General features: G+C 72.3%; 98 protein-coding genes and 1 pseudogene (2 of these 99 only partly in view). 42 read left to right on the plus strand and 57 right to left on the minus strand.

Translation table 11 applies throughout. The annotated features are described in order from the left end of the window. A protein-coding gene (locus ACWC5C_RS06470) for a Uma2 family endonuclease (RefSeq protein WP_450874699.1) crosses the window boundary here: on the minus strand, positions 1-398 show its 5' portion. Its footprint begins 181 nt before the window's first position; the window shows 398 of its 579 coding nt (coding positions 1-398); the start codon lies at positions 396-398; its stop codon lies beyond the left edge, outside the window. 64 nt (positions 399-462) lie between these two features. After that, the gene (locus ACWC5C_RS06475; RefSeq protein WP_450874301.1) at positions 463-1,353 is read right to left on the minus strand and encodes a hypothetical protein; all 891 of its coding nucleotides are present in this window, start codon (positions 1,351-1,353) and stop codon (positions 463-465) included. Positions 1,354-1,728: 375 nt separating this feature from the next. Here ACWC5C_RS06475 and ACWC5C_RS06480 point away from each other — a divergent pair, with 375 nt between their 5' ends. Further along, on the plus strand, positions 1,729-2,553 hold the full coding sequence (locus ACWC5C_RS06480) for an SAM-dependent methyltransferase (protein WP_450874303.1): 825 nt from the start codon (positions 1,729-1,731) through the stop codon (positions 2,551-2,553). On the opposite strand, the gene ACWC5C_RS06485 is transcribed toward ACWC5C_RS06480, so the two are convergent. Both ACWC5C_RS06485 and ACWC5C_RS06490 read right to left on the minus strand, forming a co-directional pair. Further along, positions 2,540-2,863 (minus strand): DUF397 domain-containing protein, encoded by a 324-nt coding sequence (locus ACWC5C_RS06485; RefSeq protein ID WP_450874305.1) that lies wholly within the window; start codon positions 2,861-2,863, stop codon positions 2,540-2,542. The two genes, ACWC5C_RS06480 and ACWC5C_RS06485, sit on opposite strands and share 14 nt — an antisense overlap. Then, a complete protein-coding gene (locus ACWC5C_RS06490) occupies positions 2,860-3,600 on the minus strand; it encodes a DUF5753 domain-containing protein (RefSeq protein ID WP_450874307.1) in 741 nt (246 codons plus the stop codon). Before ACWC5C_RS06490 ends, ACWC5C_RS06485 begins: the two co-directional genes overlap by 4 nt. A gap of 170 nt (positions 3,601-3,770) precedes the next feature. On the opposite strand from ACWC5C_RS06490, the gene ACWC5C_RS06495 reads away from it, so the two are divergent. After that, entirely contained in the window at positions 3,771-4,196 is a 426-nt protein-coding gene (locus tag ACWC5C_RS06495; protein WP_450874309.1) for an ATP-binding protein, read from the plus strand. On the opposite strand, the gene ACWC5C_RS06500 is transcribed toward ACWC5C_RS06495, so the two are convergent. Then, a complete protein-coding gene (locus tag ACWC5C_RS06500) occupies positions 4,189-4,827 on the minus strand; it encodes a TetR/AcrR family transcriptional regulator (protein ID WP_450874311.1) in 639 nt (212 codons plus the stop codon). The two genes, ACWC5C_RS06495 and ACWC5C_RS06500, sit on opposite strands and share 8 nt — an antisense overlap. A gap of 91 nt (positions 4,828-4,918) precedes the next feature. Between ACWC5C_RS06500 and ACWC5C_RS06505 the strand changes: the two genes are divergently transcribed. Further along, positions 4,919-6,451 (plus strand): FAD-dependent monooxygenase, encoded by a 1,533-nt coding sequence (locus ACWC5C_RS06505; protein ID WP_450874313.1) that lies wholly within the window; start codon positions 4,919-4,921, stop codon positions 6,449-6,451. On the opposite strand, the gene ACWC5C_RS06510 is transcribed toward ACWC5C_RS06505, so the two are convergent. From ACWC5C_RS06510 to ACWC5C_RS06525, 4 genes are all read right to left on the minus strand, one after another. Further along, positions 6,448-7,161, minus strand: a complete 714-nt coding sequence (locus tag ACWC5C_RS06510) for a DUF5701 family protein (protein ID WP_450874315.1) — start codon at positions 7,159-7,161, stop codon at positions 6,448-6,450. The two genes, ACWC5C_RS06505 and ACWC5C_RS06510, sit on opposite strands and share 4 nt — an antisense overlap. Positions 7,162-7,262: 101 nt before the next feature. After that, positions 7,263-7,988, minus strand: a complete 726-nt coding sequence (locus ACWC5C_RS06515; protein WP_450874317.1) for a LuxR C-terminal-related transcriptional regulator — start codon at positions 7,986-7,988, stop codon at positions 7,263-7,265. After that, positions 7,985-9,262: a PspC domain-containing protein gene (locus ACWC5C_RS06520; protein ID WP_450874319.1), complete on the minus strand. Its 1,278-nt coding sequence runs from the start codon at positions 9,260-9,262 to the stop codon at positions 7,985-7,987. Before ACWC5C_RS06520 ends, ACWC5C_RS06515 begins: the two co-directional genes overlap by 4 nt. A gap of 683 nt (positions 9,263-9,945) precedes the next feature. Then, positions 9,946-11,628 carry a serine/threonine-protein kinase gene (locus tag ACWC5C_RS06525; protein ID WP_450874321.1) on the minus strand — a complete coding sequence of 561 codons (1,683 nt, stop codon included), beginning with the start codon at positions 11,626-11,628 and terminating at the stop codon, positions 9,946-9,948. Between the two features lie 157 nt (positions 11,629-11,785). On the opposite strand from ACWC5C_RS06525, the gene ACWC5C_RS06530 reads away from it, so the two are divergent. Together ACWC5C_RS06530 and ACWC5C_RS06535 are read left to right on the plus strand one after the other, a co-directional pair. Continuing rightward, positions 11,786-13,087, plus strand: coding sequence for a PspC domain-containing protein (locus tag ACWC5C_RS06530; RefSeq protein ID WP_450874323.1), 1,302 nt, complete (start codon positions 11,786-11,788; stop codon positions 13,085-13,087). Further along, complete coding sequence (locus ACWC5C_RS06535; RefSeq protein ID WP_450874325.1) at positions 13,084-13,305, plus strand: hypothetical protein; 222 nt, start codon at positions 13,084-13,086, stop codon at positions 13,303-13,305. Before ACWC5C_RS06530 ends, ACWC5C_RS06535 begins: the two co-directional genes overlap by 4 nt. 283 nt (positions 13,306-13,588) lie before the next feature. Here the strand turns inward: ACWC5C_RS06535 and ACWC5C_RS06540 are convergent, their stop codons facing one another. From ACWC5C_RS06540 to guaA, 5 genes are all read right to left on the minus strand, one after another. Further along, positions 13,589-14,164 carry a DoxX family protein gene (locus ACWC5C_RS06540; protein ID WP_450874327.1) on the minus strand — a complete coding sequence of 192 codons (576 nt, stop codon included), beginning with the start codon at positions 14,162-14,164 and terminating at the stop codon, positions 13,589-13,591. A gap of 101 nt (positions 14,165-14,265) precedes the next feature. After that, positions 14,266-15,537 carry a hypothetical protein gene (locus ACWC5C_RS06545; protein WP_450874700.1) on the minus strand — a complete coding sequence of 424 codons (1,272 nt, stop codon included), beginning with the start codon at positions 15,535-15,537 and terminating at the stop codon, positions 14,266-14,268. A gap of 124 nt (positions 15,538-15,661) precedes the next feature. Continuing rightward, positions 15,662-16,465 (minus strand): class II aldolase/adducin family protein, encoded by an 804-nt coding sequence (locus ACWC5C_RS06550; RefSeq protein WP_450874329.1) that lies wholly within the window; start codon positions 16,463-16,465, stop codon positions 15,662-15,664. 74 nt (positions 16,466-16,539) lie between these two features. Further along, positions 16,540-17,142 carry a Uma2 family endonuclease gene (locus tag ACWC5C_RS06555; protein ID WP_450874331.1) on the minus strand — a complete coding sequence of 201 codons (603 nt, stop codon included), beginning with the start codon at positions 17,140-17,142 and terminating at the stop codon, positions 16,540-16,542. Between the two features lie 128 nt (positions 17,143-17,270). Beyond that, on the minus strand, positions 17,271-18,857 hold the full coding sequence (guaA, locus tag ACWC5C_RS06560) for a glutamine-hydrolyzing GMP synthase (protein ID WP_450874333.1): 1,587 nt from the start codon (positions 18,855-18,857) through the stop codon (positions 17,271-17,273). A gap of 265 nt (positions 18,858-19,122) precedes the next feature. Between guaA and ACWC5C_RS06565 the strand changes: the two genes are divergently transcribed. Both ACWC5C_RS06565 and ACWC5C_RS06570 read left to right on the plus strand, forming a co-directional pair. Beyond that, positions 19,123-19,380: a chorismate mutase gene (locus ACWC5C_RS06565; RefSeq protein WP_450874335.1), complete on the plus strand. Its 258-nt coding sequence runs from the start codon at positions 19,123-19,125 to the stop codon at positions 19,378-19,380. A 627-nt stretch (positions 19,381-20,007) separates the two neighbouring features. Next, positions 20,008-21,024, plus strand: a complete 1,017-nt coding sequence (locus ACWC5C_RS06570) for a PT domain-containing protein (protein ID WP_450874337.1) — start codon at positions 20,008-20,010, stop codon at positions 21,022-21,024. A gap of 35 nt (positions 21,025-21,059) precedes the next feature. Here the strand turns inward: ACWC5C_RS06570 and ACWC5C_RS06575 are convergent, their stop codons facing one another. The 6 genes from ACWC5C_RS06575 to ACWC5C_RS06600 form a co-directional block, all read right to left on the minus strand. After that, positions 21,060-22,934: a GMC oxidoreductase gene (locus ACWC5C_RS06575; RefSeq protein ID WP_450874339.1), complete on the minus strand. Its 1,875-nt coding sequence runs from the start codon at positions 22,932-22,934 to the stop codon at positions 21,060-21,062. A gap of 28 nt (positions 22,935-22,962) precedes the next feature. After that, positions 22,963-24,612, minus strand: coding sequence for a succinic semialdehyde dehydrogenase (locus ACWC5C_RS06580; protein ID WP_450874341.1), 1,650 nt, complete (start codon positions 24,610-24,612; stop codon positions 22,963-22,965). A gap of 65 nt (positions 24,613-24,677) precedes the next feature. Continuing rightward, on the minus strand, positions 24,678-26,474 hold the full coding sequence (locus ACWC5C_RS06585; protein ID WP_450874343.1) for a serine/threonine-protein kinase: 1,797 nt from the start codon (positions 26,472-26,474) through the stop codon (positions 24,678-24,680). A 93-nt stretch (positions 26,475-26,567) separates the two neighbouring features. Beyond that, on the minus strand, positions 26,568-28,283 hold the full coding sequence (locus ACWC5C_RS06590) for a serine/threonine-protein kinase (RefSeq protein WP_450874345.1): 1,716 nt from the start codon (positions 28,281-28,283) through the stop codon (positions 26,568-26,570). Between the two features lie 280 nt (positions 28,284-28,563). Then, a complete protein-coding gene (locus tag ACWC5C_RS06595; protein ID WP_450874347.1) occupies positions 28,564-29,913 on the minus strand; it encodes a M64 family metallopeptidase in 1,350 nt (449 codons plus the stop codon). A 151-nt stretch (positions 29,914-30,064) separates the two neighbouring features. Further along, entirely contained in the window at positions 30,065-31,417 is a 1,353-nt protein-coding gene (locus tag ACWC5C_RS06600; RefSeq protein ID WP_450874349.1) for an alpha/beta fold hydrolase, read from the minus strand. 67 nt (positions 31,418-31,484) lie between these two features. Here ACWC5C_RS06600 and ACWC5C_RS06605 point away from each other — a divergent pair, with 67 nt between their 5' ends. The 3 genes from ACWC5C_RS06605 to ACWC5C_RS06615 all read left to right on the plus strand — a co-directional run bounded on the left by ACWC5C_RS06605 (position 31,485) and on the right by ACWC5C_RS06615 (position 35,320). Then, on the plus strand, positions 31,485-32,918 hold the full coding sequence (locus tag ACWC5C_RS06605; RefSeq protein ID WP_450874701.1) for a helix-turn-helix domain-containing protein: 1,434 nt from the start codon (positions 31,485-31,487) through the stop codon (positions 32,916-32,918). Positions 32,919-33,401: 483 nt separating this feature from the next. Then, positions 33,402-34,070 carry a response regulator gene (locus ACWC5C_RS06610; protein WP_450874702.1) on the plus strand — a complete coding sequence of 223 codons (669 nt, stop codon included), beginning with the start codon at positions 33,402-33,404 and terminating at the stop codon, positions 34,068-34,070. Further along, positions 34,067-35,320, plus strand: coding sequence for a sensor histidine kinase (locus tag ACWC5C_RS06615; RefSeq protein ID WP_450874351.1), 1,254 nt, complete (start codon positions 34,067-34,069; stop codon positions 35,318-35,320). The genes ACWC5C_RS06610 and ACWC5C_RS06615 overlap by 4 nt, the downstream gene beginning before the upstream one ends. Before the next feature lie 191 nt (positions 35,321-35,511). Here the strand turns inward: ACWC5C_RS06615 and ACWC5C_RS06620 are convergent, their stop codons facing one another. Further along, on the minus strand, positions 35,512-35,889 hold the full coding sequence (locus ACWC5C_RS06620) for an STAS domain-containing protein (protein ID WP_450874353.1): 378 nt from the start codon (positions 35,887-35,889) through the stop codon (positions 35,512-35,514). Positions 35,890-36,197: 308 nt separating this feature from the next. Between ACWC5C_RS06620 and ACWC5C_RS06625 the strand changes: the two genes are divergently transcribed. Further along, entirely contained in the window at positions 36,198-36,785 is a 588-nt protein-coding gene (locus ACWC5C_RS06625; RefSeq protein ID WP_450874355.1) for an RNA polymerase sigma factor, read from the plus strand. Next, on the plus strand, positions 36,782-38,254 hold the full coding sequence (locus tag ACWC5C_RS06630) for a zf-HC2 domain-containing protein (protein ID WP_450874357.1): 1,473 nt from the start codon (positions 36,782-36,784) through the stop codon (positions 38,252-38,254). Before ACWC5C_RS06625 ends, ACWC5C_RS06630 begins: the two co-directional genes overlap by 4 nt. Before the next feature lie 32 nt (positions 38,255-38,286). Here ACWC5C_RS06630 and purU read toward each other — a convergent pair whose 3' ends face one another. Together purU and ACWC5C_RS06640 are read right to left on the minus strand one after the other, a co-directional pair. Then, on the minus strand, positions 38,287-39,156 hold the full coding sequence (purU, locus tag ACWC5C_RS06635; protein WP_385438967.1) for a formyltetrahydrofolate deformylase: 870 nt from the start codon (positions 39,154-39,156) through the stop codon (positions 38,287-38,289). A gap of 45 nt (positions 39,157-39,201) precedes the next feature. Beyond that, entirely contained in the window at positions 39,202-39,648 is a 447-nt protein-coding gene (locus tag ACWC5C_RS06640; RefSeq protein ID WP_450874359.1) for an SCO4402 family protein, read from the minus strand. 172 nt (positions 39,649-39,820) lie between these two features. Here ACWC5C_RS06640 and ACWC5C_RS06645 point away from each other — a divergent pair, with 172 nt between their 5' ends. Beyond that, positions 39,821-41,140, plus strand: coding sequence for an ABC transporter substrate-binding protein (locus ACWC5C_RS06645; RefSeq protein ID WP_450874361.1), 1,320 nt, complete (start codon positions 39,821-39,823; stop codon positions 41,138-41,140). 25 nt (positions 41,141-41,165) lie between these two features. Here ACWC5C_RS06645 and ACWC5C_RS06650 read toward each other — a convergent pair whose 3' ends face one another. Together ACWC5C_RS06650 and ACWC5C_RS06655 are read right to left on the minus strand one after the other, a co-directional pair. After that, positions 41,166-43,397 carry a hypothetical protein gene (locus ACWC5C_RS06650; RefSeq protein ID WP_450874363.1) on the minus strand — a complete coding sequence of 744 codons (2,232 nt, stop codon included), beginning with the start codon at positions 43,395-43,397 and terminating at the stop codon, positions 41,166-41,168. Positions 43,398-43,526: 129 nt separating this feature from the next. Beyond that, positions 43,527-44,918: a transcriptional regulator gene (locus ACWC5C_RS06655; RefSeq protein WP_450874365.1), complete on the minus strand. Its 1,392-nt coding sequence runs from the start codon at positions 44,916-44,918 to the stop codon at positions 43,527-43,529. A gap of 495 nt (positions 44,919-45,413) precedes the next feature. Between ACWC5C_RS06655 and ACWC5C_RS06660 the strand changes: the two are divergent. The 3 genes and pseudogenes from ACWC5C_RS06660 to ACWC5C_RS06670 all read left to right on the plus strand — a co-directional run. After that, a pseudogene (locus ACWC5C_RS06660) lies at positions 45,414-46,055 on the plus strand (bifunctional DNA primase/polymerase); the annotation flags it as partial. Between the two features lie 220 nt (positions 46,056-46,275). After that, entirely contained in the window at positions 46,276-47,133 is an 858-nt protein-coding gene (locus ACWC5C_RS06665; RefSeq protein WP_450874367.1) for an ABC transporter ATP-binding protein, read from the plus strand. After that, positions 47,130-48,809, plus strand: coding sequence for a transporter (locus ACWC5C_RS06670; RefSeq protein WP_450874369.1), 1,680 nt, complete (start codon positions 47,130-47,132; stop codon positions 48,807-48,809). Before ACWC5C_RS06665 ends, ACWC5C_RS06670 begins: the two co-directional genes overlap by 4 nt. Positions 48,810-48,900: 91 nt before the next feature. Here ACWC5C_RS06670 and ACWC5C_RS06675 read toward each other — a convergent pair whose 3' ends face one another. Next, positions 48,901-49,254 carry an SH3 domain-containing protein gene (locus tag ACWC5C_RS06675; protein WP_450874371.1) on the minus strand — a complete coding sequence of 118 codons (354 nt, stop codon included), beginning with the start codon at positions 49,252-49,254 and terminating at the stop codon, positions 48,901-48,903. Positions 49,255-49,547: 293 nt separating this feature from the next. Here ACWC5C_RS06675 and ACWC5C_RS06680 point away from each other — a divergent pair, with 293 nt between their 5' ends. Continuing rightward, positions 49,548-50,186 carry a hypothetical protein gene (locus ACWC5C_RS06680; protein WP_450874373.1) on the plus strand — a complete coding sequence of 213 codons (639 nt, stop codon included), beginning with the start codon at positions 49,548-49,550 and terminating at the stop codon, positions 50,184-50,186. 54 nt (positions 50,187-50,240) lie between these two features. Here the strand turns inward: ACWC5C_RS06680 and ACWC5C_RS06685 are convergent, their stop codons facing one another. Beyond that, entirely contained in the window at positions 50,241-51,125 is an 885-nt protein-coding gene (locus tag ACWC5C_RS06685; protein ID WP_450874375.1) for an alpha/beta fold hydrolase, read from the minus strand. 545 nt (positions 51,126-51,670) lie between these two features. After that, entirely contained in the window at positions 51,671-52,363 is a 693-nt protein-coding gene (locus ACWC5C_RS06690; protein ID WP_385446071.1) for a metal-dependent transcriptional regulator, read from the minus strand. 195 nt (positions 52,364-52,558) lie between these two features. Here ACWC5C_RS06690 and ACWC5C_RS06695 point away from each other — a divergent pair, with 195 nt between their 5' ends. Next, positions 52,559-53,314, plus strand: coding sequence for an SIS domain-containing protein (locus ACWC5C_RS06695; protein ID WP_450874377.1), 756 nt, complete (start codon positions 52,559-52,561; stop codon positions 53,312-53,314). 43 nt (positions 53,315-53,357) lie between these two features. On the opposite strand, the gene ACWC5C_RS06700 is transcribed toward ACWC5C_RS06695, so the two are convergent. Together ACWC5C_RS06700 and pdxH are read right to left on the minus strand one after the other, a co-directional pair. After that, positions 53,358-54,812, minus strand: a complete 1,455-nt coding sequence (locus ACWC5C_RS06700) for a PAS domain-containing protein (RefSeq protein WP_450874379.1) — start codon at positions 54,810-54,812, stop codon at positions 53,358-53,360. 474 nt (positions 54,813-55,286) lie between these two features. Further along, positions 55,287-55,919, minus strand: a complete 633-nt coding sequence (gene pdxH / locus ACWC5C_RS06705) for a pyridoxamine 5'-phosphate oxidase (protein WP_450874703.1) — start codon at positions 55,917-55,919, stop codon at positions 55,287-55,289. Positions 55,920-56,318: 399 nt separating this feature from the next. Between pdxH and ACWC5C_RS06710 the strand changes: the two genes are divergently transcribed. Continuing rightward, a complete protein-coding gene (locus ACWC5C_RS06710; RefSeq protein WP_450874381.1) occupies positions 56,319-57,422 on the plus strand; it encodes a citrate synthase 2 in 1,104 nt (367 codons plus the stop codon). Positions 57,423-57,450: 28 nt separating this feature from the next. Here the strand turns inward: ACWC5C_RS06710 and ACWC5C_RS06715 are convergent, their stop codons facing one another. From ACWC5C_RS06715 to ACWC5C_RS06750, 8 genes are all read right to left on the minus strand, one after another. Beyond that, positions 57,451-58,083 carry a TetR/AcrR family transcriptional regulator gene (locus ACWC5C_RS06715; RefSeq protein WP_450874383.1) on the minus strand — a complete coding sequence of 211 codons (633 nt, stop codon included), beginning with the start codon at positions 58,081-58,083 and terminating at the stop codon, positions 57,451-57,453. Then, a complete protein-coding gene (locus tag ACWC5C_RS06720; protein WP_450874385.1) occupies positions 58,080-58,892 on the minus strand; it encodes an enoyl-CoA hydratase family protein in 813 nt (270 codons plus the stop codon). The genes ACWC5C_RS06715 and ACWC5C_RS06720 overlap by 4 nt, the downstream gene beginning before the upstream one ends. Next, entirely contained in the window at positions 58,889-60,493 is a 1,605-nt protein-coding gene (locus ACWC5C_RS06725) for an AMP-binding protein (protein WP_450874387.1), read from the minus strand. Before ACWC5C_RS06725 ends, ACWC5C_RS06720 begins: the two co-directional genes overlap by 4 nt. 81 nt (positions 60,494-60,574) lie before the next feature. Then, positions 60,575-61,720 (minus strand): acyl-CoA dehydrogenase family protein, encoded by a 1,146-nt coding sequence (locus ACWC5C_RS06730; protein ID WP_450874389.1) that lies wholly within the window; start codon positions 61,718-61,720, stop codon positions 60,575-60,577. Continuing rightward, positions 61,717-63,672, minus strand: a complete 1,956-nt coding sequence (locus ACWC5C_RS06735) for an acetyl/propionyl/methylcrotonyl-CoA carboxylase subunit alpha (protein ID WP_450874391.1) — start codon at positions 63,670-63,672, stop codon at positions 61,717-61,719. Before ACWC5C_RS06735 ends, ACWC5C_RS06730 begins: the two co-directional genes overlap by 4 nt. An 11-nt stretch (positions 63,673-63,683) precedes the next feature. Further along, positions 63,684-65,282, minus strand: coding sequence for an acyl-CoA carboxylase subunit beta (locus ACWC5C_RS06740; RefSeq protein ID WP_450874393.1), 1,599 nt, complete (start codon positions 65,280-65,282; stop codon positions 63,684-63,686). Further along, the gene (locus tag ACWC5C_RS06745; protein ID WP_450874704.1) at positions 65,279-66,898 is read right to left on the minus strand and encodes an acyclic terpene utilization AtuA family protein; all 1,620 of its coding nucleotides are present in this window, start codon (positions 66,896-66,898) and stop codon (positions 65,279-65,281) included. The genes ACWC5C_RS06740 and ACWC5C_RS06745 overlap by 4 nt, the downstream gene beginning before the upstream one ends. A 71-nt stretch (positions 66,899-66,969) precedes the next feature. Beyond that, positions 66,970-67,764, minus strand: a complete 795-nt coding sequence (locus tag ACWC5C_RS06750; RefSeq protein ID WP_450874395.1) for a TIGR03084 family metal-binding protein — start codon at positions 67,762-67,764, stop codon at positions 66,970-66,972. Positions 67,765-67,998: 234 nt separating this feature from the next. Between ACWC5C_RS06750 and ACWC5C_RS06755 the strand changes: the two genes are divergently transcribed. Further along, the gene (locus ACWC5C_RS06755) at positions 67,999-68,622 is read left to right on the plus strand and encodes a hypothetical protein (protein ID WP_450874397.1); all 624 of its coding nucleotides are present in this window, start codon (positions 67,999-68,001) and stop codon (positions 68,620-68,622) included. 7 nt (positions 68,623-68,629) lie between these two features. Here ACWC5C_RS06755 and ACWC5C_RS06760 read toward each other — a convergent pair whose 3' ends face one another. Next, positions 68,630-71,488, minus strand: a complete 2,859-nt coding sequence (locus ACWC5C_RS06760) for an FAD-binding and (Fe-S)-binding domain-containing protein (RefSeq protein WP_450874399.1) — start codon at positions 71,486-71,488, stop codon at positions 68,630-68,632. Positions 71,489-71,689: 201 nt separating this feature from the next. Between ACWC5C_RS06760 and serC the strand changes: the two genes are divergently transcribed. Continuing rightward, on the plus strand, positions 71,690-72,808 hold the full coding sequence (gene serC / locus ACWC5C_RS06765) for a phosphoserine transaminase (RefSeq protein WP_450874401.1): 1,119 nt from the start codon (positions 71,690-71,692) through the stop codon (positions 72,806-72,808). A 98-nt stretch (positions 72,809-72,906) separates the two neighbouring features. Here serC and ACWC5C_RS06770 read toward each other — a convergent pair whose 3' ends face one another. Continuing rightward, on the minus strand, positions 72,907-73,935 hold the full coding sequence (locus ACWC5C_RS06770; RefSeq protein ID WP_450874403.1) for a hypothetical protein: 1,029 nt from the start codon (positions 73,933-73,935) through the stop codon (positions 72,907-72,909). Between the two features lie 309 nt (positions 73,936-74,244). On the opposite strand from ACWC5C_RS06770, the gene ACWC5C_RS06775 reads away from it, so the two are divergent. After that, positions 74,245-74,748, plus strand: coding sequence for a hypothetical protein (locus ACWC5C_RS06775; protein WP_450874405.1), 504 nt, complete (start codon positions 74,245-74,247; stop codon positions 74,746-74,748). A gap of 175 nt (positions 74,749-74,923) precedes the next feature. Then, positions 74,924-75,922, plus strand: a complete 999-nt coding sequence (locus ACWC5C_RS06780; protein ID WP_450874407.1) for an aldo/keto reductase — start codon at positions 74,924-74,926, stop codon at positions 75,920-75,922. A 215-nt stretch (positions 75,923-76,137) separates the two neighbouring features. Here the strand turns inward: ACWC5C_RS06780 and thpR are convergent, their stop codons facing one another. From thpR to ACWC5C_RS06800, 4 genes are all read right to left on the minus strand, one after another. Further along, positions 76,138-76,719, minus strand: a complete 582-nt coding sequence (gene thpR, locus ACWC5C_RS06785; protein WP_450874409.1) for an RNA 2',3'-cyclic phosphodiesterase — start codon at positions 76,717-76,719, stop codon at positions 76,138-76,140. Positions 76,720-76,804: 85 nt separating this feature from the next. Then, positions 76,805-78,172 carry an MFS transporter gene (locus tag ACWC5C_RS06790; protein ID WP_450874411.1) on the minus strand — a complete coding sequence of 456 codons (1,368 nt, stop codon included), beginning with the start codon at positions 78,170-78,172 and terminating at the stop codon, positions 76,805-76,807. A gap of 33 nt (positions 78,173-78,205) precedes the next feature. Continuing rightward, a complete protein-coding gene (locus ACWC5C_RS06795) occupies positions 78,206-78,670 on the minus strand; it encodes a MarR family winged helix-turn-helix transcriptional regulator (protein WP_450874412.1) in 465 nt (154 codons plus the stop codon). A gap of 114 nt (positions 78,671-78,784) precedes the next feature. Further along, positions 78,785-80,260 carry an NCS2 family permease gene (locus tag ACWC5C_RS06800; protein ID WP_450874414.1) on the minus strand — a complete coding sequence of 492 codons (1,476 nt, stop codon included), beginning with the start codon at positions 80,258-80,260 and terminating at the stop codon, positions 78,785-78,787. A 207-nt stretch (positions 80,261-80,467) separates the two neighbouring features. On the opposite strand from ACWC5C_RS06800, the gene ACWC5C_RS06805 reads away from it, so the two are divergent. Further along, the gene (locus tag ACWC5C_RS06805; protein ID WP_450874416.1) at positions 80,468-80,728 is read left to right on the plus strand and encodes a DUF2530 domain-containing protein; all 261 of its coding nucleotides are present in this window, start codon (positions 80,468-80,470) and stop codon (positions 80,726-80,728) included. Positions 80,729-80,789: 61 nt separating this feature from the next. Here ACWC5C_RS06805 and ACWC5C_RS06810 read toward each other — a convergent pair whose 3' ends face one another. Further along, the gene (locus tag ACWC5C_RS06810) at positions 80,790-81,548 is read right to left on the minus strand and encodes a calcium-binding protein (RefSeq protein WP_450874418.1); all 759 of its coding nucleotides are present in this window, start codon (positions 81,546-81,548) and stop codon (positions 80,790-80,792) included. A gap of 195 nt (positions 81,549-81,743) precedes the next feature. Between ACWC5C_RS06810 and ACWC5C_RS06815 the strand changes: the two genes are divergently transcribed. Further along, entirely contained in the window at positions 81,744-82,562 is an 819-nt protein-coding gene (locus tag ACWC5C_RS06815) for an SAM-dependent methyltransferase (protein ID WP_450874420.1), read from the plus strand. A 45-nt stretch (positions 82,563-82,607) separates the two neighbouring features. On the opposite strand, the gene ACWC5C_RS06820 is transcribed toward ACWC5C_RS06815, so the two are convergent. Next, complete coding sequence (locus ACWC5C_RS06820) at positions 82,608-85,901, minus strand: sacsin N-terminal ATP-binding-like domain-containing protein (RefSeq protein WP_450874705.1); 3,294 nt, start codon at positions 85,899-85,901, stop codon at positions 82,608-82,610. Positions 85,902-86,445: 544 nt separating this feature from the next. Then, positions 86,446-87,363 (minus strand): DUF3027 domain-containing protein, encoded by a 918-nt coding sequence (locus tag ACWC5C_RS06825; protein ID WP_450874422.1) that lies wholly within the window; start codon positions 87,361-87,363, stop codon positions 86,446-86,448. A 392-nt stretch (positions 87,364-87,755) separates the two neighbouring features. Here ACWC5C_RS06825 and ACWC5C_RS06830 point away from each other — a divergent pair, with 392 nt between their 5' ends. The 4 genes from ACWC5C_RS06830 to ACWC5C_RS06845 all read left to right on the plus strand — a co-directional run bounded on the left by ACWC5C_RS06830 (position 87,756) and on the right by ACWC5C_RS06845 (position 91,622). Continuing rightward, positions 87,756-89,279: an MFS transporter gene (locus ACWC5C_RS06830; RefSeq protein WP_450874424.1), complete on the plus strand. Its 1,524-nt coding sequence runs from the start codon at positions 87,756-87,758 to the stop codon at positions 89,277-89,279. An 80-nt stretch (positions 89,280-89,359) separates the two neighbouring features. Beyond that, entirely contained in the window at positions 89,360-89,866 is a 507-nt protein-coding gene (locus ACWC5C_RS06835) for a hypothetical protein (RefSeq protein WP_450874426.1), read from the plus strand. Between the two features lie 65 nt (positions 89,867-89,931). After that, positions 89,932-90,759, plus strand: coding sequence for a futalosine hydrolase (locus tag ACWC5C_RS06840; RefSeq protein WP_450874427.1), 828 nt, complete (start codon positions 89,932-89,934; stop codon positions 90,757-90,759). Further along, complete coding sequence (locus tag ACWC5C_RS06845) at positions 90,756-91,622, plus strand: 1,4-dihydroxy-6-naphthoate synthase (RefSeq protein WP_450874428.1); 867 nt, start codon at positions 90,756-90,758, stop codon at positions 91,620-91,622. Before ACWC5C_RS06840 ends, ACWC5C_RS06845 begins: the two co-directional genes overlap by 4 nt. 104 nt (positions 91,623-91,726) lie before the next feature. Here ACWC5C_RS06845 and ACWC5C_RS06850 read toward each other — a convergent pair whose 3' ends face one another. Further along, complete coding sequence (locus tag ACWC5C_RS06850; protein ID WP_385446112.1) at positions 91,727-92,110, minus strand: cold-shock protein; 384 nt, start codon at positions 92,108-92,110, stop codon at positions 91,727-91,729. A 146-nt stretch (positions 92,111-92,256) separates the two neighbouring features. Here ACWC5C_RS06850 and ACWC5C_RS06855 point away from each other — a divergent pair, with 146 nt between their 5' ends. Beyond that, positions 92,257-92,559: a hypothetical protein gene (locus ACWC5C_RS06855; RefSeq protein ID WP_450874429.1), complete on the plus strand. Its 303-nt coding sequence runs from the start codon at positions 92,257-92,259 to the stop codon at positions 92,557-92,559. 9 nt (positions 92,560-92,568) lie between these two features. Here the strand turns inward: ACWC5C_RS06855 and ACWC5C_RS06860 are convergent, their stop codons facing one another. After that, positions 92,569-93,204: an HAD family hydrolase gene (locus ACWC5C_RS06860; protein WP_450874430.1), complete on the minus strand. Its 636-nt coding sequence runs from the start codon at positions 93,202-93,204 to the stop codon at positions 92,569-92,571. A gap of 103 nt (positions 93,205-93,307) precedes the next feature. Here ACWC5C_RS06860 and ACWC5C_RS06865 point away from each other — a divergent pair, with 103 nt between their 5' ends. From ACWC5C_RS06865 to ACWC5C_RS06875, 3 genes are read left to right on the plus strand one after another with little or no spacing between them, the layout of a single operon-like run. Next, entirely contained in the window at positions 93,308-94,342 is a 1,035-nt protein-coding gene (locus tag ACWC5C_RS06865) for a FecCD family ABC transporter permease (protein WP_450874431.1), read from the plus strand. Then, the gene (locus ACWC5C_RS06870) at positions 94,339-95,445 is read left to right on the plus strand and encodes a FecCD family ABC transporter permease (protein ID WP_450874432.1); all 1,107 of its coding nucleotides are present in this window, start codon (positions 94,339-94,341) and stop codon (positions 95,443-95,445) included. Before ACWC5C_RS06865 ends, ACWC5C_RS06870 begins: the two co-directional genes overlap by 4 nt. After that, positions 95,442-96,296, plus strand: coding sequence for an ABC transporter ATP-binding protein (locus ACWC5C_RS06875; RefSeq protein ID WP_450874433.1), 855 nt, complete (start codon positions 95,442-95,444; stop codon positions 96,294-96,296). The genes ACWC5C_RS06870 and ACWC5C_RS06875 overlap by 4 nt, the downstream gene beginning before the upstream one ends. A 656-nt stretch (positions 96,297-96,952) precedes the next feature. Here ACWC5C_RS06875 and ACWC5C_RS06880 read toward each other — a convergent pair. Then, positions 96,953-98,233, minus strand: coding sequence for a hypothetical protein (locus ACWC5C_RS06880; RefSeq protein WP_450874434.1), 1,281 nt, complete (start codon positions 98,231-98,233; stop codon positions 96,953-96,955). Between the two features lie 114 nt (positions 98,234-98,347). Between ACWC5C_RS06880 and ACWC5C_RS06885 the strand changes: the two genes are divergently transcribed. Next, on the plus strand, positions 98,348-101,290 hold the full coding sequence (locus ACWC5C_RS06885; RefSeq protein WP_450874435.1) for a helicase-associated domain-containing protein: 2,943 nt from the start codon (positions 98,348-98,350) through the stop codon (positions 101,288-101,290). Between the two features lie 56 nt (positions 101,291-101,346). On the opposite strand, the gene ACWC5C_RS06890 is transcribed toward ACWC5C_RS06885, so the two are convergent. After that, complete coding sequence (locus ACWC5C_RS06890) at positions 101,347-102,093, minus strand: VanZ family protein (protein ID WP_450874436.1); 747 nt, start codon at positions 102,091-102,093, stop codon at positions 101,347-101,349. Between the two features lie 209 nt (positions 102,094-102,302). On the opposite strand from ACWC5C_RS06890, the gene ACWC5C_RS06895 reads away from it, so the two are divergent. Beyond that, positions 102,303-103,952 (plus strand): DNA repair helicase XPB, encoded by a 1,650-nt coding sequence (locus tag ACWC5C_RS06895; RefSeq protein ID WP_450874437.1) that lies wholly within the window; start codon positions 102,303-102,305, stop codon positions 103,950-103,952. 37 nt (positions 103,953-103,989) lie between these two features. On the opposite strand, the gene ACWC5C_RS06900 is transcribed toward ACWC5C_RS06895, so the two are convergent. Next, positions 103,990-104,607, minus strand: a complete 618-nt coding sequence (locus ACWC5C_RS06900; RefSeq protein ID WP_450874438.1) for a TetR/AcrR family transcriptional regulator — start codon at positions 104,605-104,607, stop codon at positions 103,990-103,992. 116 nt (positions 104,608-104,723) lie between these two features. Between ACWC5C_RS06900 and ACWC5C_RS06905 the strand changes: the two genes are divergently transcribed. From ACWC5C_RS06905 to ACWC5C_RS06915, 3 genes are all read left to right on the plus strand, one after another. After that, complete coding sequence (locus ACWC5C_RS06905) at positions 104,724-105,755, plus strand: alcohol dehydrogenase family protein (protein ID WP_450874439.1); 1,032 nt, start codon at positions 104,724-104,726, stop codon at positions 105,753-105,755. A gap of 2 nt (positions 105,756-105,757) precedes the next feature. Then, entirely contained in the window at positions 105,758-106,438 is a 681-nt protein-coding gene (locus ACWC5C_RS06910; RefSeq protein WP_450874440.1) for an HAD-IA family hydrolase, read from the plus strand. Between the two features lie 171 nt (positions 106,439-106,609). Beyond that, complete coding sequence (locus tag ACWC5C_RS06915; RefSeq protein WP_450874441.1) at positions 106,610-108,706, plus strand: HelD family protein; 2,097 nt, start codon at positions 106,610-106,612, stop codon at positions 108,704-108,706. A 321-nt stretch (positions 108,707-109,027) separates the two neighbouring features. Here ACWC5C_RS06915 and ACWC5C_RS06920 read toward each other — a convergent pair whose 3' ends face one another. Then, positions 109,028-109,756 carry a copper homeostasis protein CutC gene (locus ACWC5C_RS06920; protein WP_450874442.1) on the minus strand — a complete coding sequence of 243 codons (729 nt, stop codon included), beginning with the start codon at positions 109,754-109,756 and terminating at the stop codon, positions 109,028-109,030. Positions 109,757-109,814: 58 nt separating this feature from the next. Between ACWC5C_RS06920 and ACWC5C_RS06925 the strand changes: the two genes are divergently transcribed. Both ACWC5C_RS06925 and ACWC5C_RS06930 read left to right on the plus strand, forming a co-directional pair. Beyond that, positions 109,815-110,471, plus strand: coding sequence for an HD domain-containing protein (locus tag ACWC5C_RS06925; RefSeq protein ID WP_450874443.1), 657 nt, complete (start codon positions 109,815-109,817; stop codon positions 110,469-110,471). After that, entirely contained in the window at positions 110,468-110,905 is a 438-nt protein-coding gene (locus tag ACWC5C_RS06930; protein WP_450874444.1) for a glutaredoxin domain-containing protein, read from the plus strand. The genes ACWC5C_RS06925 and ACWC5C_RS06930 overlap by 4 nt, the downstream gene beginning before the upstream one ends. On the opposite strand, the gene ACWC5C_RS06935 is transcribed toward ACWC5C_RS06930, so the two are convergent. Together ACWC5C_RS06935 and ACWC5C_RS06940 are read right to left on the minus strand one after the other, a co-directional pair. Next, positions 110,892-111,269, minus strand: a complete 378-nt coding sequence (locus ACWC5C_RS06935) for a DUF397 domain-containing protein (RefSeq protein ID WP_450874445.1) — start codon at positions 111,267-111,269, stop codon at positions 110,892-110,894. The two genes, ACWC5C_RS06930 and ACWC5C_RS06935, sit on opposite strands and share 14 nt — an antisense overlap. Then, on the minus strand, positions 111,266-112,096 hold the full coding sequence (locus ACWC5C_RS06940; RefSeq protein ID WP_450874446.1) for a helix-turn-helix domain-containing protein: 831 nt from the start codon (positions 112,094-112,096) through the stop codon (positions 111,266-111,268). Before ACWC5C_RS06940 ends, ACWC5C_RS06935 begins: the two co-directional genes overlap by 4 nt. Before the next feature lie 172 nt (positions 112,097-112,268). Here ACWC5C_RS06940 and ACWC5C_RS06945 point away from each other — a divergent pair, with 172 nt between their 5' ends. Continuing rightward, a complete protein-coding gene (locus ACWC5C_RS06945) occupies positions 112,269-112,601 on the plus strand; it encodes a hypothetical protein (RefSeq protein ID WP_450874447.1) in 333 nt (110 codons plus the stop codon). On the opposite strand, the gene ACWC5C_RS06950 is transcribed toward ACWC5C_RS06945, so the two are convergent. After that, positions 112,577-112,825 carry a hypothetical protein gene (locus ACWC5C_RS06950; RefSeq protein ID WP_450874706.1) on the minus strand — a complete coding sequence of 83 codons (249 nt, stop codon included), beginning with the start codon at positions 112,823-112,825 and terminating at the stop codon, positions 112,577-112,579. The genes ACWC5C_RS06945 and ACWC5C_RS06950 overlap by 25 nt on opposite strands. A 9-nt stretch (positions 112,826-112,834) precedes the next feature. Then, positions 112,835-114,166 (minus strand): DUF222 domain-containing protein, encoded by a 1,332-nt coding sequence (locus ACWC5C_RS06955; protein ID WP_450874448.1) that lies wholly within the window; start codon positions 114,164-114,166, stop codon positions 112,835-112,837. Between the two features lie 188 nt (positions 114,167-114,354). Here ACWC5C_RS06955 and ACWC5C_RS06960 point away from each other — a divergent pair, with 188 nt between their 5' ends. Beyond that, positions 114,355-114,377, plus strand: partial view of a Cmx/CmrA family chloramphenicol efflux MFS transporter gene (locus ACWC5C_RS06960; RefSeq protein WP_450874707.1) — the 5' portion only. The gene runs 1,192 nt beyond the window's last position; the window shows 23 of its 1,215 coding nt (coding positions 1-23); it begins with the start codon at positions 114,355-114,357; the stop codon falls past the right edge of the window.

Genomic DNA, 114,377 nt, shown 5'->3' on the forward strand with positions numbered 1-114,377 from the left:
GCCGCGTAGCCATCGGGCTTGTCCACGTGGTCACGCCGGTTCGCGTCCGTGTCGTGGGAGGTGACCTCGACGGCCATCAGAACGCCCGCCGGATCGGCCCATTCGCCCTGGCCGACGAAATGGTCCTCGGGCGCGAGGGCGCCATCCGCGCGGGCCCGACCGCTGCGGTACGCCTCGATCTTCAGCCCCTGCTCCGGGTGCAAGACGAGTTCGGGCCGGTGCTGCATGCACTGCTTGAGGAGCCATACGACGATCGCCCCATGAGTCCCGTCCGGCACGGGCTTGACCTCTAGCTTTCCGTTGATGAATTCGAGCGTGACGGTTTCCGGCGCCGTGCGGGCGAGCTGCTCGAACTCCTCGATGCTCATCTGCGGCCGATCGGTGATGCCAGGGGTCATGGGTTCGCCTCCTCGCACCCATGGTGCCCCGACATCGGGCGGCGCGTCCTGCAAGGTCATTCGGTCATCCCTTCGCGTTGCGGGCAGCGGCTCGCAGCCGGTCGGCCCAGTCGTGAACGTCGATGCCGCCCGGCGGCGGCGGTTCCGGCGTGCCCCGGCAGGGGCGGCAGAGGCCGCCGGGGAGGGCGGCGGGTGGGCCGGGGCGGCCGCAGTCGGTGCATTCCAGGAGGCGGCGGATGGTGATCTCCGACCGGGGCTCCGGTACGGGCTCCCGTACGGGCTCCGGCGGCAGCTTGGCCTCCAGCCGGGTGCGGGCCAGCGCGGCCGGGCTGTGCACTTGCACAGGGAGGCCGGACGTCAGCGCCTGGACGAGGCGGGCGGGGTCGGGGTCGCGCGCCAGCCAGATCGCGGCGAGGGGTTCGAGGCGGGTGCAGTCGGCGGCCGAGAGGGTCATCCGGGGGTCCGTACGGCCGAGGGACGCCAGCGTGTCGTACGCGAGGGTCCTGGTGGGCGCGGCTGACGTACGTACGACAGCGGGGCGGGGCCCGGGCTCGGGCGCGGGCGCGTCGTCGCCGCGTACGAACGCCTCCCACCACTCCTCCCCGCGCGCCGTCCGGGAGAAGAACGTACGGGTCACCCAGCGCGCCCCGTCCTCCGTGATGTGGTGCTCGCGGACGCGCCGCAGATGACCGGCCTCCGACAGCCGCCGCAGCGCGGTCGCGCAGGCCATCTGGCCGTAGTCGGGGAGGCACTTGGCGAGCGTTTTGGCGTCAATCGCGGCACCGTCCGGCAACCGGTCGATGTACGCGGCGATGGACGCCTCACGCTTGGGCAGGTGTGCGAAGTCGTCCGCGCGACGAGGGGATTGGCGGGGTGCGCTCCGTTTGCCGTAGCCGGGGTTGGCCTGGGGGTGTGCGGAGGCGTGCGGGGCAGGGCTAAAGTCGGCTGAAGCCATGAGATCGACGGTCTTTCGATCTTGTAGGTCAGGCCCCGGATTGGTGTTGGCGCACCGCCGGGGCCGTTTGCTTGTTGCCGCGAACGCTAGACCGATGCCACCGTGCGTGGCAACCCGGTCACATTATGTGCGCGGATGGAGAGGGAGGGTGGGTGGGTTATTCAACCCGCCCGTTCCTCGAAAAGAGCGCTCAGACCTCGGCGCCCGAAGCTCAACCCGCCTCATCTCTGTGCCAGCGCACCGTTCCTTAGATAAATGCGCACAGGTCTCGGCGGGCGAGGCTCGGCGCCTCCTACGATGGCCTACGACCGCAATTGGTCAGCTGATTGCCGCAGATTGACGATCGGGGCGCATGAGATGTCAGGAACAGACTGGATGTCATCGAGGTCGGAGTTCGCCCAGCCTCGGGTCGACCTCCGCACCGACATACCGCACTCCGCCCGCGTCTACGACTACCTCATGGGCGGTAAGACCAACTACGCACCCGACCGCGCCGCCGGTGACGCGTCCGCGAAGGCGTGGCCCAGCCTGCCGACGTCCATGAAGCAGGCGCGCAACTTCATGCACCGGTCGGTCCGTGACCTGGTGCGGGAGCACGGCATCCGCCAGTTCCTGGACATCGGCACCGGCATCCCGACCTCCCCGAACCTCCACGAGGTCGCGCAGGAGATCGCCCCCGACGCTCGGGTCGTGTACGTCGACAACGACCCCATCGTCCTCACCCATGCCCGTCACCTGATGACGAGTACGCCGGAGGGACGAACCGAGTACATCGACGCCGACATCCGCGACCTCGACTCCATCCTCGACGCGGACCAGCTGCACAACACCCTGGACTTGAAGCAGCCGGTCGTGCTGTCCCTGATCTCGATCGTGCACTTCGTCATGGACGAGGACGATCCGCAGGGCCTGGTACGGCAGTTGATGGCCGAGCTGGCGCCGGGCAGCGCGCTGGCCATGACCATCTTCAGCGGCGACACGGCGCCTGAAGCGGTCGCGGGGGTCGGCCGCGAGTACAACGAGCGCGGTATCCCCCTCCAGATCAGGGACAAGGCCGAGGCCGAGCGGTTCTTCGACGGCCTGGAACTGATCGACCCCGGCGTGACCCTGCTCCACCACTGGCGCCCGGACGCCACGGCTGAGGGGGTCCGGGACGAGGAAGTCGCGATGTACGGAGGCGTGGCGATCAAGCGGGGCTGACGGCAGCGGAGGCGGAGGCGAAAGCTATGAACTCCGCCCAGGCGCCGGGGGCCAGGGCCAGCTGGGGGCTGGCCGCCCCGCGCTTTGAGTCGCGGACGTGGATGGTGTGCGGGCAGGTGCTGACCTCGACACACTCGCCCCCCTCGCTGTTGCTGTAGCTGGACTTGCCCCAGGGGGCTGCAACCTCTACGCAGGCGCCGCCTTGGGTGTCGCTGTAGCTGGACTTACGCCAGGACAGGGCGACCTCGACGCAGTTGCCGCCGCCAGTGTCGCTGTAGCTGGACTTGAACCACGCGAGCTGGTCGCTCATAGCTCCTCCGCCAACTTTCTGATGAAGTCTGCCGAATCCTCAGGACTGAGGGCTCGCCGAATGATCATGGCATGCCGCTGGGCGATGACGCTGACCTTCGCCGGGTCTGAGGACAAGATCCCGGTCTCTTGGGCTTCTACGTACGCAAGGTGCTCGTGCTCGGGGGTTTCCAGCAGGACGAACGGTCCGTTGAGGCCCGGGTGGGCTCCCCCGAACGGCAAGACCTGGATGGTCACATTGCGTCGTTCTCCCATGTCCAGCAGGTGCTGCAGCTGCCGCTTGTGCACGTCGTACTCGTCGACCGGGTAGCGCAACGCCGCCTCCCCGATCACGAAGTTGAACGCCTTCGTCTGCTTGTCCAGCAGGGAGTGTCGCTCCAGCCGGGCCGCGACTCTCGCCTCGATCGTCTCGTCGTCCAGGACCGGACAGTGTGCCTGGAGCAGCGCTCGGACCGTTTCCCCGGTTTGCAGGAGTCCTGGAATGTGCTGAGGCTCGAATCCGTTGAGGACGACCGCCTCAGCCTCGTACCGGATGAAGTCCTCCGAGTACGACGCGAACTTATCCGGCTTCAGGTACTCCTGACCGGCGAGCAACAGCCCCCGCGCCCCGAACATCTGGTCCGCGACCTGAAGCAACCGCAGCGCGGGCTTTCGGCGGCCCTGCTCCATGGACTTGATGGTCTCGTACTCGTAGTTGGCCTCTTTGCCCAGCGCCTCGCGGCTGACCCCGGCCTGCATGCGCCACAGTTTGATCTGGTTTCCGCAGTACCGCCAGGACATCGGCGTCTGCGAACCACCCTCCATCACACTCATCGCGCCCTCTCTCCCTGAGGCACCTGCGGTACGCATACGCTGCGTACCGACGTCGTTACTGCGGCACACTACGCCTGACCAGCAGCATTCCGGTCATGAATGCACCAACTCCCCCACTTCCGATGGACATCGAATGGCGGCTCCCCCGCCACCCCCGCAGCGTTGGGCGGGCGCGGGCGCTGCTGCGTGAGCAGGCTCGTACGTGGCAGATCGCGGAGGCACAGGCGGAGGTCGCCGTGTTGCTGATCAGCGAGCTGGTGACCAACGCCTGCCGCCACGCGCGCGTTTCCCCTGGTCGGGAGGTCCGCGCACGCTGCGTAGTGCGTGACGGGAAACTGCGGGTCGAGGTGTCGGACGCGAGCGAGGTGATGCCTCGGCCGCGCCAGGCGACGGCGGAGGACGAGTCGGGGCGGGGGCTGGAGCTGATCGCGGCGCTCGCGGACGCGTGGGACGCGCATCCGAGGGCGTGCGGCATCGGCAAGACGGTGTGGTTCGAGCTGAAGTTGACCGTGGCTAGGTGAGCGCCGCGAGGCCGTTCGCCAGCAGGTCGAAGGCCTGCTCGGCGTCGCGTACGGCGCCCGGGTAGCGGGCGTCGGCGGTCTCGCCGTCCACCAGGCGCTGGAAGTTGTCGGTGGACAGCGCCCATTGGACGCCGATGATCTGGACGGCGGCCATGCGGGCGGTGAGGTCCGGCGCGTCGCTGGTCTCGCGCAGGGCCTCGGCGAGGGCCTGTTCGCCGCCCGCCTTGAAGCGCTGCATGCGGTCGATGAGGGCCGGGGTCTCGAAGATCAGCTCGGTGAGGCTGATGGCCGCTGGGTGGTCGCTGATGCCGGTGATCGGGTCGCGGCGGCGCAGGCCGTCGAGGAAGTGGTCGCGCAGGGCGGTGAGCGGGGTGGTGTGCGCGGGGCGATCGCGGACCACGCGCGCCGCTTCCTGCTCGTGGTCGGCCATGCGGTGCACCACGAGGTCTTCCTTGGTCGGGAAGTACGCGAAGAGCGTGCGCTTGGAGACCTCGGCGGCGTGGGCGATCTCGGCGACGGAGACATGGGCGAAGCCGCGGTCGAGGAAGAGGTCGATGGCGGCGTCGGAGATCGCGGTGCGCGTGCGCTGCTTCTTGAGTTCGCGCAGTCCGGGCTTGTCGGTCGTCGTCACTCGTTCAAGCTACCCCACCAAACTGCACTTGGAATATTTCTGCACCTGGTGTAGAAATATACTGAGTGCAGCGAATGAGGGGAAGTGTGGGATGAACGAGACGGGGATCGAGACGGACGTCGTGGTCGTGGGGGCCGGACCGACCGGGCTGGCGCTGGCGCACGAACTGGCGCTGGCCGGGGTCAGGACGCTGGTGCTGGAGAAGCTGCCCAGCCGCAACCGGCAGACGAAGGGCGGCGCGATCCAGGCCCGTACGGCCGAGTTGCTGGAGTCGCGCGGGCTGCTGGAAGCGATGCGACGCCGGGCGATCCCCGGCCCTCCGGTCGGCGCGAACTTCGCGCTGCTGCCGGTGCCGCTGGACTGCGGGCCCTGGGACACCCGGCATCCGTCCCCGGTCATGCTCCCGCAGTGGGAGATCGAAGAGGTGCTGGAGGAGCGGGCCACCGCCCTCGGCGCGGGGGTACGGCGGGGCGCCGCCGTGACGGCCGTCGAGGCGGACGACGACGGGGTGACCGTGACCACGGCGGACGGCGGGCCACGGGTGCGGGCGCGGTATCTGGTGGCGTGCGACGGGGGCCGCAGCGCCGTGCGCAAGACGCTCGGGGTGCCGTTCCCGGGGCGGCCCGGTACGTATCTGGCCGTGCTCGCCGACATCCGGCTGTCGGCAGCGTCGTCGCTGGTGCCGCGCGAGCGGGCGCAGATCAGCACGCTGACGCGCCAGGCCAACGGCTACTGGTCCATGCTCATCCCGCTCGGCGACGACCGCTACCGGTTCACCTACGGGGCGTACGAAGCCTCCGGGAGCGAAGACCCGGCGGACCTCACCCGGGACACCCCGGTCGGCGAGGAGGAGATCTCCGCCGCGCTGCGGGCCGTGTACGGGGAGGAGACGGTCCTCGGCGGGGTGGACAACTCCTCTCGGTTCTCGGACGCGACGCGGCAGGTCGAGCGGTACCGGGAAGGCAGGGTGCTGTTCGCCGGGGACGCCGCGCACATCCACCCGCCGCTGGGCGCCCAGGGGTTGAACCTGGGCGTGCAGGACGCGTTCAACCTGGGCTGGAAGCTGGCCGCGACCATCCAGGGCCGGGCACCTGCCGGGCTGCTGGACAGCTACCACGCCGAACGGCACCCGGTCGCGGCCCGGGTGCTGCACCACACCTCGGCCCAGCGGGTGCTGGCGGACCCGCGCCCCAGCGAGGACGTGGCGGCCCTGCGGGATATCTTCACCGACCTGATGCGGCTGCCCGACACCAACCAGTATCTGTCCGGCCTGATTTCCGGGCTGGCGCTGCGCTACGACGTACTCGGCGCGCACCCCCTCACCGGGCACCGGGTCCCGGACGCCGAACTGGTCACCCCGGCCGGACCGACCCGGCTCTCGGCGCTCTTCGGCGCGGGCCACGCCGTGCTGCTGGACGTGGCCGGGCTCGTCCCGGACGACGTACGGCTACCGGGACGAGTCGACCTCGTACGTGCGAAGTCCCCGGCCGAAACCGACCTGGGCGCGGGTGTGTTGCTCCTGCGTCCTGACGGCTACGTCTGCTGGGCGGCGGACGACGCGGAGGCGTGCCGTGAGGAGTTGCCGCGCGCGATCGCCGCGCATCTGGTCGAGGGGGTCGCCTAGACGGCGGACAGGCGACCCGTCGCGGAGGCGAAGCCCAGCCAGGTGTGGCGGTTGTTCGCCCAGCACCAGCCCAGCTTGGGGGCGTCGCGGCGCTCGCGGCCGTCCCGTCCGGTGCCGTTGCTGATCCAGATCGCCGGGGTGCGGGAGTCCAGGGCGCCGTCTGCTTTGCGCAGTCGGGAGCCGATGGTCATGAAGCAGTGGTTGCGCTCCAGAACGGCGGGCTGCTGCAGCACCCAGTGCACGCCCTCGGTGAGCAGCAACGGGGTGCGGGCCTTGGCGGTGAGGTCCGGCAGCGCCTCGTTCGGGCTCCAGTTGGCCAGCTGGTCGCCACGGTCGAGGCCGGTGAGCAGGTAGAGCGGGGCATCGGGCAACGCGACCGTGTCGAGCGGGGCGAAGAGGTCGACGTCGGGCATGTCGGTGACGACGAAACCCGGCTTGTCACCGCGCCGGAGCAGCGGCGCGAGGGCGGAGGCGGGGGCTCGGTCCGGGTGAACGGCGAGCAGGGCGCCCTCGCCACCCGCGCCGCCCGAGACGGCCTGGGCGGCTTGGGCGGCCTGGGCGTCGCGGGCGAACGTACGGATCTCGGCGGCGGGCAACCCGGCGATCTCGTGCACCCCCAGCTCGATCAGCCGCTCGGCCTGCGCGCTCAGGGCCGGGGGTGCCGGAGGTGCGGGGACGGTGGTGGAGGTGGCGGGCGTGGTTGCGGGCACGATGCTCCCAGGGCAGCGACGTGAACGGGCCCTGGGGCAACGCGGCCGCCCGCCGGAACGTTCCCCGCCGCTTGCTGTCGGCGTCGGCGTCGGCGTCGGCGTCAGACCAGGCGGCGGGCGGTGGCCCAGCGGGTGAGTTCATGGCGGTTGGAGAGCTGGAGCTTGCGCAGGACCGCCGAGACGTGGCTCTCCACCGTCTTCACCGAGATGAACAGCTGCTTGGCGATCTCCTTGTAGGCGTAGCCGCGCGCGATCAAGCGCAGCACCTCGCGTTCGCGCTGGGTGAGGCGGTCCATGTCCTCGTCCACGGGCGGGGCGTCGGTGGAGGCGAAGGCGTCCAGGACGAAACCGGCGAGGCGCGGGGAGAACACCGCGTCGCCCTCGGAGACGCGGAAGATCGCGTCGACCAGGTCGGTGCCGGTGATCGTCTTCGTGACGTAGCCGCGGGCGCCGCCACGGATGACGCCGATGACGTCCTCGGCGGCGTCCGACACGGACAGGGCGAGGAAGCGCACCGGGCGCTCCGCGGCCGCCATCAGCGCGGCGCTGCGGCGCAGCACCTCGACCCCGCCGCCGCCGGGGAGGTGGACGTCGAGCAGGACCACCTCGGGGCGGGTCGCGGTGATCACGGTGACGGCCTGGTCGACGTCGGCCGCCTCGCCGACCACCTCGACGCCGGTGCGGGCCGTCTCGCCGATCTCGGCCTGGACGCCGGTGCGGAACATGCGGTGGTCGTCGACGAGGACGACGCGGACCCGGCGGGCGTCCGGCGCGTCGGGTGCGCCCGTTGAGCTGGTCGCGTTCGTACCGTCCGTTGGCTCGGTCATGTCGTCGCCGCCCTCTCCATCTCCAGCTCCACTACCGTGCCCCCGTCGGGCGCGGACCTCAGCCTGGCCGTGCCGCCGTTGCGCTGCATTCTGCCGATGATCGACTCCCGGACGCCCATGCGGTCGTCCGGCACCGCGTCCAGGTCGAAGCCCGGGCCGTGGTCGCGTACCGAGACGAAGACCGTGGCGCCCTCGACTTCCGCGAACACCTGGACCGCGCCGCCGTCGCCACCGTACTTGGCGGCGTTCACCATCGCCTCGCGTGCGGCCTGCATCTGTGCGCCCAGTCTCTCGTCCAGCGGGCAGTCGCCGACCACCACGACCTCGATCGGGACGCCGTGGTGGTCCTCGACCTCCGCCGCCGTCGCCTTGACCGCCTCGGCGAGGGTGTCCGGTTCTTCTGCCTCGTCCTTGCCGGTGCCCTCCGGTTTGTAGAGCCAGGCGCGCAGCTCCCGCTCCTGGGCGCGGGCCAGCCGGGCCACTTCGCGCGGGTCCTCGGCGCTGCGCTGGATCAGGGTGAGGGTGTGCAGTACGGAGTCGTGGACGTGCGCCGCGACCTCGGCGCGCTCCTGGGCGCGGATGCGCATCAGGCGCTCCTCGGAGAGGTCCTGCGTCATCCGGATCACGTACGGGCCCGCCAGCAGCGCGATGCCGACGATCACGGCGAGCGCGGCTTGGAGGACGGCGCCGAGGTGCCGGGCCGAGCCCTGCAGGACGAGGATGCCGGTCACCCCCGCGCCGACCAGCACCACCCCCGCCCCCGCGCGGGCCAGCGGCAGCACCCGCTTGCTGCGGCTCAGCTCCACCCACTGGGCGCGGCGGGCGTTGTCGGCCTGCCGCCAGAAGAGCGCGACGCCCGCCCCGACGAGGAGCAGGGGCCAGATGTAGGTGTTGGCGCGGCCCAGCTGGAAGCCCTGGACGAAGATGCCCATGCCGATGAAGAGGGCGACCAGGGCGATGATCTGGCCGCGCTCCGGCCTGCGGGCCAGGATCCGGCGGCGGCCGTCCGGGCCGAGGGTGGTGAGCGGGCGGGTCGTCTCGCCCACGCCGCCTACGCCCAGGGGGACGATGAACCAGAAGAGCGCGTAGAGGAGGGTGCCGAAGCCCTCCGCCATGATCAGCGCGATGAAGGCGATCCGTACCCAGGAGACCGGCAGCCCCAAATGCCCGGCGAGCCCGCGTGCCACGCCGCCGAGGAGTCGGCCCTCGGCGCTGCGGTACAGCTTGCGCGGGGGTGGCTCGGTGGGGGTGGTCGGGGGTGCGGCGGCGGTCATGCCCCGATCGTCACACGGCCCCCGCGTTCCGGACATCAGGGTCGACCCTGATCGTTCCCGGAGCGGGGCGGGTGGGCAAGCGCCTGCGGCGGGCCGTCCCCCACCCCGCCCCTTCCCGAACCCGGAGCTCCGCCCTGGCCCCGCGCCTGCGGCGGGCCGTCCCCCACCCCGCCCCTTCCCGAACCCGGGGCTCCGCCCCGGCCCCCGCTGGGGCTCCGCCCCAGACCCCGTTGGGGGCTCCGCCCCCAAACCCCCACCGGGGCTCCGCCCCTGGACCCCGGCCCCGGACCCCGCCCAGGGGTTCCACCCCGGGCCCGCTGGGGTTTCGCCCGCCCCCGGCCCTGGCGTGGCACTGGGGCGGCTGAGTGGCCCTCCGGGGCCAGCGGCATGGGGCCGCAGGGGCAGAGCCCCGAGGCAGGGCCTGGGACACCGCCCCGGTGCGGGGTCTGGGGCGAAGCCTCGGGGCGTCGTTGGGGCGGAGCCCCAACCGGGTCCCGGGGCACAGACCCTGCAGGGGCCTGGGGCGCAGCCCCGGTGGGGTCAAGGGGCGGAGCCCCGGCGGGGTGTGGGGCGGAGCCCCAACCGGGTCCCGGGGCGCAGCCCCGGTGCGGGGTCTGGGGCGGAGCCCCAGTTTCGGGGAGGGGCGGGGTGGGGGACAGCTCGCCGCAGGCGTTCCTCGGGGGTCAGGGGAGGCGGATGCCGTCTCTTACCTTGTCGAAGATCGGGCGGTACTGGCTCCACTGGTCTTCCGGCGCGCTCAGGTAGATCGCGTACTCCTTGTCGCCCTCGTTCCCGAAGCCCAGGTCGATCGCCCGGAACCAGCGGGCGCGGCCCTTGAAGCGGAACTCCCAGATCGCGGCGGGCATGCCGCGGAACGTGGTCTCCTGCAGGCGGGTCCGCTCGTACTCGTCCTCCGCGAAGCTGGCCTTGAAGGCGGTCTCGACGTCCTCAAGGTGCTTGACCTGGTCCTTGGACGCGAAGTCCAGGACGTTGACCGACAGGCGGCCCATCTTGGCGGGGTCGAGGTAGCGGATCTCCTGGGTCTCGTCCACGATCCCCTCCTCGTCGGCGTCGGGCTTCCAGGTGTTGGGGACCGGGAAGGAGACGCCGAGGCCCTTCGCCAGGTGGTAGCCCTTCGGGACCGGGGACGGGGTGAACGAGGGCGTGGCCGAGGTGTCGGGGGCCGCGTCGGAGGAGAACGAGGGGGTGACTCCCTCCCTCGACCACACGATGACGCCGCCCGCCACCATCACGACCGCCAGCGCCGTCCCGATGACGGTCCGGCGGGTCTTGCGGCGGGTGGCGGCCTTCGGTGGAGGGGGGATGGGTGTGGGGACGGGGGCCGTCACGGGCTCGGGGGCGGGGGTGGGAGCGGGAGCCGGGGTGGGGACTCTTGGCACCTGTTGGGTTCGGTGCGTGGAGGGTGTGGGGTTTGTGGGGTGTTGCGGCTGGGGGGTCGGTTCGGGGGCCGGGGGCTGGGGGCGGAGCTTCGTCAGGGCCATCGTCGTCCGCGTCGTCCGGTCGTGCACCGGATACGTCGTCGTCTCCGGCTCCGACGCCGGGCCACGCAGCGCCCGTTCCGTCTCCTCCGCCGTCGGCCGCCGCTCCGGCTCCTTCTCCAGCAGCGCCTCGATCAGCGGAGCCAGCGTGCCCGCCCGCTTCGGCGGCTCCAGGGGGTCCACGGCGATCGCGTACCCGGTCTCGATCGGCGTCGGCTTACGGAACGGAGCCCGGCCCTCCACCGCCTGATAGAGCGTCGCCCCCAGCGCCCACAGGTCGGACGCCGGGCCGGGGGTGCGGCCGCGCACCCGCTCCGGGGCTATGTAGTCGATGGAGCCGACGACCTCGCCGGTCTTGGTGAGCGTGGACGTGCCGGTGGCCATGGCGATGCCGAAGTCCGTGAGCACGACCCGGCCGTCACGGCCCAGCAGCACGTTGCCGGGCTTGACGTCACGGTGCAGGACGCCCGCCGCGTGGGCGGCCCGCAGGGCGGCGATCATGCCGCGGCCGACGCGGGCGGTCTCGACGGGGGAGAGCGTGCCGCCCTCCTTGAGGAGGTCGCCGAGGGTCGTGGACGGGACGTACTCCATGACGATGCACGGCAGCCCGTCGTCGTCCACGACGTCATGGACCACGACCACGTTGGGGTGGGCGATGCGGGCCGCGCTCCGCGCCTCACGGCGGGTGCGCTCGTGCATCGTCGTCAGTTCTTCCTCGGTGATGTGCGGCGAGACGTGCAGCTGCTTGAGAGCGACCTGACGGTCCAGCAGTTCGTCCTCGGCGCGCCAGACCGTACCCATGCCGCCGCGGCCGATCTGTTCGGCCAGCCGGTACCGTCCGGCAATCAGCCGCCCTACGTCCGACACCGCACTCCCCTCCCGCTCCACGGCGGCCCTGATCCCCCGCGTATCTCACGCATGTTCGATCCGCCACGATAGTCGCCACGACATCGGGGATGATCTCAGGGAAGGCCCAGGGTTTCACCGGATGTCGCCGGAACGACCGTCTTGTCACCATGGACACATGACCGATGCACCCACCGTGGCGGACGACAGCGAGGGCTCGGCCGGTTCCGGGGAGCCCCGGGGCGCGGCCGCTCCGCTGCGGCGCAGCCGCGACCAGAAGATGATCTCAGGGGTGTGCGGCGGGCTCGGCCGCTACTGCGACCTCGACCCGGTGATCTTCCGGATCGTCCTGTCCGTCCTCTCCCTCGCGGGCGGGCTCGGTCTGATCGTGTACGGCTTCTGCTGGCTGCTCGTGCCCCTGGGCGGGGAGGACGAGAACGAGGGGCGGCGGCTGCTCTCCGGGCGTGTCGAGGGCCCGGCGCTGACGGCGGTGCTGTGCGCGCTGGTCGGCTGCGGGCTGTTCCTGTCGATGCTCAACAACGGCGGCGTGATGTGGTTCTCCTTCATGCTGATCCTCGCGACGGGCGGCGCCGGTTACTGGTCGCACCAGCGGCGGCACGCGGAGAGCGGCGGCGCGGTGGACCCGGCCACGGCGCAGGCCGTCGCGGACGCGCCCCCGGAGGCCAAGGCTCCGCCGACGCGGGGCGGGCCGGGGCCGTCGTGGTGGCGGGATCCGATCGTCAAGGACGGTACGACGGGGTCGGCGGGGCGTGCGGGGTATCTGTGGGGGCCGGACGACGGTCCGTACGACAGGGCCACCGCGCGGGCGGGGCGGGCCCGGCGGATCCGCGACCGGTCCTCCATCGGCGGCTGGATCTTCCTGGCCGCCCTCGCTGTCGCGGCCGCCGGGGTGCGGCTGTCCTGGCACCACCAACCGCTCGGCACCAGCCTGGAGATCGGCCTCGTGGGCGCGCTGGCGGTGTTCGGGCTCGGGATGCTGGTCAGCTGCTGGTACGGGCGGACGGGGGTGGGGACCGCCATCATGACCGTCGTCACCTGCGCGCTGCTGGCCGCCGCCACGGCGCTCCCCCGGTCCGTCACGACCGACTGGTCCCGCGAGACCTGGGCCCCCGCGTCGGCGGGCGCCGTACGGCCCTCGTACGAGCTGGGCGGGGGCGTCGGCGAACTGAAACTGGACCGCTTCCGGCTGACGGACGACCAGACCGTCCGGACCCGCGCCGACGTGGGCGCCGGGAAACTGGCCGTGACCGTGCCACGGGACGTCCGCCTCAAGCTGACGATCCGGACCGGGCTCGGCGACATCCGGCTGCCGGGCGAACGGGGCGATGACATCGACATCGAGCCGAGGCGGGAACGGAACGTGACCATCGACCCCGAGGGCGGGGCGAGCGCGGCGCGCGGAACGCTGGAGCTGCGGCTGTCGATCGGGCTGGGCAATGTGGAGGTGACGCGCTCGTGAAGCGGCATCCGGTGGAGCCGGGGAAGCTGGTGGCGGGGCTCGTCGTGCTGGGCGTGGCGACGGTGTACGGGCTGGATGCGGCCGGGGAGTGGGATGTGCGGTCGCTTGTACCGCTGATGGTGCTGGTGGGGGGCTTGTGTGCGGCGGGGTTCGTGTCGGCCCTGACGTACCTGGCCCGCCGCCGCACCCGAACCCCGGACCGCCCCCCACAGCCGTAGCCTCAGCCCGCCGGGCACCGGGCGCCGAGCGGCGGAGGGAAGTCCCCCACCCCGCCCCTTCCCGAAACCGGGGGCTCCGCCCCCGGCCCCCCGCCGCTGCGCGGAGCCTGCGGCCCCTGCCGGTGCGACCGGCCACCGCCGGGGGCGGGGCGCAGGCCCGGCCGCTGCTCGGCGCGCGGGGTGCCGTGGGGCCGGGCGCCCGCCGGGGGCGGGCCGTGGTCGGCTCGGGGCGAAGGGGCTGCGGGGGTGCGGGGCTGTGGGGGTACGGGCGCTGAGGTTGGGGTCAGGTGAAGAGTTGGGAGTTCTGGCGGCGGCGGTGCTTGGACCAGGTCGTGTCCAGGGACAGGTAGGGGGCGCCCGCGAGGATCAGGGGGAGCCAGGCGATCAGGTAGGCCAGGTCGTTGCCGTAGTAGTACGGCTCCGTCTGCCAGCTCACCGTCAGCCACAGGCTCAGCGAGATCAGCGCGCCGCCCAGGGCCGCCACGCGGGAGAGGAGGCCGAAGAGGGTGCCGAGGCCGACCGCCAGCTCTCCGTAGGCCATGACGTAGCCGAAGGTGGTCGGGGAGTTCAGGGCCTGGTCGACCAGCCAGGGGACGGCCGACGTGTCGCGCACCTGGCTCATCAGCTGGCCGATCGAGCCCGCGCCGCTGTCGGCGAGGAAGGCCGAATCGGTGAGCTTGTCGATCCCGGCGTAGACGAAGGTGACGCCCAGGAAAATCCGTAGGGGTAGGAGGGAGTAGCGGGCGGCCATGGCGCGCACGCCGCCCGTGGGCGGGCCGCCGCCTATGCCGCTCACGACGTTCACACTGCCCGCGTCTCCCGCGGGGCCCCCTCCGACCGTTCGGTCCGCATGCCTCATGACGCCCGCCTCTCCCATCGCGTAGTCACCAAAACCATACGGATGGGAGGGGGATTCGTACTCAGCCGGTGTCAGTCGGGCTCAGTCGAGGTCGGGCCTGGTCAGTCGAGTACGTCGATCTGGTAGCGGTTCGTCTCCGCCCCCGACGCCGTCACCACCTGCACGTCCACCCGGCCGGGCTCCACGTCCACCGGGACCGGCACGGTCAGGGCCGTATCGGTCGGGTTGCTGAAGCCGCCCGCGACCGGGATCAGGGGGACGTGGACGTGGACGGCGCCGATGCGGACGACCATCCGGGCCAGCCGGTCGGGGTCCTGCGCGCCCGGCGGGACGAAGCCGTTGCCCCGGATCTCGATGTCGTCGCCGGTGCGGATCGGGGCGTCGCGGTCGATGCCGCCCTCCTCGGGGCGGACCCGGACGACGGACAGGACGGTCGGACGGCCGCCCTCCGCGTACTTGCCGGTGAGGTACATCAGCACGGAGACCACGGCGAGCAGCACCAGACCCCACGGCAGCTCCGGCAGCCGCCACGGTTCGCGGGCGAGCCGGACGGCGGCGAAGGCGAGGGCGACCGCGTGGACGACGACGTACTGGACGTCGGCGAAGCTGCCACGGCCCGCGTCGTCCGTGAGGAGATCGGCGGCGCGCGGACGGGCCGCGCGAACCTTCTGCAGCCGCTGCGCCCGCACCCGGGCCGCGACGACGAGCCGGGCGAGCACCGCGGCCACGCAGGTCAGCCCGGCGACCGTGAGCAGCCCGGCGGCGTGGCCCAGGGACAGGCCCCCGGCGATCCGGTCCCGGTCGCCGGGGTCGACGGCCAGCTCGACGGCCAGGACGAGCACCGAGAAGACGGCCAGCAGCAGCCAGGCGGCGGCGAGGGAGCGGGAGGTGGACATCCGGTTGTCCTCGCCGACGAGCGGCGCGAGCGGGCCGCCGTTCGCGTAGTGCAGCCGGGCGGTGACGGTCAGCAGCGCGCCGGTGACGAGGGCGGCGGTGAGCCCGGCGGTGCGGGCGACCGACCACCCGGCGCCGAGCGCCGTCGCCAACTGCCCGATCAGCAGCGCCCCGACCGCGCCCCAGACCACCAGCAGGGTGCGCCGCCACACCGCGTCGCGCCACGCGGTGCTCTCGGCCTGGCCGCAGTCGACGAGCGTACGGGCGGCGTGGGCGAGTTCGTCCGACACCCACTGCCGGGACGCCCCGGCCGAGTGCGCGAGGGCCGCCGGAACGCCCTCTCCGGCCGCGAAACGCTCCCGCATGGCCACGAACGCGGCCACCGCCCGCCGGTGCCCCTCACGGGCGCCCTGGGGGCACTCACAGCCCGCCGGGCCGTGGTCCGCGTGACTGTCCCCGTGGGGGCCGTTCGCCTTCACTTTCGCCTTCGTGGCGTCTTTCGTCGTGTCCACCGCCACGAGGTCTCACCGCTCCGTCGTTCACTCGTTCTGTACGTCCAACTGACAGGTATAGAGGGAGGATTGTGCCGCACCGCGAGGGGTCTCAGTTGAGCAGGTCCGGCTCACCGCGGGTGATCTGCAGGTACAGAGGTTGATAGTTGATCCACGCCACAAGATCGCTTCCTAGCTGCTCACGGATCCGCGCGGCGCTCTCGTGGTCGACGGGAACCGGCTTGCCCGCCGCCTTCGCCGCCAGCTGCGCCTGGCACGCGCGCTCCATCGCGATGAACCACCAGGCGGCCGCGTCGACCGAGTCCCCGACCGTCAGCAGACCGCGATTGCGCAGGATGAGGGCCTTGTGCGCGCCGAGCGCCGCCGCGATCCTGCGGCCCTCCCCCTCGTCCACGACGACGCCCGTGCTGCTGTCGTAGAGCCCGTGGTCCTCGAAGAAGGCGCACACGTCCTGGGTGATCGGCTCCAGCAGCTCGCCGAGCGCGGACAGGGCCCGGCCGTGGACGGAACGGGTGTGGGCGACGGCCACCACATTCGGCCGGGCCCGATGCACGGACGAGTGAACGACGAAGGCCGCCTGATTGACGTGGTAGCGCCCCTGGACCACCTGGCCCGCCTCGTTGACGAGGATCAGGTCGCTCACGGTGATGTGAGCGAAGGGCATTCCGAACGGGTTCACCCAGAAATGGTCGGTGAGTTCCGGGTCGCGCACGGTGATGTGCCCCGCGACGCCCTCCTCGTACCCGTACCGCCCGAAGACGCGCAGCGCCGCCGCCAGCCGCTCCTTGCGGTACCGCCGCTCGTCGGCCGGGGAGGCGTGGGTGGGCGGCATGGTGATGTGCAGCTGGTCGGTCGGTATCGGCTCGGGGTTCGGCCGCGGTATCGGCATCGTCATCTCGGCAGCTCCCTCCTCAGGGCCTTCAAGGCTCCGAGGCGGAAGCTACCTCTGGGTATGGCAGGAGGCCAGTGTCAGGGGCGGCGGCGATTGATCGCGGTGAGGTCGACGTAGATGTCGTAAGGAGCGGCCAGTCTGAGCTTGTCGTGGTAGATGCCGGTGGGGTGGTACGCCTTCGTAGTGACATCGAGCTCGTAGACGTAGACGACGGGGAGGCCGTGGTCCTCCTCCACCCGCCAGTAGTGAGGAATACCGGCTCGCGCGTACCTGCGTGGCTTGGTGTCTCGGTCCCGCTCCTCGGAGTCCTCCGACACGACCTCAACAGCCAAGAGAACGACCTCGGGGCTGTACCAGGTCTGGCTCGGTCCGATATACGCATCCGCGCGAACCACGAGGAGATCCGGCTCAGGCCGGTTCTTGGCGTCGAGCCGGACGGTCATCTCACGCATGACGTCCAACGTGTCCGGTGCCTGCCCCAGCAAGGCGTTCTCGAACAAGCGCATGGCGCGCATGTGAAAGGCGGTTTGCGGACTCACTAGGACGAGACTCCCGTCGATCAGCTCCGTGTGCGGAGGAAGATTCGGAAGCCGGTCGAGATCGTCCGCCGTCCAGCCGCCCTGCGGCGGGCGGGCCCACTCGTACTGCTCGTCCAGCTGGTACTCGCGTGCGGCGCTCATGATTGCTCCCATGGGACGGAGTCTCGCCTCTCCGGTCAGAGTACCCAGCGCAAACAGCGACGCCGCCACCCAAACGTATGAGCGACGGCGTCGGTGTTGACGATCAGATGATGATCAGGAGCGGGCGGTCACTCCCACTCGATGGTGCCGGGCGGCTTGCTGGTGATGTCCAGGACCACCCGGTTGACCTCGTCCACCTCGTTCGTGATCCGGGTCGAGATCCGCGACAGCACGTCGTACGGCAGGCGCGACCAGTCGGCCGTCATCGCGTCCTCGGAGGACACCGGGCGCAGCACGATGGGGTGGCCGTAGGTGCGGCCGTCGCCCTGGACGCCGACCGAGCGGACGTCGGCGAGCAGGACCACCGGGCACTGCCAGATCTCGCGGTCCAGACCAGCGGCGGTCAGCTCCTCGCGGGCGATCGCGTCGGCCTCGCGGAGCAGGTCCAGGCGGTCCTTGGTGACCTCGCCGATGATGCGGATGCCGAGACCCGGGCCCGGGAAGGGCTGGCGGTGGACGATGTCCTCCGGGAGGCCCAGCTCCTGGCCGACGTTGCGCACCTCGTCCTTGAAGAGCCGACGCAGCGGCTCGACGAGCTGGAACTCGATGTCGTCGGGGAGCCCGCCCACGTTGTGATGGGACTTGATGTTGGCGGTGCCGGTGCCGCCGCCGGACTCCACCACATCCGGGTAGAGGGTGCCCTGCACCAGGAACTCCACGGCCTCACCGGCCGCGCCCGCCTCGGCCACCAGCTCGGCCTGGGCCTGCTCGAAGACCCGGATGAACTCCCGGCCGATGATCTTCCGCTTCTCCTCGGGGTCGGACACCCCGGCGAGCGCGTCGAGGAAGCGCTGCTCGGCCTCGACGACCTTCAGCTGGACGCCGGTGGCGGCCACGAAGTCCTTCTCGACCTGCTCGGACTCGCCCTTGCGCATCAGCCCGTGGTCGACGTACACGCAGGTGAGCTGGTCGCCGATGGCCTTCTGGACGAGGGCGGCGGCGACGGCGGAGTCCACGCCGCCCGACAGCCCGCAGATCGCGCGCTTGGTGCCGACCTGCTCGCGGATGGCCGCCACGGACTCCTCGACCACATTGGAGGTGGTCCAGGTGGGCGACAGACCCGCGCCCCGGTACAGGAAGTGCTCCAGGACCTGCTGGCCGTGGGTGGAGTGCATCACCTCGGGGTGGTGCTGTACGCCGTACAGCTTGCGCTCGTCGCACTCGAACGCCGCGACCGGCACCTGGTCGGTGGACGCGGTGACGGTGAAGCCCTCGGGCGCGGCCGAGCAGGCGTCGCCGTGCGACATCCACACCTGCTGCTGCTCGGGGGTGCCCGCGAAGAGCGTCGAGCCCTGCTTGGTCACGCTCAGGTCGGTACGGCCGTACTCGCGCGCACCGTTGTTGTCGACGGTGCCGCCGAGCGTCACGGCCATCAGCTGGAAGCCGTAGCACATGCCGAAGACGGGGACCCCGGCCTCGAAGATCGCCCGGTCGAGCCGGGGCGCTCCCTCGGCGTAGACCGAGGACGGCCCGCCGGAGAGGATGATCGCCTTCGGGTTCTTGGCGAGCATCTCGGCCACCGGCATGGTGGACGGGACGATCTCGCTGTAGACGCGGGCCTCACGGACTCGTCGGGCGATGAGCTGTGCGTACTGCGCGCCGAAGTCGACGACCAGGACGGTGTCGGGGGCGGCAGCAGGGGACGCTGATGGCACTTCGGCGGCCTTCCGGCGGTGGAACTGGAGGGTTGGACTTTCGATTCTAACCAGCCCATAATCGGCCTCATGTCCACGCGCATGACCTTCGTCTTTATCTATGGCACCGGCCCGTCCGGCTGCCATGGTCGTGCTGCTTGAACTACTGACAAGCGACTTCCCAGGCGCCCCGGGCCGGTACAGGCCCGGGGCGCTGGTGCGTTTGGCTTCGGGTCTCAGCCGGTTCCGGGTCCCTCTGATCGATGAGAGACCAGGAGATACGGATATGAGCACGGCCACGACTTCAGATGTGATCGGTTCCGCGCGCGAGCGGATCGACGCCCTCGACGGACGGATCCTCGACCTCGTCCGGGAACGGATGGCGGTCTCGGCCTCCATCCAGGAGGCGCGGATCGCGGCGGGCGGGCGGCGGGTGCACCTCTCCCGCGAGATGGAGATCCTCGACCGCTACCGCCAGTCGCTCGGCAAGCCCGGTACGACCCTCGCCATGACGCTGCTGGAGCTGTGCCGGGGGCGGGCCTGACGGGTTTCCTCGGGGGCTCTCGTCACCCGTACGGCGCGTGACCGGCTCGCGAACGGGCTCGTTGAGCCCGGTGCCGCGTCGGCGAGGTGACCGGTCGGCAGGGGACAGCAGCCCGGTCACCATCCACAGGGCGGTCGGTCCCGGGGACGCCTGGGACCGACCGTATCCAGTCGAAACGGTTGCGCCCGGAGCGATGCATCCACCACGATGCAGTGAGGGAAAACACCCCGGGTCAGCACCCGTCATTGGTCCGACCACGGCCTGATCACGAGTCCGGCCGCGCGGGCGTACGCCCCTGACGCACCTTCCTCCTCCCCCACCTTTTCTCCTTCTTTTGCTTGCTCGCCCCGAGCCCGCGGCGCAACCCCCCGGCGCCGCCCCTTCAGCACCGGCGCTGCCCTGACGCCGGTGCTGACCGCCTAGGGCCCCGGGACGCCCGCCTCGTCGGACGTCCCGGGGCCCTACGCCCGTTCTGGGTTACGCCCGCTGAGGCTCCTGTGGGTTCTGTGACCATTCTGTGAGCATCTGTGAAGGCAACCTTTCGGCCAGCGGGTTGGTCATGTACGTGCAAACCGAACGCACGGCCACTCCGCGCCCCACCGCGACGGCCTTCCAGAAGAGGTCTTCATGAAGATTCGCCGCACACTGGTGGCCGCCGTTGCTACGGCTGCCATAGCTCCTGCCGCGCTGCTCGCCGCGCCCGCCGCCTTCGCCTCCGACGAACCGTCGCCCAGCCCGACGGTCACCGAGCCGGGAGACGGCGGCACCCCGACCGAGGAGCCGTCGGTCCCGCCGACGGATGAGCCGACGGATGGCCCGACGGTTGGGCCGACCGAGCCGACCGATGAGCCGACGGACGAGCCCACGGATGAGCCGACCGATGAGCCCACGGACGAGCCGACCGATGAGCCCACCGACGAGCCGACGGGTACGCCCACGGCTACGCCCACGGCGGGGCCGACCGACCCGGAGACGTGCGAGGAGTCGTCCCTGGAGGAATCCGTCACCACCGAGCTGCGCGGGCTGCCCAGCAAGGTCGTGGCCGGTTCCGGCTGGGTGCCGTTCACCTTCCGGACGACCAATGTCTCCGACAAGGCGATGAAGTCGGTCGACGCGTATGTGGAGTTCGCCGCCGTCGACAAGGACGATCTGGAAGACGTCTCGAAGCTGATCACCGTGCAGTTCTACGACGAGGACAGCGGCAGCTGGAAGACCATCAGCAACGAGCTGGAGTACTTCGGCTCGGTCGGCGAGCTGAAGCCGGGTGAGTACGCGGACGCCAAGCTGCGGTTGAAGGCCGACGCCAAGACTCCCGGTAGCTACGGGGTCGGGCTCGCGGCCGGTGCGTACCACGACGAGGACAACGTCTGCGGGTACTCCGAGGTCATGGACTACGAGTTCGAGGTCCTGGTCGCGGGCAGTAAGCCGGGGCCGGTCGACGAGGCGGAGGGTAAGCCGGGGGGTAAGGGCAACCGGCCCTCGCCCACGGGGGGCACGGAGCTGAGCAAGTTGCCGGTGACTGGGCAGCTTGCGTCTACTGGGTCGTCTTCCGCGCTGCCGATGATTGGGCTTATCGGTGGGGTGGCCATGGCTGTGGGTGGCGGGGCCGTGTTTGTTGTGCGGAAGCGTCGGGTTTCGGCCTGAGCTGAGTCGTAGGGTCACCCCTGAGCGGGGTGGCCCTACGGGGTTTCGTTGTCGGGTGCGGGCCGGTGGGTGGGTTGTGCCCACCCGTTCCGCCCTGCGGAACGATTGCCCACAACGCGCAGGGCTGCGTAGGCCGTTTTGGGGACTGTTGGGGTCTTCGGCGGCACCGGAGCGAGCCGGACGTACGGTTCGTTTTGGGCTGGGCGGGGGTCATTTTCTGCCTTGTTGGGCCATAGAGACATCGCTCGTTCCGCCTGGGCCGTGATCGTCAGAGACGGGTTCACGCCCAGGTTGGCCGAGACCGCCGCGCCGTCCACCACGCTGATCCCCGGGTGTCCGTACAGCCGGTGGTACGGGTCGATGACGCCCTCCTCCGCCGACGCCCCAATCGGGCAGCCGCCCAGGAAGTGGGCGGTCAGCGGGGTGCCCATCAGCTCACCGACGTTGCTGCCCGGGAAGCCGTTGATCGACTCGGCGATATGGCGCGCCGCCGCCGCGCCCTCGGGGATGTGGTCCGGGTTGGGCGTGCCGTGGCCCTGGCGGGCGGTGAGCAGGCCCTTGCCGGGGCCCTTCGGCTTGCGGTACGTGGTCAGCGAGTTGTCGTGGGTCTGCATGACCAGGCCGATGATGGTGCGCTCCGACCAGCGCCGGTTGGACAGGGAGCGGGCGGCCAGCGTCGGGTGGCGGAGGGTCGCGTTAAGGAAGCGCAGCCAGCGCGGGCCACGGCCGTCCGGGATCTGCAGGATGGACATCATGCCCATCGCGTTGGAGCCCTTGCCGTAGCGGACGGGCTCGATGTGGGTGTTGGCGTCCGGGTGGACGGACGAGGTGATCGCGACGCCCCGGCTGAAGTCGGGCCGCTCCCCGCTGCGGGCGCGGTAGCGGCGGTCGGTGGTCTGGGCGCCGACCAGGGCCTCGGAGTTGGTGCGGGTCAGCATCCCGAGCCGGTCCGACAGGCGGGGCAGCAGGCCCCGGTCGCGCATCGTGTGCAGCAGGGTCTGGGTGCCGTACGTACCGGCGGCGAGGACGACGTACCGCGCGCGCAGTGTCTTCGGCTCGCGCTTGCCCCTGCGGCGGTTCGCGGTGGGGACGGTGGCGACGTCGTAGCCGCCGTCCGTCCCATGACCACCGGCGTCGCGCAGGGCGACCACGGTCGTCATGGGGTGGACGACGGCGCCCGCCCGCTCGGCGAGGTAGAGGTAGTTCTCGTTGAGGGTGTTCTTGGCGCCCCGGCGGCATCCGGTCATGCACTCGCCGCACTGGGTGCACGCCCGGCGGGCCGGGCCCGCGCCGCCGAAGTACGGGTCGGGGGCCTCCTGCCCCGGCGCGGCCTCCGCCGATCCGTCCGCGTCCTCGCCGTCCCCGAAGAAGACGCCGACGGGCGCCATGTGGAACGTGTCGCCCACGCCCATCTTCTCGGCGGCCGCCTTGAGGTGGACGTCGGAGGGGGTCATCGTCCGGTTGAGCCGGGCGCCGAGCATCCGCCGCGCCTGGTCGTAGTACGGCTCCAGCTCCTCCTGCCAGTCGGTGATGCGGCCCCACTGCGGGTCCCGGAAGAACGGCTCGGGCGGTACGTAGAGCGTGTTGGCGTAGTTGAGCGACCCGCCCCCGACCCCGGCGCCCGCCAGCACCATCACCTTGCCGAGGAGATGGATGCGCTGGATGCCGAAGAGGCCGAGGGCCGGGGCCCAGAGGTAGTTGCGGAGGTCCCAGGAGTTCTTGGGCAGGGTCTCGGGCGTGAAGCGGCGGCCCGCCTCCAGGACGCCGACCCGGTATCCCTTCTCGGTGAGCCGGAGGGCCGAGACGGCTCCTCCGAAGCCCGATCCGATGACGATGACGTCGTAGTCGTACGTGTCGTCAGCACCATCACCGGTCGTGTCGGCGTGCTTGTCCCGCTTGTCCCCTGACACCGGGTACCTCCCGTTCGATGCGTACCGGTCAGCGCAGCCGCAGGGCCTTCATCGCGCGCAGGCTGCGGCTCATGAACTCCGCGTACTTCTCGTCCGTCAGGCCGAAGGACGGGCCGAGCGGCATCAGCCGCTGCTGGGCGACCGTCTGCGCCTCGGTGTACTTGAGGATGCCCTCCGAGCCGTGGCGGCGGCCGAGACCGGAGTCGCCCATGCCGCCCATCGGGGACGCGACGCTGCCGTACGCGGCGGCGTACGCCTCGTTGACGTTGACGGTGCCCGCGCGCAGCCGGGCGGCGACCGCGCGGCCGCGCCGGGCGTCCTTGGACCAGACGCTGGCGTTGAGGCCGTACGCGGTGGCGTTGGCCCGCTCGACCGCCTCGTCCTCGTCAGAGAAGCGGTAGATGGAGACGACCGGGCCGAAGGTCTCCTCGGTGCACACCGCCATCGGCGCCTCCACGCCGTCCAGGATCGTCGGCTCGTAGAAGTACGGGCCGATGTCCGGGCGGGGGCGGCCGCCCGCGACGACCGTGGCGCCCTTGGAGACGGCCTCTTCCACATGGCGGGTGACGGTCTCCAGCTGGCGGTCCGAGACGAGGGAGCCCATCTCGGCGCCGTAGGCGAGGGCCGAGCCGAGCCGCATGGCCTTCGTACGGGCCGCGAACCGCTCGATGAAGTCGTCCGCTATCGACTCGTGGACGTACAGCCGCTCGATGGAGATGCACAGCTGCCCGGCGGAGGCGAAGCACGCGCGGACGGCGCCCTCGGCGGCCCGGTCGAGGTCGGCGTCGCGCAGCACCAGCATGGCGTTCTTGCCGCCGAGTTCGAGCGAGCAGCCCACCAGGCGGGCGGCGGCGGCCTGGGCCACGCCCCGGCCGGTGCGGGTGGAGCCGGTGAACGAGACGTAGTCGGCGTGCTCGACGACGGCCGGGCCGACCACCGGGCCGTCGCCGACGACGATCTGCCACACGCCGGGCGGCATTCCGGCCTCCAGCATCAGTTCGCGCGCCCACAGGGCGGTCAGCACGGTCTCGGTGTCCGGCTTCATGACGACCGCGTTGCCCGCGACGAAGGCGGGTATCGCGTCGCCGACCGACAGCTCCAGGGGGTAGTTCCACGGCACGATCTGGCCGATGACGCCGCGCGGCTGGCGCAGTTCGGTGACCTTGGTGAGCGTCGGCACGACGCCCACATGGGACTTGGGACGCAGATAGGCGTGTGCCTTGCGGCCGTAGTGGCGGGCGGCCAGGACGACGCCCTGGATCTCCTCGTGGGCGTGCAGCCGGGTCTTGCCGGTCTCCAGCTGGATGAGGTCCAGGACCTCCGACTGGCGGCGCAGCAGGAGGTCGTGGAAGCGCAGGAAGATGGCCGCGCGGGTGCGCACGGGCGTCGCGGCCCAGGCGCGCTGGGCCTCGCGGGCCTGCTCGTAGGCGGTGGCGACGTCCTCGGGCGTGGACTCGGGCAGCCCGGAGGCCAGGACCTCCCCGGTGAACGGGGTGTGGTTGACGGTGCTGCCGCTGCCCACGATGGACCGGGCGAGCCGGGCGACCAGCTCGGGGGTGACGACGTCGGCGGCGGTCCGGTTTCCCTTGGCGGCCACCGGGTTTCCGTCTGCGGGGGCCGCGATGGCCTGGTCCTGTGCGCTGTCCTGGTCCTGTGCGCTGTCCTGCGAGTCGGTCATGGGGGCGAGCGTAGGCCCCGGCCGGGCGGTTTGGGTACCCGGCGGTAACTATTTGTGGATGCCGCTCAGATGCCCTCGATCTTGAGGTTCTTCACGACGTCCTCGTACAGCGTGTCGCCGGTCCCCCGGGCGTCGCCCCGGGCGGGCATCGTCACGGTCAGCTGCCAGGCGATGTGATCGTCGCTGACGAAGAGGTGATCGCGCTTCAGATAGAGGATGCGGTTCTCGTCGCTGCTGGTGCCGGGCTTGTAGTAGGTGGTGTTCAGGTCCTTCGCCGGTTCGCCCTGCTGCGTCGTCTTCCTCGGCTTCTCGCCGCGCACCTCCTCCATCGTCGACAGGGCGCCACTCTTGTAGTACGCGGCGACCTCCCCGGCCAGACCGGTGGTGTCGGTGATCTTCCGCTCCGGGTCGGAGACCAGCTTGGTGAGGGTGATGGTGTAGACGCCGCTGGGGTCGCCGAAGGTGACGCTCGGCTCGTTCTCGTCGGTGTCGTCCTGCACCCGCTTGTACGCGCTCGGCACCGCCAGCGAGGCGGCCACCACATCGCGCTCCTCCCGGACCGTCCAGCCGGACGGCAGTGGATCCTCGCTCGCGAACGGCTTGACGAAGACCAGCACGCATACGGCGGCGATCACGACGAGGGCGGCGCCGAGGCCGAACTGCGCCGGGCGGTTCTTGTGGAGGATCGGCGGGACGAAGCGGTTGCCGCTGTGCACCGTGCCGCCCTGCGCCGCCGGGGGACCGTAGACGCCCGCCGTGCCCGCCGTGGGCATGGGCATCGCGGGACGGGTCGGCACCGGCCGTACGACCGACTCCAGCGCCTCGCGCGTCTCGGCCGCCGAGGGGCGCAGGGCCGGGTCCTTGAGCAGCAGTCGCATGGTGATGGAGCCGAGCGCGTCCGGACCCCGCGCGGGCCGCTGCGGTTCGGCCGACAGCACGGCCTGGAGGGTCGCGGGGGTGTGCGAGCGGCGGAACGGGGACATGCCCTCGACCGCCGCGTACAGCACGACGCCCAGTGACCACAGGTCCGACGCCGGGCCCGGCCGCTGGCCCAGCACCCGCTCGGGCGAGATGAACTCGGGCGAGCCGACGAAGCCGCCGGTCTCGGTCAGGCCCTGTTCGCCCTCGATGTGCGCGATGCCGAAGTCGGTGAGGACGACGCGGTCGCCCCGGCCGAGCAGCACGTTGTCCGGCTTGACGTCGCGGTGCAGTACGCCCGCCTCGTGCGCGGCCGACAGCGCGCCCAGCACGGCGAGCCCGATCCGGGCCGCCTCGCGCGGGTCGAGCGTGCCCTCGGCCAGCCGGTCGGCCAGCGAAGCGCCGTGCACCAGCTCCATGACGATCCAGGGGCGGCCGTCCTCCACGACGACGTCGTGGACGGTGACCACGGAGGGGTGGTCGATCCGGGCGGCGGCGCGCGCCTCGCGCTCCATCCGCTGGTAGACGGTCTGCCGCTCGCGGTCCGGCAGATGGGCCGGAACGCGCGGCTCCTTGACCGCCACCTCGCGGTCCACGATCTGGTCGTGCGCCGTCCAGACGGTGCCCATGCCGCCGTGGCCGAGGCGGCCGAGGAGGCGGTAGCGGCCGCCGATGAGCCGCCCGGTGTCGGAGCCGTCTGTGGCAGGGCCGCCTTGTGCGCCGTGGCCCGCGCGCGGGTCGTTCGGTGCGTCGGCGGCGGGGCGCTGCCCGGACGCCTGCGTGGGTTCGTACGCACCGGGCCCCGTCGCCTGGCGCGGCGGCTGCGCGGGCGGAGCCGCCTGTGGCGTCGCCTGCGGCGTCGCCTGCTGCGGCGTCGCCTGCTGTGGCGGCCGCAGGTCGTAGCTGGTGGGCTCGTTCGCCCGTCGTCCCCCGTCGTTCGTCATGCGCAAATCATTACCCGGTCGGCGGTGAACACCGCCACCCGCCGACGGGCCACGGGGACGGCTCGTGACAAAGCCGTTGCGACCGGGGACCCCCTAGGAGCCGGAGCGGGCGAAGGTGGCGACGGCCGTGTCGAAGTAACGTTTCCCCTCGGACTTCTTCCCGACCGGGACAGAAAGCCACAGGTCGTACATCTTGCCGCCCTCGTTCCAGCTCAGGTCGAAGGTCTGCCGGGAGCCGCCGTCGTCGGCCGAACCGTTCCAGACGAACGCCCACAGCGCGGCCGGGTGGCCGTTCTGCGTGGTCTGGATGACCTGGCCGTTGCGGTAGCCCTCGTAGTCGCTCGGCCCCTTGGCGTCCGCCGCCTGGCTCACCGCGAGCGGCCCCCTCGGGTCCGGCTCCTGGGCGTGGATGCCGATGCGGAACTCCAGGCCGGGCGAGTTGTAGTAGACCCGGGGCCCCTTGGCCTCGCGGGCGAAGCCCTTCGGTACGGCGAGCGAGAACCCGGAGGGGTCGTGGACCCGCTCGAACCCCTCGGGCACCCCGCCCGGGCCGGAGGGCGCGGACGCCTCGGGGGCCGTGGACACCTTCGGGTTCGCGGCGTCCGGGGACGCCTTCGGGTTCGGGGAGTCCTTCGGGTTCGGGGAAGCGGTCCCGGTCGGTTCCGCGTCGCCGTCCGGGCGCGCGTCCTCCCCGCTGTCCTTCTCCGCGACCCGGCCCGCGCCGCCACGGGCCGTCGTGTCCTTGCCGCCGTCGTCCAGCAGCGCCATCGTGCCCGCGCCCAGCCCGGCGAGGGCGACGACCGCCGCGACGGCCATCCAGACCGTACGGCGCCTGGGGGAACGCCTCCCGGACGCGGACCCGGACCCGGACCCGGACGCGGGGACAGTAGGAGCGACCGGCGTGGCCGGGGAGGCCGCCGACGACGCGAGCGGCGTGCCGGGCTGCGTCGGGGTGCGCCGTACGGAGAACCCGGAGGTGTCCCCCGAGCCCAGGTACGTACGCAGCATCCGCGCCGCCTCGTCCGCCGTCAGCCGCGTCTCGACGTCGCGCCGCAACAGCCCCTCGACGAGCGGCCGCAGCGGACCGGCGGCCTCCGGTACGTGGACGTCGTCGTAGACGACGGCGTGCAGCACCCCCGCCATGGAGTCCCGGTGGAACGGCGACTCCCCGCTCACCAGCGTGCACAGCAGCACGCCGAGCGACCACAGGTCCGACTCGGGCCCGGTACGGCGCCCCGTCATCCGCTCCGGCGCCGTGTACTCCGGGGAGCCCACGAACGCGCCGGTCTCGGTGAGCGTCGTCGCGCCGTCGACCTGCGCGATGCCGAAGTCCGTCAGCACGACGCGCTCGGTGCCCGACTCGATCAGCACGTTGGCCGGTTTGATGTCCCGGTGCAGCACCCCGCGCGCGTGCGCCACGCGCAGCGCGTCCAGCAGCGCCGCCGCCACCCGGCCCGCCTCGTGCGCCCCGAGCGGGCCGCGCGCGCCCATCCGGTCGGCGAGCGAGGCGCCGTCGACCAGCTCCATGACGATCCACGGATGGCCGTCCTGCTCGACCACGTCGTGCAGGACGATCACATTGGGGTGCTTGATCTGGGCGACCGTACGGGCCTCGCGCAGCGCGCGCTCGCCGCGCAGCCGGTTGTCGGGCCCGTAGCCCTCGTCCACGTGGAGTTCCTTGACCGCGACATCGCGGCCCAGCAATTCGTCGACGGCCCGCCAGACCGTGCCCATGCCGCCGCGGCCGAGCCGCGAGCCCAGCCGATAACGCCCGGCCAGCAGGCCGGTGTTTCCCCCGGAGTTACCCATGGGCTCATCTTGCCTCACGGGTTCGGCGGCCCCTTCGCCCGGTAGGCGGCACCGGCGCCTTGTCGGATGAGCCGCGCGCCGGTGGAACGCGCGCCTGCGCGCTCGCCCTTGGGGGCGATTGAGCGGACGGGCCGCGTCGGGGATCGTAGAGCGTGCCGATGTTACAGGGGCGGACCGCGGCCGCCCCGCATCGCGAGGACCACGTGGAGCCGCCCCGCGGCGGGGGTCCACGGGGCGGCGGTTCGGGGCGGCCGTCCATGCGGCGGCGGCTGGGGGCGCGTCAGCTGGTGGCCGGGACCTTCCAGGTGCGGGAGTCGGTCAGCAGCTTGCGCAGCGCGGGGTCCTTCACCGCGCGCGAGGTGTCCGTGGCCTTGGCCATGACGGTGTGCGGCCGACCGTCGGACGGGACGCCGAGGGACGCGGGGGTGACGGTCTTCTCGCCGCGCGCCGCGGTGACTTCGGTGCCGTCCACGTACCAGCTGAGCGAGGCGGACTTCGGGACGCTCACCGTCAGGCTCGCCGCCCGGGCGGCAGCAGCGCCGGTGCGGCTGCTGAGCACGCTGGCGTGGCGGTAGAAGCCCGCGATCATCGCTTCGCGGCCGGGCAGGCTGTACTCACGGCCGAGGGTGCGCATGATCGAGTTCTCGGTGGGGCGGTTGAGGCCCTTGGGGTAGTAGCGGCCGCCCTCGTACGCGCCGACCTTGCCGCCGTCCGGTGAGGTCTGGCCGATCCAGCGGTACCACTTCCGCTTCTCCGCGGTGAGCTGGGCGGCGCTCAGCTTGGTGGCGTTGGACTCGCGGGGTTCGGCGCCGGTGTAGGTGCCGTTCGTGGCGTAGACGTACTCGTCGGCGAGGTCCCCGACCGAGTGGCCGGTCTCGTGGACGGCGACCTGGTCGGAGTCGGGGTGGTCGGAGGAGGCGGTGGCGATGCCGTCGTAGCCGACGCCCGAGCTGATCGCGTAGCCCGCGCCGCCGTACTTGGCGGAGTTGGACAGCACGATCACCAGGTCGGCTTCGGGCGCCTTCGCCGCGTACGACTCGACCTTGCCGGTGTCGACGCACAGCAGCCGTTCGGTGCCGTCGCACCAGAAGTAGGAGTCGAGGGCGGTGTCCTTGACGACGCCCTTGGACGGGTCGCCGGAGACGCCGGACTGGTTGGAGACGGCGTCCACGGACCAGACGTTGAAGAGGCTCCGGTAGGCGGCGTACGGCTCGACGGCGGAGATCTGCGCCCACTTGGAGCGTACGTCGGCATGGAAGTCGTCCTGCTGGGCGGCGGTGTAGCCGTCGCCGACGAAGACGACGTCGACCTTGTCGGCCGGGGCGCCGTTGTCGATGACGGACGCGACATCGCCGTCGGCGGCGGTTTCGGCGCGGGAGAGCGCGCGGTCGCCTCGGGTGAGCCGGGCGGGGGTGGCGGCCGGGACCTCGGTGTGCCGGGGGTGGGCGCCGGGGCCGGTGAAGTACTCCACCTCATGGGTGCGCCCCGCCGACCCGGCGGCGGACGCGGACGGCGCGGCGGTCGCGGCGGGGCTCAGGGTCGCGGCGACCGCCGCCGTCAGCGCCAGGCCTCCGGCGACGACAGCGGAGCGTAAGGGGGTGTGGCGGCCTCGCCATATCCCTCTGCGCACGGGGGCTCCCGACGTTTGCTCCGTAAGCGGCCTGTTAAACACGATTAATTCGCCGCTCAACCTAGGGCCAAAGGATGGCCCGAGCAATGGGAACTAGGGGATTCGCTAAAGAAATCGACCATCAGGCCCTATGTCCCGGCTCGTACCTTTGTCAGGACGCTTCGTCCCGCGCCAGCGCCAGCAGCCGGTCCAGCACCCGGCGGCCTCCGGCCCGCACTCCGTCGTGCTCGTACTCGTCCGTCACCCAGGTCCGCAGGCCCCGGATGGCGCGGGCGGTGGCCAGCGAGTGCGCGGTGTCCACGTACAGATCGTCGTGGTAGATCGCGGCGGCCACCGGGACGGTGTTGCGGGCGAGCCGTTCCGGGTCGTACAGCGGGCCCCAGCCGGTACGGGTCGCCAGCAGCTCGGCGGTGCGGCGCAGCGGGCGCAGCGCGGCGTGGGTGTCCAGCATCCAGGGGTGGACGGTCTCCGCCGTGAGCAGGACGGGAGCGTCCTCGGCGACCGCCCGTGCGGCGTCGAAGCGCGGGAATTCGTCCCGTACGCGGTGCGCGGACCAGGCGGTGGCGCTGCCGCCCTGGGCGTAGACGGACTCGTGGAGCAGGGTGTACAGGGGGCTTCCGGCGCGCGAGAGCACGGCGGCGACCTGCTCGGCGAACGCGTCGGCGAGGCGCGGTCCGGCGGGGGTCTCCGCGAAGGCGTCCTCCAGGAGGTAGTGGAGGCGGTGCGATCCGTCGCCGGTGCCGAGCAGGATGCCGAGCTGCTGGAACGCCTCCGGGGTCAGCCGGGTACCTTCCGGCAGCACCTCGTCGTGCGCGGCGAGATGGCGGACGACGCGGCGGACGGTGTCGGCGTCGCCGGGGTAACGGTCGTAGTGGGCGAGGGTTTTGCGCTCCATCCGGGGATAGGCGGCCCGGTACACCGCGTCCGCGTCGGCGGTGAGCCCGGGCAGCCCGCCGGTGATCAGCACGGTGTCGAGCCCTTCGGGCGCGTACGAGAGGTAGCCGACCGCGCAGAAGCCGCCGAAGCTCTGGCCGAGGACGGTCCAGGGGCGGCCGCCGGTCAGCCGGGGCCGGATCAGCTCGCAGTCGCGGACGATGGAGTCGGCGCGGAAGTGGGCCAGGTAGTCGGCCTGCTGCTCGGGGGTGCCGCGCTGCGGCAGGGTCTGGCGGGTGGCGGGCGTGGAGCGGCCGGTGCCGCGCTGGTCGAGGAGGAGTACCCGGTACTCGTCGAGCGCGCGGTCGAGCCAGCCGGAGCGGCCCACCGGGCGGTCGGCGCCGAATCCGGGGCCGCCCTGGAGGTAGAGCAGCCACGGCATCCGCTCGCGCTGGGCGTCCGAGGTGCCCGCGGCGACCACCTCTCGGCCGTAAAGCCGGATCCGTTCGCCTTCCGGAGCCTTATGGTCAAGCGGTACGTCGAAATGATGGTCGGTGAGACGCAGTCCCGGCTGACGGACGGTCGCCGTGGCGTCCGGCCCCACCGGTGCTGTATCCATCGCCTGCTGCATGTTTTTAATCCTCACGTAAATGGACTTAGCTCGGCGATTAAGTTACCGCCGGGGAGAAGAGGGCACGGTGGCCGAAAAGAGCGCCGGAGACGGTAGAGCGGCGGGGGCGGCAGGGGCGGAGGGCACGGCGGAGATCGGGCGCCGGGTGCTCAGGCTGCGTACGGAACGCGGGTTCACCCAGCGGCAGCTGGCCGAACCGGCGTACACCGCCGCGTATGTCTCCACGCTGGAGTCCGGGAAGGTCCGCCCCTCCGAGGCCGCCCTCCGCCACCTCGCCGACCGGCTCGGCATCACCTACGAGGAGCTGTCCACCGGCCGTTCGCCGCAGGACGCCACCCGGCTGCGCGCCGGGCTCACCGACGCCCGGCGGACGCTGGCCACCGGCGACACCGAGGACGCGGCCGCCCGCTTCGCGGCGCTCGGCGCCGAGGCCGACCGGCTCGGCTTCACCGAGGAGCGGGCCGCTGCCCTGCTGGGGTCCGGCGACTGCGCCATGGAGACCGGCGAACTGATCGTCGCCCGCGACCACTTCGAGGCCGCCGAGAAGCTGCTCGCCGACGAGCCGCTGCCGCGCCGCGTCCCGGCGCTCCGCGGCCGCGCCGTCTCCCATCTGCTCGCGGGCGAACTGCGCTACTCCTGCTATCTGCTGGAGAGCGCCATCGACGAGCTGAACGCCTCCGGAATGCACGACCCGAACGCCCTGCTGCTGCTCTACACCGCCTCGATCGCCCCGTACATGGACATGGGAGCGCACGGGCGGGCGGTGCGCGCCGCGGAACTCTCCCTCGCGCTGGCGCCCAGCGTGGACAACCCGGAACTGGTCGCCCAGATGCACCGCGGCGTGGCCCGCACCCTGATAGCCGAGGGCCGCACCGCCGAGGCCGACGCGTCGCTGGCCAAGGCGCAGGAGCTGTACGAACAGCTGCGGCTGCGCACCGATCTGGCGCACTGCCACTGGATGCGCGGCTACGTCCACGCGCAGGACGGCGACCTGGAGCGCGCGGAGAGCGAACTGCGCACCGCCCGCGACATGCTGGCGTCCAAGCGGGCCGCGCTCTTCATGGTGCAGGTGGAGGTGGAGCTTGCGGACGTGCTGCGGCGGCGCGGCCGTACCGCCGAGGCGGAGGCGCTGCTGCGGCCGCTGCTGGCGAGATCCGGCGATACCGGAGCCGATGCCGTCGAACTCACCGCGGAGCAACTCACCGCGGAGCGCGGCGCGGTGCACGCGGGCGGCGCGCACCGGCTGCTCGGGCTGATAGCCGACGAGCGCGGCGACGCGGAGGGGGCGGAGGAGCACTACTGCGCGGCGCTGTCGCTGCTGGAGCGCACCGGCGCCGCCGGTGACCTGGCCGACCTGTGCCGGTTGCTGGGCGATCTGCTGCGCCGCGAGGGGCGGTTGGAGGCCGCGATGGACGCGTACCGGACGGGCCTGGGGCACCGGGCCGCACCGGGCACCACGACGCTGGGCCCGGCCCCGGCCGAACCGCCCATCGGGCGCTGATCCCGGGAAGGCGTACGGCACGGGCGATGGGTGCGCCCGCCGGGCCGGGGCTACTCGGGGGTGGTCAGGCCCCGATGGGCCGGTCCTCCCCCAGCGAGGGCCGGTCGACACGGCTCGGCGGGCGGGTCAAAGGGTGAACAGGCCGCCGCGTGTGGGGGTCGCGGCGGCCTGTCCGGCGCCGTAGCGCCCCGCTGTCCACCCCAGACCGCGGCCATTTTCGGCCACGGCGGTCACGGCGCGCCGAGAGGCCGTACGACGCGCTGTCGGGGCGGGGGGTCGGGTGTACCCCGCGGAGTGGTGCGGCATGTGATCCACTGTGCCCGGCCCCGAACGGGCGGTCATCCGCCCGTGGTCTTCCCTCGCCCCCCGCCGATCGGAGGGGTGATCCCCCCAACAGGGCGGAGGAGACCACTCCATATTGGCGCTCCGATGCGGCAGGCTGTGCGGACAATGCGCATGACAGCCGAGGGAGGGGAGCTGCCGGTGATCCGTGTTGCGGTGGTCGACGACGAGGCACTCGTACGGTCCGGCCTGAGGCTGATCCTGGGCACGGCCCCGGACATCGACGTGGTCGCCGACTGTTCCGGCGGAACGGCGGTCGAGACGGTGCTCGACAGCGAGGCCGACGTGGTCCTCCTCGACATCCGGATGCCCGACGCCGACGGGCTCACCGTACTCGGGCAGTTGCGGGCCGCGCCCCGCTCCCCCACCGTCGCCATGCTGACCACCTTCGACGCCCAGGAGTACCTGACCGCCGCGCTGCGCGCCGGGGCGGCCGGGTTCCTCCTCAAGGACACCGACCCGGAACAACTGGTCCGCGCGGTACGCACCCTCGCCCAGGGCGGCAGCGTCCTCGACCCCGGCGTCACCGGGGCGGTGATCGGCGGCTATCTCGCCGCCGAGGCCGAGGCGACCTCCGCCACCGCCATCGACGCCCTCACCCCGCGCGAACGCGAAGTGCTCGCGCTGCTGGGCGAGGGGCTGGCCAACCCGCAGATAGCCGAACGGATGGGGCTCGCGCCCAGCACCGTCAAGGACCATGTACGGGCGGTGCTCGGCAAGCTGGGCGGGCTCAACCGGGTGCAGGCCGCCATCGTCGCCGACCGGGCCGGGCTGATCGCCAGCCGCCCGGGGACGGGCGGCCCGCGGTGACCCCGGCCGCCGCCCCGATGTCGCTGCCGAAGTCGGCGCCGTCATCGGAGGCGCAGTCCTCGGCCCAGTCGGCGGCCCAGTCTTCGGCACAGTCGGCGTCGTCGTCGGGGCGGTGGAGGCTGCCGGGGTGGGTACGGAAGTGGGGGCCGCTGCTGGTCCCCGTCGTGCTCGCCGTGGCCGACGCGCTGCTCGTCAACGGCGTCACCCTCGGCCTGGAGCTGAACGTCTCCCTGGTCGCGGCGGCCGCCCTGCTGCTGCGCCACCGCTTCCCCGCGCCGGTCTTCCTGGCCACCCTGCCCGGCATCCTCATCGGCTACATCTGGTTCGCGCCGATGATCGCGCTCTATACGGTGGCCGAACGCCGCCCCGGCCCACGGCTGCTCGGCGTCTCGGCGCTGCTGCTGGCCGCCGCGCACTTCGTCCCGTGGCCGGTTTCCGACTTCGAGCCGACCGCGTACCGCGAGAACACGCTCACGCTCATCGACGCGTCCATCACCTCCGTCGGGCCCATCGCGCTCGGCCTGCTGGTGCGCACCCGGGGCGAACTCGCCGCCCGCCTGGACGATCTGACCCGCAGCCGCCGCCGCGCCGACGAGCTGATCGCCGAGCAGGTGCTGAGCACCGAACGCGCGCGGCTCGCCCGCGAGATGCACGACGTCGTCGCCCATCAGGTCAGCCTGATCAGCCTGCAGGCCGGGGCGGTGCAGATCAGTGCGGAGGACCAGCAGGCGCGGGAGAGCGCGCGGACGATCCGCGAGCTGTCCGTACGGACGCTGGACGAGCTGCGCCACATGGTCGGCATCCTGCGGGCGGCGGGCGGCGATCTGGAACAGCTCACCCCGCAGCCCCGGCTGGCGGATCTGCCGCGGCTGATCGAGCTGAGCGCGCTGGACGTGGCGTACGAGGAGGCCGACGACGCGCGGCGCGCGGGACGGCCGGAGGCGGTGGAGCGGGCCGCGTTCCGCATCGTGCAGGAGGCGTTGACCAATGTGCGCAAGCACGCGCCGGGGGCGCGGGTGACGGTACGGATCGCGGAGGCGGCCGCCGAGGGGCGGGGGCTGCGGGTGGAGGTCCGTAACGGGCCGCCCGACGCGTCCGCTGTGGCGCCGGGGCTGCCGGGGGGTGGGCACGGGCTGGTGGGGCTGCGGGAGCGGGCGGTGCTGCTGGGCGGCACGCTGTCGGCGGAGCCGACGGAGGAGGGGGGCTTCGTGGTGCGGGCGGACTTTCCTGAGGTGCCGCCGCTGCCGTAGGGGGTACGGGGGTTTGTTCCCCACCCCGCCCCTTCCCGAACCGGGGCAAGCCCCGGACCCCGGACGCCCTCCGGGCGTGGCCTCAAACGCCGGCCGGGCTGGAAGAGCGAACAGCGGGCCGGAAGGCGGCTTCAGGCACTAACCGCCGACTTCGGGCCGGGACACCGGCCGGGCTGGAGTTGGCTCGGTGGCTAGGCCGAGAGGGGGTTTGCGGTGTTTCGTTCGTCGTCGTCCGGTTCCGTCGCCACCATCAAGTTGGGGTAGACGTCGAACAGGCGGCGGACGCCCAGGGCCGCGAGGACGCGGTGCACATGCGAACCGTGGGCCGCGTCCTGCGGCGGGAGGATCAGCCGGAGCTTGCCCGAGCACGACCGCATCAGCCGACGCGCGGCGATCAGGACGCCGACGCCGCTTGAGTCGCAGAACCGGACCTCTGAGAGGTCGAGCACCAGTGAGTGGCGGCCCTCGGCGACCGCGTCGTGGACGTGCTGCCGGACTGCGGGCGAGGTCACGAGGTCCATCTCGCCGGAGACCTGCAGGACGACCCACTCCCCCCGTCCGTCCTCCATCACCTTCAACGTCACGCGCTCGAAGCCCTTCGCTCGCAGCTAACCGGAATTTGCTGTTCCAAGGCGGCTGCCCGCCCGGCACCGCATAAAACTCCCCCCAGTCTCAAGCCGTACAACGACCCTATGCCCCGCCGAAGCGTTTCGTCCCACCGGTTCTGCGCACCGTGAGCGGCCCAATACCATCCGCAGCCGCGTTGTGCCGCACTTTGCCGCATGGAGGCGCGTTGTGTCAGCCCCCGGCACTACATTCGATATGAAGGTGGGCATAGTGCCAGGAGACCCGGCCGACGAACAGGGATGGGGGCCGCATGGCGAACGACGCACCGCCCCGCTGGGACCGCAGGATGCAGCAGCGGCTGGCGCGCGGGGAAGCCGCCGCACTCGGCGAGCTGTACGACCGCTTCGCCTCCCTCATCCACCATCTCGCCCATCGCGTCCTGGAAGACGAGGACGCGGCCGACCGCATCACCCGCGAGGTCTTCGCCTACGTCTGGGAGAACCCGGACGCGTACGACCCCAAACAGGGCTCCCTGCGCTCCTGGATCGCCACCCTCGCCCACCGCCAGGCGGTGCACCGGCTCCGGTCGCGGACCACCGAAGACAGCGACAGCGAAGGCGAAGGCGGGGGCGATGACGTCGCCGTCGAGGAGCGCGTCCGGGACGCCTCCGTCGCGGCCCGCGCCGACTACATCGTCACGTCCATGCCCGCCCCACTGCGCGCCGCCCTGGAACTGGCCTACTTCGACCGCCGCGACTACCGCCAGGCGGCCGCCGCACTGGGCGTGACCGAGGACGAGGCCCGGCGGCGTCTGCGGCTCGGGCTTCAACTGCTGTCCACGGCCTACGTCCCGCCGCCGCGCACCATGGCGCCTCCCGGCTACGGGCGGGCGCTATGAGCGGCGCGGGCGGCCCGGAGCGGTGCGACCCCGGCGACTTTCCCGAGTACGGCCGCGGTGATGGCCGCGGCGACGACCACGGCGACGGCAGAGACGGGCCTGGTGATACTTCGGGCATTCCACCCGAACCGGCCGGGCCGCCCCGCATCCCGACGCCGCGATCCGCCGCGGAGGACGCCAGCGGCTGGCCGGGCCCCCTGATGCCGCTGCCCGAACCAGCCGACCCGCCCGACACCGATCCGCCCGACACCGATCCGCCCGGTACCGCTCCACCGGACGACCAACCCCACACCGAGCAGCCCGCCGCCGCGCTGGAGCGCACCACCGCTCCGCCGCCCACGCACGACGTCCTGCGGTCGCTCCTCGGCGCCTGGGCGCTCACCGCCTGCTCCCCCGACGAGACAGCCGCCGTCGAAGCGCATCTCAACCACTGCCCCTCCTGCGCCGAAGAGGCGCTGCGGCTGCGCGAGGCCGTGGGGCTGCTGCACGCCGAGCACAGCCTCGACCTCGACCCGCTGCTCCGCTCCCGCGTGCTGGCCGGATGCCTCGGCCGCCGCCCGGCGCGGATACCGGTGCCCGGCTGGGCCGCCGCGTACGACGCGGAGGCCGCCCGGCTGGACGCGCTGCTGCGGGACATGGGCGAGGCCGAATGGCGCGCTCCAGTGCGGCTCAAGTGGTTCGACGGGCTGCGCCTCACCGGCCGTAACACCACCGTCGCCGGGGTCATCGGGCATCTGATGGTGGTGGACGGCGCCGTCGCCGCCGCCCTCGGACTGCCCGACCCGCTCGGAGACTACGAGCACGAGCACGAGCACGAGTACGAGCCCGGCACGCCCTCCGCCCGTACGGAGGCGTACTGGCACGCGGAGCCCGACGTCGCGGGCGGGACCGGTCCGTCCACCCTGCTGCGGGAGTTGTGGCGGGAGCAGGGGCACGCGCTGGTCCGTACGGTGTCGTTCGCCGGGCGCGGGGCCGCGGATCTCGCCGTTCCGTTCGGGGACTTCACCCTGCCGGTCCGCGACGCGTTCCTGGACCGCGCCTTCGAGTGCTGGGTGCACGCCGGGGATATCGCCGAGGCCGTCGACTACCCGTATGAACTCCCGTCCTCCGCCCACCTCAAGGCCATGATCGGCCTGTGCGCCCGGCTGCTGCCCGACGCGCTGGCCGAGCGGCGCCGGGCCGGGCTCGCGGCCCCGCCGCGCCGCCTGGTGGAGGCGGGCGCCCCGGGCCGTACGCTCCATCTGGAGGTCGAGGGGCCCGGCGGGGGCGATTGGTTCATCGCGCTGGACTCACCGGCCGCCGTGGGCACGAGGGAGGAGACGGTGGCCCAGATCGCGCTGGACCCCGAGACGTTCCACCAGCTGGCCGCCGGGCATGTGCCGCCGCAGGAGGCGGCGGTGGGGCAGCAGGGGGACGTGGAGGCGATCCGCGACGTGCTGTTCGCGACGGCCTCGCTGTCGCGGATGTAGCCGCCCAGCCGTCCCGTACCGCCGTACCGCCGTCAGCCGAAGACGACCGTCCGGTGGCCGTTCAGCAGCACGCGGCGCTCGCTGTGCCACTTCACCGCCCGCGCCAGCGCCTGGCACTCGACGTCGCGGCCGACCGCGACCAGCTGGTCCGGGGTCAGATCGTGGCCGACGCGCTCGACCTCCTGCTCGATGATCGGGCCCTCGTCCAGGTCGGCCGTCACATAGTGCGCCGTCGCGCCGATCAGCTTCACCCCGCGCGCATGGGCCTGGTGGTACGGCTTGGCGCCCTTGAAGCTCGGGAGGAAGGAGTGGTGGATGTTGATGATCCGGCCGGACAGCTGGGTGCACAGGTCGTCCGAGAGCACCTGCATATAGCGGGCCAGCACCACCAGCTCGACGTTCTCCGCGCGCACCAGCTTCAGCAGCTCCGCCTCGGCCTGCGCCTTGGTGTCCCTGGTCACCGGGATGTGCCGGAACGGGACCCCGTACGAGCCCACCAGCTCCTCGAAGTCGGTGTGGTTGGAGACCACCGCCGCGATCTCCACCGGGAGCGCGCCGATCCGGGAGCGGAAGAGCAGGTCGTTCAGGCAGTGCCCGAACTTGCTGACCATCAGCACGACGCGCATCTTCTGGTCGGCCCGGTGGATCTGCCAGTCCATCCCGAAGGAGTCGCCGACCGCCGCGAAGCTCGCCCGCAGGTCCTCGACCTTCACCGGGGAGACGGCGCGGAAGTGCACGCGCATGAAGAAGAGCCCCGTGTCCCGGTCCCCGAACTGCTGGCTGTCCTCGATGTTGCAGCCGGTCATGAAGAGGAAACTCGACACGGCGTGCACGATGCCCTGCTTGTCAGGGCAGGACAGCGTGAGGATGTACTGGTCGGGGACGGAATGCGACTGGCTCATGACTCCATAGCGTCGCACACCCGCGACACTCCTCAGGACCGCCGCCTAGGCGACCTGCGTCATGATCGACAGCACCTCCAGGGTGCGCGGCGGCACGTCCGGGTCCTCGCCGTCGTTGGAGGCCAGCAGGACATGGGCGTCGCGGGCCGCCCGCACCGCCTCCGGCCAGCCGTGATGTTCGATGTACGCCGAGACCTGGGCGTCCGCGCCGACCTGGTGGAGGATCCTCAGCACCCGCAGTACGGCGACATCGACGAGCGCCGCCTCCTGGGAGTCCCGGAAGATCGTTCCGACGTATTTCTCGGCTGACCAGTTGTCCAGCCAGGTGTCCTCGACCAGTCGGTACACGGCGTCGGTGACGTCACCGTATCCGGATTGCCCGGCCAGCCAGCACTCCTGCTGGAAGACCGGGTCAGAGAGCATGTGCAGCCCCGAGCGCACATTGGTACGCCAGCGCCACCACGGCATGTCGTTGACAGGCATACCGCCCATGGTGGTCGAGCGATGGCCGCGACGGGAAGACTTCTCCGAACCTTGCACAGTCACCGATCGTACGTTCTTCACACAGAGGGCCGCATAACCCCCCGTGTGTTCACCTTCCCGATACCCGCGCGTTCCCCGGCATAGCGGTCGCGTTCCGACCGGAGCACCAGGCTCGCATACCATGACCGGACGGCGACGCCCCTCCTCCCGCCCCCTCCGAGCAGCCGTCGCCGCCGCACTGTGCACCGCAGCGGGCGCGTCCTCGCTGACCGGATGCGGCTCGCTGCCAGGGTTGACGAAGGGGCCGGACAAGAAGCCCATCGTCGTGATGACATGGGCCCCCGAGGGCACCAAAGCGACCAATATGCCGGGAATGCCCGCCATGGCGCAGGCGTACGCCCGCTGGGTCAACGCCAGCGGCGGCATCCACGGCCGCAAGCTCAAGGTGATCACCTGCAACGAGCGCAACGACTCGGTCCAGGCCGCGCGCTGCGCGCAGAACGCGGGCAAGGCCAAGGCCGTCGCCGTCGTCGGCTCGTACAGCCAGCACGGCCGCTCCTTCACCTCCCCGCTGGAGGTCGCGGGCATCCCGTACATCGGCGGCTACGGGCTGACCCAGGAGGAGTTCAACAGCCCGTACTCCTACCCGGTCAACGGCGGCCAGGCCACGCTGCTCGCGGGCAACGGCCGCCAGCTCGCCTCCCGCTGCGACCGCGTCTCGCTGGTCCGTCCCGACACCATCGCGGGCGACGAACTCCCCGAACTCCTCGACGCCGGGCTCAAGGCGGCGGGCCGCCAGCCCGCGCACGACATACGCGCCCCCGAGGACGCGGGCGACTACAGCTCCCAGGCCACCACCGCCCTCACGGACGTCGGCGCCGACAGCTCCCTGGGCTCCGCCACCGCGGGCGCCGAGATGGACAACGCCTGCGTCACCGCCGCGCTCGGCGCGCGTACAGGCACCTTCTTCGACTCCTTCCGGCGCGTCCAGGAGGAACACCCGAAGGTGCGGATCGCCTCCATCATGGGCAGCGTCCGGCAGTCCCTGGTCGACAGCACGGGCGGCAGCAGCAGCCCGCTGGAGGGGACGTACGCCACGGGCTGGTACCCGGCGCCGGACGATCCGCGCTGGGGCCCCATGAAGAAGGTCATCAACAAGTACGCCTTCGACGACAACCGCATCGACCCCGACGACGCGGGCACCCAGACCACCTGGATCGCCTACACCGCGCTGCGCTCCGCGCTGATGTCCCTGAACCCCGATGACATCAGCGCGCGCACCCTGCGCAATGCCCTGGACCATGGCCACAAGGTCGACACGGGCGGCCTCACGCCGCCGCTGCGCTGGGGCTACAACGACCCGCTGAACGTGCGGGACTATCCGCGGATCGTGAACCCCGACGTCACCTATCAGGTGGTGCGCGACGGGCGGCTGGTCGCGGTGCGCAAGGGGTTCGTCAACGTGGCGAAGACGCTGGAGCGGTACGGCCCCCGGGACTGACCGTCCCGGGGCCACCCACTTTTGTCTACAGCTGAGTGGCCTCGTGCTTGGTGAGGCCGTACTTCCCGGCGAGCGGGTTCCACAGCTCGGCCGCCTTCCGCTTGGCCGCCGTCGCCTCGCCGCTCGCCCGCTCGGCCGCGCCGACCCGTCCGGTCCGGCGGGCCTGGCCCTTGGGGCAGCCCTTCTTGCCACGGGTCTGGTCGGCCCACGCCGCGTACTGGTTGTCGGCCTGCGCGGAGGACTTCCACGCCTTGGTCAGCGACGCGGTCAGCTGGGTGTGGTTCGGCAGCTTGTCGACGGACAGCTTGCCGAGCCGCGTCACCAGGCCGTTGCGCTGCCCGGCGGCCGTCCGCAGGTCGGATGCGGCCTTGGGCAGGTTCTTGCAGGTCTTGATGCTGTTGACGGCGTTGATCACCGCCGAGCGGCTGTTGTTGCTGTCCTTGAGCAGCGCGTCCAGCGCCTTCGCCTGCGGCTGCGCGGGATCGGCGGACTTGGACGGCTCGCTCGACTCGTCCTCCCCGGCGTTCGGCTCCGAGCTGGAGCCCAGCGTCGCGTTGTCGTCCTTCTTCTCGTCGTCGCCGCCCGCGCTGAGCGCGGCTCCGGCGGCGAGCCCGGCGATCCCGCAGCCCGCGACCACGATGCCGATGAGCACGGCGGGCGACATCCGGCGACGGCGGCCACCACCCCGGCTGCCACGGCCGCCATGCCCGCCGCCCCCGTCCGCCGGGGGCGGGGCGGGGGCCGGGGCGGTGAACTGCGGCATCTGCTGCGTCTCGCCGGGGGAGTCGGCGCCTGTGGGGGCGTCGCCGTCGGCCCGGAAGAGACCGTCGAACTCGGAGGGCGGCGGCCGGTCGCCCGGACGGCCGGGGCGGATCGCGAAGGGGGAGCCGGTGGGCTTCGGCGGCTGTTGTTGCTGCTGCTGCCGACCGCGCCGGGAGGGGGCGGGGGCGGCGGCCGGGATCGGTGCCGGGAGGACGGACGTCTCCTCGGCGTCTCCCGCCGGGGCGGCGGGCGCGGGCTGCTGCCCGCGCCCTCGATGCGCGCCCCGGCCGGGGCGCACGGTGCGCAGCTGGGTGGTGGACTCGCCGGGGGCCTCGGCCTTGGCGGGCCGGTTCTCGGGCGGCAGCGGCGCGCTGGCGGACGCCTGCGGCTGCTGCGCGGTGACGGGGGGTATGTACTGGGTCGCCTCGGCGTCCCCCGCAGGCTGCGGCGGCAGCAACTGCGTCTCGTCGGCGGCCCCGGCGTAGGGCTCCGGCTGCGGCTGAGCCTGTCTTTCCGGCTGCTGCGGCTGGGGCTGCTGGTACGGCTGTGCCTGCTGGTACGCAGGGGGCTGCTGCGGGGCCTGCGGCTGCTGATACGCGGGCTGCTGCGGTGACTGCTGCGGCGGCAGCGGCTGTTGCGGCGCCCAGCCCTGCCCCGCCGCGTCCCCCTGCGGCGCCCCGAACGACTGCCCAGCGCCCAACTGCGGCGCCCCGGAGGGCTGCTCCGGGGCCTGCGGCGAGCCGAACGACTGTCCCGCGCCCTGCGACGGCGGCCCGAACGACTGCCCGGCACCCTGCTGCGGCGCACCGGAGGGCTGCCCCGCACCCGGCGGAGGCCCGTACGGCTGCTCCGAGGGCTGCGGCAGACCGTACGGCTGCCCGGCACCCTGCGGCGGCGCACCGGAAGGCTGCCCCGCACCCGGCGGCGGACCGAACGACTGATCCGGTGCCTGCGGCGAACCGTACGGCTGCCCCGCACCCTGCGGGAGACCGTACGACTGATCCGGCCCCTGCTGCGGCGTGCCGGAGGGCTGCTCCGGTGCCTGCGGCGAACCGTACGGCTGCCCCGCGCCCTGCGACGGAGGCCCGAACGACTGCCCCGCGCCCTGCGGCGGCGCACCGGCAGGCTGCGGCCCGCCGAACGGCTGGCCCGCGCCCTGCGGAGGCCCGTACGACTGCCCAGCGCCCTGCGGAGGCGGTCCGGCAGGCTGTGCCGGGGGCGGCTGGCTCGGCTGGCCGTATGGCGCGTCCTCGGGGGGCAGGGGGCCTGCGCCTGTGGGGGGTCCGGCGGGAGCGGACGGGGCGGGGGCCTGGGGGCCCCAGGGCTCGCCCCAGGCCTGACCACCGGCCGGGGCACCGTGCTGCGGCCCCGAAGGCCCCGAAGGCCCCGAAGGCTCAGAGGCCTCCGGGGGCCACTGGTCGCCCTGAGCGGGCAGTACGACGCCCTCACGGACCGCAGGCAGGTGCGGCTCGTTACCCTGTCCGCTCTGCGTCACCGGGTCTCCTTGAATAACCGATTGCCGAATCGTCGGCTCACGCTACCGGTTACCCACGGGGGTATGAGCCCGGCGGAGGGAGAGACTGGTCACCGGCCGAGGCCCGGCGCAAGGGCGACAGGAGGGGGCTCAGGCGGCCTGCACCTCCAGCCTCGCCCCGAACTCCCGGACCACCGGCTCGTCCCGGTACGGCTCCAACCGCTGCTGGAAGTCGTCCAGATACTCCGCGCCCCGGTTGGAGCGCAGCGTCTGGAGCAGATCCACCGCCTGGCCGCCGACATGGCACGCCTGCTCCACCTCGCGCCCCTGGACGTGCGCCGTGGCCAGCAGCAGCAGCCCGATGGCGCGGCGCCGCACCCGCCCCTCGGGGTGGCCCGCCAGGGCCTCTTCGGCGCGCCGCCGGGCGGGCTCGGCCTGGCCCAGGTCGCGGTGGCAGTGGGCGAGTTCGTCGGCCAGATAGGCGTGGTCGAAGTGCTGGATCCACGGCGGCTCGTCCCCCGTGGGCCCGCCGCTGCCCACCGCCCGCTCCATCGCGTCCAGGGCGCGCCCGGCCGCGTGCTGGCAGGCCGGGGCGTCCCCCATCAGCGCGTGCCCGCGCGCCTCGGCGGCCAGGAACATCGACTCGGCGCGCGGCGGCACCTGGCCGCGCGAACCCTCCTGCGCGGCCTTGGCCAGCTGCGCGATCTCCCGGGGGTTGCCCAGCTGGGCGGCGAGATGGCTCATGCTGGCGGCCAGCACGTAGCCGCCGTATCCCCGGTCCCCGGCGGCCTGCGCGAGCCGCAGCGCCTGGATGTAGTAGCGCTGGGCGAGCCCGGACTGGCCGGTATCGATCGCCATGTACCCGGCCAGCTCCGTCAAGCGGGCGACCGCCGCGAACAGTTCGCGCCCGACCGACTCCCGGTAGGACCCGGCGAGCAGCCCGGAGACCACGCTGTTGAGGTAGTGGACGACGACGGGGCGCACATGGCCGCTGCCGTAGCGGTGGTCCAGCTCGACCAGCGCGTCCGTGGTGGCCCGCACCGCGGCGACGTCGGAGCGGCCGACCCGGGACCCGGCGGTGCGCGCGACCTGCGCGTCCGCACCGGTGATCAGCCAGTCGCGGCTGGGTTCGACGAGCGCCGAGGCGGCGACCGTCGAGCCGGTCAGGAAGTCGCGGCGGCCGACATCACTGCGCCACAACTCGCAGACCTGCTCTATCGCGCCGAGGACGGTCGGCGAGAACTGCAGCCCCACGCCCGACGCCAGGTTCTTGCCGTTGGCCATGCCGATCTCGTCGATCGTGACCGTTCGGCCGAGCTTGCGGCCGAGCGCCTCGGCGATGATGCCCGGGGCGCGGCCCCGGGGCTGCTGCCCTCGCAGCCAGCGCGCGACCGACGTCTTGTCGTAGCGCAGATCGAGACCGTGCTCGGCACCGCACATGTTGACCCTGCGGGCCAAACCGGCATTGGAGCACGCGGCTTCCTGAATGAGCGCCTGCAGCCGTTCGTTCGGCTGTCGCGCCACAAGCGGCCTAGCGGCCATGGTTTTACCCCCAGTGACTGCTGTGCGTTCTCGGCGGATGCCGTCCCTGTTGATCAGTTCCCCGCGGGTATCGCGGGTATACGGCGAATGCGGAACTTGCCCGTATTGACCACATAGACCGCTTGGTTCACGTACGTGCGTACGGCCGCGCCAAAACGCCCTCGTACGCCTGTCACGCATGGTGGCTACCCGCTTACACAGCCGGAACCCCATACGCGCCCCCACCCATGCACCCATGCGCCCCGGCATGCCAGCGCGCCCCCCTTTTGAGGCTCGGTTCGCCTCCGGGGCGCCACAGCCGATGTCGACGGTCGACCGTGCTCGGTCGCTCGTGCCTCGCTCCCTGCGCGCGCTCTCCCTTTCGACACCGGCGCGCCCCTTCGGCTCACTCGCCGCGCCCGGGGCGCGGGCTCGGGGCGCGGGCCCCGGCGTACAGGCGGGGGACCGGCCGTAACCCTTGTTGACGGCGGGAGTTGTGTTGTCGTGGAAGAGACCATGGACGTGACAGCAGCACCACACATTCCGAAGCAGCGCGGTGAACGGCTGCTCGACTCCGCCGTGCGCTACGCCGAGGAACGCCACTGGGACGTGCTCGCCGGAGCCTGGCTGGACACCGTGGGCGGCCTGCAGTGCTGCTCCTGCGGCCAGGCCGACTGCCCGGCCCCCGGCGCCCATCCGACCGCCCCGGACTGGGTGAACCAGGCGACCGGCAGCCCGGTCGTGGTCCGGCGGATGTGGGCCCGCGCCCCCGGCGCGTCGATCCTGCTGCCGACCGGCCGTACCTTCGACGCGCTGGACGTACCGGAGTCGGCGGGCTGTCTGGCACTGGCCCGGATGGAGCGCCGCAACGTCGACCTCGGCCCGGTCACTTCCACCCCGGACCGCAGGATGCTCTTCTTCGTGCTCCCCGGCGCCGCCGCGAAGATCCCGGACCTGCTGCGGAACCTGGGCTGGCCGCCGTCCTCGGTCGACCTGGCGGCGCGCGGCGACGGGGACTACGTGGTCGCTCCCCCGACCCGGGTCGGGCGGCACGGCCCGACCCAGTGGGCCCGCCGCCCGACCGCCGCCAACCGCTGGCTGCCGGACGCCGAGGAGCTGGTGAGCACGCTCGCCTACGCGTGCGGACGCGAAACCCGCGCCCCCGAGCCCCGTGCGCACGACACCCGTGGGTACGAGATCCGGGCACGCGAGGTCCGTGGACGCGAGCCGCGCGGCCGGGACACGCGCGGCCGGGACACGCGCTCCCCCGAGCGCCGCTGACGCGCCTGGGCCTTGTCCCCGGCCCCCCGTATCGTGGTCGCGGACGGGGACGCGACCAGTCCCCGTACCAGCCTGACGTTGGGAGACGGGGATTTCAGTGCCGGACGCACACGCAGACGCAGACGTACACGCACCCGCCGAGGGCCACGCACCCGCCGAGGGCGCGGCCGGGCCCGCGACGCCGCAGCGGCCCGCCGTGCAGGTGCGGGGTCTGTGGAAGCGGTACGGGGAGCAGATCGCGGTCCAGGGCATCGATCTCGACATCCCGGCCGGGCAGTTCATCGGACTCGTCGGCCCCAACGGCGCGGGCAAGACCACGACCCTCTCGATGATCACCGGGCTGCTGCGCCCCGACTCCGGCACGGTCGAGATCGGCGGGCACGACGTCTGGCAGGACCCGGCCGAGGTCAAGGCGCGGATCGGGGTGCTGCCGGAGGGGCTGCGGCTGTTCGAGCGGCTGTCGGGGCGCGAACTCCTCGCGTACACCGGGCGGCTGCGCGGGCTGCCCGGCGACGAGGTCGACAAGCGCGCGACCCAGCTGCTGGACGTCCTGGACCTGGCCGGTGCGCAGAACAAGCTGGTCGTGGACTACTCGACCGGTATGCGGAAGAAGATCGGCCTGGCCGCCGCGCTGCTGCACAACCCGGAGGTCCTCTTCCTCGACGAGCCCTTCGAGGGCGTCGACCCGGTCTCCGCGCAGACCATCCGCGGCGTGCTGGAGCGGTACACCCGCTCCGGTGCCACGGTCGTCTTCTCCAGCCATGTCATGGAGCTGGTGGAGTCGCTGTGCGACTGGGTCGCGGTGATGGCGCGCGGCAAGATCCGCGCGCAGGGCGCGCTGGCCGACGTACGGGGCGAGGCGCCGTCCCTCCAGGACGCCTTCCTGGAGCTGGTGGGCGCGCGTGAGCAGGGTTCGGGCGAGAACCTCGACTGGCTCGGCGGCGGCGCCCGATGACGCTCACCGATCCGCTCGACGCCAAGGGCCCGCTCGACACCGCGGCGCCCGCTCCCCCGGCGGTCCCCACCGGCTCGCCGCTGCCCGTCTTCGTCCAGCTGAAGCTGTCGCTGATGCGCAACGGGCTGCGGCAGTCCGCGGGCCGCCGCGCCGCGTACATCACCTCGATCGTCTTCACCGTCCTCTTCGCCGCCCTCCAGCTGCTCGGCCTGGTGCTGCTGCGCGGCAACGACGACGCGGACGCGCTGGTCACCGTCCTCACCGCGGTGCTCGCGCTGGGCTGGGCGGTGATGCCGCTCTTCTTCCCCAGCGGTGACGAGACCCTGGACCCGACCCGGCTGGTGATGCTGCCGCTGCGGCCCCGGCCGCTGATCGGCGCGCTGCTGGTGTCCTCGCTGATCGGCGTCGGCCCGCTGTTCACGCTGACGCTGGTGGTGGGGTCGCTGATCGCGATCGCGCACGGGGCGGCGGCCGCTGCGGCGGCCCTGCTGGCGGGCGTGCTGTCCGTGCTGACGTGCGTGGCGCTGGCCCGGGCCGTCGCGACCGCCAACTCCCGGCTGCTGAGCAGCCGCAAGGGCCGCGACCTCGCGCTGCTGAGCGGTCTGTTCGTGGCGATCGGGCTGCAGCTCGTGAACGTGGGCGTGCAGAAGCTGTCCGGCGAGGGCGGGCTCGGCGTGCTGCGGCCCACCGCGGACGTCCTGCGCTGGGTGCCGCCCGCGTCGGCGATCGACGCCGTACAGGGCGTGAGCGAGGGCGCGTACGGGATCGCCGCCGCCCAGTTCGCCCTGAGCGCGGCCGTGCTGGCGCTGCTGATGTGGTGGTGGTCGCGCAGCCTCACGCATCTGATGACCACGCCGGACAGCTCCACGATCCAGCCGGAGAAGCCCCGGCGGGGCGCCGGGGGCGCGGGCTCGTCCACCGCCACGCCCGGCCCGCTCGGCAAGCTGCTGCCCGCGGGGCGCAGCGGCACGGCCATGCTGCGCATCCTGCGGTACGCGGTGCGGGACCCCAAGGCCAAGACCAGCTGGGTCAGCGCGCTGGGGGTCGGCCTGCTGATGCCGCTCCTCACCTCCGTCCAGGGCAACGGCAGCATCTACTGGTCGTGCTGGGCCGCCGGGATGCTGGGCATGCAGATGTACAACCAGTTCGGTCAGGACTCCTCCGCCTTCTGGATGGTCGCGCAGACCATTTCCACGACCCGGGACGCCTATCTGGAGCTGCGCGGGCGGGCGTTCGCGGTGGCGCTGGTCGGAGTGCCGTATGTGCTCCTGGCGGTGGTGGGCTCGGCCGTCTTCCTGAAGGACCTGCCCGCCATCCCCGAGGCGCTCGGGCTCGCGTACGGCCTGCTCGGCGCGCTGATGGCGACCGGGGCGCTCAGCTCGGCGCTGCTCCCGTACTCCATCCCGCAGGACAGCGCCAAGAACGTGGCACCGGGGCAGGGCTCGCTCGCGTGGATGAGCCTCTTCGGCGGCATGATCGTGGGCGCCCTGCTGTGCGCGCCGCTGCTGGGACTGACGATCTGGCTGCACGTCAGCGGGAACCACGGCCTGCTGTGGGTGCTGCTGCCGCTGGGCGTGGCGTACGGCGCGGCGTTCGCGGAGGCCGGTCTGCGGCTGGCCGCGCCACGGACGGTGGGGCGGCTGCCGGAGATCCTGGCGGCGGTGAGCAAGGGCTGAGCCCGGCCCCTGGGCGAGATGAGGGTACGGCGCGGGAGCGGGACTGGTCAGGTCCCACTCCCGCGCCGCTTTTCCCCCTGCCGCTTTCCCTCTAGTCGAGGTACTTGCTGTAGACCCAGCCCTTGGTCCCGGGCTTGATGCCCGAGGTGGTCCGCTTGAGGATCTTTCCGTAGGACCAGCTCTTCATGAATCCGCCCAGATTGCCGGTGCGGCAGAAGTACCGGAAGGAGTCTCCCCGGTACAGCGTCCCTATCGCGCGGTACTTCTTTCCCGGTCCGGTGCGGAATCTGGCGCCACTCGTCACGACCTTGAAATTGACGTCCGGCGAATTGAACCGGCATGCCGACGAGCCCACCGCGGACGCCGTGGGCGCCATCGCGACCGAACCGCCCAGCATGAGCACCGCCGAGAGCACGACCATCGAGGCTTTTTGTTTAAGCTTCACGCGATCTCCCCCCGAGTTCAGTGATTTCCTTACGCCTGGTGTGTTAATGCGTGATTGCGCCCGGCCGAGGTTAGCAGCAGCCATGCGGCAAGCACCGTACCGGTAGACGCCATTGAGGCCGCGAAGGTTGAATTCCGCGAGGGAATGGCCGCGTCCGCACCGCGACATGGCCCGGTTCCGGCCACTTTCCACACCGCCACACCCAGGCCGTCACAGTACGCACACAGTTGGCGACCCGGATACGGAATTCCAGCCCCTAGGATCATCGATCGGAGAAAGATCGCGCAGGGGAGATGGACTTGCTGAAGAAGACAACGTGGCTGTGCGTCGCCGCGCCCGTTGGTGTACTGGCCCTGACGCTCACCGCATGTGGATCCTCCGGGAAAAAGAGCCATACGTCCACATCCCCCAAGCACAAGCCGCATTCCCGCTTCAGCGGAACGCACAAGAACGGCACGCGCGGTGCGAGTGCGGCGGCGAAGGCTGTACTGAAACCCGGTCAGTCCGCTTCGCGGGCATTCAAGGAGGACACCGGCGTCAAGCCGTTTTACTCGATCACCGCGCGGCGGATCGACATCGGAACGGCGGCCGAGGCCAAGGCCCTGGTCTCCGACCCGGCGGACGCCAAGGGCAAGGTCCCGGCGACCGGTTATGTGACGTACCGGCATCTGTCCGGTGCCGCCGTGAAGGAATGGCCGCGGGTCGGCGACTACGCGGATGTGTACGCGGACGGGCAGCGCGGCGCGAAGGTCATCGGCGGTGACGCGCCGAAGGGGTGCGTCGACCCGGACGCCGTCAAGAACTGGAAGGACGGTCAGAGCTACTCACTCTGCAACACCTTCCTCATCCCGGCCGATACGAAGCGGCTGGAGATCGCCTGGACCGAGATCGGCGGCAAGCCGTTCGTCTGGAAGTTCCCCTCGCGGCACTGATCCTGACGCCGCGGATCCTGACGCCGCGGATCCTGACGCTGCGGCTGCTCCGCGCTACACGGGTCCGGGCTGTGCGGGGAGGGTCGCGGCGAGGAACGGCTCCACCGCGCGGCGCCAGCCGTCCGGCTGGTCGTAGTGGACGAGGTGACCCGCGTCGGCCACCTCCGCGTACTCACCTCGGGGGAGGACGCGGACCATCTCCTGGGCCTCGGCACGGCCCAGCTCGCCGTCCAGACCGCGGACGACCAGGGTGGGGCACTCCACCAGGGCCAGCTGCTCCCAGTGGGCGTCATGGGCCCAGGCCGCGCGGGCCTTCAGCATCTGACGGCGGGAGAAGACGGGGCGCCAGCCGTCCGAACGCTCGGCCATGATCTCGGCGAAGAAGTCGCCCCGGGCGGCGTTCGGACGCTCCAGCGACGGATCGTCCTCGCCGAACCACCTGCGGACGTCCGCGAGGGTCGCGAAGGGCACCGGCCAGGACCGGAACCAGTCGGACCACTCGCGCTGCGAGGCGCCGCCGAGTGCCGAGGCCCGCATGTCGGAGATGACCAGGGCCCGGACCAGGTCGGGGCGGCGCGCGGCGAGCTGCCAGGCCGTCAGGGCGCCCATGGAGTGGCCGATCAGGGTCACCGGGCCAAGGCCGAGCTGCTCGACGGCCGCCTCGGCGTCCGCCACGTACGCACAGCGGTCGAACGGTCCCTCGGCGGGCTTCTCGCTGCGGCCGTGGCCGCGCTGGTCGAGGGCGACGGCCCGGTGCCGGGTGGCGAGCCAGCGGGCGGTCTCCGCCCAGTGCGCGGCGCGGCCCATCAGCCCGTGGAGCAGCAGCACTCCGGGGCCGCCGCGCGCTCCCGCGCGGCCTCCGGCCTTGGGCGGGTCCGTGAACTCCCAGGCCGCGAGCCGTAGCCCGGCGGCTCCGGTCACGTCGATGCGTCGCACCATGTCGTCTGGCACCTCCATCCCTCTCCCGAGCAACCCCAACCACCCCACAGTATCGAACTTGTATTCGAACGCACCGCAAGTGCCGGGCAACACCCCTCATTCGAGTGACCACGCTCAAGGATTGGTCGCCTCCGCCGAGGGGAGACAGCTAGCGGGAGGCGGACTACTCGGGGAAGGAAGTCCGCGGGGGATGACCCTGGGAGCTCGGGGCTCCGGGTCGCTACGGCCCCGGGCCGCGCAGGCCGCGTTCGCGCGGACCGCACGGCCCGGGGCCCACCGGGGGGACATGGGGAAGCGGGGCCCCGGCGCCTCACGGCACCGGGGCCCTCGCGTTCGAACGCCCGCTCGGCATCGCTGCCGCACGTCGGGCCCATAGGAGCCCCCTCCCCTGACCGCGAGCACGCTTGTGCATATGCGTCAGCGACAGGGTTGCACGGGTCGCCCCCAACCGCTCGATTTCCCCGAACTCCGGTCCAGACAAAAACCGTCCCCGCAGGTCACGCGCCCAACGGGGGTCGGGGATGGAGTCAGCGCTCGGCTACGAATCAGCGCTTGGCCACAAAGACATGCGAGGCGATGTCCGCCTCCAGCTCCGCGGCCTCGCCGCTGCTGCCCACCAGGACTCCGCCCGGAGACTCCGTCACGCTCACCACCGAGCCCGGCTGAACCCCGGCCCTGCGCAGCGTGTACATCAGCTGGGCGTCCATCTGGATCGGCTCGCCGATGCGGCGGACGACCACCGTCTTGCCCTCGGTGCCGGGGGCCAGCTCGCGCAGGCTCACCATGCTGTCGTCCAGGAACGGGTCGGCCTCGCCCTTCTCGCCCAGCTCCTCCAGACCCGGGATCGGGTTGCCGTACGGCGACTCGGTGGGGTGGCGCAGCAGCTCCAGGACCCGGCGCTCCACCGCCTCGCTCATCACGTGCTCCCAGCGGCACGCCTCCGCGTGGACCTGCTCCCACTCCAGGCCGATCACGTCGACCAGCAGGCATTCCGCGAGCCGGTGCTTGCGCATCACGCGCGTGGCCAGGCGGCGGCCCTCCTCCGTCAGCTCCAGATGACGGTCGCCCGCGACCATGAGCAGCCCGTCACGCTCCATGCGCGCCACCGTCTGACTGACGGTGGGGCCGCTCTGATCGAGCCGCTCCGCGATCCGGGCGCGCATGGGGACCACGCCCTCCTCCTCAAGTTCGAGGATGGTGCGGAGATACATCTCCGTGGTGTCGATCAGTCCGGACATGCGTGCCCCTTGATGTGTCGTGCGGTGGCCCTGAACCCAATTCTGACGCATCCCACCGACAACGGAGCCGGATCGGCCACTGCCGTAACGAGGGAGGAAGGAGGTGGTATTGACAGCTTCATGATCCACATCGCAACGTGATCCGCGCCACGGGGATGTGGACCCAAGTTAACACCGACACGAAGGGCCTCGGCGATGAGCCAGAGCAAGCCGACAGGGCGCTTTATCGATGCCGCCATCGGGCTGCTGCACAGAGTGCGGGACGAGGAGGCCGAAAGCATCGCCTCGGCGGGCGGCCTGATCGCCGACGCGATCACCGGAAACGGGCGGATCTTCGTCTTCGGCGCGGGCCACTCGTCCCTGCCCGCGCAGGACGTCGTCTACCGCGCGGGCGGGCTGGCCCTGATGAACCTGCTCCCGGTGCCGGGGGTGACCGGGGTGGACGTCATGCCCGCGCCCCTCGGCAGCGCGCTGGAGCGGGTCGACGGGTTCGCCACGGCCGTCCTGGAGACCGGGCCGCTGCGCCCAGGGGACCTGCTGTTCATCATCTCGCTGTCCGGGCGGAACACGCTGCCGGTGGAGATGGCGACCGGCGCGCGGGAGCGCGGGGTCACGGTGATCGGCGTGACGTCCGTGGCGTACGCGACGGGGACCACGTCCCGCAACGCCACCGGCGGCTTCCTCAAGGACCACTGCGACCTGGTCCTCGACAGCAAGATCCCGGTCGGCGACGCGGAGGTCACGGCGGAGGGCGTCGGGGCACCGTTCGCCCCCGCGTCAACCGTCGTGACGAGCGCGCTGATGCAGGCCGTGGTGGCGGCCGGGGTGGAGGAGCTGGTCGCGCGCGGCGTGCGGCCGCCCCTGCTCCGCTCGGGCAACGTGGACGGCGGCCATGAGTGGAACCAGCAGGTCATGGCGGAGCACGCGGACCGGATCTTCTACCGGCAGTAGTTCAGATTCATCCAGCGGGCAGTCTTCTAGCGGGCAGGGCCTTCTAGCGGGCCAGGTCCACCGCCGCCGCCACCCGGGCCGCCACGTCCTCCGCGTACGCCGTGTCGGGGCGGTCGAAGGGGCGGCGGGCCGGGCCGCGGAGGAACGTCAGCACGCCCAGGGTGCGGCCCCGGCTGCGCAGCACCGCGCACAGGGCGTGCACGGACCCCTCCGGCCACTTGCGGGCCGCCGCCCACCGGGCCGCCGCCGCCTCGTCCGTACGCGTCGCGCTCGCCCGTACCGAACCGCAGCGCTCGGCCGCCTGGAGCGCCGGGTGGCCCTCCAGGTACGCCACCGGGATGCCGCCCGGGGCGATCGGGGAGCACGGGCCCGAGGTGCCGCACGGCGTGGCCGCCGCCCGGACGAGACGGATCCGCTCGCCCTCGCCGGGCGGCAGGGCGCTCGGCGGCACCGCCGCCGGACGGTCCAGGACCAGATCGATCAGGGCGTGGTCGGCGAAGCCCGCGAGCGCGAAGTCCAGATGGACCGCCGCCGCCTCCATCGGGTCCTCGCACTCGGCCGCCGCCCGCGCCGCCCGGTGCAGCTGATTGCCGCGGAAGCGAAGCCGCGTGCTCTCCTGCTCGTGCTGCTTCGCCTCCGTCACGTCCTGGAAGATCCACGCCACCCCGAGCGGCACCGGCTCCTCGGTCAGCGGTGAGGCCAGCCGCAGGAAGCCGCTGCGCCAGCAGCGCCGCGCCGGGGGCCCGTCCTGCGGGGACTCGTCGGCCGCCTCGCGCAGCGTCACCCACAGCTCGGTGGGCGCCTGGGGCGCGCCCTCGGCGAGGACGTACTGGAGGGCGTTCTCCGCCTCTTCCACGCCCTGGTCCAGGAACTCGCCCAGCGGCCGCCCCAGCGCGGCCGTACGCCCCGTGCGCAGCGCGACCGCCGCGCTGCCGTTGAGGACGGCCACCCGCAGGTCGGCGTCGACGAGGACGACGGACCAGGACGCGTCCTCCAGCAGCGCCTCGCTCAGCGCGATCGACCGCTCCAGGTCCAGCTGCGCGTGCACCTCGCTGAACGCGCAGTACACCCCGGCCGGGCGGCCGTCCGCGCCGGGCACCGCCGACGACTGGGTACGGACCAGGACCCGGCCGCCGTCCTTGGTCAGCAGGGCGAACTCGTGCACCCGGCGGCCGGTGGCGTCCAGCGCCTCCATCAGCCGGGCCTCGATATCCCGCGCGTCCTCGGAACGGACCGCCCAGCCCGCCAGCCCCTTGCGCCCCACGGCCTCGGCCGTGGTCCAGCCGAGGATGCGCTCGGCCTCGCGGTTCCAGTGGGTGACGGTGCCGTCGGCGCCGAACGCGCACAGCGCGGCGTCCATGCCGTCGAGGAGCGCGGCGAGCAGATCGGAGTCGTCCCGGCCTGGGCCGGTCGCGGGCACGGGCGCGGCCGCCGACGCGGACTGCGCCGGTACGGGACGCGCGGGACGTGCGGGTTCGGAGCGCTGCGGAGCGGTCACCGGACACCCCCTGCGGGACGTGGTGGGCGTGGCTGCCTGTGATGGTGCACGTCGGAACATTGAACTCGAACGTGACGCGCGCCACACCTGATTCCGCGAAATCGTTGCCTCCCGGAAATTCGCTTGTCTGCTCCGCGAGGGCGTTCCTAAGGTGGTGAGCACACGAGAAGGGAGGTGGTTCGGCCGATGTATCAAATCCGGACGCGTGAGGTGACTGCGGGCTAGCAGTCCGTCGTCGCGCTCAGCGCATTCGCCGGACCGGCGCACGAACGATGTGCGCAGCCGGCCAATCCCAAGCAGTCACCCGGCCCGTGGGTCGCCGGTACGTCCGACCGGCCCCCAGGCGCCCTCACCGGCGCCAGGGGAGAGACCCACGGGTCGTCTGCGTCTCCGGCTGTGTGCCGAGGCCCCCGAGTGTTGCGCCTGCCCCGTGCCGGGACCCGGCGCCGAGGGGCCGCCGGATGTCCCGCACGTTTACGGGGATAGCCGCTCGATCCGCCAGTCCTCCGCGCCCGGCGCCGTCCGTACGTACCGCAGCCGGTCGTGCAGCCGGTTCTCCCGGCCCTGCCAGAACTCCACCGCCTCCGGCACCACCCGGAACCCGCCCCACTCCGGCGGCACCGGCACCTGCTCGCCCGGCGGATAGCGGTCCGCCAGCTCCGTGTACGCCCGCTCCAGCTCCTCCCGAGAGCCGACCACCGAGGACTGCGCGCTGGCCCACGCGCCCAGCTGCGAGCCGTGCGGACGGGTCCGGAAGTACGCGGCCGTCTCGTCCCGCCCGGTGCGCTGCGCGAGGCCCGTCACGATCACCTGGCGGGCGATCGGATGCCACGGGAAGAGCAGCGAGACCTGGGGGTTCCCGGCCAGTTCGCGGCCCTTGCGCGACGCGTAGTTGGTGTAGAAGACAAAGCCGCGCTCGTCGAAGCTCTTCATCAGGACCGTACGGGAGCTGGGGCGCCCGGCCGCGTCCGCCGTGGAGACGATCATCGCGTTGGGCTCGTAGAGACCGCTGCCCACCGCCTCCTCGAACCACCGGGTGAACTGCTGGAACGGGGTGCCCCCGAGGCGTGTCTCGTCCACGCCCGCCGCGCGATAGTGCTCGCGCATGGCGGCCGGGTCGTACGTGCGCGCGGAGTAAGCCGAGGGGGAAGCCGGGGGCTCCGGGTCAACGTGGGACACGGGCATATCTTGCAACATCACCGGTCCACCGCACGGGGTACCCCGAAAGAGCGATCCCCCCTCTCCCCCGCACCGGGGATCCATAACCCTCCGCCCGCCGCACAAGCGGTGTGCCACTTCTCACGCGCCCCCGTGACTGGCGCGTCCACCGCGCCGTGGCCGACCATGCGCCTGTCAGCGCGGTGCCCCGGCGCCGGTTTACGCCCCTGCTGGGTGACCACCGCGCGCACGGGGCACATCACCGGGTATCCGGTACGGACCGCGAGCCACTGGCCGCGGAGCCGTCCCGGGGCCGGACCCGCCGTCCACATCATGAGGAGCCGCCCGATGTCCGACTTCGTACCCGGACTCGAGGGAGTCGTCGCGTTCGAGACGGAGATCGCCGAACCCGACAAGGAGGGCGGCGCGCTCCGCTACCGCGGCGTCGACATCGAGGACCTGGTGGGCCATGTGTCCTTCGGGAACGTCTGGGGCCTGCTGGTCGACGGCGCCTTCAACCCCGGGCTGCCCGCCGCCGAGCCCTTCCCCATCCCGGTGCACTCCGGCGACGTCCGGGTCGACGTGCAGTCCGCGCTGGCCATGCTCGCGCCCGTCTGGGGCCTCAAACCGCTCCTCGACATCGACGAGGACCGGGCCCGCGACGACCTCGCCCGCGCGGCCGTCATGGCGCTGTCGTACGTCGCCCAGTCGGCGCGCGGGCAGGGCCTGCCGATGGTGCCGCAGCGGGAGATCGACAAGGCCGAGACCATCGTCGAACGCTTCATGCGCCGCTGGCGCGGCGAGCCCGACCCCAAGCACGTCGCCGCCGTCGACGCGTACTGGACCTCCGCCGCCGAGCACGGCATGAACGCCTCCACCTTCACCGCCCGCGTCATCGCCTCCACCGGCGCCGACGTCGCCGCCGCGCTCTCCGGCGCGGTCGGGGCCATGTCCGGGCCGCTGCACGGCGGCGCGCCCTCGCGGGTGCTCGGGATGATCGAGGAGATCGAGCGCACCGGGGACGCCACCGCGTACGTCAAGAAGGCGCTCGACCGGGGCGAGCGGCTGATGGGCTTCGGGCACCGGGTCTACCGCGCCGAGGACCCGCGGGCGCGCGTCCTGCGGCGCACCGCCAAGGAGCTGGGGGCGCCGCGCTACGAGGTCGCCGAGGCGCTGGAGCGGGCCGCCCTGGACGAGCTGCACAACCGGCGGCCGGACCGGGTGCTGGCCACCAACGTCGAGTTCTGGGCGGCGATCACGCTGGACTTCGCGGAGGTCCCGGCGCCCATGTTCACGTCGATGTTCACCTGTGCGCGCACGGCGGGCTGGAGCGCGCACATCCTGGAGCAGAAGCGGACCGGCCGCCTCGTGCGCCCCTCGGCGCGGTACATCGGACCGGGGACGCGCAGCCCGCACGACATCGACGGGTACGGGGAGATCCCCAGCCGGTAGCGGGTGGGGCGGGGGTGCTCCCCGCCCCCTAGGCCGTGCCCACTACCTCGTCCAGGATCCGCGACCACTGCGCCACCACCCGCTCCCGGCGCGCGCTGTCGTCCGTCAGCAGGTTGGCCAGGCCGAGGCCGCGGGCCATGTCGAGCAGGCCCTGCACGGCTTCCCGGACCCCCGGGACCGTCTCGTCGGCGCCCAGCAGCTCCACCGCCATGCGGTGGGTCTCACGGCCGATACGGGCCTCCAGGACGGTGACCCGGGCGCCCAGCTGGGCCTCGTACGACGCCGCGACCCACAGCTGCAGCGCGGCCCGGAACAGCGGGCCGGTGTACAGGTCGACGAGTTCGGTGACGACCGCGTGCGTACGGGCCGTGCCCTCGCCCGCCGGGGCGAGGGCACGCAGCTCCGCCGAGCGCTGCTCCGAGACATGCTCGACCGCGGCCGTGAACAGGTCCTCACGGGTCGGGAAGTGGTGCTGGGCCGCGCCCCGGGACACCCCGGCGCGCTCCGCGACCACCGACACCGTCGACCCCGCCCAGCCGTGCGCGGCGAGGCACGCCACGGCGGCCTCCAGCAGCCGCTGCCGGGTCGCGCGGCTGCGGTCCTGCTTGGGGTCGCGCGGGGGCGTACGGGACGGCGTACGGGGGGACGTACCGGGGCTCACTTCCCGGCCTCCGCTCCGGTGTCCGCCCCGGTCTCCGTCACCCACGCCGGGTCCCGGCGCTCCCGGAACGCCGTCATCCCCTCCCGCGCCTCCGCCGACGCGAACAGCCGCGCCGACAGCTCCGCCAGCTCCTCCCCGTCCCGGTCGAACGCCCGCCGCACCTCCGCCGTCACCAGCCGCTTGGACTCCGCCAGGCCCTGCGGGGAGCCGCGCCGCAGCCCGTCCAGCACGGGCGCGAGCGCCCCGTCCGCGTCGCCCTCCGGGTCCGCCACCGTCACCAGGCCGATCCGGGCCGCCTCGGCGGCGTCGAACCGCTCCCCCGTGAGGTAGTAGCGGGCCGCCGCGCGGGCGTCCAGGCGGGGCAGCAGCGGCATCGATATGACGGCGGGGGCCAGCCCGAGCCGCGCCTCGGTGAACGCGAAGCTCGCGCCGCTCCCCGCCGCCGAGATGTCGCACGCCCCGAGCAGTCCAAGGCCACCGGCCCGCACATGCCCGGTGACCCGCGCGACCACCGGCTTGGGCAGCTCCACGATCGCGCGCAACAGCGCGACCAGCCCCGACGCACCCGAGACCGCCGGGGGTTCGCGCAGATCCGCGCCCGCGCAGAACGTGTTGCCGGTGTGCGTGAGCAGCACCGCCCGGACCTCCGGGTCCGCCCCGGCCGCCGCCAGCCCGGCGCGCAGCTCGGCGACCAGGCGGACGGAGAGCGCGTTGCGGTTGTGCGGCGAGTCGAGCGTGAGCGTCCGGATGCCGTGGTCGTCGGACGAGCGCACCAAAGGCGCTTCAGCGTCGGCATGGGGGTCGGTCATGGGGTGGTCGAACTCCTCTCCCTGGCGCGCAGTTCGCGCCGCAGGATCTTTCCGGCGGCCGACCGCGGCACGATGTCCGTGAACTCGACGCGCCGCACCTTCTTGTACGGGGCCACCTTCCCGGCAACGTACGCGATCAGCTCGTCCTCCGAGATCCGGGCGCCGGGCCCGCGCACCACGTACGCCTTCGGGATCTCGTTGCCGTCCGCGTCCGTCACGCCGATCACGGCGGCGTCGGCGACGGCCTCGTGCGCGATCAGCACGGCCTCCAGATCGGCCGGGGCGACCTGGTAGCCCTTGTACTTGATCAGCTCCTTCACCCGGTCCACCACGAACAGCCAGCCGTCCGCGTCCACATGGCCGACGTCGCCGGTGTGCAGCCAGCCGTCCGCGTCGATCATGGCCGCCGTGTCGGCGGGCCGCCCCAGATAGCCCTTCATCACCTGCGGGCCCCGGATCAGGATCTCCCCGTCCTCCCCCGCCGCCACGTCCCGGCCGTCATGAGAGCCGCCGTTCATCCCCACGATGCGCATCTCGGTGCCCGGCAGCAGCTTCCCGACCGTCCCCGGGGGCACGTCCTCCGCTTCTCTCGGCACCAGATGGCAGCCGGGCGACAGCTCCGTCATCCCGAACGCCTGCAGCAGCGGCGGTACGCCCAGCCGCCGTGCGCACGCCTCCGCCAGCCGCGCGTCCAGCGGCGCCGCCGAGCACAGCACGTACCGCACGGACGACAGGTCGTGCCGCGCCACCGCCGGATGCTTGGCCAGCGCCAGCACGATCGGCGGCGCCACGTACAGCGCCTGCGCCTCGTACCGCTCGATCGCCGTCAGGAACTGGTCCAGCTCGAAGCGCGGCAGCACGATCACCGTGCTCCCGGCCCGCAGCGGGGCGTTCATGAGCGCCGTCAGCCCGTACACATGGAAGAACGGCAGCACCGCGAGCACCCGTTCGCCCGGCCGCGTCGGAACCATCGCCTCCACCTGCGCCAGGTTGGTGGCCACGCTGCGGTGGGTGAGCATCACGCCCTTCGGGCTGCCCGTCGTCCCCGACGAATACGGCAGCACTGCCACGTCCTCCGCCGGGTCGATCTCCACCACCGGCTCCGGCGCCGTGCCCGCCAGCATGTCGCGCAGCGAACGGTGGCCGCCCGCCTCGCCCGCCGTGTCGCATACGAAGATCTCGCGGACCCCGCCCGCCTGCTCCGCCGCCACCCGGGCCACCCCCAGCAGCGGCGACACCGTGACGATCCATGTCGCCGCCGAGTCCCGCAGCTGCCCCGCGAACTCCTCCGCCGTCGCCAGCGGATGCACCGTGGTCACCGCCGCGCCCGTGCGGGTCACCCCGTAGAACGCCATCGGATACATCACCGAGTTGGGGCTGTGCAGCGCCACCACCTCGCCCTTGCGCACTCCCGCCGCCGCCAGTTCGGCGGCGATCCGGCGCGTGGCGTGGTCCAGCGCCGCGTAATCGACGCTCTCCCCCGTCACCCCGTCGATCAGCGCCGTACGGTCCCCGAACTCCCGCGCCGCGCGCCCCAGGACCGCGTCGTGAATGGGCAGATCGACGGGCGGGACATCGGGAAACTCGCTGCGCAGCACCATGGCCGCTCCCCTCGGGTCGCTGTGCCTGTCTGTGGCCTACCCGTCCGTTCTGCCCCGCCCTGTCGATCAGTACGACATCGATCAGTACGACTTGGGCAGCCCGAGCGTCTGGTGGGAGACGAAGTTGAGGATCATCTCCCGGCTGACCGGCGCGATCCGCGCCACCCGAGCCGCCGTGATCAGCTTGGCGAGCCCGTACTCCTCCGTCAGGCCGTTCCCGCCCAGCGTGTGCACCGCCTGGTCCACGGCCTTCACAGCCGCCTCCCCGGCCGCGTACTTCGCCATGTTGGCCGCCTCCCCGGCGGCCGCGTCGTCGCCCGCGTCGTACAGGTACGCCGCCTTCGCCATCATCAGCCGGGCCAGCTCCACCTCGATGTGGGCCTGCGCGAGCGGATGCGCGATCGCCTGGTGCGCGCCGATCGGCTCCTTCCACACCTGCCGGGTCCGCGCGTAGTCCACGGCCTTCGCCAGCGCGTGGCGGCCCATCCCGAGGGCGAACGCCGCCGTCATGATCCGCTCCGGGTTGAGCCCCGCGAACAGCTGCGCAAGACCCGCGTCCTCGTCGCCGACGAGCGCGTCCGCCGGGAGCCGTACGTCGTCCATGACGACCTCGAACTGCTTCTCGTTCGCCGCCAGTTCCATGGGGATGTGGCGGTACGAGAAGCCGGGGGTGTCACGCGGGACGATGAACAGGCACGGCTTGAGCTTGCCGGTGCGCGCGTCCTCGGTGCGGCCGACGATCAGGGTGGCGTCGGCGATGTCCACACCGGAGATGAAGACCTTACGGCCGCTCAGCACCCAGCCCGTGCCCTCGCGGCGGGCGGTGGTGGTGATCCGGTGCGAGTTCGACCCGGCGTCCGGCTCGGTGATGCCGAACGCCATCGTCACGCTGCCGTCCGCCAGCCCCGGCAGCCAGCGGGACTTCTGCGCCTCCGTGCCGTACCGGGCGATCACCGTGCCGCAGATCGCGGGCGACACGACCAGCATGAGCAGCGGACAGCCTGCCGCGCCCAGCTCTTCGAGCACGATGGACAGCTCGGCTATGCCGCCACCGCCGCCGCCGTACGCCTCCGGGAGGTTGACGCCGAGGTAGCCGAGCTTGCCCGCCCTGGTCCACAGGTCGGGGGTGGAGGTGTCGAGGTTGTCCCTGCCGAAGGCCGCCACGGCGGCGCGGAGGTCGGCCTGTTCCGGGGTGTCGACGGGAGTGTGCGCCTGGGCCTGGCTCATGTGCGGCTCCGTCCGGGGTTCGTGGTGGTGGGTTCTTCCTCCTCCGCCGTGACGACCGCGAGCAGCGCCCCGACCTCGACCTGACGGCCCTCGGCGGCGTGCAGCGCGGTGAGCACCCCGGCGGTGGGGGCCGTCACGCGGTGCTCCATCTTCATCGCCTCCAGCCACAGCAGCGGCTGGCCCGCGCTTACGTGGTCGCCCACGGCGACGTCGGCGATCCGCACCACCGTGCCGGGCATGGGCGCGAGCAGGGAGCCCGGCGCGGTGCGGGCGGTGGGGTCGGGGAAGCGGGACAGGGGCGTGAGGGCGTGCGCGCCTATGGGCGCGTCGATATATATACGGTCACCGTGCCGCGAAACGTCGAATTGCCGCCGAATGCCGTCTGCTTCGAGGACCACATGGCTCGGGGTCGCCTTCAGCAGCCGCAGGTCCGGGAAGCCCTCCGCGGCGAGGCCGTCGCGGGTGAGCCGGTAGCGGACCTCGTGCTCGGTGCCGTCCGCCGCGCGGTACGTCTTGATCTGCGGCTGCGACGGTACGTTCCGCCAGCCGCCGAGGCGCCCCGCCACGGTCGCGGTCGCGGGCCGCTGCGCGGCGTCGGCCAGGGCGGCGGCGAGGGCGGCCAGCGCTACGCCTTCCCCGTTCTCTTCGGTGAGGGCGTCGAGGTGGCGTTCGAGGAAGCCGGTGTCCATGCGTCCGGCCTCGAACTCCGGGTGCCGCAGGGCCCGTACCAGCAGCTCACGGTTGGTGGCCGGGCCGTGGATCCGGGCGCGCTCCAGCCCGTGGGCCAGCCGCCGCAGTGCCTCGGCGCGGGTGGGTGCCCAGGCGATTACCTTGGCCAGCAGGGGGTCGTAGTGGACGCCGATCACATCCCCGTCCGCGATGCCGGAGTCGACGCGCGGGCCCCTGACATCGAGGCGGTGCATCACGCCCGCCTGCGGCTGCCAGCCCCGGCCCGGGTCCTCCGCGTAGAGCCGCGCCTCGACCGCGTGGCCGCTCGGGGTGGGGGGCTCGGCGGCCAGGGGCTGGCCCTCCGCCACCCGCAGTTGCAGCGCCACCAGGTCCAGCCCGTACACCTCCTCCGTCACCGGGTGCTCGACCTGGAGGCGGGTGTTCATCTCCAGGAAGTACGCCCGGCCCGCCGACGAGACCAGGAACTCGACGGTGCCCGCGCCCTCGTACCCGATGGCCCGCGCCGCGCTCACCGCAGACTCCTCCAGCAGGCGCCGCAGTTCGTCGCCGAGCCCCGGCGCCGGGGCCTCCTCGATGACCTTCTGGTGGCGGCGCTGGAGCGAGCAGTCGCGGGTGCCGAGGGACCAGACGGTGCCGTGCGTATCGGCCAGCACCTGAACCTCGACGTGCCGGGCGCCCTCGACGTACGGCTCGACGAACACCTCGCCGTCCCCGAAGGCCGATGCCGCCTCCGCGCGGGCGGAGGTCAGCTCGGCGGCGAGCGCTTCCAGGTCCCGTACGACGCGCATGCCGCGCCCGCCGCCGCCCGCCGCCGCCTTGATGAGGACGGGCAGGTCCTCGGCGGTGACCTCGGCGGGGTCGAGGGAGCCGAGGAGCGGCACGCCCGCGTCGCGCAGCAGCCGCTTGGCGCGGGTCTTGGAGGCCATGGCCTGCATCGCCGCGGGCGGCGGCCCGACCCACAGCAGCCCGGCGTCGCGGACGGCCTGGGCGAAGGCGGCGTCCTCGGAGAGGAAGCCGTAGCCGGGGTGGACGGCGTCGGCGCCCGCCGCCAGGGCGGCCTTGGTCAGCAGGTCGCCACGGAGGTACGTATCGGCGGGGGCGTCACCCGGCAGCCGTACGGCGGTGTCGGCCTCCCGTACGTGCGGAGCGTCGGCGTCCGCGTCGGAGTGCACGGCGACCGTGGCGATGCCGAGTTCGCGGCAGCTGCGGATGACGCGGCGGGCGATCTCGCCGCGGTTGGCGACGAGGAGCGATCGAATCACGGGTTCCTCACTCACATCCGGAAGACGCCGAAGCCACCGCGCGCCCCCTCGACGGGCGCGGTGTGGAGGGCGGAGAGGCAGAGGCCGAGGACGGTGCGGGTGTCGCGCGGGTCGATGACGCCGTCGTCGTACAGCCGCCCGGAGAGGAAGTGCGGCAGCGACTCGGACTCGATCTGCTGCTCCACCATGGCGCGCAGCGCGGCGTCGCCGTCGTCGTCGTACGGCTGCCCCTTCGCGGCGGCGGACTGGCGGGCCACGATCGACAGCACCCCGGCCAGCTGCTGCGGGCCCATGACGGCGGACTTGGCGCTGGGCCACGCGAAGAGGAAGCGGGGGTCGTACGCGCGGCCGCACATCCCGTAGTGGCCCGCGCCGTACGAGGCGCCGATGAGGACGGAGAGGTGCGGGACGCGCGAGTTGGAGACCGCGTTGATCATCATGGCGCCGTGCTTGATGATCCCGCCCTGTTCGTAGGCGCGGCCGACCATGTAGCCGGTGGTGTTGTGGAGGAAGAGCAGCGGGATGTCGCGCTGGTTGGCGAGCTGGATGAACTGCGCGGCCTTCTGCGACTCCTCACTGAACAGCACCCCCTGGGCATTGGCCAGGATGCCGACCGGATAGCCATGGAGCGTGGCCCAGCCGGTGGCCAGGCTCGCCCCGTACAGCGGCTTGAACTCGTCGAAGTCGGAGCCGTCGACAATCCGGGCGATCACCTCGCGCGGGTCGAAGGGGACCTTGAGGTCGCCGGGGACGATGCCGAGCAGCTCGTCGGCGTCGTACTTCGGCGGCTCGGCCGGGCCCGGATCGGGGTGCGCCTTGCGCCAGTTGAGGCGGGCGACGACGCGGCGCGCCTGGTGGAGGGCGTCGGGCTCGTCGGTCGCGAAGTAGTCGGCGAGCCCGGAGGTGCGGGCGTGCATCTCGGCGCCGCCGAGGGATTCGTCGTCGCTCTCCTCGCCGGTGGCCATCTTGACCAGCGGCGGCCCGCCGAGGAAGACCTTCGACCGCTCCTTGACCATGATCACGTGGTCGGACATCCCCGGGATGTACGCGCCTCCGGCGGTGGAGTTGCCGAAGACGACCGCGACGGTCGGGATCCCGGCGGCGGACAGCCGGGTCAGGTCGCGGAAGATGGCGCCGCCGGGGATGAAGATCTCCTTCTGGGAGGGGAGATCGGCACCGCCGGACTCGACCAGGCTCACGACGGGGAGCCGGTTCACGCGGGCGATCTCATGGGCGCGCAGGATCTTCTTCAGCGTCCACGGATTGCTGGCGCCGCCGCGTACGGTCGGGTCGTTCGCGCTGATCAGGCACTCGACGCCGGAGATCACCCCGATGCCGGTGACGACGGAGGCGCCGACCGGGTAGTCGCTCCCCCAGGCGGCGAGCGGGGACAGCTCCAGGAAGGGCGTATCGGGGTCCAGGAGGAGTTCGACGCGCTCCCGGACGAGCAGCTTGCCGCGCTTGCGGTGCCGCGCGGTGTACTTCTCACCGCCGCCCGCCAGTGCCTTGGCGTGTTCGGCCTCCAGCGCGGTGAGCTTGGCGAGCATCGCCTCGCGGTGGGCCGTGTAGTCGGCGCCTGCGGGGTCGAGCGCGGACGCGAGCACGGTCAAAGCAGTACCTCCGGTATGTCGAGGTGTCGCGAGCGCAGCCATTCGCCGACGGCCTTGGCCTGCGGGTCGAAGCGGGCCTGCGCGGCGACGCCCTCGCCGAGCAGGCCGTCGAGGGTGAAGTTGAGGGCGCGCAGGTGGGGTAGTTGGTGGCGGGTGATGTGCAATTCGGCTCCCTCCGGGAGGAGTTCGCGAAGCCGATCGACGGTGAGCGCGTGGGCCACCCATCGCCATGCATCGTCCGTGCGCACCCACACGCCGACGTTCGCGCTGCCGCCCTTGTCGCCGCTGCGCGCCCCGGCGACCGCGCCGAGCGGGGCGCGGCGGGTGGGGCCGTGGAGGGGTGGCGGCAGCGGCGGTTCGTCGATGGGCATCAGGTGCCGGGTGTCCGGGGCCGGGGGGATCGCGGTGCGGGTGCCGTCCGGCAGGACGGCGATGTGCGGCACTGCGGCCTGTGGGACATACGCCGCCTCGAACACCCCGTACGGGGTGCCCTTCCCGGGCGGGGCGGTGACGTGGAAGCCGGGGATGCTGGCCAGCGCCAGCTCCACGGCCGCGCCGCTGACCGCCCGCCCCACGGTGTCGGGGTCGCGGTCCCGCACGACGAGCCGCAGCAGGGCGCTCGCCTCCTCCTGCACGGCCGCGTCGGCGTGATCGGTACGGGCCAGTTCCCACCGCATCTCGGCGGGGCGTCTTTCGGCGAGGGCCGCCTCCATCTGCCCCCGCAAGAGCGCGGCCTTGGCCTCGATATCGAGCCCGGTGAGGACGAACACCACCTCGTTGCGGTGCCCTCCGAGCCGCGTCAGCCCGGCCTTGAGCGTCGGCGGCGGCGCCTCACCCCGTACGCCGTCGATCCGCACCCGGTCGGGGCCGTCCTGGGTGAGCCGTACGGAGTCCAGGCGGGCCGTGACGTCCGGCCCGGCGTAGCGGGCGCCCGCCGTCTCGTACAGCAGCTGCGCGGTCACGGTGCCGACGGTGACGGCACCGCCGGTGCCGGCGTGCTTGGTGACGACGGCCGACCCGTCCGGATGGATCTCCGCGAGCGGGAAACCGGGGCGGCGCAGATCACCAATCTCATGGAAGAACGCGTAGTTGCCGCCGGTCGCCTGCGTCCCGCACTCCAGCACATGCCCGGCGACCACGGCCCCAGCCAGCGCGTCCCAGTCGTCCGCCGCCCACCCGAAGTGCGCGGCGGCGGGCCCGGTGACGAGCGCGGCGTCGGTGACCCGCCCGGTGACGACGACATCCGCCCCGGCCAGCAGACAAGCGGCGATCCCGCCGCCCCCGAGGTAGGCATTGGCACTGACCACCCCGGGCCCCCAGTCCCGCGCCCCCAGCAGATCGTCCCCCTCCACATGCGCGACCCGGCACCCGACCCCGACCCGCTCCGCGAGCCCCCGGATCGCCTCGGCCAGCCCGCCCGGATTCAGCCCACCCGCGTTGACGACGATCCGTACCCCGCGCTCGACGGCGAGCCCGAGGGTGTCCTCCAACTGCCGTAGGAAGGTAGTGGCATAACCCCGCGCCGGATCCTTGGCCCGGTCCCGGCCGAGGATGAGCATGGTCAACTCGGCGAGATAGTCCCCGGTCAGCACATCGAGCGGCCCACCGGTCAACATCTCGCGCACGGCGTCGAATCGATCCCCGTAAAACCCGGAGGCATTACCGACCCGAAGGACCCCCGCCGCCGTCACGCGCCACCCCCGCCCGGCCGTCGCCCCCTGCCCGGCGGGCCCGCGAAGGCCTGGGCGATGTCCAGCCAGTGGTCCGCGTCCGCGCCCTCGGCCCGTACCGCCACGTCGTCACGGTGCACGCGCTGGGTCACCAGCAGGCAGAAGTCGAGCGCCGGGCCCGTGACGCGTTGGGGCGCGTCCTCGGGGCCGTACGTCCACACCTCACCACCCGGGGCGGTGAGTTCGACGCGGAACTCCTCGGCGGGCGGCTCCAGGCCGTGCGCCGCGTAGGCGTACCCCCGGGCCCGTACGCCGATGCGGGCCACGTGGCGCAGGCGGGCGGTGGGGGTGCGGCGCACGCCCAGCGCGTCGGCGACGTCCTGGCCGTGCGCCCAGGTCTCCATCAGCCGGGCCGTGATCATCGACATGACGCTCATCGGCGGCCCGTACCACGGGAGCCGGGCGCCCGGCGGCTGCGCGGCGAGCACCCGCGTCAGCCGCTCCCGCCCCTCCCGCCAGCGCCGCAGCAGCACGTCGGGCGGGTCGGCCGCGCCGCGCTCGGCGCCCTCGTCCACGAACCGCTCCGGCGCGGCGAAGGCATTCCGCACCTCGTCGGCGAACCCCTCGGGGTCCTCGGCCGCCTGCACGGCCCGCGCGTCGGTCCAGGCGAGGTGGGCGATCTGGTGCGCGATGCTCCACCCGGCCGCCGGTGTGGACGTACGCCACGCCGCGTCCCCGAGCCCGGCCACCAGACCGTCCAACTCCTCGCCCTCGGCACGCAGATCGCCGAGCAGAGCTTCCGTATCGGACACGCGGGACTCCCGTCGCCGTGCGGGTGTGTGGGGTGTGCGGGGTGTGCGGAGCGTTGGGAGTGAGCGTGGCAGCGCCGCGAGAAACAATCAAGCGTGCTTGCATGATTTTTGACGGACCCCCGCCAGCGCGTTAGCCGGGTGTTAGCGGCACGGCAGCCCTTCGGTAGCGGCCCCGACCAAAGTGGTGGACGTACCGAAGAGACAACGACACCGACCACCCCGGGGGGACCCGAAATGCGCTCCAACACCACTGCCCGTACCGCTCGTAGCCGCACCCTGCGCGTCGCCGCCGCGGCCCTCATCGCCGCCGCCGGGCTCAGCCTGACCGCCTGCTCCGGCTCGGACACCGCCGACGCGAAGCCCGCGGCCTCCGCCGAGTCCTCCACCGGGGCCCAGGGCTCCGACGCCAAGGTCGGCAACAAGGCGGGCACCGCGAACAACGCGGCATCGCCGTCCCGCACCCAGAAGCTGGTGGACGGCAGCACGGCCGAGATCTACAAGCTCGGCGACCTGCACTACCGCGTCAAGATCGTCAACGGTGGCGACGAACTGGCCACGCTGGAGGCGAACGAGCGCGACGCCGGTCTCGACGCCAACGGCATGTACGTCGTGGTCACGACGGGCGGCGAGGTCCGCTCCTGGATGGGCGGCGAACACCAGGGCCCGGGCACCTTCAAGATCGCGGGCGGCTGGACGGCCAAGGTCACGAAGGTCGGCGAACTCCACTACCGCGCGCAGATCCTCGGCCACGACGGCGAGGCCGCCACGATCGAGGCCAACCAGAAGGACGCCGGTCTCGACGCCAACGGCAGCTCCATCGTGCTCAGCGCGGGCGGCGTGATCAGCGCCCACCAGTAGAACCCGGTCAGCGCAGCCGGTCCGCCAGGAGTTCGGCCAGGTGGCGGGACGGGCGGTCGGTGAGGTGGTCCAGTTGGGTGCGGCAGGAGAAGCCGTCGGCCAGGACTTCGGCGTTCGGGTCGGCGTTGCGTACGGAGGGGAGCAGCTGGTCCTCCGCGCAGGCGACCGAGACGTCGTAATGGCCCGCCTCGAAGCCGAAGTTGCCCGCCAGGCCGCAGCAGCCGCCGCTCAGTTCGCCGGTGAGGCCCGCGCGTTCGCGGAGGCGGCGGTCGGCGGCGTCGCCGAGGACGGCGTGCTGGTGGCAGTGGGTCTGGCCGACGACCGGGCGGTCGATCTGTGGGGGCTGCCAGTCGGGGGCGTGGGTCTCCAGGGCCTGGGCGAAGGTCTGCACGGACGAGGCCAGGCGGGCGGCTCGGGGGTCGGCTTCGCCGAGGAGTTCGGGGAGGTCGGTGCGGAGGGCGGCCGTGCAGCTGGGTTCGAGGCCGACGACCGGCAGACCGGCGTCGAGGGCCGGGGCCATGACGTCCAGGGTGCGCCGCATGACCGCGCGGGCGCGGTCCAGCTGGCCGGTGGAGACCCAGGTCAGGCCGCAGCACACCGGTTTGGGGGGTACGACGACCCGTAGGCCCGCCGCCTCCAGTACCGCGACGGCGGACCGGCCGACCGACGGGGAGAGGTAGTTGGTGAAGGTGTCGGGCCAGAGGACGACGGTACGGGCCGACTCCGGGGCTCGGGGCGCGGTGCGGGCGTGGCCGCGCCACCACCTCGTGAACGGCTCGCGGGCCAGCTCCGGGATGTCGCGCTCCGGGGCGATGCCGCCCATCCGCTTCGCCAGGGTGGAGAGAAGGCCGACGCTGGAAGCCGCGTTGGCCACCGGGGCGGCCCGAACAGAGGCCGCCGCCCGGAGCCATACCGGGAGCCAGCCCATCGAGTAGTGGCCCGCCGGGCGCACCCGGCCCTCGTAGTGGTGGTGCAGGAACTCGGCCTTGTACGTGGCCATGTCCACCCCGACCGGGCAGTCGCTGCGGCAGCCCTTGCAGGACAGGCACAGGTCGAGCGCGTCCCGGACCTCCTCCGAGCGCCAGCCGTCGCGGACCACCTCGCCCGCGAGCATCTCGTGGAGCAGGCGGGCGCGGCCGCGGGTGGAGTGCTGTTCCTCGCCGGTCGCGCGGTACGAGGGGCACATGACAGAGGCCCCGGACACCGACTCGTTGCGGCACTTGGCGACGCCGACGCAGCGGCGCACCGCGGCCGAGAAGTCGCCGCCGTCGTGCGGGTAGCCGAACTCGACGTCGACCGGGCGCCTCGGCAGGACGTCGAAGCGGAGGTCCTGGTCGAGGCGGCGGGGGCGGGCGAGGACGCCGGGGTTGAGGCCGTTCGCCGGGTCCCACAGGTCCTTGAAGCGGTGGAAGAGGCCGACCATCTCGTCCCCGTACATGCGGGGCAGCAGCTCGGCGCGGGCCAGGCCGTCGCCGTGTTCGCCGGAGAGCGAGCCGCCGTGGGCGACGACGAGGTCGGCGAGGTCGGTGGAGAAGTCGCGGAAGACCCGCACCCCGGCCTCGCGCAGGTCGAAGTCGATGCGGACGTGGATGCAGCCGTCGCCGAAGTGCCCGTACGGCGTGCCGCGCAGCCCGTGCTGGCCGAGCAGGGCGCGGAAGTCGCGGAGGTACGCGCCGAGCCGGGCGGGCGGTACGGCGCAGTCCTCCCAGCCGGGCCAGGCCTCGCTGCCGTCCGGCATGCGGGTGGCGGTGCCGGAGGCGTCCTCCCGGACCCGCCACAGCGCGCGCTGCCCGGCCGGATCGGCGACCACGGTGTGATCGGTGGTGGCGTGCGCGGCGGCGCGCGCTATCTCCTCCGCGCGGGCGTACGCCTCCTCGCGCCCCGCGCCGCCGACCTCCACGAACAGCCAGGCGCCGCCCTTGGGCAGCCCCGACGCGCCCACGACCAGGTCGGCGGCCATGCCCTCGACGGTGAGTGGCCCGTACGGCAGCAGGGTGTGGGCGGCCTCGGCCGCGGCGGACTCGTCGGGGTAGCCGAGCACGGCCAGCGCCCGGGCGGCGGGCGCCTCGACGAGCCGTACGGTCGCCTCGGTGAGCACGCCGAGCGTGCCCTCGCTACCGGTGAGGGCACGGGCGACGTCGGCGTTCTTCTCGGGCAGCAGCTCGTCCAGCGCGTAGCCGGAGATGCGGCGGGGCAGCTCGGGGAAGCCGGTGCGCAGCAGCGCCAGATGCTCCCCGGCGAGGGAGCGCATGCCGTCGCGGAGCCGGGCGGGGAGCGCGTCGAGGCCCTGCGCGGCGCGGACCCGCTCGCCGCCGTACGTCACGACGTCCAGAGCGTGGACGTTGTCTGCGGTGGTGCCCCAGGCCACCGAGTGGGAGCCGCACGAGTTGTTGCCGATCATGCCGCCGAGGGTGCAGCGGCTGTGGGTCGACGGGTCGGGGCCGAAGGTCAGGCCATGGGCGCCCGCGGCGGTCCGCAGGTCGTCCAGGATGACGCCGGGCTGGACGACGGCGGTGCGCTGCTCCGGGTCGAGGGACCGGATGGCCCGCATGTGGCGGGTGAAGTCGAGGACGACCCCGAGCCCGGTCGCCTGCCCGGCGATGGACGTCCCGGCGCCGCGCGCCACCACCGGCACGCCGTGCTCCCGGCAGACGGCCAGCGCCGCCGCCACGTCGTCCGCGTCGCGCGGGGCGACGACACCGGTCGGCACGCGCCGGTAGTTCGACGCGTCCATGGTCATCAGGGCCCGGCTCGCCGCGTCGAAGGAGACGTCCCCGTGGACGGCCCGGCTCAGCGCCCGCTCCAGCTCGCCTGCCTGTGCCTCGTGTGCCTGTGCCTCGTCCGCCTGTGCCTCGTGCTCAGCCATACATCCCATGTTCCCCGGCGAGGATCCCCAAGAGAACGTCCAATCTGTGTTTCCCGGACGTGATCACGGATCACTTTGCACGGACCCGATGACGGCCGCCGCGTCAACATGAGAGCGCTCACTGTCCCCATCCGTGGACGGTTCGTCTCAGCGAATGGACCCTCTACTGAATGCCGGGTTCCGACGGATTAGGCTTCGGTCGTGGCTGAGATCCGGATTCCCGAAGACATCAAGCCCGCCGACGGTCGCTTCGGCGCGGGCCCCTCCAAGGTACGCACCGAGGCGCTCAGCGCCCTCGCCGCGACCGGCAGCTCGCTGCTGGGCACCTCCCACCGGCAGGCCCCGGTCAAGAACCTGGTCGGCCAGGTGCGCGACGGCGTGCGCGAACTGTTCCAGCTCCCCGAGGGCTACGAGGTCGTCCTCGGCAACGGCGGCTCCACCGCCTTCTGGGACGTGGCGACCCACGGCCTGATCGACAACAAGTCCCAGCACCTGTCCTTCGGCGAGTTCTCGTCGAAGTTCGCGAAGGCGGCCAAGCTCGCGCCGTGGCTGGCCGAGCCGACCGTGATCTCCTCCGACCCCGGCACCCACCCGGAGGCGCGGGCCGAGGCGGGTACGGACGTCTACGCCCTGACCCACAACGAGACCTCGACCGGTGTCGCGATGCCCATCCAGCGGGTGGCCGGGGCCGACGAGGGGTCGCTGGTGCTGGTCGACGCGACGTCCGGCGCGGGCGGTCTGCCCGTCGACATCGCCGAGACGGACGTCTACTACTTCGCGCCGCAGAAGTCCTTCGCCTCGGACGGCGGGCTGTGGATCGGGATCTTCTCCCCGGCCGCGCTGGAGCGCGCCGCCCGGATCCACGGGTCGGGCCGCCACGTCCCGGAGTTCTTCTCGCTGCCGACCGCGATCGACAACTCGCTGAAGAACCAGACGTACAACACCCCGGCGCTCTCGACGCTCTTCCTCCTGGCCGACCAGCTGGAGTGGATGAACGGGCAGGGCGGCCTGGACTGGGCCGTGCGGCGCACCGCCACCTCCTCGCGCACCCTGTACGGCTGGGCCGAGGAGTCCAAGCACGCCACCCCGTTCGTCACCGACCCGGCCAAGCGGTCGCAGGTCATCGGCACGATCGACTTCAGCGAGGAGATCGACGCCGCCGCGATCGCCAAGGTGCTGCGCGCCAACGGCATCGTGGACACCGACCCGTACCGGAAGCTGGGCCGCAACCAGCTGCGGGTGGCGATGTTCCCGGCCGTCGACCCGGCCGACGTCGAGGCGCTGACCGCCTGCGTGGACTACGTCATCGAGCACCTGTGAGGCGTACGCAGCGTACGTGGCGTACGTGGCGTACGTAGCGACAAGGGCCCGGGGCACAGCGCCCCGGGCCCTTCCGCATGCCTACTGCGGACGTACGCCTACTGCGGGCGGCGGCGGACCAGCCGCTTCAGCCCCAGGAACAGCGCCATCGCGGCGCCGAAGGTGAGCGCCCCCTTCAGCAGGGTGCTGTTCTTCTCGTCCTCGGAACTCTGATCCTTGCCGTCGGGACGCGAGGAGTACTCCCCGTCCTTCTTCTGCTTCTTCGCCGTCGCGTCCGGCAGCAGGTCCCCGCCCAGGTCCACCGCGGTGACCTTGCTGCCCGGGCCCTCCGTGCCGTACATGAGCGTGCCGCCGTCGGGGGTGAACGTCACCGACTCGCCCTGGCGCTGGATCGGCAGCCCCGGTTCGTCCTTCAGCTCCTTCAGATCCTGCGGCTTGCCGTTCGTCCAGCGGTATTCGGACGCCGCGAAGTAGCCGCGCAGCACCAAGCGGCTGCCGTCCGGGGCGAACGCGCCGTCGGTGACCTCCATGTCGAGGTCGGCGACCCGGCGGAAGACGTTGGTGCCCTGCGGGGAGAGCGTGGCGGGCGCCTCGTACAGCCCGGGGTTCTCGTCGCTCTTGCTGGCGATGTAGACCCGCCCGGTCTTCGGGTGGACCATCATCGCCTCGGCGTTCCGCGCCCCGCCCTCGTATTTCACGGTGAACTGGGTGGCGGTGACCGTGGTGTCCTTCAGGACCTTGGGCTCGGGGAAGCGGTAGATCCATACGTGCGGCCAGGTGCCGCCGAGGTTGTCGCCGATGTCGCCGACGTACACATTGCCGTCGGGGCCTATCGAGATCGCCTCCACGTCCCGGGGGCGGCCTATGCCGCGCAGTTCGACCCGGGCGACCGTCTTTCCGGTCTTGCTGTCGACGGCGTAGACGTACGCCCCGTCCGAGCTGTCGTTGTGCGTCCAGTAGACGCCGGGATGGGCCCGGCTCGCGGCGAGCCCGCTGGACTCGGTGATGCGGGGGTCCTCGATGGTGAACGAGGACGGGGACGAGTCGTCGGCCGCCGCGGGAGCGGGAACGGCGACGGGCAGAGCCGCCAGCACGGCGGCACCGAGGACGTACGCATACGGACGCATGGGCCCAAGCCTGCCATCCCGGCGGGGCACCGACAGCGCGTTACGGCCGCCCGGGGCGCGTTGCCACGGTCCGGCACGCCCCCTCGTGAATTACGGACGGATCACGTACGTAAATAATTCGTGGCGGTCGGGGCGCGTAAATAACCCGCGGATTATTTGAATCCATCCTGGGATTACGTGCGACAGAAATTTATCGGGCATTGACGGCAAAGCGGGCGGCGCCATTGCTTTCAAGAATGGCCGCCTCTAACGTCTCTACCCATGAGCGAATACAGCCATTCCTCTTCTGCGCAAACCGCGCCACCGCCGATGCATTCCGCCGGAAACCCGGGCGGAGGCGCGGCGGCCGCACCGCCGAAGAAGTTCGCGGTGCTGGGGGCAGTCGGTGCGGTCATCGCACTGGCGGGCTCCTGCGTCAACTGGGTCGTGTCCACCTCCGACAGCGCCGACGGAGGTGTCAAGGGCATCGACGGCGACGGTGTGATCACGCTGATCATCGCCGCTGTCGGGGCGGTGCTGATGCTCGCCGCCCTGGCCACCAAGAAGGGGGTCGTCTATCTGATCGGCGCGGCCACCGGGCTTGCCACGGCGATCATCCTCGCCATCAACATGGCATCTCCCGAGCGGCTGCTCGCCCAGAAGCTCCAGGATGACGAAGGGGTTTCCGCCAGCGTCGCCGAAAAGGCGGCCGAGCAGGCGGCCAAGCTGTACGACCTCACACCCGGACCCGGAATCTACATCGCCCTGATCGGCGCGCTGATGATTCTCGTCTTCGGTGTCCTCGGATTCCTGAAGACCCGCTCCGGGCGCTAAATCCGGAAACTGAAACAACCCGCATTCCGGAGATTCCGGTAGCCCGCTTTTTGACCGCGACGGGGGGCCAAAAAGCGGGCCTCCGGGGTTTCTGGAATCAAGGGGCCTGGAATCAAGGGGCCTGGAACATCGGGGCCCTTGATTAGAGCGCACTCCAAGGGATTGGCTGGGTCTCATGGAGTACACGCAGCTCGGACGTACTGGTCTCAAGGTCAGCCGACTGGTCCTCGGCACCATGAACTTCGGCCCGCAGACCGATGAGGCCGACAGCCACGCGATCATGGATGCTGCGCTCGACGCGGGCATCAACTTCTTCGACACCGCCAATGTGTACGGCTGGGGCGAGAACAAGGGCCGCACCGAGGAGATCGTCGGAAGCTGGTTCGGCAAGGGCGGCGGACGGCGCGAGAAGACCGTCATCGCCACCAAGGTGTACGGCAACATGGCCGCCGACGGCGAGCCCTGGCCCAACACCGACAAGCTCTCGGCGCTCAACATCCGCCAGGCCGTGGACGCCAGCCTCAAGCGGCTGGGCACCGATTACATCGACCTCTACCAGTTCCACCATGTCGACCGCGCGACGCCATGGGACGAGATCTGGCAGGCCATCGACGTCCTCGTCCAGCAGGGCAAGATCCTGTACGCCGGGTCCTCCAACCACGCGGGCTGGCACATCGCCCAGGCCAACGAGACGGCCCGGCGCCGCGCTTCGTACGGCCTGGTCAGCGAGCAGTGCCTCTACAACCTGGCCGAGCGGCGCGCCGAGATGGAGGTCATCCCGGCCGCGCGGGAGTACGGCCTCGGCGTCATCCCCTGGTCCCCGCTGCACGGCGGGCTGCTCGGCGGCGCGATCCGCAAGGAGCAGGCGGGCGGCGCCGGTGCCCGCACCTCGGGCGGACGGGCCGCCGACGCGCTGAAGAACGCGGCGGTGCGCGAGCAGGTCCAGGCCTACGAGGACCTGCTCGACAAGCACGGCCTGGAGCCCGGCGAGGTGGCCCTGGCCTGGCTGCTGACCCGGCCCGGGGTCACCGGGCCCATCGTGGGTCCGCGCACGGCCGAGCAGCTGGCCTCGGCGGTACGGGCGTCCGAGCTGACGCTGAGCGACGAGGTGCTGGCCGGGCTGGACGAGATCTTCCCGGGCCCGGGACCGTCGCCCGAGGCGTTCGCCTGGTAGTCCCACCGCGCCCTGGTAGTCCTACCAGGCACCGGCAGGCAGTACGCAGGGGGTGTGACCGTGTGCGGTCACACCCCCTGACGGTTCGGACCGCCCCGGCGGCTCATCCTCCGAAGGCGGCCGCGACGGCCACCACGACGAGGATCATCACCAGGGCACCACTCATGATCATGTTTCGGGTCTTCGGATTCACACTCCGAGGTTAGCCGGACCGCTCAGCCGCCCAGCGGCCAGGCCGCCACCACCTCGTACCGGGGCTGCGCCCCGGGCGCCCCGGGGGTCGGCGGATGGCTGCGTACGAGGCTCAGCTCCCCCACCGTCCAGCCGCGGCCCTCGAAGCCGGTGAGGCCCTCGGCGAAGGGCGCGAGGCGGGTGGCAGTGGCCCCGGGGGCGCCGGAGCGGTTGCGCGCGATGGTGAGATGCGGGTGGTACGGGCGGTCCCGGTTCGTGGCGATCCCGGACCGCCGGGCCCCCGCGGCGACGGAGTCGGCGAGCCGCCGCAGGGCGGTGTGATCGCCCGCCACCCCCGCCCAGAGGGCCCGGTCGGCGAACCGGCCGCCGCCCGCCAGCCGCACCTCGTGGGGGTGGTGGCGGTGGGCGGCGCGGGCCAGCCGGGTGTCCAGCTCGGGGCGGACGTCGTCGGTGACCTCGCCGAAGAAGGCGAGGGTCAGATGCCAGCCGGGGCGCTCGGTCCAGCGGAGGGTGTCGGCGCCGGGCAGCCGGTGCAGTGCGTCGACGTACGTCCCCAGCTCGGCCAGGGCCGGTTCGGGCGGCAGCACGGCGGCGAAGAGTCTCATCGGTGTCACGCCCTCATCGGTGTCACGACTCATCCGTGTCAGGCCCTCATCGGCGTCGATCCCTGCCAAGGCGTCTCATGGCACCTCACGCCGCCGGAGCGAGCCGGTCCTCCGTCTGCACCCTCGGCACGAAGGCCACCTGCGGATGGCCACGGCGCCAGGCCACCTTGAGCCGCAGACCGCCCGCGCGGGCCAGGGCGAGGCCCACCACGACCGCCGCGATGGCGGAGATCAGACCGCCGACGGCGAAGCCGACCCGGGCGCCCCAGGTGTCGGTGACCCAGCCGATCAGCGGGCCGCCGATGGGGGTGCCGCCCACGAAGACCATCATGAACAGGCTCATCACCCGGCCACGCATCTCGGGGTCGGTGGCGAGCTGGACGCTGGAGTTGGCCGTGACGTTGAAGGTCAGGCTGAAGATCCCGACCGGCACCATCAGCGCGGCGAAGAGCCAGAAGAACGGGGTCACCGCGGCGGCCATCTCCAGCACGCCGAACAGCAGCGCGGCGCCGACCAGCAGCCTGCGCCGGGTGGTGACGCGGCGCGCGGCGAGCAGGGCGCCGGTGACAGAACCGGCCGCGATCAGGGTGTTGAGCAGGCCGTACGTACCGGGCCCGGCGTGGAAGACATCGTCGGCGAAGGCGCTGAGCCAGATCGGGAAGTTGAAGCCGAACGTGCCGATGAAGCCGACGAGGACGATCGGCCACAGCAGATCGGGACGGCTGCCGACGTACGCGAGACCCTCGCGCAGCTGGCCCTTGCCGCGCGGCGCGCGCTTGACCGGGTGCATTTCACCGGTGCGCATCAGCAGCAGGCCGATGAGCGGGGCGCCGAAGGAGAGTCCGTTGATGAGGAAGGCCCAGCCGCTGCCGACGGCGGTGATCAGGACACCGGCGACGGCGGGGCCGATCAGCCGGGCGGACTGGAAGTTCGCGGAGTTGAGGCTGACCGCGTTGCGCAGGTCGCGGGGGCCGACCATCTCGTTGACGAAGACCTGGCGGGTCGGGTTGTCGACGACGGTGACCAGGCCGAGCAGGAACGCGATCAGGTAGACGTGCCAGACCTGAACGTGGCCGCTCAGGGTGAGGGCGGCGAGCGCCAGACCGCACAGGCCCAGCGCGGCCTGCGTGAAGAGCAGCAGCTTCCGCCGGGGGTACCGGTCGGCGATCACGCCGCCGTACAGCCCGAAGAGCAGCATCGGCAGGAACTGCAGCGCGGTGGTGATGCCGACCGCGGTGGAGGAGCCGGTGAGGCTCAGAACCAGCCAGTCCTGGGCGATCCGCGACATCCAGGTGCCGGTGTTGGAGATCACGGCACCGGTCGCGAAGAGCCGGTAGTTGCGGACCCTGAGTGAACGGAACATTCCGCCCTTGGCGGGGCCCGCCGTGGTTCCGGCGGAAGGTGAGTCGGTGTTCGGTGCGGGTGCGGAGTCTGCTCCGGGTCCCGTACTCAAATTTCGTTCGCCTCCTGGCTGCTCGACCTGCTCTTACATATGCGCGAGCTTCTCCAGGACGGGCGCGGCGGCGCGCAGCGTCTCCCACTCGTCCTCGGACAGCTGCCCGACCATGTCGCTCAGCCAGGCATTGCGCTTGCGCCGGCTCTCTTCGAGCATGACCTCGGCCCGCTCGGTCGGCGACACGACCTTCTGCCGCCGGTCCTCCTGGTGCGGCTCCAGCCTGACCAGTCCCTTGGCCTCCAGCAGAGCCACGATGCGCGTCATCGACGGCGGCTGGACATGCTCTTTCCGCGCCAGCTCGCCGGGGGTGGCGGAGCCGCACCCGGCGAGGGTGCCCAGCACCGACATCTCCGTGGGGCTCAGCGACTCATCGACGCGCTGATGCTTCAGCCGTCGTGACAGACGCATCACGGCCGACCGCAGAGCGCTCACCGCGGCCGCGTCATCGAGGGGCGCTTCCGTCGCGGACGACGGAAGGCGGGACGGATCCGGCATGGTCTTTAGCATAACTCATTACCTCGTCTAATGAAAACCCCGATACGGGTGTCCTGGGCCACTCACCCATGCGAGTGATGGGTGAGCGCCGGGACACACCCGGATCACACCGGATCACACCACGCCGAGCGCCTGCTCGATCGGGTGCAGCAGGAAGTAGACCAGGAAGCAGAACCCCACGGCGGCCAGCAGCCACGGGATGTCCCGGACCCGCCGGGTCGCGACGCGCAGCAGCAGGTACGACAGCACGCCGAGGCCGATGCCGTTGGTGATGCTGTACGTGAACGGCATCGAGATCATGGTCAGGAAGGCCGGGACCGCGATCGTGGAGTCGCTCCAGTCGATCTCCTTGACGTTCGCCGCCATGATCATGAAGCCGACGACCACCAGCGCGGGGGTCGCGGCCTGCGAGGGGACGACCTTGGCGAGCGGGGTGAAGACCAGCGCGAGCAGGAAGAGCCCGCCGGTCACCACGTTGGCGAGACCGGTGCGCGCACCCTCCCCGACGCCCGCCGTGGACTCCACGAAGCAGGTGTTGGCGGAGGCCGAGCCGAAGCCGCCGCCCGCGACCGCGACGCCGTCCACCATCAGGATCCGGCCCATGCCGGGCAGCTGGCCGCGCTCGTCCGTGAGCCCGGCCTCCTCGCCGACGCCGATGATCGTCCCCATCGCGTCGAAGAAGCCGGACAGCAGGACCGTGAAGACGAAGAGGCAGCCGGTCAGGACGCCGACCTTCTCGAATCCGCCGAACAGGCTGACCTGGCCCACGAGCCCGAAGTCCGGGGTCGACACCAGCGTGTCCGGCACGTTGGGCACGGTCAGGCCCCAGCTGGCGTCCGGGGTCTTCGTGACGGCGTTGATCGCGATCGCGGCCAGCGTCATGACCACGATGCCGATGAGGATCGCGCCCCGGGTCTTGCGGACGACCAGCACGAACGTGAGCGCCAGACCGGCCACGAAGATCAGCACCGGCCAGCCCTGCAGCTTGCCCTCGATGCCGAGGCCCAGCGGAACGGTGGTGTGCGCCGCGTCCGGGTTACGGGTGACGAAGCCGGAGTCGACCAGTCCGATCAGGGCGATGAACAGGCCGATGCCGATCGCGATCGCGCGCCGCAGCCCGCCGGGGATCGCGTCCATCACGCGCTGCCGCAGCCCGGAGGCGACCAGGATCATCAGCACCACACCGGCGAGGACGACCATGCCCATCGCGTCCGGCCAGCTCATCTTGGGGGCGAGCTGGAGCGAGACGACCGCGTTGATGCCGAGGCCCGCGGCGAGGGCGATCGGGACGTTGCCGATGACGCCCATGAGCAGCGTGGACAGGCCCGCCATCAGGGCGGTCGCGGTGACCAGCTGGCCGTTGTTCAGATGGTGCCCGTACATGTCCTGACCCGATCCGAGGATGATCGGGTTCAGCACGATGATGTACGCCATCGCGAAGAAGGTGGCCAGGCCACCGCGGATCTCCCGGGACGGGGAGGAGCCGCGCTCGCTGATCTTGAAGTACCTGTCGAAGAAGGCAAGGCGGTTCATGGGAGGTGTCGGTGCCTGCTGTGCGGCATCGACCGGCTCGCTGGCCGAGGGAGACATGGATGGACCCCAGAGGTGGTGAACTTCGGGAAGCGGGCCTCTTGGAGGATCGCACAGGACATTCCACCCAGACCCAGAACGGTTCAGTATGAATATATGAATCGCGGAACACCAAACCGCGTCCGCCATCCTGCCCGGCAGCGCACCCGACAGCACGCCCGACAGCGCGCTCGAAGCCCCCGGCCAGCGCCCCCGTAAGCTGGCCACATGACGAAGTGGACACCCCGGCACGAAGCGCCTGCACCCTTGGAGGGCAACGTCGTCGCCACCATCATCGGCGGCACCCTCGTGTGGTTCGTCCTCTTCCTCGCCCAGCTCCCGTTCTACGGCTGGTACGCCGACCATGGCCATCTGTGGTGGCTGTGGACCTGCCTGGCCGGGGCCGGACTCGGACTGATCGGCATCTGGTACGTACGAGCGCGGGAAGCGGCGATCAAGCGCTCATCGGAGAACAGCGCCAGCGACTGACCAGCAAGACCCGGGCCGCCACCGACGGCGGCGGCCCGGCTCCCTTATTTCTCGGCGTGTGTTACTTCACATCCACGTAGTCGCCGCCCGCCTTCACCGGCGGGGTGGTGCTGGTGCCCGCGAAGTTCCAGCGGAACCAGCCGTCCTGGGCCGCCTTGACGGTCGTCTTGAGCGCACCCCCGCTGCCGGACTTCACCGTCTTCACGGCGGTGTACGTGGAGCTGTTCGCCTTCCGGAACTCAAGCTTCACCTGCTGGACGGTGTAGCCGCCGTACTTCCCGGTCTCCCAGTTGGCGCGGGTCAGGGCGCCGGTGACCGTGATGGTCTTGCCCTTCTTGACCGGCTCCGGCGCGGCGTTGACGGTCAGCTTCGCGGCGCGCTGCACCGCGAAGGACCCGGCCTTGTCGGAGGTCACATAGTCGCCGTCCTTGGCGTCGACCCACACGGCGGCGTACCACCGGCCCGCCACGCTGTTGTCGATGAAGTCGACCTGCGGGTCCAGGATGAAGGTCGCCTTGCAGGTCGAGGTGGTCGGGTCACCGGCCACGGCGGCGCACTTCACGGCGCCGGTCGGGGTCGCATACCCGTACGACGGGCCCTCCAGGTACAGGTCGGCGCCCTGGATGCCCGAGTCGTCCTTCGCCGTCACCGAGACGGTGAAGGTCTTGGCGCCCGAGGTGCCGAGGACGGCGTTGCCCACCGACACCTTGGTGATCGTCGTGTCGCCGGAACCGGCCGCCTGTGCCGCCGGTGCGGCGAGCCCCCCGAGAGCGGCCGCGGTCGCGGTGGCGAGCACGGCGAAGCTCATGCGCTTGCGCATCTGTATCCCCCACAAGATGAAGCGGCTCCGCCGCGTTGACCTGCGTCGAGATGGACACCGACGCGAACTTGGAGCCGAGTGTGGCGCAACTGTACGATTTTCACCTGGTGTTCACAACATCATCGGAGCTTCACGGAGGCTTAAAGTTGAGGGAGCGTCAGCTATGACGCCCAACCGCTCAGTAACATGCGCGGTATGACCGGTCACCGTTTTCGCTCCGCCGAAATCGACACCAGCAAGCCGCACTCGGCCCGCATGTACGACTACTTCCTGGGCGGCAAGACCCACTACGCCGCCGACACCGAGGCCGCCCGGCAGGTCGAGGCCGTCTGGCCCGCCGTCAAGCCGTGGACCCGCGCCAACCGGGCGTTCATGCACCGGGCGACCCACTGGCTGGCCGCCGAGGCGGGGATCCGGCAGTTCCTCGACGTCGGCACCGGCATCCCCACCGAGCCCAACCTCCACCAGATAGCCCAGAAGGCGGCCCCGGACGCGCGGATCCTCTACGCGGACAACGACCCCATCGTGCTGGCCTACGCCCAGGCCCTGCTGCTCTCCTCCGCCGAGGGCCGCACCGCGTACATGCACGCCGACATCACCGACCCGACCGGCATCCTGGCCGCCGAAGAGCTGCACGACACGCTCGACATGAGCCAGCCGGTCGCGCTGTCGCTCAACGCGGTGCTGCACTTCATCGCGAACGAGCAGAAGCCGTACGACATCGTGCGGCAGCTGGTCGAGGCGCTGGCCCCCGGCAGCTATCTGGTCCTCTCGCACGGCTCGCTCGACCCCCGGGGCGGGGTCTCCGACGCGGTCACCCGGCTCTACCGGGCCAGCGGCATCCACGTCCAGGGGCGCACCTACGAGGAGATCCTGCCGTTCTTCGACGGCCTGGAGCTGGTCGAACCCGGCGTCGTGATGCCGCACCGCTGGCGCCCGGAGAACGAGCGGTCCAGGGCCTCGGCGGAGGCCCTGGACCTGTGGATCTACGCGGGCGTGGCCCGCAAGCCGTAAGGCTCGTCGTAGCTCTAGCTCTAGCTCTAGCTCTAGCTCATAGCTCTAGTCGAACCAGCGGGCCCGGGCCAGCTCCTCCGTGCGGCTCAGGTCCTCCAGCAGCGCGGCCACCTCGAAGCGGCGGGACCAGTGGCCCGCCGCCCAGGACAGGCCCGCCGCCACGCCCTCCACCGTCGAGGCGTGCAGGGTGGCATCGGGTCCGCTCACATAGCGCCAGTCAAGCTCGGTGCCGCCCTCGATCAGCAGCTCCTCGTGCTCGACGTACGACAGCGGCGCGTCCGGCAGCAGTTCGCGGACCGCCGCCGGGACCTCGTACGTCTCGCCCCGCGAGGTCACCTGGGCCGGATACGCCTCGCTCAGCCGCCGCACCTGGAACAGCTCCGCCAGGTCCGCCGCCCGCGCCGGGCGCACCGGCAGCAGGGCGCGGCCGTCCGCCTCGGCCAGCGGCATCAGGTCTGGCGCGTCGGCGACCAGCACCCCGTCCGCGTCGACCACCCGAGGCTCGCCGTCCACCACGGCGCGCAGCTCGTCCGGCAGCGTGACCTGATCGGGGTCGAGGTCGGCCAGGTAGCCGTAGAGCGCGTGCAGCTGGGCCGAGGTCACCGGGCGGTCCGGGTCGGCCAGCCGCGCCAGCAGTTCGGCCGCGCCGCCCGGTTCGTCCAGCAGCGCCGCCACGGACGTCCGTACGCCGAGCGCCCGCAGCACCTGCTCGTCCTCAAACCCGGCCGCGTCCACCGGCTCGTACAGCCCGGCCAGCAGCGGGTCGCCCCCGGCGGCGCGCAGCCCGGCGGGGCGGCGGCCGTCCAGCACCGGGTGGCCGCGCAGCCACCACGCGGTGTACGAGCGCACCGACTCCGTCGTGCCGTCCGGCAGCAGCACCCGCACCCGCTGGGTCAGGGCGTCGCGCAGCGGCGGCTGGGCGAGCATCGCCAGGGCGCGCGGCCAGGCGTCGTCGTCCACCAGGTCCAGGTCGCGCACGGCGACGATCTCGGTGGCCACCGGCGGAACCGGGGTCTCCGGCAGCCGGTCGAGCGCGTCCTCGCACCACACGTCCACGGCGTCCAGCACGCCGACGTCGTCGGGCTCGGCGAAGTCGCCCTCGCGCGGCTCCAGTTCGTCCGGGTCCAGCACCACATCGGTGGCCCGGACCAGGGTGAAACCGGCCAGCACGCCCACCGCGGACAGCGGCTGCTCGCCCCAGCGCTCGGCGAGGTCCGCGTCGCACGCGGCCAGCTCGCCCTCCCGCATCACCTGCTCGAAGGCGCCGCCGGGGAGAACCAGTTCACCGGCGGGCGCCAGCTCCCCGTCCTCGTCCGGCAGCGCGAGCGCGGCCAGCCACGGCTCGTCGCCGGGCGCCAGCCGGGCCTGCTGGACGAGGCCGAGGACGGTGTCGGCCAGGGTGTCCGGGTCCAGCGCGGCGCCGGGCGCCCCGCCCTCCTCCGCGAACGGGTCGTACTCGTCCTCCGCCTCCAGCGAATGCGCGACGGCGGCCCGCACCTGCGGGGTCCGCAGCACGGCGCGCGGGGTGGCGGGGGTCGCGCCCAGCTTCTCCAGCAGCGGATGCGCGGCCTCCGGATGCGCGACCTTCAGGCCGAGGCGGGCCAGCGTGCGGTGGGTCTCGCCCGCCGAGCCGTCGCTCTCGGTCCCGGTCCCTGCGTCGACGTCGCCCGGCAGCGGAAGCAGCACCTGCCGGGGCCCGACCGTCGTCCGGCCGTCCGCCAGCGGCACCGGCAGCCCGCTCAGCCGGTCCGGGTCGGTCCCAGCCAGCGCGTCGTACAGCCGCCGCCACCAGACCGGGGCGCGCTCGACGCCCGCCAGCCGGTCGATCACCTCGCCCAGCGGCACCCGGGCCACGTCCAGCGCCCGCAGCTCCTGGCGCCGCTCAAGCCCGGCGGGCAGCAGCGTCGGGAACAGCTCGGCCAGCACCTCCACGGTCTCCGCGCCCGCGCCCTCCACCAGCTCCGCGTCGCGCGGGCGCAGCGCGTACGGCTCGCCCTCGAAGGTGCCGCGCGCGAGGATCGCGTCGTCCCAGCCGAAGCCCGCGTCCGCCTCGGCCGCCGGGGATTCCGGTTCCAGGGTGTCCGGCGCGGCCGCGCTCGGCAGGAACGGCACCCTCGGCAGCCGCTCCAGCACCCGCGCCCGCAGCTCCCCGTCCAGCTCGCCCTTGCCCAGCGGGCCCGGGACCAGGCCGATCGTGCCCGTCCCCACCGGGTGCCAGTCGCGCAGCAGCGTCGCGTACGCCTCGGCCGCGCGCTCCACCAGGAAGGCGGTGAGCGGGCCGGGCGCGGTGTGACGGCGGGTGGGCTCCAGCGGGAACGAGGCGATCAGCAGCGCGGGCAGCCCCAGCGGCTCGTCGGTCGGCGTCGGCGCGTGCACGACCGGGGCCGTCGCGGGCCGCACCGGCGCGCCCTCGGCGTCCACCGGCACCGCCCAGGTCACCGACCACACCGGGCGCAGCCGCTCCTCCACCGGGCGGTCGGCGAGCAGTTCCGGGTCGAGCTGCCCGCTGGCGCGCTCGGTGCGCCAGCGCGTAGTACGTCGCTCCGTCTCGCCGTGGTCGTTGTCATCGTCGATGACCGCGTACGGCCCCTCCTCGCCGCGCCGCAGCGTCCGTACGCCCTCGACCGTCTCGACCACGACCTCGGCCAGCCCCGGCAGGGTCAGCAGCAGCGCGTCGTCGACCGCCGCCAGCAGCCGTTCCGCCACGTCCAGCGCGGCGCCGTCGCGCAGCGGCAGCACCACGACCGTGTCGTACCCCTCCGGCGCGGAGCCCTCGGCGGGCAGCGGCAGCCGCAGCAGCGGTACGTGACCATCGCGGCGGCGCAGCTCATCGGCGAGGCCGGGGCTGCGCAGCGCCGCCTTGTGGGCCAGCTCGCGGGCCTCCGCCAGCGACCAGCGCACCCCGCCGGAACGGCCCACCACCGCGGGCTCGTCGCTCACCGCGAGCACCGCCGCGAACCCGACGCCGAACCGGCCCACGGCCCGCCCGGGGTCCTCGTCCCGCTTGGCCGACGCGCGCAGCGTGGACAGCGACTCGGCCCCGGCGGCGTCCAGCGGGGCCCCGGTGTTGGCGGCGACCAGCACGGCCGGTTCCCCGTCGGTCGCCGGACGCAGCGTCAGCCGCAGCCGCCCGGGCACGCCGAGCCGGGCGGCGGCGTCGGCCGCGTTCTGCGCCAGCTCCACGACCAGCCGGTCCCGGTGCCCGCCGAGCGCCAGGTCCTCCTCGGCGTTGGCGTCCTCCCGGAACCGGGCGGGCGACGCGGCCCAGGCGTCCAGCACGCCGCGCCGCAGCCGCGCGGTCCCGAAGGGATCCGCGTCCTCGGTCGCGCCCCGCACCATCGCCGTGCTGCTCACGTATCGCCTCCGGGTCCTGTGGGTGCCGCCACATTCCACATTGCTAGACCGCGAACGTACCCCCATCCACCCCCCGCACGCGTCCCGCCCTCCCCCGGCAAGCACGGGGACACCTCACGGACGCGCCGCGGGGTACGCCGGTGGGCGACCGGTTCGGCTGGGTGCTCAGCGCGGCGGGCGCCAGCGACACGGCGGTTGGGCCCCGGCCCCACGGCAGGCGCGCGCCCCGAGCGCGGGGGCGCGCCTTGCGGACGCGCTGGGGCGGTTCGCGGTGGCACGCCGGTGGAGCGGGCGCGGCCGGTTCGGCCGGGGGCTCAGCAGGGTGGACGCGAACGGCGCTACGTCCGCTGCCCCGCGCCCGGGGCGGGCGTCGGGCGCAGCGGGGCCGGTGGGCGCGACCGGTGCGGGCTGCGCGACCGGCTCGCCCGGGGGCCGGGGCGATCGGGAGGTCCGGGAGTCGGGGCGCCCGGGGGACGGGTGCCCGGGAGGTTCGGGGCCGGGGCGCCCGGGCGGGGCGCCGGGTCCTGGGTCAGGAGTGGCCCAGTTCCTCCGCCGGGGCGTCCGGTTCCACCGAGCCGCCTGTGCGGTCCGGGTGGAGGGGCATGGGCTCGACGAGGGTCTCGTCGATCACCGGCTCGGCCGGGCGCGGGGGCTTGGGCATGACCGCCGCCTCGGAGTGGGCGCCGCAGCCGTAGGCCAGGGAGACCACCCGGCCGTCCGCCGGGCTGAACTCGTTGGCGCACACGCCGAACGCCTGCCGCAGCGAGCCCGCGAGCGGCATCAGGAAGCCGCAGGTCACGCACGTGCCGGGGGCCGCCTGCGCCATCGGGGCCTTGGCGCCGTACGCCTCGTCCCAGCGGTCGGCGGCGACGTGCAGCCCGTAGCGGGAGAGCACCCGGGCGCGGCGCATGCCCAGCTCCTCGGCGAGGGCCGCGATGGTGCCGGTGACGGGCGCGGCCGGTTCGGCGGACGGCGGACCGGGCGTCACGTCGGCCTCCTCCACCGCCGCGAGCTGCTGCATCTCCTCGGAGACGGCGGAGTTGGGCGGCGGGGCGTCCTCGCCCGTGTAGCCGGGCTCCAGGCGCAGGTCCTCGGCCTCGGTGGGGAGCAGGTCGCCCGGGCCCATGTCGCCGGGGCGGAGCCGCTCGCTCCACGGCACCCACTCCGGGGCGAGCAGCGCGTCGGAGCCGGGCAGCAGCACCGTCTCGGCCAGGGTGACGATCTTCGCGCGGGAGGCGCGGGTGACGGTGACCGCCCAGCGCCAGCCGCGATAGCCGGGTTCGGCGCTCTCGAAGAAATGCGTGACGACGCGGTCGCCCTCGGCGACCGCCTCCACGTACTCACCGACCGTTCCGGGGTGGGCCGCTTCCGCCGCCGCCTCGCGGGCGAGTTCGACCGCCTCGGCGCACAGGCGGTCGGGGGTACGGCTCCGCATCGCAGCACTCACAGGATCGATTCTCTCTTCCACGCCGTCTCAGCCGTCGTTTGACGAGTGCGCCAGCCGTACGGCCGGACGGCGGGACTGCGGACGGAGCGGACCGTAGGACCGCGTCGACGTCCACACCCGATCCGGCCTCGGGCGCACCTTGTACGTCCCATTCTGCGGGACAGCGACTCGGCGCATGGCCAGGAACGACCGTGGGTGGCGCGTAAAGCACGCTACCTTGTCCGGCCGCGCCGCCCCCACCCCCGTCTCATGTCCGGCGTTCGTGGAAACACCCGCCTGAAGGTCGTTTTCGCTGGCCAGAAGGGGGATGCGCGGGTGAGAGAAGAGGACGCCTTGGCCGGAAAGCCGTCGTAGGTCTCACGTTGCGGGCAGCTTGGCGGCACCATGGTCGGGTGGCAGCAACGCGGTTCCACGATGGCGGTCCGATCAGACGATCGGGCCGTCTGCTCGGCCGCGCGCTCCACTTGCCGTTCACCGCGACCGGCCGCGGCATCCGGCGGGCGACCCACGCGCATGGCGCGGGCGAGTCCGGGCTCGGCAAGCTGATCGAGCTGCACGCGGTCAACTCGGCCGGTGACATGCTGATCACGGTCGCCCTCGCCTCGACGGTCTTCTTCTCCGTCCCGACGGACGAGGCACGCGGCCGGGTCGCCCTCTACCTGGCGATCACCCTCGCCCCGTTCGCCGTCCTCGCGCCCGTGGTCGGCCCGCTGCTGGACCGCATCCCGCACGGCCGCCGCGCGGCGATGGCGGGCTCGATGCTGACCCGCGCGCTGCTCGCGCTGACCATGGCGGGCGCGGTGGCCGACGGCGACCTCGAACTGTATCCGGCGGCGCTGGGCGTGCTGGTGGCGTCCAAGGCGTACGGGGTCGTCAGATCGGCCGTCGTACCGCGGCTGCTGCCGCCCCGCTTCTCGCTGGTCAAGGCGAACTCCCGGGTGACCCTGGCCGGGCTGCTGGCCACCGGCGTGGCGGCCCCGGTGGGCGCCGGGCTGCATCAGCTGGGGCCGGGCTGGCCGCTGTACGGGGCGTTCGTGGTCTTCATGGGCGGGGCGTTCCTGTCGTTCACGCTGCCGCACAAGGTGGATTCGTCGAAGGGCGAGGCCAAGGCGCGGCTGACCTCGGGCGAGCACCACCACTTCGGACACCGAGGGGGCGGGCACCGGGCGGGCGGGCACCGAGCGGCGCGGCCGAAACCCGTGCCCGGCGTGGTGACGGTCGCCGCCCCGAACCCGAACCCGACGCCGAACCCAGGCAAGGACAGGGGCCGGTTCGGCCGGTGGTTCAGCGGGGCGTTCGGCGGGCGCGGCACCCGGAAGCCGGGGCTCCGGACCGTCGGCCCGTCCGTCCTGCACGCCCTCCAGGCCTGCGCCTCGCTCAAGGCGCTGTCCGGATTCCTCACCCTCTTCCTCGCCTTCCTGCTCCGCGAGCATCCGGTGGGCGGGCTGTCCCCCGAGTTCTCGCTCGGCCTGGTCGTCGTCGCGGCGGGCGGCGGCAACGCGCTGGGCACGGTGATCGGCGCCTGGCTGCGGGAGCGCGGCCCGGAGCGGATCATCGCGGTGGTGCTGACCTCGGCCCTCGGCGTGATCGTCTTCTCGGCGGTGCTGTACGGCGTGGTGACGGTCACCGCGGTGGCCGCCACCGCGGGCGTCTCGATGGCGCTGGGCAAGCTGTCGCTGGACGCGCTGATCCAGCGGGACGTGCCCGAGGAGGTCCGCACGTCGGCGTTCTCCCGCTCCGAGACCACCCTGCAGATGGCGTGGGTGGCCGGGGGCGCGGTGGGCATCTCGCTGCCGCTGAGCGGGGTGGTGGGCATGGCGGCGGCCGCGACGATGATCGCCCTGGGCGTGGCCCTGAGCGTCCGGGGACTGCTGTCCGCCGCCCGGCACACCACCGCGCACCCCCGGGTGGCATGACGCACCGGGTCGGCGTGGCCCGCGCCGCTGATCCGCCACCCCGGCGCCGCGCGGCCGGGCGGGCCCGATAACCTGCCCGCATGACCGCTGCGCTGTTTTCCAGGGGCAAGGGCCGCCGGGCCACCACCGCCGCCTGCGCCGTTGCCCTCGGGCTCATCGCCCTCTCCGCCTGCGACAAGCCGACGCCGCTGGCGACGGTGACGGTCGGTTCCAGCACCGTGACGGCGGAGGCCAGCAAGGGCTGCTTCGGCGACGGCGAGAACCTCGCTCAGGCCACGTTCAAGAAGTGCCTGACCGCCAAGCCCGCCCACACCGTCAAGGTGGGCGCCGGGGACAAGGTGCGGCTCGGGGTGGACCCGGAGATCGCCGAATCCAGCTGGGGCCTGATCGCCAACAGCCCGGTCATGGCCGAAGCGAGCAAGGAGACGTACCGCAGCTTCGACAGCGACCAGCTCTTCGCGCAGCAGAACCCGCAGACCGGGCAGACCACCATGTCGAAGAGCGTGACCATCACGGTCGCCCAGCTCGGCGGCGGCAGCCAGAGCGTGAAGGGCATCTGGCGCTTCAAGCTCGAACGGGACAGCTGACGTCACCTCGTCCCACCGTTCAACCTGCGGCACACGGCACACGGCACGACTGCCGGGAGGCGCTGATGCGCGTACTGATCGTCACCGCCGTCCCCGCCGAACGGGACGCCGTGGTGCGCGGATGCGGTGCGGCGGACGCCATTGCCCCAGCCCAAGCGGCTGAAGCGGCTGAAGCGGCTGAAGTACCCGTGCCCGGCGGGGTGCTGCACCGGATGCGGGCGGGCGGCCCCGGCGGGCCGCCGCTCACCGTCGACGTGCTCGCCGCCGGGGTCGGCCCGGCCGCCGCGGCGGCCGGGACCGCCACCGCGCTGACCGTCGCGGCCGTCCAGGGGACGCCGTACGACCTCGCCGTATCGGCCGGTATCGGCGGCGGCTTCGCGCCCCGCGCCCCGCTGGGCTCGGTCGTGGTCGCCGAAGCCATCGTCGCCGCCGACCTGGGGGCCGAGACCCCCGACGGCTTCGCCGCCGTCACCGATCTGGGTTTCGGGACCGTCGAACACCGGCCACCGCCCGCGCTCGTCGCCGCCGTCGCCGGAGCTACCGGAGCTACCGGAGCTACCGGAGCTACCGGGGCTACCGGGGCCGTACGCGGTACCGTGCTCACCGTCTCGACCGTGACCGGCACCGCTGAGCGGGCCGCCGCGCTGCTGCGGCGCCATCCGGGCGCCGCCGCCGAGGCGATGGAAGGCTTCGGGGTGGCCGAGGCGGCCGCCGCCCAGTCCGTTCCCGTACTGGAGGTACGGGCCGTCTCCAACGCGGTCGGCCCGCGCGACCGGGCGGCCTGGCGCATCGGCGACGCGCTCGACGCCCTGGCGGAGACGTTCACCCGGGCCGTACCCGCGCTCGCCACCGCCCTCCGCACCCCGTCGCACGTGGAAGGAACCCAGCAGTGACCCCCCAGTCGGCAGCACAGCCGCTCTCGATCGCCTACTCGCCCTGCCCGAACGACACGTTCGTCTTCGACGCCTGGGCCCACGGCCGCGTCCCGGGCGCGCCCTCGCTCGACGTCACGTTCGCCGACATCGACATCACCAACGGGATGGCCGAGCGCGGCGAGTCCGACCTGCTGAAGGTGTCGTACGCGGTGCTCCCCTGGGTGCTGGACGAGTACGCGCTGCTGCCGTGCGGCGGCGCGCTCGGGCGCGGCTGCGGTCCGCTGGTGCTCACCCGGGAGCCGGGTGGGGCGAAGGACCTCGCGGGGAAGACGGTCGCCGTGCCGAGCGAGCGCTCGACCGCGTATCTGCTCTTCCGGCTCTGGGCCGCCGCCGAGGTGCCGGGCGGGGTCGGGGAGATCCGGGTGCTGCCGTTCCACGAGATCATGCCCGCCGTACGGGACGGCCTGGTCGACGCCGGACTCGTCATCCACGAGGCCCGGTTCACCTATCAGAACTACGGCCTGCACCGCCTCGCCGACATGGGCGAGCACTGGGAGCTGACCACCGGACTGCCCATCCCGCTCGGCGCGATCATCGCCAAGCGCTCGCTGGGCGCGGAGCGGCTGCGGGAGCTGGCCGAGACGATCCGTACGTCGGTCCGGATGGCCTGGGACGACCCGGAGGCGTCGCGTCCGTATGTCCTGGAGCACGCCCAGGAGATGGACCCGGCCGTCGCGGACCAGCACATCGGGCTGTACGTGAACGAGTTCACCGCGGACCTCGGCGAGGACGGCTACGCGGCGGTGCGCGGACTGCTCACCCGCGCGGCGGCCGAGGGACTCGTACCGCCCCTCGGCCCGGACGCGCTGGAATTCGCGTAATTCCGTTCGCCACTGCGTTCGCCGCTGCGTTCACTGCCGCGTTCGCTTCTACGTTCGTTTTTACGTCGCTCAGCGGATGCGGTGGCGCTTACGCCTCATGCGCCTCATACGTCGAGCTGGTCCGCCACCGCCCGCAGCATCCCCGCGATCTTGTGGCCGTGTGTCTTGTCGGGATAACGGCCGCGCTCCAGTTGCTGCGTCACGTTCTCCAGCAGCGTGGTCAAATCCTGGACGATCGACGCCAGCTCATCCGGCTTGCGCCGCTGGGCGGCCGCCACGGACGGTGTCGGGTCGAGGAGCGTTACCGAAAGCGCCTGGTCACCGCGGTTTCCCGCGACAACACCGAATTCAACGCGCTGCCCCGGCTTCAGCGCTTCCACGCCTTCCGGAAGCACCGACGAGTGCACGAAGACGTCGCCGCCGTCATCGCGGGAGAGAAAGCCAAAGCCCTTCTCACTGTTGAACCACTTGACCTTGCCGGTAGGCACGTCTGTCCTCGTCCTCGTCGCTCGTCGGAAAACACGGAAAAACAGCTCTGGATAGCACTACAGCGGGTCGTAAGACCCGCCACCACCAAGGCTAATGGTCCCGAGCCTGGTGACAAGACGTACCCGGGTGGTTCCGGGTAGTTGGTATGCGCGCTCTGGCACCGATCTACCCTGGTGCGGTGAGCAACGAAACCCCGCGCCCCGGAACCACCGACAATGCCCCCGGCGACCGGCTCGTCCGCATCGGCGTGATCGTCTTCGCCATCGGCGCGATCGCCACCCTCGCGACCGTCGCGCCCCTGTTCCTGGGCGCCGATCCGCTGCCGTCGGTGGCGTACTTCGTCTGCATGCTGATGGGCGTCGGCTTCGCCCTCGCGGCGGCCGGGATGCTGAAGTCGATCGCGGCGCAGCGGCGGGAGGCCGCACGGGTCAACCGCGCGGCCCAGTAATCGTCGTAGCTACTTCGCGGTGTGGCCCGCCAGCCACGCCGGGAACGCGGTCAGGTCGTCGAGCACGACGTCCGCCCCCGCCTCGCGCAGTTCCGCCGCGGCGCACGGCCCCGTGGCGACCGCCACCGACAGCGCCTCCGCCGTCCGCGCGCCCCGTACGTCACCGGTGTGGTCGCCGACGTACACCGACGCCCCGTACTCGCGCAGCGCTTCCGCCTTGGCCTCCGCCCACAGCCAGCCGACGACCGCGTCCGCCTCGATGCCCAGGTGGGTCAGGTGCAGCTTGGCGTTCGGCTCGTGCTTCGCCGTGACGACGATGGCGCGCCCGCCCGCCTCCTGCACCGCCGCTATCGCCTCGCGGGCGCCGCGCATGGCGAGGGTCGGGGCGATCGCGAAGTCCGGGTAGAGCGACCGGTACAGCTCGCCCATCTCCTCGATCCGCTCGTCCGGGAACCAGTGCGCCAGCTCCTGTTCCAGCGGCGGGCCGAGCCGGGTGATCGTGAGGTCGGCGTCGATGTAGGTCCCGGTCCGGGCGGACAATTCCTCGTAGGCGGCCTTGATGCCGGGGCGCGAGTCGATGAGCGTCATGTCGAGGTCGAAGCCGACGGTCAGGGCGGGAGTGCTCGATGCAGCCATGCCCGTCATTGTGCCTGCCCCTTGCATACACTAAGCGTCGCCTTACCTGCGTCGATCTCACGCGCGAGAACCGAACGAACGAACTAGTGAACGAACGGACCGAACGGAACCGATGTCTGCCGACCGGGCCAGCAGCCGAAGTCCCAGAGCCGCGTTGGTCCGGCGCCGCGTCGGCTGGACGGCCGCGGCCGTCGTCGCCCTCCTCTTCGCGGTGCTGCTCAGCCTCGCGCTCGGCAGCCGCCCGATCGCGCCGAGCCAGGTCGTGGACGCGCTGCTGCACGGGGGTACGAGCGACGCCGCCGACATCGTCCGTTCGCTGCGGCTGCCCCGTACCGTCATCGGCCTGATGGTCGGCGCCGCCCTCGCCATGGCGGGCACCGTGATGCAGGGCGTCACCCGCAACCCGATCGCCGACCCCGGCGTGCTCGGCACCAGCCAGGGCGCGTCGGTGGGGGTCGTGCTCGCGATCGCCTTCGCGGGGGTGCACACGCTCTCCGGGTACGTGTGGTTCGCCTTCGCGGGCGCGGGCCTCGCCTCCGTCGCCGTCTACGCCATCGCCGCGGGCGGGCGGGGCGGCGCGAGCCCGGTCAAGCTCGCGCTGGCCGGGGCCGCCGTGAATGCCTTGCTGGTGTCCGTCACCTCGGGGGTACTGACGACGAAGGCGGCGGCGCTGGACGAGTTCCGGTTCTGGCAGATCGGCTCGCTGGCCGGGCGCGACGCCGACATTCTCGGCCAGATCTGGCCGTTCCTGCTGGTGGGCACGGTGCTGGTGGCCTCGGTCGCCCGAGGCCTGGACGCGCTCGCGCTCGGCGAGGACGTCGCGAAGGGGCTCGGCCAGAACATCGCGGTCGTCCGCGTCCTCGCGGCCCTCGGCACGACGGTCCTCACCGGCGTCGGTGTCGCCGCCGCGGGCCCGATCGCCTTCGTCGGCCTCGCCGTACCGCACATCGCGCGCGCGATGGTGGGGACGGACCACCGCTGGGTGCTGCCGATGGCGGCCCTGATCGGCCCGGTGATGCTGCTGATATCGGACGTGGTGGGGCGGCTCGTCTTCCCGCCGAGCGAGGTTCCGGCGGGTGTGATGACGGCGCTGCTCGGCGTCCCGTTCCTGGTCACGCTGGTGCGGCGCAGGACGGTGACGGCATGAGCGCGGCTGAGAGCACCAGCACCCGTCCCCCCGGCTACGGCCTCCTCCGCACCGGCCCCCGCGCCTCGTTCCTGCTGCACCGCCGCGCCGCCGTCGTCGCGCTCGCGCTGGCCGCCGCCACGGCGGCCGCATGCGTCGCGTACCTGTGCCTCGGCGAGAGCTTCATCGCCCCCGGCGACGCCGTGCGGGCCGTCCTGCACACCCAGTACGGCATCGGCCAGCCCACCCCGAACGACCTCGTCGTCGGCACCCTCCGCCTCCCCCGCATGACCCTCGGCCTGCTGGTCGGCGCGGCCTTCGGCATCGCGGGCGCGCTCATCCAGACCGTGGCCCGCAACCCGCTCGCCAGCCCCGACATCATCGGCGTCACGCAGGGCGCGAGCGCGGTCACGGTCGGGGCGATGACGTACGGGGTGACCGCCTTCGGCGTGCTGCCGTACGTCTCCGTCGCGGGCGGCCTGGCCGCCGCCGCCCTCGTCTACGTCTTCGCCTGGCGCGGCGGCCTCCAGGCCACCCGCTTCGTCCTCATCGGCATCGGCGTCGCCGTCGCGCTCCGTTCCATCACACAGCTGTTCCTCACCAAGGGCGACTATCTCGTCGCGCAGCAGGCCAAGGTGTGGATGACCGGTTCCCTCAACGGGCGCGGCTGGGACGTGGCCACCCCGCTCGGCTGGGCGCTGCTGTTCCTGCTGCCCGCCGTCCTGTGGGCGGCGCGGGCGCAGCGCACCGTCTCGATGGACGATGACACGGCGACCGCGCTGGGCGTACGGCTCGGGCGGGTCCGGCTCGGGCTCGCCACCCTCGGCATCGTCCTCGCCGCGATGGCGACGGGCGCGGCGGGCCCGGTCGACTTCGTGGCGCTGCTCGCCCCGCAGATCGCCCGCCGGATGACCCGTACCGCGCAGATCCCGCTGCTCTGCTCGGCGCTGACCGGCGCGTTCATCGTCGTCGCCGCCGATCTGCTGGCGCGCAAGGCGTTCGCGCCGACCGAACTGCCAGTGGGGGTGCTGACCGCCGCGGTCGGCGCCCCGTATCTGATCTACCTGCTGCTGACGTCCGGCGGACGGCGCCGCAGCGGCCGCAACGGAGGCACGACGGCATGACCGCAACACCCTTCGCGTCCGGCAGGCTCGCCGCCCGCGAGCTGACCCTCGCCTACGAGGACCGGACCGTCGTGGACGGCCTCGACCTGGTGATACCCGACGGCGAGGTCACGGTCATCGTCGGCCCCAACGCCTGCGGCAAGTCCACCCTGCTGCGCGCCCTCGGCCGCCTCCTCAAGCCGCGCGGCGGCGCCGTGCTCCTCGACGGGACGGACCTCGCCCGCATCCCCACCAAGAAGATCGCCCAGTCCGTGGGACTCCTCCCGCAGACCCCGGTCGCACCCGACGCGATCACCGTCGCCGACCTCGTCTCACGCGGCCGCCAGCCGCATCAGCACTGGTGGCAGCAGTGGTCGGACGAGGACGAGCGCGCGGTCGGCGACGCGATGGAGCGTACGGATGTGGCGGCGCTCGCCGACCGGCTGGTGGACGAGCTGTCCGGCGGCCAGCGGCAGCGCGTCTGGATCGCGATGGCGCTCGCGCAGGAGACGGGTCTGCTGCTGCTGGACGAGCCGACGACGTACCTGGACATCTCCCACCAGGTGGAGGTGCTGGACCTGGTCCGCCAGCTCAACCACGAGCGCGGCCGCACGGTGGTGGCCGTACTGCACGACCTCAACCAGGCGGCGCGGTACGCGGACCACCTGATCGCGATGAAGGCGGGCCGCGTCGTCGCGCGCGGGCGCCCGTCGGAGGTGGTCACGGCGGAGCTGGTGCGGGAGGTGTTCGGGCTGGAGTCGGTCGTCGTACCGGACCCGGTGACGGGCAGCCCCCTGGTCGTCCCGGGCGCACCATGGCGGGCGACGGACGACGCCGTAGCGGACGCGCCAGCCAAGGCGGAGCACGGCTGACGGCCGGGCGGCCGGATGGGCAGGCGGGCGCGCTGGCGGGCTGGCGGCCGGATGGGCAGGCGGGCGCGCTGGCGGGCTGGCGGCCGGGTGAGCAGGCTGACCGCCGGACTCTCGGTCTGACGACCGGGCGGGCGGCAGGGCGGACGGCCGGGCTCGCGGGCTGGCGGGCTCACGGGCTGACGGCCGGAGGGCCGGGCTCATGGCAGGGCGGGCGCCCGGACTCGCGGGCTGGCCACCGGGCGACCGGGCGGGCTGGCGGCTGGGAGGGCGGGCTCACGGCCGCACTGACAACCCCAGGCGGCCAAGCTGACGACCGGGCTGGCAGGCAGGCGTGCTGGCGGCCGGGCTGACCGCCGGACTCGCGGGCTGGCGGCCGGGCGGCCGGACTCGCGGGCTGGCGGGCGGGCTCGCGGCCGGGCTGACGGCCGGATGGCCCGGCTCACAGCCGGGCGGGCTCACGGCCGCGCTGACAGCCCCGGGCGGCCGGGCTGACGACCGGGCTGGCAGGCGGGCTGGCGGCCGGGTGAGCAGGCTGACCGCCGGACTCGCGGGCTGGCGGGCGGGCTCGCGGCCGGGCGGGCGGGCTCGCGGCCACGCTGACGACCGGGCAGGCAGGCGGGCTGGCGGCCGGGCTGCCCGGCTGCCCGGCTGACCGCTCAGCCTTTACGGCGGGCCCGCCACACCAGGAACAGCACCGTGGCGACAGCCGCGCCGCGCACGGCCACCGGCCAGGTCTCGGTGAGCACGTCCTTCATCCCGTCCTCCGGGATCCGGTCGCCCCACTTGCCGCTGGCCCGGCCCCACAGCCAGACCATCGCCCCGACCACCACCAGGCCGGGCATGCCCATCACCGCCCACTTCGCCTCGGCGCGGGACAGCTTGCCGGTGGCGTACGTGAGCACCCAGCCGAAGGCGAGCACGACGACGTTGCCCATCACGGCACCCGCGATGAGCAGCACGATCGCGAGCAGCAGCACCGGGCTGAGCCCCGCCGCCCAACCGGCCCGGGCCGCCTTGCCGGTGTCGCCCTCAGCGGCGGCGGACTTGCCGGGGCCGAGCAGGGCGCGGCGCATCAGGCCGCGCCGCCGAGGCCCCTTCCCCTTCTCCGCCGCGGCGGCCTCTTCCGCCTCGGCCGCCTCCTCCTCCGCCGCCCGCTTCTCGGCCTCCTCCTTCTCCCGCTTCTCCCGCTGTTCCTGCTGCTCCTGCTCGACCGTCTTGCCGTTGCCGAGCAGTTCGGGCAGCTCGATGCCGCCGACGAAGCCCTCGACGAAGCCAAACTGGCCGTCCTGATGCTCGGGCTGGGCGAACGGGCCCGGCTCCACATGCCACCAGTCGGGGTTGGACTCGCGCGGGCCCAACTCGTCCTGGCCCGCCAGATGGGGCCCGGACCAACGGCGGGGGGCCGGGGGCGCTTCGGGGGTGTCGGGCGTGACGGGCGTGACGGGCGTGTGCTTGGCGAAGGAGACAGGAGTGTCCTGCGTACCGTTCGGCCCGTTCGGCCCGTTCGGCCCGTTCGGCCCGTTCGGCCCGTTCGGCCCGTTCGGCCCGTTCGGCTCGCGCGGCGAGGGGACCTTGTTGCTGAGCCCGGTGCGCTCGGCGAGCCCGGCCAGCTTGTCGCGGGCGGCCCGCGCCGCGCCCGAGGTACGCGTACCTCCGCCGACCGATTCGCCGCCGTCCCCGCCGCCCTCGGCACCCTCCCCGCCGGACGGCCGCCCGCCCGCGGCGGCGACCACCTCAGCGGGCGTGCCCAGCTTGGACAGAATCCGCTTCACCCCGGCCGCGCTGTCCGAACCGCCCGTCGACCGCCGGTGATCGATATCGGCCCGCAGCCCGGAGACCAGCCGCATCCGTTCACCGGACGGCAGCCCCTGCTGCTGAGCCAGGTCCCCGACACGGCTCAGATAGTCGTAGACGAGCTTTTCGCTCTCGATCCCCACCAAGACCCCTGAGAATGCGCACGGTCGGCCTGCCAGACGGCTCCGACGGTACCGTGCGGAGGCTGGATTCCGCCGCACCCCCGACGCCCGGCACCCCCGGGTACTGTGGATCGAATGAGCAGCTCGCGTAATCGGGAGGCATGCGTGACCGCAGGGACCGGCCCAGACGCCAGCGGCCGCGCGGCGCCCCGCACCCTGGCCGAGGAGCTGCGCACGCGCCCCGACGAGGCGCTGGCCGCCCTGCTGCGCGCCCGCCCCGACCTGCTGTCCCCGGTCCCGGGCGACCTCACCCAACTCGCCACCCGAGCGGGCACCCGCGCCTCGGTCGTACGAGCCGTGGAACGCCTCGACCGCTTCGCCCTCCAGACGGCCGAGGCCCTGGCCGTAGCCCCGGACCCCTGCCCGTACGAAACCCTGCACGCCCTGATGACGGGCGCCCCCACCCCGGAGGGCAAGGCCACCGCCGACCTCATCGCCGCCGAGCTGCCCCGGGCCGTGGCCACGTTGCGGGCGCAGGCGCTGGTCTGGGGTGGGGACGACCGGTTGCGGCTCGTCCGTACCGCGCGGGAGCTTCTGGCGCCCTCGCCCGCCTCACCGTCGCCGACCGGGCTCGGGCCCACCGTGCACGAGGCCACGGCGGGGATGTCGCCGGGGCGGTTGCAGGAACTGCTGACGGCGGCCGGGCTGGCGGCCACCCACGATCCGGTGACGGCCGTCGCCGCGTTGACCGAGCTGTTCAACGACCGCGACCGGATGGCCGCGCTGCTCGCCGGTGCCCCCGACGACGCGGCCGCCGTGCTCGCCAAGCTGACCTGGGGCCCTCCGTACGGCGAGGTGTCCGTCGCCTCCCCCACGCCGCCCGTCGCCTGGCTGCTGGACCGCGGACTGCTGCTGCCGTCCGGGCCGCGCAACGTCGTCCTCCCCCGCGAGGTCGCCCTGCATCTGCGCGGCGGCCGCGCCCACCGCGAACCCGAGCCGGTGGCCCCGCCGCTGGCGTCCGCCGCGCAACACGATCCACAGGCTGTGGACAAAGCCGCGGCGGGGCAGGCGTTCACCGCCCTGGCCACCATCGAGGAGCTGCTGGGCGAATGGGAGAGCGCCGGTCCGCCCGTGCTGCGCGCGGGCGGCCTGAGCGTGCGCGAACTCAAGCGGACCGCCGTCGCGCTCGACGTCTCCGAACCGGTGGCCGCCTTCTGGATCGAGCTGGCGTACGCGACCGGGCTGCTGGCCTCGGACGGCGAGACCGACGAGCGGTACGCGCCCACCCCCGCGTACGACGACTGGCTGCGGCTGCCCGCCGAGGAACGCTGGGCCGCCCTCGCCACCGCCTGGCTCGCCGCGACCCGTACGCCGGGCCTGGTCGGCGGCCGTGACGCCAGGGGCCGTACGCTCTCCGCCCTCGGCGCCGACCTGGACCGTTCCCCGGCCCCCGAGGTCCGCCGCCGGGTCCTCGGACTCCTCGCCGCCCTCCCGCCCGGCGCCGCCCCCGACCCGGACGCGCTGCTGACCCGCCTGCGGTGGGAACGCCCGGCCCACCGAGGCCCAGTGGGCGCGGCGGGCCCGGCCGGGGCCAGGCCCGCCGGGGGCACGGGGGCAACGGGCCCTGCGGGCGGCCGGGGCGCGGGAGCCACGGGCCGCGCCGGATCGGGTGCCACGGCCGACGGGGTTACGGGAGCCACCGGGACCTGGGCCGCCGGGGCCGCCGGAACGGCCGCCGTCACCACGGGTGCCGGGACCACGGGAACCGCTGCGGGCTCTGCGGGCGCCAGGGGCGCCGGGATTACGGGAGCCACCGGGACCTGGAGCGCCGGGAGCTGGAGCGCCGGGAGCTGGGGCGCCGCCGGAGCGGCAGATCCGGCCGCCTCCTCCCCCACCACCCGGGACGATCTACGGTCGCGGCTGGCCCGCTGGACCCTCAGCGAGGCCGAAATGCTCGGCGTCACGGGCCGCGCCGCGCTCTCGGCCCACGGCCGCGCGCTCCTGGGCCCGGCCGCCGCCGAAGCGATGGCTTCGGCAGCCGGAACCGCCGAGGCGGCAGCAGCCGACGCCACCTCCGAGCCACCCGCCACCACCCCCGCCGAGGCCGCCGCGCTCGCCGCCCAGGCGGCCCGGCTGCTCGCCCCGCTCCTCCCCGAACCGCTCGACCACGTACTCCTCCAGGCCGACCTGACCGCCGTCGCGCCCGGCCCGCTGGAGCGGCCGCTCGCCGACGCGCTCGGCATCCTCGCCGAGGTCGAGTCCAAGGGCGGCGCGACCGTCTACCGGTTCACCCCCGCCTCCGTACGCCGCGCGCTCGACGCCGGGCAGGCCGCCGACGACCTGCACACCTTCCTCGCCGCGCACTCCCGCACCCCGGTGCCGCAGCCCCTCTCGTACCTGATCGACGACATCGCCCGTAAGCACGGCCACCTCCGCATCGGCGCGGCCTCCGCCTATCTGCGCTGCGACGACGAGGCGCTGCTCGCCGAGATCCTCGCCGACCGCCGCTCCGCAGGCCTGCGGCTGCGCCGTCTCGCCCCCACCGTGCTGGCCGCCCAGGCGCCGCCGGACGCGCTGCTGGAGGGCCTGCGCGCCATGGGCTACGCACCGGCCGCCGAATCCGCCGAGGGCGACGTCCTGGTCACCCGCGCCGAGGCCCAGCGCACCCCGCCCCGTACGGCCCCCGCCCCGGTGCCGGACGGCCCGCCCGTCCCCGACACCACCCTGCTGGGCGCGGCGGTACGCGCCATCCGCGCCGGGGACCTCGCCGCGACCGCACCCCACAAGCCCCCGGCCACCACCGACGGCGAAGGCGCCACCGGTGCCACCACCGGCGGCCGCCTCCCCCGCACCACCTCCGCCGACACGCTCGCCACCATGCAGGCGGCGGCCCTGACCGGCTCCGCCGTCTGGATCGGCTACGTCAACGCGGACGGCGCCGCCAGCCAGCGCGTCATCGCCCCGGTCCGGGTCGAGGGCGGCTACGTCACCGCGTACGACCACACCGCCGACGAGGTCCGTACGTACCCCCTCCACCGCATCACGGGCGTCGCGGAACTGGCCGACGAGCCGGGTTAGGACAAGCCGGGTTAGGACAAGCCGGGTTAGGACAAGCCGGGTTAGGACAAGCCTGGCTAAGCGGACGTGCGCCCCCGCTGCCACCAGTGACGGCGGCGCGGGTGGAGGGCGTGACCGAGGCGGCGGCCGATCAGGAAGTAGCCGAGCAGCGCGCCCGACGTGTTCAGGATGACGTCGTCGATGTCGAAGGCCCGGCCCTCGACGATCGCGCCCTGAGCGATCTCGACCAGCACCATCACCAGGGACGTCACCAGCACCACCCGCACCGCGCCCCGCGCCTTCGGTACGAGCATCGGCAGCAGCACCCCGAAGGGCGTGCCGAGCAGCACGTTGCCGCCGATCTGCTTGACCGTGTCCCGGATGGCGGGCTGGTCGAGGTAGGCGCGCAGCGAATCGCCCGGCCGCAGATTGGTGTGCACGAGGTCGCTGGACCCCGGCGACGGCACGAGCGTGGCCTTGGCGAGCGCCGCCGCGAACCCGACCATGCAGACGAACGCCAGCAGCAGCACCAGGGTGCGGGCCACGCGGGAGCCGAACGAATCACGCTGCAACGGCGCCGACGGCGCCACGGGCGTCCTGGGCGCCTTCTTGCGGGGGACGCGCTTGGCCGTGGCCTTGGGCTTGGCCGCGCCCTTCGCCCCGCCTTTCGGTGCGGCCTTGGGCGTGACCTTGGGCTTGGGCGTGACCTTGGGCTTGGCCTTGGCCGTACTCTTCGCCCCGCCCTTCGGCACGGTCTTCGCCCCGCCCTTCCCTGCCGCCCCCTTAGGCGCCGCCCCCTTCGGCGTCGCACTCTTCGTCTTCACACCCGCCGCACTCCGCCAGCTCTCCCACCAAGCGACGCTGACCACACGGACCGACCTCCCACTGTCGTTCTGGCCCTCCTGTGCTCCCGGTTGCCCCTAGCCGTGCGGAGTATCCCTGTGGCCCTCCGCCCGGCCCGGCCGATGAGGGACACTAGGTGTTTGGCCCCGGCAACACGATGGCCCCCGGCGACACGGAAGGACTCAGGCGCGTGAACGGACCGCTCATCGTCCAGAGCGACAAGACGCTCCTGCTGGAGGTCGACCACGAGCAGGCGCAAGCATGCCGCCGCGCCATCGCGCCGTTCGCCGAGCTGGAGCGCGCGCCGGAGCACATCCACACCTATCGGCTGACCCCGCTCGGCCTGTGGAACGCCCGCGCCGCCGGGCACGACGCCGAGCAGGTCGTCAACGCGCTCGTGGAGTACTCCCGCTACCCCGTACCGCACGCCCTGCTCGTCGACGTCGCCGAGACGATGGCCCGCTACGGGCGGCTGCGCCTCCTCAAGCACCCCACCCACGGTCTGGTCCTGGAGACCAGCGACCGCCCGGTGCTGGAGGAGATCCTGCGGTCGAAGCGGGTCCAGCCGCTGGTCGGGGCCCGTATCGACCCGGACACGGTCGTCGTCCACCCCTCCGAGCGCGGGCAGATCAAGCAGACGCTGCTCAAGCTGGGCTGGCCCGCCGAGGACCTGGCCGGTTACGTGGACGGCGAGGCGCACGCCATCGACCTCCACGAGGACGGCTGGGCGCTGCGCCCGTACCAGCAGCAGGCCGTCGAGGGGTTCTGGCACGGCGGCTCGGGCGTCGTCGTCCTGCCCTGCGGCGCCGGAAAGACGCTGGTCGGGGCGGGTGCGATGGCCACCGCCAAGTCGACCACGCTGATCCTGGTCACCAACACCGTCTCGGCCCGCCAGTGGAAGCACGAGCTGGTGCGCCGCACCTCCCTCACCGAGGAGGAGATCGGCGAGTACAGCGGTACGCGCAAGGAGATCCGCCCGATCACCATCGCCACGTACCAGGTGCTCACCACCAAGCGGAAGGGCATCTACCCGCATCTGGAGCTGTTCGACTCCCGCGACTGGGGGCTGATCATCTACGACGAGGTGCATCTGCTGCCCGCGCCGGTCTTCAAGTTCACGGCCGACCTCCAGGCGCGGCGCCGCCTCGGCCTGACCGCCACGCTCGTACGGGAGGACGGCCGCGAGTCCGACGTCTTCTCCCTCATCGGCCCCAAGCGCTTCGACGCGCCCTGGAAGGAGATCGAGGCGCAGGGCTACATCGCGCCCGCCGACTGCGTCGAGGTCCGCGTCAACCTCACCGAGACCGAGCGGCTTGCGTACGCGACGGCCGAGACCGAGGAGAAGTACCGCTACTGCGCCACCACCGCGTCCAAGCAGCGGATCACCGAGGCGCTGGTGGCCAAGCACAAGGGGCAGCAGACGCTGGTCATCGGCCAGTACATCGACCAGCTGGACGAGCTGGGCGACCATCTGGACGCGCCCGTCATCAAGGGCGAGACGACGAACGCGCAGCGCGAGAAGCTGTTCGACGCCTTCCGCCAGGGCGAGCTGTCCGTCCTCGTCGTCTCTAAGGTCGCCAACTTCTCCGTCGACCTCCCCGAGGCCACGGTCGCCATCCAGGTCTCCGGCACCTTCGGCTCCCGCCAGGAGGAGGCCCAGCGCCTCGGCCGGGTGCTCCGCCCGAAGGCCGACGGCCACCCGGCGGTCTTCTACTCGGTGGTCGCGCGCGACACGATCGACCAGGACTTCGCGGCCCACCGCCAGCGCTTCCTGGCCGAGCAGGGGTACGCGTACCGCATCGTGGACGCGAGCGCGCTGCTCGCGGACGAGGACGTCTGACGAGGCCCGAGCCGGGCGCGCTCACTGGGCACGCGGGCTAAGCCGCAGCGGGGACGAGCGCGGCGGCGGCACTGCGGGCCTGGCGGGCGGCTTCCGGTATGCAGCGGGTGGCGGCGGAGACGGCGACTCCCTCGTGGAGCAGCATCAGCGTCCTGCCGAGGTGCTGCGGCTCCGGGGCGCCCGTCGCGGTGGCCAGGTCGGTGAGGTAGCCGAGAAGCCACGTCTTCTGCTCGACGACGATGGCGTGCCCGGGATGTTCGGCCGCGGGGAGTTCGGCGAGGGCGTTGACGAAACCGCAGCCGCGCGGGTCCTCCCGCTCGATCCACTCACCCATGGCGTCGAACGTGGCCAGCAACCGGTCCCGAGGGGACTCGGCATGCCCGTCGACCCATTCGGTCAGCCAGCCGCGCCAGCGGAGATCCCTCTCCCGCAGGTAGGCGGCCACGAGCCGGTCCTTGGAGCCGAAGCAGGCGTAGAGCGTCTTCTTCGTGACACCGGCCGCGGTGGCGATCGCCTCGACCCCTACGGCGTGGATGCCCTCCCGGTAGAAGAGCCCTGAGGCGACGCCGAGCACCCGACGCCCCGCAGGGGTGAGCGTTTCCGACGGGCTCGCTTCCGACGGGCTCGTTTCCAACGGGCGTTCCGACGGGCTCATCGCTGCCTCCCTGAGCACTATACCGACCGGTGTGTTGACTATACGCGAAGCCGGATGTAACCATACCGGTCGGTATACCCATGGCCTATGCATGACCTATGGAGGAGGCGAAGTAAATGCGTGCTGTGCTGCTCACCGGCTTCGGCGGTCCCGAGAAGCTCGTCTACCGGGAGGACGTACCCGAGCCGAGGCCAGGCCCCGACGAGGTGCGGGTCCGCGTCGGCGCCACGGCGCTGAACAACACCGACATCTGGACCCGCGAGGGCGCCTACGGTTCGGCCGACGACCCGGGTTCGAGCGCCGGATGGCGCCGGGAGCCCCTTGCGTTCCCCCGCATCCAGGGCGCGGACGTCGCAGGACGCATCGACGAGGTCGGTGCGGGCGTTCCGGCGTCGAGGGTCGGCGAGCGGGTCCTCCTCGACCCGATGATCTACCAGGGCGGCGAGCGGGAGCTGGTCACCACCGAATACCTGGGCAGCGAACGCGACGGGGGCTTCGCCGAGTTCGTGACCGTACCCGCGGGCAATGCGCACGCCGTGGACACTCCGCTGAGCGACGCCCAGCTCGCGACGTTCCCCACCGCCTACGCGACCGCCATGCGGATGCTGAACAGGGCCGGGGTCCGGCCGGGCGAATCGATCCTCGTCACCGGCGCCTCGGGCGGCGTGGGATCGGCACTGATCCAGTTGGCCACGATCCGGGGTGCGCGGGTGGTGGCCGCCGTGAGCGGTGGCAAGCGGGAGCAAGCCCGCGAGCTGGGCGCCGACGCCACGATCGACCGCGAGAAGCTGAGCACCGAGCTGCCCGCCGCCTCCGTGGACGTCGTGGCCGATGTCGTGGCCGGGCCGGGCTTCCCGTCACTTCTGCGAGCGCTGCGGCCGCTGGGCCGTTACGTCGTGGCCGGAGCCATCGCCGGACCCCTGGTGGAAACGGACCTGCGCACGGTCTACCTGAATCAGCTCCAGCTCATCGGCTCCTCCTTCGGCAGCCACGAGGACTTCCGCGCGCTCCTGGCCCACATCACCGGCGGCGAGCTGCGGCCACTGCTCGCCGCGACCTATCCCCTGCGCGAGCTCCGGGCCGCACAAGAGCACTTCGTCAGGAAGAACTTCTTCGGCAAGCTCGTCGTGACCCCCGGGGAGCGGTAGTCGTGTCCTTCGACGGCATCCGGGTCCTGACCTTCGACGTGGTCGGCACCCTCATCGACTTCGAGACCGGAATCCTGGACTGCCTCCGGCCGGTGGCCCGGGTCAGCGACGGCGAGCTGCTGGAGTCCTTCGGACGCGGCGAGGCCATCCAGCAGCGCCTCACGCCAGAGCTTCCGTTCACGCAGATGCTGGCGCCGATCCAGCAGCGCATGGCCGACGAGCTGGGGTTCTCCGGCGACGTCGGGCTGCGCGAGTCGATTCCGCACTGGCCCGCCTTCCCCGACGCACCGCCCGCGCTGCGCTCGCTGGGCCGCCGCTTCCGGCTCGTCGCCCTGACCAATGCCGACAACTGGGCGCAGGAACAGATGGCCGCCACGCTCGGCTCACCGTTCGACGACGCGGTCACCGCCGAGGACGTCGGCGTCAACAAGCCCGACCCGCAGATGTTCGCCTACTGTCTCGGACGGCAGAGCACTCACGGCTACACCCGGGCCGAGTGCATGCACGTCGCACAGAGCCAGTACCACGACATCCAGGTGTCCAAAGGCCTCGGCTACCGGACCTGCTGGATCGAACGCCGCCACGGGCTGCCAGGTTTCGGCGCGACGCCCCGCCCCCACGAACTCACCACACCCGACCACCACTTCACCTCCCTCGAAGAACTCGCGAGGGAGGCGGCGTGAAGATCTGCGCCGCCGCACGCCCGACATAAATCATTCGCACCCCGTCCACGCACTGGCTAAAATCCCCCGTCTTGCCGCCTCCCGCTCGGGAGAGCCGTCGGCCGGACGGAAACCGGCTGGCATCTCGTCCGTACCGCACCTCTGCTTCGTGTACCCGCCGGAGGCTACGCCGTGCCCTCGCACGCCCCTGAGCACGCCCCTGACCAGCCAGAACCACCCCTGACCGACCCTCTCGCACGGGAACGCGCCCACCTCGCCGCCTCCCGCGCCGCCCTGCGCGCCATGCGCGCCGACGTCGAAGCCCTCGACCTCCAGGACGTCGCCGCGAACTGGGTCAACGCCGAGGCCCTGCACCACCAGGTCAGCGAGCGCATCAAGGCCCTCGCCGACCTCTCCCACACCCCGCTCTTCTTCGGCCGCCTCGACTATCTGCACGCACCGGACGCGGAGGCGGCGGAGGGGGCCGAGGGGGAATCGTTCTACATCGGCCGCCGTCACGTACACGACGGTGACGGCGACCCCATGGTCATCGACTGGCGCGCCCCCGTCTCGCAACCCTTCTACCAGGCGTCCAAGAAGGCCCCCATGGACGTCGGGCTGCGCCGCCGCTTCGGCTACACCGGCGGTGAGCTGACCGCCTACGAGGACGAGAAGCTCTCCGACCCGGACGAGGCGGAGCAGACCAGCAAGCTGCTCCAGACCGAGATCGAGCGCCCGCGCGTCGGCCCCATGCGGGACATCGTCGCGACGATCCAGCCCGAGCAGGACGAGATCGTCCGCGCCGGAATCGGCGGCACAGTCTGCGTCCAGGGGGCACCGGGAACCGGGAAGACGGCGGTCGGCCTGCACCGGGTCGCGTACCTCCTCTACGCCCACCGCGAGCGGCTGGCCCGCTCCGGCACCCTCGTCATCGGCCCGAACCGCTCCTTCCTCCACTACATCGAGCAAGTGCTGCCCGCGCTGGGCGAGTTGCAGGTCGCCCAGGCCACCGTCGAGGACCTGGTGGCCCGCCCCGCCACCGGCGTCGAGGTACGCGGCGCCGACTCCGCCGACGTGGCCCGTATCAAGGGCGACGCCCGCATGGCCGAGGTGCTGCGCCGGGCCCTGCGCTCGCACGTCACCCCGCCCACCGAACCGTGCGTCGTGGTGCGCGGCTCGCGCCGCTGGCGGGTCCCGGCGTACGAGATCGAGGAGACCGTGGCGGAACTGCTGGCCCGCGACATCCGTTATGGCGCGGCCCGCGACGCCCTGCCGCAGCGCATCGCGCACGCCGTACTCGTCCGCATGGAGCAGGCGGGCGAGGCCCCCGACGACCGCGTACAGGACGCGGTGGCCCGTAACCCCGCCGTGAAGGCGGCCGTCAAGGCCATCTGGCCGCCCGTCGACCCGGCCAAACTCGTGCTCCGCCTGCTCTCCGACGCCGACTTCCTGGCCGCCCACGCGGACGGCGTCCTCGACGCCGACGAGCAGAAGACCCTCCTGTGGACCAAGCCGCCGCGCAGCGTGAAGTCCGCGAAGTGGTCCCCGCAGGACGCGGTGCTCGTCGACGAGGCCACCGACCTCATCGAACGCACCCATTCCCTCGGCCATGTAGTCCTGGACGAGGCGCAGGACCTGTCCCCCATGCAGTACCGCGCCGTCGGCCGCCGCTGCACCACCGGCTCCGCCACGATCCTCGGCGACCTGGCCCAGGGCACCACCCCCTGGGCGACGTCCAGTTGGCACGAGGCCCTCACCCACCTGGGCAAACCCGGCTCCACCGTCGAGGAGCTGACCCAGGGGTTCCGGGTGCCGCGCGAGGTGATCGCGTACGCGTCGCGGCTGCTGCCCGCCATCGCGCCCGGCCTGTCCGAGGCCACCTCGATCCGCGAGGCGGCGGGCGACTTCGCCGTACGAGCCGTAAACCCGGCCGATCTGGACGCGGCCGTGATCACCGCCTGCCACGAAGCCCTGTCCCACGAAGGCTCGATCGGCCTGATCGCGGCCGAAGCCCGCCTCCCGGCGCTGTCCGCCGCCCTCGCGGAGGCGGGCCTGCGGTATCTCTCCCCCGGCGAGGAGACCAGCCCCGAGGCGAGGCTGACCCTGGTACCCGCGACGCTGGCGAAGGGCCTGGAGTACGACTACGTGGTCCTGGACGAACCGGCCGCCGTGGTCGACGGCGAACCCGACGAACGCACGGGCCTGCGCCGCCTGTACGTGGCCCTGACCCGAGCGGTCTCGGGCCTGACGGTGATCCACGCGGCCCCACTCCCGGAGCGCCTGACGTAACCCTGCGGGTGCGGCTGCGCTGGGTGGTGGGTGCGGGCGCCGGGGCCTCCGGGGCAGGGCCCTGGACTCGTATATTTACGGCGCCGCCGCCCGGGAACGTGGGGTGGGCCGGAAGTCCACGGCGCCACAAATACACGTCGTCGTCCAGGACCCCACCCCTCCGACCCCGTCCTCCTCCCGCATCATCGCCGACCGCGCGTCAGCGTCACGCCCCAGCGGCGGGCCCCAAGCGGGGGGCGTCGCCACCGTCACCGACCACAACCCGGCGGCGGGCGACGGGCCGGGGGCGGGAGCAGGCCCGCCCCCCATGCTCCAAGGGCCTCAGCCCACCGGCACCGGTGCGTCGAGCGCGATGCGCCACTGCCCCACGGCGGCCGCGTCCACCGGGCCGTGCCAGCCGCCCGGGCGGGCCGCGCTGCCGATGTGGAAGGCGGTGATGCCCGTGGCGCGCAGTTCGGGGAGGTGGTCGAGGCGGAGCCCTCCGCCGACCATGATCCGCGCCTCATACCCCGCCGCCCCGGCCCGCGCGGCCTCGGCCCGGAGCGTCGACAGGCCGTGGTCGACGCCCTGGGCCGAACCGGCGGTGAGGTACGTGTCCAGGCCGGGCAGCCCGGCCAGCTGCCGACGGAGCACGTCGCGGTCGGAGGCGCGGTCGATGGCCCGGTGGAACGTCCAGCGGCTCTCGTCCACGCCCGCCCCGGCGCCGATGACCTCGACCAGCGTGGAAACGGCAGCGAGATCGGCCAGCCCATCGGCGGCCAGAAAACCGAGTACGAACTCGTCCGCGCCCTCCGCGTACAGCGCGGCGGCCCGACGGCACAGCGCGTCGACGGCCGCGGCGTCTCCCGCCGCGAATCCATCGGCCGCGCGGAGCATCACCCGCACCGGCAGATCCACCGCCGAACGGACGGCGGCGAAGGTCTCCCGGGAGGGCGTCAGCCCGTCGGCGGCCATGTCGGTGACCAGCTCAAGACGGTCCGCCCCTCCGGCTTCTGCCGCGATCGCGTCCTCCGCATGGAGGGCGATAACCTCGAGAATTGGTCTAGACATGCCGCATAGCTTGCCATACCCCACTTTCCCCGCAACCCGCACCCCGGAGAATGGGCGCATGTCCGACCACCCCGCGCTCCTCACTCGCTGGACGCTCCTCCTCAACGGCGCCCGCGACACCACCACCCCCGACCCGGCCCCCTACGGCCGCGACCTGCTCTCCCGCTGGGCCGAACCCCAGCGCCGGTACCACACCACCGACCACCTGATCGCGGTCCTGGATCGCATCGACGAGCTACTTCCCCACGTCCAGGCCCCCGACCCCGACGCGATCCGCCTGGCCGCCTGGTTCCACGACGCCGTCTACCTCCCCGACCGCTCGACCAACGAGGACCGCAGCGCCCGCCTCGCCGAACGCGCCCTCCCGGAAGCGGGCGTCCCCGAGGCCCGCGTAACCGAGACCGCCCGCCTCGTCCGCCTCACCACCGACCACGACCCCGCCAAGGGCGACACCAACGGCGAAGTCCTCTGCGACGCCGACCTGGCCGTCCTGGCGGGCACGCCCGAGGCCTACAGCGCGTACGCGGCGGCGGTCCGCGAGGAGTACGGCTTCGTCCCGGACGACACCTTCCGCGAAGGCCGCGCGAACGTCCTCCGCCACCTCCTGGGCCTCCCCCGCCTGTTCCGCACCCCGGTAGCCCACGACCGCTGGGAGACGGTGGCCCGCCACAACATGACCACGGAGCTGGAGCTGTTGGGATCTGCCTCATCATGACGCGCGCGTGGATCCTGCCGATATTGCTCGCGGCCTCCGGCGCCCTCATCGCGACCACGCTGGCCGCCAAGGGCTCCCCCGGAACCGCCGTCGCCCTCCTGCTGTTGTTCGTCGGGCTCGCAGGACTGAACTCGCCGCTGGTGTTCCCCCGGTCGATCGGCGCGGCGGAGGCACAACGCCGCAGCGCGGCCGACGGTCGGCCGATCGTCTACTGGCGGCCGGGCTGCGCGTATTGCCTGCGCCTACGGATCCACTTGGGCCGCAGCGCCCGCCAACTGCACTGGGTCAACATCTGGCGCGACCCGGCCGGGGCAAGTGCGGTGAGGGAAGCCAACGATGGCAACGAGACGGTGCCCACGGTCGCGGTAGCGGGCCGCCCGCACACCAACCCCGACCCCGCCTGGGTACGCGAACAGCTCCCTACATCTCCGTAAGCGCGGAGACGAACGATGCCCAGCCCTCTGCCGGGAAGATGAGCGCCGGTCCGTGCGGGTCCTTGGAGTCGCGGACCGGGACGACGCCGTGAGTCTGGGCGAAGGTGCGGGAAAACTCCACGCACTGGCCGCCGTTGGCGCCGCTGTACGAGGACTTGATCCACTCGGCAGCGGCGACGAACGACGCCCAGCCCTCCGCCGGGAAGCTCAGCGTCGGCCCGTGCGGGACCTTGGAATCACGGACCGGGACGACGCCGTGGGTCCGGGCGAAGGTACGGGAGAACTCCACGCACTGGCCGCCGTTAGCGTCGCTGTACGAGGACTTGATCCACTCGGCAGCGGTCAGATCCAGGTCGGCGCTCATGCGCGGTACTCCTTCACCAGAGTCTTGATCAGAGCCGTTGACTGATCCGGGGACAGCGCGTGCGCCCTGAGCAGATCATAGTCATCGAGGGCTGCGGCGACCGTCTGAGGAGAGTCGTGCATCCTCCCTCCTACCCGCGTCTCGGTGTACAGCACCGTGGGCGAGTCCGGAAAGCGCAGCAGCGTGAAGGGCTTCGTGGAAGCGGCTGGAACTCCGGCCGAGAACGGCAGGACTTGAAGCGTGATGTGGGGTGACGCGGCAGCCGTCACCAGATACTCAAGTTGCCCGCCCATGACATCGGCACCGCCTACCACCGTGCGCAGGCACGCTTCGTTCAAGATCACCCAGAGGTACGGCGGTGTCTCCTGCTCGAACACCTCACGCCGACTCAGTCGCGTGGCGACCTTGCCCTCGATCGCCTCGGCTTCGTTCTTCGAGAAGTACGCGCGGAAGACGGCCTCCGCATAGTCCTTCGTCTGAAGGATGCCGATCACGACATTCGCCGAGTAGTCCAGCACCCGCGACGCCTTGCGCTCCAGATTCAGATAAGGGGTGAACCACGAGGGGTGGTCGCCCTCATCGATCCTGCGGAGCATGTCCGCGAACAGGTTGGCCGTGCCGAACGCGGTGTCGCAGCCCTTCGCGAACTTGTCGCTGGGCCTGGGCAGGAGCTTCCCCGCCTCCACCCTGCTGACGTACGCCTCCGAGTACCCGGCGGCCTGCCCCAGCCGTTTCTGGGTGAGCTTGCGGCCGAGACGCACCTGTTTGACGTCAAGGCCGAATCGCTGGAGCGGATTCAAGTTCGCGGATGGGGTCGTCTCGTCCAATGCTGTGACCTCTCGCTATGTGATCACGGCCAGCATCGCGGCAGCTCGCAGACTTGCGCAGTGCGGCTAAAGGCGTCTCATTCTATTGGCCGGAGCGTTCCCCTGGTGACCAATTGACTACATACGGTGCCCGCCCAGGGCGTCCAGGGAACAGCCGAGTGGAGCTGATGTCATGAACGGCCTACGCCTCCTGCCGTGGTCCGACCCAGAGGGCAAGCCCTGCTACTTGTCGACGGACGACGACAACAGCCGGTTGAGCCGGAAGGCAGACCAGATCGAGACACTGCAACTGGGCATGGGCACCCAACTGCTGGAGCACTCCAAGGCGTTGCTCACCAACGAGAAGGTCGGCGTCGTAGAGCTTCGCTTCCTGGCCTGCCGCCTGACGGAGGCGTTGAGGGACGCATTGCGCATCGCGGAGAGCAGGGGTGGACGGCTCCTTGAGTATGTCGAGGACGGCGCCGATCAGTTGGACGCGGATCATCCCGAACGGCGGCCCGGGTAGCGATACGTTTTGCGGCAGTCGGGAGCAGTGGTGGGTGGCAACTGGCCGTCGAGCGCATAGCACAGGGCTGCGTGCAGGTGCTCGGCAGCGGTAGGGCTCAGTCGCAGTTCGGAGGCACCAAGGAGCTGGCCGCCTCTGCTGATCTGGAGCGGGAGGGCAAGGCTGCCGTCGTCCAGGCGGCGCACCTTCCACTCCGGGACGTGGTTGATCTGCCAGTCCGTCATGAAGATCACTCACCGGTAGTCGTGAGGGCGATTGGTGTAGGTGTGACCGGTCGGGGCGGTCCAGGTGGTGGTGCCGGACTCGGAGTCGCGTTTCAGGGCCCAGCCGGGGTGGTGGGTCTTCATGAGGTGGTGGCGTCTGCAGAGGGTGGTGAGGTTGTCGGGTGTGGTCGGGCCGCCTTTGGTGGGGTCGGCGTGGTTGAAGGGTTCGACGTGGTCGAGGTCGCAACGGTGGGCGGGCATGCGGCAGGTGGGGAAGGCGCAGTGGGCATCGCGGGCGATGACGTGCCGCTCCACTTCGGCGGTGGGTTTGTAGGTGGTGGGATCGGTTTTGATCAGCATCCCGGTATCGGGATGGGTGATCAGGCGGCGCCAGACGGTGCCTTCGGCGAAGGCGACTCCGCGAGCCTGGTCGGCGGTGATAGGGCCGTAACCCTTGAGGTAGGCGGGGTCGTCGGTGTCGCCGATCAGGACGTCCAGCGGAACGGTCACCTGGACCACCGCCGCTGAACGGCCGCCCGAGGATTCGGAACTGCTTACGGTGCGGTTGACGATGAGGTCGTAGAGGGCGTCGACCCGCTTCTGCTCCAGCGTGCGGCCCTCATCGGGGAGGGTGGCAGCGTGGGAGTCGACGGCGGCGGTCATGGCCGCTGCCTGTTCGGCCGGGAGGACCGCGCCCCACATGGCCATTCCGTCATCCTGCGGATAGTGGACCATCTGCCGCTGTCGCTTGCGGGCTTGGTGCCGCTCTTCAGCGCCGTCCGGATCGGCTCGGACGATCTCGCGGGCCAGGGCGCGGCGGGTCTGGCCGGTGGTCATGGTCGGCAGCCTGTGCAGCAGGGCCGCCTCGACCTGTCCCGCGACCTCGGGATCGAGGACGGCGCAGGCTTCGGTTACTGCTGCGGCCTGTAAGTAGGAAATGTCTCCCTGGGCCAGGAGGGCTCGTGTGGGCGGGTAGCGGCTCGCCAGCTCACGGGCGACTTCCAAGCGGCGGGCGGCCGTCGTGCCGGACAGCTTCAGGGCACAGGCCACTTCCTCGCAGGTGAAGTTCCATGCGGCCTCGGTATTGCGATCCCATCCTGCCGGTGGGCCCTCGGCCCAGACCTCGGCTTCCAGGGCGGCGAGGATGTTTGCCTGCTGGGCCTGGATCCAGGCGGTGTGGCGCTCCAGGGCCTTCAGCGCGTCGATGCGGCCGGTACGGGACAGCTTCTCCGCGTGCAAGACCGGCAGTACGGATGCGGTGTGCGGGCCCGGTGCGGTGGCGGCCAGATGGGCGGCCCACTCGTCCGGGGTGATCGGATCGTTCAGGTCATTGATCGTGTTCTCGGTCATGACGGCGGTCATGGCGATCACTCCCCCTGTGATGCTTCAACACCCGCCTCCCCTTGGCGGGCTCACACCTCGACTATCCATCACTCTCCGTGACATCGCCAGGCCGCAGCCGCCGAGCCATCACTTCGAGTGAACGTTCGGGAGATAGGGAACGCCCCCGGGCGAGGAATGGCGGACCGAGCATGGGCGTTGACGTCGGCATGCCCATCGCCGTGTATGTACT

The sequence above is a fragment of the Streptomyces sp. NPDC001700 genome, from assembly GCF_053596435.1.

Bases quoted from the DNA above. Each gene is read 5' to 3' on its own strand.
- ACWC5C_RS06495 (WP_450874309.1), top strand. From the start codon at position 3,771: ATGAATGCACCAACTCCCCCACTTCCGATGGACATCGAATGGCGGCTC.
- ACWC5C_RS06920 (WP_450874442.1), bottom strand. From the start codon at position 109,756: ATGTCTAGACCAATTCTCGAGGTTATCGCCCTCCATGCGGAGGACGCG.
- ACWC5C_RS06870 (WP_450874432.1), top strand. From the start codon at position 94,339: ATGAGCGCGGCTGAGAGCACCAGCACCCGTCCCCCCGGCTACGGCCTC.
- ACWC5C_RS06780 (WP_450874407.1), top strand. From the start codon at position 74,924: ATGGAGTACACGCAGCTCGGACGTACTGGTCTCAAGGTCAGCCGACTG.
- ACWC5C_RS06585 (WP_450874343.1), bottom strand. From the start codon at position 26,474: ATGACGAACGACGGGGGACGACGGGCGAACGAGCCCACCAGCTACGAC.
- ACWC5C_RS06685 (WP_450874375.1), bottom strand. From the start codon at position 51,125: ATGGTGCGACGCATCGACGTGACCGGAGCCGCCGGGCTACGGCTCGCG.
- ACWC5C_RS06945 (WP_450874447.1), top strand. From the start codon at position 112,269: ATGAACGGCCTACGCCTCCTGCCGTGGTCCGACCCAGAGGGCAAGCCC.
- ACWC5C_RS06475 (WP_450874301.1), bottom strand. From the start codon at position 1,353: ATGGCTTCAGCCGACTTTAGCCCTGCCCCGCACGCCTCCGCACACCCC.
- ACWC5C_RS06930 (WP_450874444.1), top strand. From the start codon at position 110,468: ATGACGCGCGCGTGGATCCTGCCGATATTGCTCGCGGCCTCCGGCGCC.
- ACWC5C_RS06815 (WP_450874420.1), top strand. From the start codon at position 81,744: ATGACCGGTCACCGTTTTCGCTCCGCCGAAATCGACACCAGCAAGCCG.
- ACWC5C_RS06515 (WP_450874317.1), bottom strand. From the start codon at position 7,988: ATGACCGAGCCAACGGACGGTACGAACGCGACCAGCTCAACGGGCGCA.
- ACWC5C_RS06775 (WP_450874405.1), top strand. From the start codon at position 74,245: ATGCATTCCGCCGGAAACCCGGGCGGAGGCGCGGCGGCCGCACCGCCG.
- ACWC5C_RS06725 (WP_450874387.1), bottom strand. From the start codon at position 60,493: ATGGTGCTGCGCAGCGAGTTTCCCGATGTCCCGCCCGTCGATCTGCCC.
- ACWC5C_RS06855 (WP_450874429.1), top strand. From the start codon at position 92,257: ATGCGCGCTCTGGCACCGATCTACCCTGGTGCGGTGAGCAACGAAACC.
- ACWC5C_RS06540 (WP_450874327.1), bottom strand. From the start codon at position 14,164: ATGAGGCATGCGGACCGAACGGTCGGAGGGGGCCCCGCGGGAGACGCG.
- ACWC5C_RS06580 (WP_450874341.1), bottom strand. From the start codon at position 24,612: ATGACCGACTCGCAGGACAGCGCACAGGACCAGGACAGCGCACAGGAC.
- ACWC5C_RS06620 (WP_450874353.1), bottom strand. From the start codon at position 35,889: ATGGAGGACGGACGGGGGGAGTGGGTCGTCCTGCAGGTCTCCGGCGAG.
- ACWC5C_RS06625 (WP_450874355.1), top strand. From the start codon at position 36,198: ATGGCGAACGACGCACCGCCCCGCTGGGACCGCAGGATGCAGCAGCGG.
- ACWC5C_RS06925 (WP_450874443.1), top strand. From the start codon at position 109,815: ATGTCCGACCACCCCGCGCTCCTCACTCGCTGGACGCTCCTCCTCAAC.
- ACWC5C_RS06905 (WP_450874439.1), top strand. From the start codon at position 104,724: ATGCGTGCTGTGCTGCTCACCGGCTTCGGCGGTCCCGAGAAGCTCGTC.
- ACWC5C_RS06875 (WP_450874433.1), top strand. From the start codon at position 95,442: ATGACCGCAACACCCTTCGCGTCCGGCAGGCTCGCCGCCCGCGAGCTG.
- ACWC5C_RS06840 (WP_450874427.1), top strand. From the start codon at position 89,932: ATGCGCGTACTGATCGTCACCGCCGTCCCCGCCGAACGGGACGCCGTG.
- ACWC5C_RS06860 (WP_450874430.1), bottom strand. From the start codon at position 93,204: ATGACGGGCATGGCTGCATCGAGCACTCCCGCCCTGACCGTCGGCTTC.
- ACWC5C_RS06720 (WP_450874385.1), bottom strand. From the start codon at position 58,892: ATGACCGACCCCCATGCCGACGCTGAAGCGCCTTTGGTGCGCTCGTCC.
- ACWC5C_RS06640 (WP_450874359.1), bottom strand. From the start codon at position 39,648: ATGGGCGGTATGCCTGTCAACGACATGCCGTGGTGGCGCTGGCGTACC.
- ACWC5C_RS06550 (WP_450874329.1), bottom strand. From the start codon at position 16,465: ATGACGATGCCGATACCGCGGCCGAACCCCGAGCCGATACCGACCGAC.
- ACWC5C_RS06820 (WP_450874705.1), bottom strand. From the start codon at position 85,901: ATGGTGCGGGGCGCGACCGAGGACGCGGATCCCTTCGGGACCGCGCGG.
- thpR (WP_450874409.1), bottom strand. From the start codon at position 76,719: ATGAGACTCTTCGCCGCCGTGCTGCCGCCCGAACCGGCCCTGGCCGAG.
- ACWC5C_RS06710 (WP_450874381.1), top strand. From the start codon at position 56,319: ATGTCCGACTTCGTACCCGGACTCGAGGGAGTCGTCGCGTTCGAGACG.
- ACWC5C_RS06950 (WP_450874706.1), bottom strand. From the start codon at position 112,825: ATGACGGACTGGCAGATCAACCACGTCCCGGAGTGGAAGGTGCGCCGC.
- pdxH (WP_450874703.1), bottom strand. From the start codon at position 55,919: ATGCGCGAGCACTATCGCGCGGCGGGCGTGGACGAGACACGCCTCGGG.
- ACWC5C_RS06655 (WP_450874365.1), bottom strand. From the start codon at position 44,918: ATGGCCGCTAGGCCGCTTGTGGCGCGACAGCCGAACGAACGGCTGCAG.
- ACWC5C_RS06900 (WP_450874438.1), bottom strand. From the start codon at position 104,607: ATGAGCCCGTCGGAACGCCCGTTGGAAACGAGCCCGTCGGAAGCGAGC.
- ACWC5C_RS06570 (WP_450874337.1), top strand. From the start codon at position 20,008: ATGAAGATTCGCCGCACACTGGTGGCCGCCGTTGCTACGGCTGCCATA.
- ACWC5C_RS06885 (WP_450874435.1), top strand. From the start codon at position 98,348: ATGAGCAGCTCGCGTAATCGGGAGGCATGCGTGACCGCAGGGACCGGC.
- ACWC5C_RS06810 (WP_450874418.1), bottom strand. From the start codon at position 81,548: ATGCGCAAGCGCATGAGCTTCGCCGTGCTCGCCACCGCGACCGCGGCC.
- ACWC5C_RS06835 (WP_450874426.1), top strand. From the start codon at position 89,360: ATGACCGCTGCGCTGTTTTCCAGGGGCAAGGGCCGCCGGGCCACCACC.
- ACWC5C_RS06645 (WP_450874361.1), top strand. From the start codon at position 39,821: ATGACCGGACGGCGACGCCCCTCCTCCCGCCCCCTCCGAGCAGCCGTC.
- ACWC5C_RS06955 (WP_450874448.1), bottom strand. From the start codon at position 114,166: ATGACCGCCGTCATGACCGAGAACACGATCAATGACCTGAACGATCCG.
- ACWC5C_RS06770 (WP_450874403.1), bottom strand. From the start codon at position 73,935: ATGCGTCCGTATGCGTACGTCCTCGGTGCCGCCGTGCTGGCGGCTCTG.
- ACWC5C_RS06755 (WP_450874397.1), top strand. From the start codon at position 67,999: ATGCGCTCCAACACCACTGCCCGTACCGCTCGTAGCCGCACCCTGCGC.
- ACWC5C_RS06480 (WP_450874303.1), top strand. From the start codon at position 1,729: ATGTCATCGAGGTCGGAGTTCGCCCAGCCTCGGGTCGACCTCCGCACC.
- ACWC5C_RS06600 (WP_450874349.1), bottom strand. From the start codon at position 31,417: ATGCAGCAGGCGATGGATACAGCACCGGTGGGGCCGGACGCCACGGCG.
- ACWC5C_RS06795 (WP_450874412.1), bottom strand. From the start codon at position 78,670: ATGCCGGATCCGTCCCGCCTTCCGTCGTCCGCGACGGAAGCGCCCCTC.
- ACWC5C_RS06690 (WP_385446071.1), bottom strand. From the start codon at position 52,363: ATGTCCGGACTGATCGACACCACGGAGATGTATCTCCGCACCATCCTC.
- purU (WP_385438967.1), bottom strand. From the start codon at position 39,156: ATGAGCCAGTCGCATTCCGTCCCCGACCAGTACATCCTCACGCTGTCC.
- ACWC5C_RS06485 (WP_450874305.1), bottom strand. From the start codon at position 2,863: ATGAGCGACCAGCTCGCGTGGTTCAAGTCCAGCTACAGCGACACTGGC.
- ACWC5C_RS06520 (WP_450874319.1), bottom strand. From the start codon at position 9,262: ATGACCGCCGCCGCACCCCCGACCACCCCCACCGAGCCACCCCCGCGC.
- ACWC5C_RS06680 (WP_450874373.1), top strand. From the start codon at position 49,548: ATGGACTTGCTGAAGAAGACAACGTGGCTGTGCGTCGCCGCGCCCGTT.
- ACWC5C_RS06565 (WP_450874335.1), top strand. From the start codon at position 19,123: ATGAGCACGGCCACGACTTCAGATGTGATCGGTTCCGCGCGCGAGCGG.
- ACWC5C_RS06555 (WP_450874331.1), bottom strand. From the start codon at position 17,142: ATGAGCGCCGCACGCGAGTACCAGCTGGACGAGCAGTACGAGTGGGCC.
- ACWC5C_RS06730 (WP_450874389.1), bottom strand. From the start codon at position 61,720: ATGAGCCAGGCCCAGGCGCACACTCCCGTCGACACCCCGGAACAGGCC.
- ACWC5C_RS06805 (WP_450874416.1), top strand. From the start codon at position 80,468: ATGACGAAGTGGACACCCCGGCACGAAGCGCCTGCACCCTTGGAGGGC.
- ACWC5C_RS06760 (WP_450874399.1), bottom strand. From the start codon at position 71,488: ATGGCTGAGCACGAGGCACAGGCGGACGAGGCACAGGCACACGAGGCA.
- ACWC5C_RS06490 (WP_450874307.1), bottom strand. From the start codon at position 3,600: ATGCAGGCCGGGGTCAGCCGCGAGGCGCTGGGCAAAGAGGCCAACTAC.
- ACWC5C_RS06935 (WP_450874445.1), bottom strand. From the start codon at position 111,269: ATGAGCGCCGACCTGGATCTGACCGCTGCCGAGTGGATCAAGTCCTCG.
- ACWC5C_RS06865 (WP_450874431.1), top strand. From the start codon at position 93,308: ATGTCTGCCGACCGGGCCAGCAGCCGAAGTCCCAGAGCCGCGTTGGTC.
- ACWC5C_RS06800 (WP_450874414.1), bottom strand. From the start codon at position 80,260: ATGTCTCCCTCGGCCAGCGAGCCGGTCGATGCCGCACAGCAGGCACCG.
- ACWC5C_RS06695 (WP_450874377.1), top strand. From the start codon at position 52,559: ATGAGCCAGAGCAAGCCGACAGGGCGCTTTATCGATGCCGCCATCGGG.
- ACWC5C_RS06745 (WP_450874704.1), bottom strand. From the start codon at position 66,898: ATGTTGACCGGTGGGCCGCTCGATGTGCTGACCGGGGACTATCTCGCC.
- ACWC5C_RS06670 (WP_450874369.1), top strand. From the start codon at position 47,130: ATGACGCTCACCGATCCGCTCGACGCCAAGGGCCCGCTCGACACCGCG.
- ACWC5C_RS06590 (WP_450874345.1), bottom strand. From the start codon at position 28,283: ATGGGTAACTCCGGGGGAAACACCGGCCTGCTGGCCGGGCGTTATCGG.
- ACWC5C_RS06630 (WP_450874357.1), top strand. From the start codon at position 36,782: ATGAGCGGCGCGGGCGGCCCGGAGCGGTGCGACCCCGGCGACTTTCCC.
- ACWC5C_RS06530 (WP_450874323.1), top strand. From the start codon at position 11,786: ATGACCGATGCACCCACCGTGGCGGACGACAGCGAGGGCTCGGCCGGT.
- ACWC5C_RS06505 (WP_450874313.1), top strand. From the start codon at position 4,919: ATGAACGAGACGGGGATCGAGACGGACGTCGTGGTCGTGGGGGCCGGA.